The organism is Actinoplanes sp. NPDC051859, from assembly GCF_044452725.1.
Taxonomy (GTDB): domain Bacteria; phylum Actinomycetota; class Actinomycetes; order Mycobacteriales; family Micromonosporaceae; genus Actinoplanes.
Window position 1 is genome coordinate 113044 of record NZ_JBITBX010000010.1, and the last position, 115343, is coordinate 228386.

The 115343-nt window shown below is 70.0% G+C and carries 95 protein-coding genes, 1 tRNA gene and 2 pseudogenes (1 of these 98 running past the window's edge); 40 read left to right on the forward strand and 58 right to left on the reverse strand.

Annotation, left to right across the window (positions count from 1 at the left end):
- Nucleotides 1–187: 187 nt before the first annotated feature.
- On the reverse strand, nt 188–913 hold the full coding sequence (locus ACIA1L_RS24535) for a PP2C family protein-serine/threonine phosphatase (RefSeq protein ID WP_396075233.1): 726 nt from the start codon (nt 911–913) through the stop codon (nt 188–190).
- Between the two features lie 64 nt (nt 914–977).
- Here ACIA1L_RS24535 and ACIA1L_RS24540 point away from each other — a divergent pair, with 64 nt between their 5' ends.
- Nucleotides 978–1934 carry a LuxR C-terminal-related transcriptional regulator gene (locus tag ACIA1L_RS24540; protein WP_396075399.1) on the forward strand — a complete coding sequence of 319 codons (957 nt, stop codon included), beginning with the start codon at nt 978–980 and terminating at the stop codon, nt 1932–1934.
- 64 nt (nt 1935–1998) lie between these two features.
- Nucleotides 1999–4506 carry a Tex family protein gene (locus tag ACIA1L_RS24545; protein ID WP_396075234.1) on the forward strand — a complete coding sequence of 836 codons (2508 nt, stop codon included), beginning with the start codon at nt 1999–2001 and terminating at the stop codon, nt 4504–4506.
- A 19-nt stretch (nt 4507–4525) separates the two neighbouring features.
- On the opposite strand, the gene ACIA1L_RS24550 is transcribed toward ACIA1L_RS24545, so the two are convergent.
- From ACIA1L_RS24550 to ACIA1L_RS24575, 6 genes are all read right to left on the reverse strand, one after another.
- Entirely contained in the window at nt 4526–6265 is a 1740-nt protein-coding gene (locus ACIA1L_RS24550; RefSeq protein ID WP_396075235.1) for a serine/threonine-protein kinase, read from the reverse strand.
- Between the two features lie 160 nt (nt 6266–6425).
- Complete coding sequence (locus tag ACIA1L_RS24555) at nt 6426–8234, reverse strand: protein kinase (protein ID WP_396075236.1); 1809 nt, start codon at nt 8232–8234, stop codon at nt 6426–6428.
- 2 nt (nt 8235–8236) lie between these two features.
- A complete protein-coding gene (locus ACIA1L_RS24560) occupies nt 8237–9094 on the reverse strand; it encodes a cytochrome c biogenesis CcdA family protein (RefSeq protein WP_396075237.1) in 858 nt (285 codons plus the stop codon).
- Nucleotides 9095–9097: 3 nt separating this feature from the next.
- Nucleotides 9098–9649 carry a TlpA family protein disulfide reductase gene (locus tag ACIA1L_RS24565; RefSeq protein ID WP_396075238.1) on the reverse strand — a complete coding sequence of 184 codons (552 nt, stop codon included), beginning with the start codon at nt 9647–9649 and terminating at the stop codon, nt 9098–9100.
- A complete protein-coding gene (locus tag ACIA1L_RS24570) occupies nt 9646–11118 on the reverse strand; it encodes an NADH-ubiquinone oxidoreductase-F iron-sulfur binding region domain-containing protein (RefSeq protein ID WP_396075239.1) in 1473 nt (490 codons plus the stop codon). The genes ACIA1L_RS24565 and ACIA1L_RS24570 overlap by 4 nt, the downstream gene beginning before the upstream one ends.
- A 46-nt stretch (nt 11119–11164) precedes the next feature.
- Nucleotides 11165–12988 carry a translation initiation factor III gene (locus tag ACIA1L_RS24575; RefSeq protein WP_396075240.1) on the reverse strand — a complete coding sequence of 608 codons (1824 nt, stop codon included), beginning with the start codon at nt 12986–12988 and terminating at the stop codon, nt 11165–11167.
- A gap of 407 nt (nt 12989–13395) precedes the next feature.
- On the opposite strand from ACIA1L_RS24575, the gene ACIA1L_RS24580 reads away from it, so the two are divergent.
- Nucleotides 13396–14160 carry a hypothetical protein gene (locus ACIA1L_RS24580; RefSeq protein WP_396075241.1) on the forward strand — a complete coding sequence of 255 codons (765 nt, stop codon included), beginning with the start codon at nt 13396–13398 and terminating at the stop codon, nt 14158–14160.
- A gap of 60 nt (nt 14161–14220) precedes the next feature.
- Here ACIA1L_RS24580 and ACIA1L_RS24585 read toward each other — a convergent pair whose 3' ends face one another.
- Together ACIA1L_RS24585 and ACIA1L_RS24590 are read right to left on the reverse strand one after the other, a co-directional pair.
- A complete protein-coding gene (locus ACIA1L_RS24585; RefSeq protein WP_396075242.1) occupies nt 14221–14982 on the reverse strand; it encodes an arginase family protein in 762 nt (253 codons plus the stop codon).
- A 17-nt stretch (nt 14983–14999) separates the two neighbouring features.
- Nucleotides 15000–15479 carry a GNAT family N-acetyltransferase gene (locus ACIA1L_RS24590; protein ID WP_396075244.1) on the reverse strand — a complete coding sequence of 160 codons (480 nt, stop codon included), beginning with the start codon at nt 15477–15479 and terminating at the stop codon, nt 15000–15002.
- A gap of 204 nt (nt 15480–15683) precedes the next feature.
- Between ACIA1L_RS24590 and ACIA1L_RS24595 the strand changes: the two are divergent.
- Together ACIA1L_RS24595 and ACIA1L_RS24600 are read left to right on the forward strand one after the other, a co-directional pair.
- Nucleotides 15684–17009: pseudogene (locus ACIA1L_RS24595) on the forward strand (glycoside hydrolase family 6 protein); the annotation flags it as partial.
- A 69-nt stretch (nt 17010–17078) separates the two neighbouring features.
- Complete coding sequence (locus ACIA1L_RS24600; protein ID WP_396075245.1) at nt 17079–17843, forward strand: copper homeostasis protein CutC; 765 nt, start codon at nt 17079–17081, stop codon at nt 17841–17843.
- Here the strand turns inward: ACIA1L_RS24600 and ACIA1L_RS24605 are convergent.
- Nucleotides 17819–19186 (reverse strand): UDP-glucose dehydrogenase family protein, encoded by a 1368-nt coding sequence (locus ACIA1L_RS24605; protein WP_396075246.1) that lies wholly within the window; start codon nt 19184–19186, stop codon nt 17819–17821. The two genes, ACIA1L_RS24600 and ACIA1L_RS24605, sit on opposite strands and share 25 nt — an antisense overlap.
- A 118-nt stretch (nt 19187–19304) precedes the next feature.
- On the opposite strand from ACIA1L_RS24605, the gene ACIA1L_RS24610 reads away from it, so the two are divergent.
- Nucleotides 19305–20825 carry a diguanylate cyclase domain-containing protein gene (locus ACIA1L_RS24610; protein ID WP_396075247.1) on the forward strand — a complete coding sequence of 507 codons (1521 nt, stop codon included), beginning with the start codon at nt 19305–19307 and terminating at the stop codon, nt 20823–20825.
- Between the two features lie 2 nt (nt 20826–20827).
- Here ACIA1L_RS24610 and ACIA1L_RS24615 read toward each other — a convergent pair whose 3' ends face one another.
- A complete protein-coding gene (locus tag ACIA1L_RS24615) occupies nt 20828–21979 on the reverse strand; it encodes a glycerophosphodiester phosphodiesterase (protein ID WP_396075248.1) in 1152 nt (383 codons plus the stop codon).
- Nucleotides 21980–22169: 190 nt separating this feature from the next.
- Between ACIA1L_RS24615 and ACIA1L_RS24620 the strand changes: the two genes are divergently transcribed.
- A complete protein-coding gene (locus ACIA1L_RS24620) occupies nt 22170–22808 on the forward strand; it encodes a hypothetical protein (RefSeq protein ID WP_396075249.1) in 639 nt (212 codons plus the stop codon).
- Nucleotides 22809–23016: 208 nt separating this feature from the next.
- Nucleotides 23017–24426 (forward strand): polyprenol phosphomannose-dependent alpha 1,6 mannosyltransferase MptB, encoded by a 1410-nt coding sequence (gene mptB / locus ACIA1L_RS24625; RefSeq protein ID WP_396075250.1) that lies wholly within the window; start codon nt 23017–23019, stop codon nt 24424–24426.
- A 283-nt stretch (nt 24427–24709) separates the two neighbouring features.
- On the opposite strand, the pseudogene ACIA1L_RS24630 reads toward mptB, so the two are convergent.
- Nucleotides 24710–24880, reverse strand: a pseudogene (locus ACIA1L_RS24630) (TetR family transcriptional regulator); the annotation flags it as partial.
- A 181-nt stretch (nt 24881–25061) separates the two neighbouring features.
- Between ACIA1L_RS24630 and ACIA1L_RS24635 the strand changes: the two are divergent.
- A complete protein-coding gene (locus ACIA1L_RS24635; protein ID WP_396075251.1) occupies nt 25062–27260 on the forward strand; it encodes an MMPL family transporter in 2199 nt (732 codons plus the stop codon).
- A 1-nt stretch (nt 27261) separates the two neighbouring features.
- Here ACIA1L_RS24635 and ACIA1L_RS24640 read toward each other — a convergent pair whose 3' ends face one another.
- Nucleotides 27262–30219 carry a glycine--tRNA ligase gene (locus ACIA1L_RS24640; protein ID WP_396075252.1) on the reverse strand — a complete coding sequence of 986 codons (2958 nt, stop codon included), beginning with the start codon at nt 30217–30219 and terminating at the stop codon, nt 27262–27264.
- A 169-nt stretch (nt 30220–30388) separates the two neighbouring features.
- Here ACIA1L_RS24640 and ACIA1L_RS24645 point away from each other — a divergent pair, with 169 nt between their 5' ends.
- Both ACIA1L_RS24645 and ACIA1L_RS24650 read left to right on the forward strand, forming a co-directional pair.
- The gene (locus ACIA1L_RS24645) at nt 30389–31120 is read left to right on the forward strand and encodes a hypothetical protein (RefSeq protein WP_396075253.1); all 732 of its coding nucleotides are present in this window, start codon (nt 30389–30391) and stop codon (nt 31118–31120) included.
- Between the two features lie 75 nt (nt 31121–31195).
- Complete coding sequence (locus ACIA1L_RS24650) at nt 31196–32347, forward strand: acyl-CoA dehydrogenase family protein (RefSeq protein ID WP_396075254.1); 1152 nt, start codon at nt 31196–31198, stop codon at nt 32345–32347.
- Between the two features lie 12 nt (nt 32348–32359).
- Here the strand turns inward: ACIA1L_RS24650 and ACIA1L_RS24655 are convergent.
- The 3 genes from ACIA1L_RS24655 to ACIA1L_RS24665 form a co-directional block, all read right to left on the reverse strand.
- Nucleotides 32360–32431: transfer RNA gene (locus ACIA1L_RS24655), tRNA-Gly, on the reverse strand.
- Between the two features lie 35 nt (nt 32432–32466).
- Complete coding sequence (glpK, locus tag ACIA1L_RS24660; RefSeq protein ID WP_396075255.1) at nt 32467–33966, reverse strand: glycerol kinase GlpK; 1500 nt, start codon at nt 33964–33966, stop codon at nt 32467–32469.
- Nucleotides 33967–33985: 19 nt separating this feature from the next.
- Nucleotides 33986–34741, reverse strand: coding sequence for an IclR family transcriptional regulator (locus ACIA1L_RS24665; RefSeq protein WP_396075256.1), 756 nt, complete (start codon nt 34739–34741; stop codon nt 33986–33988).
- A 105-nt stretch (nt 34742–34846) separates the two neighbouring features.
- Here ACIA1L_RS24665 and ACIA1L_RS24670 point away from each other — a divergent pair, with 105 nt between their 5' ends.
- The 3 genes from ACIA1L_RS24670 to ACIA1L_RS24680 are packed head-to-tail and all read left to right on the forward strand — an operon-like array spanning nt 34847 to nt 38901.
- Nucleotides 34847–35689, forward strand: coding sequence for an MIP/aquaporin family protein (locus ACIA1L_RS24670; protein ID WP_396075257.1), 843 nt, complete (start codon nt 34847–34849; stop codon nt 35687–35689).
- Nucleotides 35682–37199, forward strand: coding sequence for a glycerol kinase GlpK (gene glpK, locus ACIA1L_RS24675; RefSeq protein ID WP_396075258.1), 1518 nt, complete (start codon nt 35682–35684; stop codon nt 37197–37199). The genes ACIA1L_RS24670 and glpK (ACIA1L_RS24675) overlap by 8 nt, the downstream gene beginning before the upstream one ends.
- Nucleotides 37192–38901, forward strand: coding sequence for a glycerol-3-phosphate dehydrogenase/oxidase (locus ACIA1L_RS24680; protein ID WP_396075259.1), 1710 nt, complete (start codon nt 37192–37194; stop codon nt 38899–38901). The genes glpK (ACIA1L_RS24675) and ACIA1L_RS24680 overlap by 8 nt, the downstream gene beginning before the upstream one ends.
- Before the next feature lie 45 nt (nt 38902–38946).
- Here the strand turns inward: ACIA1L_RS24680 and ACIA1L_RS24685 are convergent, their stop codons facing one another.
- Nucleotides 38947–39834, reverse strand: coding sequence for a DMT family transporter (locus tag ACIA1L_RS24685; protein WP_396075260.1), 888 nt, complete (start codon nt 39832–39834; stop codon nt 38947–38949).
- 70 nt (nt 39835–39904) lie between these two features.
- Between ACIA1L_RS24685 and ACIA1L_RS24690 the strand changes: the two genes are divergently transcribed.
- Complete coding sequence (locus ACIA1L_RS24690) at nt 39905–40840, forward strand: LysR family transcriptional regulator (protein WP_396075261.1); 936 nt, start codon at nt 39905–39907, stop codon at nt 40838–40840.
- Between the two features lie 252 nt (nt 40841–41092).
- Here the strand turns inward: ACIA1L_RS24690 and ACIA1L_RS24695 are convergent, their stop codons facing one another.
- The 7 genes from ACIA1L_RS24695 to ACIA1L_RS24725 form a co-directional block, all read right to left on the reverse strand.
- Nucleotides 41093–41836 carry an SIR2 family NAD-dependent protein deacylase gene (locus ACIA1L_RS24695; protein ID WP_396075262.1) on the reverse strand — a complete coding sequence of 248 codons (744 nt, stop codon included), beginning with the start codon at nt 41834–41836 and terminating at the stop codon, nt 41093–41095.
- Between the two features lie 67 nt (nt 41837–41903).
- The gene (locus ACIA1L_RS24700; protein WP_396075263.1) at nt 41904–42659 is read right to left on the reverse strand and encodes a hypothetical protein; all 756 of its coding nucleotides are present in this window, start codon (nt 42657–42659) and stop codon (nt 41904–41906) included.
- A 108-nt stretch (nt 42660–42767) separates the two neighbouring features.
- Nucleotides 42768–43037 (reverse strand): hypothetical protein, encoded by a 270-nt coding sequence (locus ACIA1L_RS24705; RefSeq protein WP_396075264.1) that lies wholly within the window; start codon nt 43035–43037, stop codon nt 42768–42770.
- A gap of 386 nt (nt 43038–43423) precedes the next feature.
- Nucleotides 43424–44587 carry a multiprotein-bridging factor 1 family protein gene (locus ACIA1L_RS24710; RefSeq protein ID WP_396075265.1) on the reverse strand — a complete coding sequence of 388 codons (1164 nt, stop codon included), beginning with the start codon at nt 44585–44587 and terminating at the stop codon, nt 43424–43426.
- Nucleotides 44588–44825: 238 nt separating this feature from the next.
- Nucleotides 44826–45227 carry a DUF1801 domain-containing protein gene (locus tag ACIA1L_RS24715; protein WP_396075266.1) on the reverse strand — a complete coding sequence of 134 codons (402 nt, stop codon included), beginning with the start codon at nt 45225–45227 and terminating at the stop codon, nt 44826–44828.
- A 226-nt stretch (nt 45228–45453) separates the two neighbouring features.
- The gene (locus ACIA1L_RS24720; protein WP_396075267.1) at nt 45454–46740 is read right to left on the reverse strand and encodes an aspartate aminotransferase family protein; all 1287 of its coding nucleotides are present in this window, start codon (nt 46738–46740) and stop codon (nt 45454–45456) included.
- A gap of 28 nt (nt 46741–46768) precedes the next feature.
- Nucleotides 46769–48142: a PLP-dependent aminotransferase family protein gene (locus ACIA1L_RS24725; protein WP_396075268.1), complete on the reverse strand. Its 1374-nt coding sequence runs from the start codon at nt 48140–48142 to the stop codon at nt 46769–46771.
- A gap of 186 nt (nt 48143–48328) precedes the next feature.
- Here ACIA1L_RS24725 and ACIA1L_RS24730 point away from each other — a divergent pair, with 186 nt between their 5' ends.
- The 4 genes from ACIA1L_RS24730 to ACIA1L_RS24745 are packed head-to-tail and all read left to right on the forward strand — an operon-like array spanning nt 48329 to nt 53067.
- The gene (locus ACIA1L_RS24730; protein WP_396075269.1) at nt 48329–49168 is read left to right on the forward strand and encodes a nitrilase-related carbon-nitrogen hydrolase; all 840 of its coding nucleotides are present in this window, start codon (nt 48329–48331) and stop codon (nt 49166–49168) included.
- Complete coding sequence (gene hydA, locus ACIA1L_RS24735) at nt 49165–50568, forward strand: dihydropyrimidinase (protein ID WP_396075270.1); 1404 nt, start codon at nt 49165–49167, stop codon at nt 50566–50568. Before ACIA1L_RS24730 ends, hydA begins: the two co-directional genes overlap by 4 nt.
- A 10-nt stretch (nt 50569–50578) precedes the next feature.
- Complete coding sequence (locus tag ACIA1L_RS24740) at nt 50579–52063, forward strand: CoA-acylating methylmalonate-semialdehyde dehydrogenase (protein ID WP_396075271.1); 1485 nt, start codon at nt 50579–50581, stop codon at nt 52061–52063.
- 8 nt (nt 52064–52071) lie between these two features.
- Complete coding sequence (locus ACIA1L_RS24745) at nt 52072–53067, forward strand: TIGR03842 family LLM class F420-dependent oxidoreductase (protein ID WP_396075272.1); 996 nt, start codon at nt 52072–52074, stop codon at nt 53065–53067.
- 5 nt (nt 53068–53072) lie between these two features.
- Here the strand turns inward: ACIA1L_RS24745 and ACIA1L_RS24750 are convergent, their stop codons facing one another.
- From ACIA1L_RS24750 to ACIA1L_RS24775, 6 genes are all read right to left on the reverse strand, one after another.
- On the reverse strand, nt 53073–53843 hold the full coding sequence (locus ACIA1L_RS24750; RefSeq protein ID WP_396075273.1) for a hypothetical protein: 771 nt from the start codon (nt 53841–53843) through the stop codon (nt 53073–53075).
- A gap of 73 nt (nt 53844–53916) precedes the next feature.
- Nucleotides 53917–55041: a hypothetical protein gene (locus ACIA1L_RS24755; RefSeq protein ID WP_396075274.1), complete on the reverse strand. Its 1125-nt coding sequence runs from the start codon at nt 55039–55041 to the stop codon at nt 53917–53919.
- A 129-nt stretch (nt 55042–55170) separates the two neighbouring features.
- Nucleotides 55171–57255, reverse strand: coding sequence for a PQQ-dependent sugar dehydrogenase (locus tag ACIA1L_RS24760; RefSeq protein ID WP_396075275.1), 2085 nt, complete (start codon nt 57253–57255; stop codon nt 55171–55173).
- Between the two features lie 12 nt (nt 57256–57267).
- Nucleotides 57268–58191: a sugar phosphate isomerase/epimerase family protein gene (locus tag ACIA1L_RS24765; RefSeq protein WP_396075276.1), complete on the reverse strand. Its 924-nt coding sequence runs from the start codon at nt 58189–58191 to the stop codon at nt 57268–57270.
- A 167-nt stretch (nt 58192–58358) separates the two neighbouring features.
- Nucleotides 58359–60719 carry a putative bifunctional diguanylate cyclase/phosphodiesterase gene (locus ACIA1L_RS24770; protein ID WP_396075277.1) on the reverse strand — a complete coding sequence of 787 codons (2361 nt, stop codon included), beginning with the start codon at nt 60717–60719 and terminating at the stop codon, nt 58359–58361.
- 33 nt (nt 60720–60752) lie between these two features.
- Nucleotides 60753–61313: a Uma2 family endonuclease gene (locus ACIA1L_RS24775; RefSeq protein WP_396075278.1), complete on the reverse strand. Its 561-nt coding sequence runs from the start codon at nt 61311–61313 to the stop codon at nt 60753–60755.
- A 174-nt stretch (nt 61314–61487) separates the two neighbouring features.
- On the opposite strand from ACIA1L_RS24775, the gene ACIA1L_RS24780 reads away from it, so the two are divergent.
- A complete protein-coding gene (locus ACIA1L_RS24780) occupies nt 61488–62117 on the forward strand; it encodes a hypothetical protein (RefSeq protein ID WP_396075279.1) in 630 nt (209 codons plus the stop codon).
- On the opposite strand, the gene ACIA1L_RS24785 is transcribed toward ACIA1L_RS24780, so the two are convergent.
- From ACIA1L_RS24785 to ACIA1L_RS24835, 11 genes are all read right to left on the reverse strand, one after another.
- A complete protein-coding gene (locus ACIA1L_RS24785) occupies nt 62106–63290 on the reverse strand; it encodes an ROK family protein (RefSeq protein WP_396075400.1) in 1185 nt (394 codons plus the stop codon). The genes ACIA1L_RS24780 and ACIA1L_RS24785 overlap by 12 nt on opposite strands.
- 294 nt (nt 63291–63584) lie before the next feature.
- On the reverse strand, nt 63585–64685 hold the full coding sequence (locus ACIA1L_RS24790; RefSeq protein WP_396075280.1) for a substrate-binding domain-containing protein: 1101 nt from the start codon (nt 64683–64685) through the stop codon (nt 63585–63587).
- Nucleotides 64686–64746: 61 nt separating this feature from the next.
- A complete protein-coding gene (gene mmsB / locus ACIA1L_RS24795) occupies nt 64747–66057 on the reverse strand; it encodes a multiple monosaccharide ABC transporter permease (RefSeq protein ID WP_396075281.1) in 1311 nt (436 codons plus the stop codon).
- On the reverse strand, nt 66054–67601 hold the full coding sequence (gene mmsA, locus ACIA1L_RS24800) for a multiple monosaccharide ABC transporter ATP-binding protein (RefSeq protein ID WP_396075282.1): 1548 nt from the start codon (nt 67599–67601) through the stop codon (nt 66054–66056). The genes mmsB and mmsA overlap by 4 nt, the downstream gene beginning before the upstream one ends.
- A gap of 190 nt (nt 67602–67791) precedes the next feature.
- Nucleotides 67792–69966, reverse strand: coding sequence for an MMPL family transporter (locus tag ACIA1L_RS24805; RefSeq protein WP_396075283.1), 2175 nt, complete (start codon nt 69964–69966; stop codon nt 67792–67794).
- 1 nt (nt 69967) lies between these two features.
- Nucleotides 69968–70513 (reverse strand): TetR/AcrR family transcriptional regulator, encoded by a 546-nt coding sequence (locus ACIA1L_RS24810; protein ID WP_396075284.1) that lies wholly within the window; start codon nt 70511–70513, stop codon nt 69968–69970.
- A gap of 189 nt (nt 70514–70702) precedes the next feature.
- The gene (locus ACIA1L_RS24815) at nt 70703–71461 is read right to left on the reverse strand and encodes a phosphatase PAP2 family protein (RefSeq protein ID WP_396075285.1); all 759 of its coding nucleotides are present in this window, start codon (nt 71459–71461) and stop codon (nt 70703–70705) included.
- 171 nt (nt 71462–71632) lie between these two features.
- Nucleotides 71633–73027, reverse strand: a complete 1395-nt coding sequence (locus tag ACIA1L_RS24820) for an NAD(P)/FAD-dependent oxidoreductase (RefSeq protein ID WP_396075286.1) — start codon at nt 73025–73027, stop codon at nt 71633–71635.
- A gap of 94 nt (nt 73028–73121) precedes the next feature.
- Entirely contained in the window at nt 73122–78446 is a 5325-nt protein-coding gene (gene pulA / locus ACIA1L_RS24825; protein WP_396075401.1) for a pullulanase-type alpha-1,6-glucosidase, read from the reverse strand.
- Between the two features lie 129 nt (nt 78447–78575).
- Nucleotides 78576–79403 carry a siderophore-interacting protein gene (locus ACIA1L_RS24830; RefSeq protein WP_396075287.1) on the reverse strand — a complete coding sequence of 276 codons (828 nt, stop codon included), beginning with the start codon at nt 79401–79403 and terminating at the stop codon, nt 78576–78578.
- A gap of 90 nt (nt 79404–79493) precedes the next feature.
- Nucleotides 79494–80699 (reverse strand): PucR family transcriptional regulator, encoded by a 1206-nt coding sequence (locus ACIA1L_RS24835; protein WP_396075288.1) that lies wholly within the window; start codon nt 80697–80699, stop codon nt 79494–79496.
- A gap of 109 nt (nt 80700–80808) precedes the next feature.
- Between ACIA1L_RS24835 and ACIA1L_RS24840 the strand changes: the two genes are divergently transcribed.
- A complete protein-coding gene (locus ACIA1L_RS24840) occupies nt 80809–81888 on the forward strand; it encodes a ferredoxin reductase (protein ID WP_396075289.1) in 1080 nt (359 codons plus the stop codon).
- Between the two features lie 12 nt (nt 81889–81900).
- Nucleotides 81901–83082, forward strand: coding sequence for a fatty acid desaturase family protein (locus tag ACIA1L_RS24845; RefSeq protein WP_396075291.1), 1182 nt, complete (start codon nt 81901–81903; stop codon nt 83080–83082).
- 3 nt (nt 83083–83085) lie between these two features.
- Here the strand turns inward: ACIA1L_RS24845 and ACIA1L_RS24850 are convergent, their stop codons facing one another.
- Nucleotides 83086–84330, reverse strand: a complete 1245-nt coding sequence (locus ACIA1L_RS24850) for an FAD-binding protein (RefSeq protein ID WP_396075292.1) — start codon at nt 84328–84330, stop codon at nt 83086–83088.
- 12 nt (nt 84331–84342) lie between these two features.
- Entirely contained in the window at nt 84343–85560 is a 1218-nt protein-coding gene (locus tag ACIA1L_RS24855; protein ID WP_396075293.1) for a YncE family protein, read from the reverse strand.
- Between the two features lie 182 nt (nt 85561–85742).
- Between ACIA1L_RS24855 and ACIA1L_RS24860 the strand changes: the two genes are divergently transcribed.
- The 3 genes from ACIA1L_RS24860 (at nt 85743) to ACIA1L_RS24870 (ending at nt 88309) form a co-directional block, all read left to right on the forward strand.
- A complete protein-coding gene (locus ACIA1L_RS24860; RefSeq protein WP_396075294.1) occupies nt 85743–86837 on the forward strand; it encodes a PucR family transcriptional regulator in 1095 nt (364 codons plus the stop codon).
- 99 nt (nt 86838–86936) lie between these two features.
- The gene (locus ACIA1L_RS24865; RefSeq protein ID WP_396075296.1) at nt 86937–87587 is read left to right on the forward strand and encodes a DUF6230 family protein; all 651 of its coding nucleotides are present in this window, start codon (nt 86937–86939) and stop codon (nt 87585–87587) included.
- An 11-nt stretch (nt 87588–87598) separates the two neighbouring features.
- A complete protein-coding gene (locus ACIA1L_RS24870) occupies nt 87599–88309 on the forward strand; it encodes a hypothetical protein (RefSeq protein WP_396075297.1) in 711 nt (236 codons plus the stop codon).
- Between the two features lie 15 nt (nt 88310–88324).
- On the opposite strand, the gene ACIA1L_RS24875 is transcribed toward ACIA1L_RS24870, so the two are convergent.
- Nucleotides 88325–89014: a TetR/AcrR family transcriptional regulator gene (locus tag ACIA1L_RS24875; RefSeq protein ID WP_396075298.1), complete on the reverse strand. Its 690-nt coding sequence runs from the start codon at nt 89012–89014 to the stop codon at nt 88325–88327.
- 48 nt (nt 89015–89062) lie between these two features.
- A complete protein-coding gene (locus ACIA1L_RS24880; RefSeq protein ID WP_396075299.1) occupies nt 89063–90013 on the reverse strand; it encodes a lamin tail domain-containing protein in 951 nt (316 codons plus the stop codon).
- A 320-nt stretch (nt 90014–90333) separates the two neighbouring features.
- On the opposite strand from ACIA1L_RS24880, the gene ACIA1L_RS24885 reads away from it, so the two are divergent.
- Nucleotides 90334–91182 (forward strand): lipid II:glycine glycyltransferase FemX, encoded by an 849-nt coding sequence (locus tag ACIA1L_RS24885; RefSeq protein ID WP_396075300.1) that lies wholly within the window; start codon nt 90334–90336, stop codon nt 91180–91182.
- 89 nt (nt 91183–91271) lie between these two features.
- Entirely contained in the window at nt 91272–92858 is a 1587-nt protein-coding gene (locus ACIA1L_RS24890; protein WP_396075301.1) for a UDP-N-acetylmuramoyl-L-alanyl-D-glutamate--2,6-diaminopimelate ligase, read from the forward strand.
- Here the strand turns inward: ACIA1L_RS24890 and ACIA1L_RS24895 are convergent.
- The 3 genes from ACIA1L_RS24895 to ACIA1L_RS24905 form a co-directional block, all read right to left on the reverse strand.
- Nucleotides 92833–93789 (reverse strand): hypothetical protein, encoded by a 957-nt coding sequence (locus tag ACIA1L_RS24895; RefSeq protein WP_396075302.1) that lies wholly within the window; start codon nt 93787–93789, stop codon nt 92833–92835. The two genes, ACIA1L_RS24890 and ACIA1L_RS24895, sit on opposite strands and share 26 nt — an antisense overlap.
- Before the next feature lie 166 nt (nt 93790–93955).
- A complete protein-coding gene (locus ACIA1L_RS24900) occupies nt 93956–94567 on the reverse strand; it encodes a hypothetical protein (protein ID WP_396075303.1) in 612 nt (203 codons plus the stop codon).
- A 34-nt stretch (nt 94568–94601) separates the two neighbouring features.
- Nucleotides 94602–96311 carry a methyl-accepting chemotaxis protein gene (locus ACIA1L_RS24905; RefSeq protein ID WP_396075304.1) on the reverse strand — a complete coding sequence of 570 codons (1710 nt, stop codon included), beginning with the start codon at nt 96309–96311 and terminating at the stop codon, nt 94602–94604.
- Nucleotides 96312–96567: 256 nt separating this feature from the next.
- Here ACIA1L_RS24905 and ACIA1L_RS24910 point away from each other — a divergent pair, with 256 nt between their 5' ends.
- From ACIA1L_RS24910 to ACIA1L_RS24960, 11 genes are all read left to right on the forward strand, one after another.
- Nucleotides 96568–97176 carry a chemotaxis protein CheW gene (locus ACIA1L_RS24910; protein ID WP_396075305.1) on the forward strand — a complete coding sequence of 203 codons (609 nt, stop codon included), beginning with the start codon at nt 96568–96570 and terminating at the stop codon, nt 97174–97176.
- Complete coding sequence (locus tag ACIA1L_RS24915; RefSeq protein WP_396075306.1) at nt 97176–98015, forward strand: CheR family methyltransferase; 840 nt, start codon at nt 97176–97178, stop codon at nt 98013–98015. The genes ACIA1L_RS24910 and ACIA1L_RS24915 overlap by 1 nt, the downstream gene beginning before the upstream one ends.
- Complete coding sequence (locus tag ACIA1L_RS24920; RefSeq protein WP_396075307.1) at nt 98008–98502, forward strand: chemotaxis protein CheD; 495 nt, start codon at nt 98008–98010, stop codon at nt 98500–98502. The genes ACIA1L_RS24915 and ACIA1L_RS24920 overlap by 8 nt, the downstream gene beginning before the upstream one ends.
- Nucleotides 98499–99554 (forward strand): chemotaxis response regulator protein-glutamate methylesterase, encoded by a 1056-nt coding sequence (locus ACIA1L_RS24925; protein ID WP_396075308.1) that lies wholly within the window; start codon nt 98499–98501, stop codon nt 99552–99554. Before ACIA1L_RS24920 ends, ACIA1L_RS24925 begins: the two co-directional genes overlap by 4 nt.
- Nucleotides 99547–100611: a methyl-accepting chemotaxis protein gene (locus ACIA1L_RS24930; protein ID WP_396075310.1), complete on the forward strand. Its 1065-nt coding sequence runs from the start codon at nt 99547–99549 to the stop codon at nt 100609–100611. Before ACIA1L_RS24925 ends, ACIA1L_RS24930 begins: the two co-directional genes overlap by 8 nt.
- A gap of 30 nt (nt 100612–100641) precedes the next feature.
- Nucleotides 100642–100989 carry a response regulator gene (locus ACIA1L_RS24935; RefSeq protein WP_396075311.1) on the forward strand — a complete coding sequence of 116 codons (348 nt, stop codon included), beginning with the start codon at nt 100642–100644 and terminating at the stop codon, nt 100987–100989.
- A 178-nt stretch (nt 100990–101167) separates the two neighbouring features.
- Nucleotides 101168–101461 (forward strand): lipid asymmetry maintenance protein MlaB, encoded by a 294-nt coding sequence (locus ACIA1L_RS24940; protein WP_396075312.1) that lies wholly within the window; start codon nt 101168–101170, stop codon nt 101459–101461.
- On the forward strand, nt 101461–103605 hold the full coding sequence (locus tag ACIA1L_RS24945; protein WP_396075313.1) for a chemotaxis protein CheA: 2145 nt from the start codon (nt 101461–101463) through the stop codon (nt 103603–103605). Before ACIA1L_RS24940 ends, ACIA1L_RS24945 begins: the two co-directional genes overlap by 1 nt.
- 134 nt (nt 103606–103739) lie before the next feature.
- On the forward strand, nt 103740–104645 hold the full coding sequence (locus tag ACIA1L_RS24950; protein WP_396075314.1) for a hypothetical protein: 906 nt from the start codon (nt 103740–103742) through the stop codon (nt 104643–104645).
- Nucleotide 104646: 1 nt separating this feature from the next.
- Nucleotides 104647–105816, forward strand: a complete 1170-nt coding sequence (locus ACIA1L_RS24955; protein ID WP_396075315.1) for a serine hydrolase domain-containing protein — start codon at nt 104647–104649, stop codon at nt 105814–105816.
- A gap of 63 nt (nt 105817–105879) precedes the next feature.
- Nucleotides 105880–106998 carry an alpha/beta fold hydrolase gene (locus tag ACIA1L_RS24960; protein WP_396075317.1) on the forward strand — a complete coding sequence of 373 codons (1119 nt, stop codon included), beginning with the start codon at nt 105880–105882 and terminating at the stop codon, nt 106996–106998.
- A gap of 72 nt (nt 106999–107070) precedes the next feature.
- On the opposite strand, the gene ACIA1L_RS24965 is transcribed toward ACIA1L_RS24960, so the two are convergent.
- The 4 genes from ACIA1L_RS24965 to ACIA1L_RS24980 all read right to left on the reverse strand — a co-directional run bounded on the left by ACIA1L_RS24965 (nt 107071) and on the right by ACIA1L_RS24980 (nt 110388).
- Nucleotides 107071–107940: a P1 family peptidase gene (locus ACIA1L_RS24965; protein WP_396075318.1), complete on the reverse strand. Its 870-nt coding sequence runs from the start codon at nt 107938–107940 to the stop codon at nt 107071–107073.
- A gap of 41 nt (nt 107941–107981) precedes the next feature.
- Nucleotides 107982–108869, reverse strand: a complete 888-nt coding sequence (locus tag ACIA1L_RS24970; protein WP_396075319.1) for a hypothetical protein — start codon at nt 108867–108869, stop codon at nt 107982–107984.
- A 253-nt stretch (nt 108870–109122) separates the two neighbouring features.
- Entirely contained in the window at nt 109123–109839 is a 717-nt protein-coding gene (locus ACIA1L_RS24975; RefSeq protein ID WP_396075320.1) for a class I SAM-dependent methyltransferase, read from the reverse strand.
- A gap of 81 nt (nt 109840–109920) precedes the next feature.
- The gene (locus ACIA1L_RS24980) at nt 109921–110388 is read right to left on the reverse strand and encodes a hypothetical protein (protein WP_396075321.1); all 468 of its coding nucleotides are present in this window, start codon (nt 110386–110388) and stop codon (nt 109921–109923) included.
- Between the two features lie 132 nt (nt 110389–110520).
- Here ACIA1L_RS24980 and ACIA1L_RS24985 point away from each other — a divergent pair, with 132 nt between their 5' ends.
- Entirely contained in the window at nt 110521–111030 is a 510-nt protein-coding gene (locus ACIA1L_RS24985) for a SigE family RNA polymerase sigma factor (protein WP_396075322.1), read from the forward strand.
- A 122-nt stretch (nt 111031–111152) separates the two neighbouring features.
- Here ACIA1L_RS24985 and ACIA1L_RS24990 read toward each other — a convergent pair whose 3' ends face one another.
- The 3 genes from ACIA1L_RS24990 to ACIA1L_RS25000 all read right to left on the reverse strand — a co-directional run bounded on the left by ACIA1L_RS24990 (nt 111153) and on the right by ACIA1L_RS25000 (nt 112781).
- Entirely contained in the window at nt 111153–111455 is a 303-nt protein-coding gene (locus ACIA1L_RS24990; protein WP_396075323.1) for a DUF1905 domain-containing protein, read from the reverse strand.
- A gap of 171 nt (nt 111456–111626) precedes the next feature.
- Complete coding sequence (locus ACIA1L_RS24995; protein ID WP_396075324.1) at nt 111627–111887, reverse strand: hypothetical protein; 261 nt, start codon at nt 111885–111887, stop codon at nt 111627–111629.
- 84 nt (nt 111888–111971) lie between these two features.
- On the reverse strand, nt 111972–112781 hold the full coding sequence (locus ACIA1L_RS25000; protein WP_396075325.1) for a hypothetical protein: 810 nt from the start codon (nt 112779–112781) through the stop codon (nt 111972–111974).
- Between the two features lie 181 nt (nt 112782–112962).
- Between ACIA1L_RS25000 and ACIA1L_RS25005 the strand changes: the two genes are divergently transcribed.
- Nucleotides 112963–113481, forward strand: coding sequence for a hypothetical protein (locus tag ACIA1L_RS25005; protein ID WP_396075326.1), 519 nt, complete (start codon nt 112963–112965; stop codon nt 113479–113481).
- A 13-nt stretch (nt 113482–113494) separates the two neighbouring features.
- On the opposite strand, the gene ACIA1L_RS25010 is transcribed toward ACIA1L_RS25005, so the two are convergent.
- The 3 genes from ACIA1L_RS25010 to ACIA1L_RS25020 form a co-directional block, all read right to left on the reverse strand.
- Complete coding sequence (locus tag ACIA1L_RS25010; RefSeq protein ID WP_396075327.1) at nt 113495–114523, reverse strand: hypothetical protein; 1029 nt, start codon at nt 114521–114523, stop codon at nt 113495–113497.
- Nucleotides 114524–114729: 206 nt separating this feature from the next.
- The gene (locus tag ACIA1L_RS25015; RefSeq protein WP_396075328.1) at nt 114730–115113 is read right to left on the reverse strand and encodes a hypothetical protein; all 384 of its coding nucleotides are present in this window, start codon (nt 115111–115113) and stop codon (nt 114730–114732) included.
- Nucleotides 115113–115343: the final stretch of a polymorphic toxin-type HINT domain-containing protein gene (locus tag ACIA1L_RS25020; protein WP_396075329.1), read on the reverse strand. 3834 nt of this gene lie beyond the right edge of the window; 231 of the gene's 4065 nt are visible here — the last part of the coding sequence; its start codon lies off the right edge, out of view — the gene reads right to left on this strand; its stop codon occupies nt 115113–115115. The genes ACIA1L_RS25015 and ACIA1L_RS25020 overlap by 1 nt, the downstream gene beginning before the upstream one ends.

Here is a 115343-nt window from a genome sequence, read left to right on the forward strand (position 1 = left end):
CGGTCCCGGCTTCTCTCGACTCGACGAGCGGTTCAGTCGGCCAGCACAGACTCAGGCGCGGACGCCGTCGCGCTCTGGTTGGGCCTGCACGGCCTCGCCCACCAACGCGCGGTCACCCAGGCCTTTCCCTGGCCCGTCGACATCGAGAATCGGCTGGTCAGCGCGCTGGCGCGACTCCGCACCTGAGTCAGTCGCCGTCCTCGAGAAGGTCGGCGATGATCACCGTGACGTTGTCGGGCGCACCCGCCTCCAGGGTGCGCGCAATCAACTCCGCCGCGCACACCTGCCGGTCCGCGTACGCCCGCAGCGTCGTCGCGATCACCTCATCCTCGACATAGTCACTGAGCCCGTCGCTGCACAGCAGGAACCGGTCCCCCGCCTGCACCGGCACCATCCGCCCGGCCGGCCGGAACGGACCACCCTGCACGGCCTGCGTCACCAGCGCCCGCTGCGGATGCCGCCGAGCGTCGTCCGGGGTGAGCACCCCCTGATCCACCAACGCCTGCACGTAGGTGTCATCCCGGGTGATCTGCGTCAACTCCCCGTCGCGCAGCAGATAGCAGCGCGAGTCACCGACGTTCAAGGCGGCAACCCGATCCCCGGACAGCAGGAGGGCGGTCACCGTCGTGCCCATGCCGTCCCGGGCGTCGTCGTCGAGGACCGCCGCCTCGATCCGCTCGTTCGCCGTGCCGAGCGCCGCGATCAGGTCCTGCAGCGGCTCACCCGTGTCGGGCAGATCGTCGACCACGGCCACCGCGGTCACCAGAATGTCGCTGGCGAGCTCCCCGGCGGGCAGGCCGCCCATACCGTCCGCCACGACCAGCAGCCGCCCACCCACGAAGACCGCGTCCTCGTTATTCGACCGGACCAGCCCCTGATCCGAAGCCGCGACTGCACGCAACACCACACTCATGGGTCAAGACTGCCAAAGGCCGGGAGGCATGTCTGTAGTACGTACTACGTAGTGTTGGGTGGTGATGCCGGTACCGATGGTGGGCCGGGCGGCCGAGCTGGACGAGTTGCGGCGCGCCTGGGAACGCGTACGCGGCGGGGGCCGCTGCGTTCCCGCCGTCGTCACCGGCCTGCCCGGCACCGGCAAGAGCACACTCGCCGCCGCCGCGGTGCAGGTGGCAGCCCCTGAGGTCGTGTTGTCCGGCTCGGCGCGGTTGCACTCCCCCGCGCCGTACGACTGGCTGGCCGCTGTGCTGGCCGCGCTCTGCCCACGCCCGGAGCTTCCGGTGCCGCCGGCGGCGCTGGCCTGGCTCGCCCAGGATCCCGATGTCCCCCGGGAGCGGTACGCACCCGACGCCCTGCTGCGCCTCGCCGTGACCGCGGTCCGGGCTCTCGTCGGCGACCGGCCCGCGGTGCTGCTCGTCGAAGATCTGCACGCGCTCGACCCGGCAAGCCTCAACCTGATCGCCGAGCTGGCCGGCGCGGACCTGCCCGCCCTGCTCGTGGTGACCTCCCGACCACCGGACACGGCCGCCCACCCGGCGTTGGCCGCCCGGGTGCTGGAACGCCTCGCCGGCATCCCGGGCGGGGTCCGGCGGCAGCTGAGCCCGCTCGCCGCCCCGCAGGTGGGTCAGATCCTGGGCCACGCGTTCGGCGACGCCGCGCCGGACCTCGCCGAGGTGGTGTGGCGCCGGACGGGCGGCAACCCGTACCGGATCACCGAGTTGCTGGCCGCCGTCGACGGGCCGGACCACCTGGCCGAGCACCTGCGCGAACCCGTCGACCTGACCGCCCGGGAGCGGGAAGTGCTCGGGTGTCTCGCCGCGGGCCGCAGCAACAAACAGATCGCCGGGGCACTGGGCATCTCGGTCCGGACGGTCACCGTGCACGTCTCCAACCTGCTGCGGAAGACCGGTGCGGCGTCGCGTACCGAGGCCGCGCTCTGGGCGGTCCAGCGCGACGCGGGCGCCCGGACCGGGTGATCATCGACGCGCCGCGTGCGGGGCGCCGCGACAAGGACCGGGGCACTCGGTCACAATCGTGCGCGTGACGACAGCCATCCATCAGCGCATCGCCCAGGAGCTCGGGGTCCGTGAGGGCCAGGTCGCCGCGGCCGTCGAGCTGCTCGACGGCGGCGCCACCGTGCCCTTCATCGCCCGGTACCGCAAGGAGGTCACCGGCACTCTCGACGATCAGCAGCTGCGCGTGCTCGAGGAACGGCTCGGCTACCTGCGCGAGCTGGAGGACCGCCGCGCCGCCGTGCTCGAGTCGATCCGCTCGCAGGGCAAGCTCGACGACGCGCTCGAGGCGCAGATCCTCGGTGCCGAATCCAAGGCCCGGCTCGAGGACATCTACCTGCCGTTCAAGCCGAAGCGCCGGACCCGCGCCCAGATCGCCCGCGAGGCCGGCCTGGAGCCGCTCGCCGACCTGCTGCTGGGTGACCCCACCAAGGACCCGCGCGCCGAGGCCGAGGCGTTCGTCGACACCGACAAGGGAGTCGCCGACGCGGCCGCTGCCCTGGACGGCGCCCGGTCGATCCTGGTGGAACGGTTCGCCGAAGACGCCGACCTGATCGGTGAGCTGCGCGAACGCATGTGGACCAAGGGCCGCCTCGTCGCCAAGGTGCGCGAGGGCAAGGAGACCGACGGCGCGAAGTTCGCCGACTACTTCGACTTCGCCGAGCCGTACACGAAGCTGCCCTCGCACCGGATTCTCGCGATGTTCCGGGGCGAGAAGGAGGAAGTCCTCGACCTCACCATGGAGCCGACCGCCGACGAGGCGGACCTGCCGTCGTTCGAGGCGGCGGTCGCCGGCCGGTTCGGGCTGAGTGACCACGGCCGCCCCGGGGACCGCTGGCTGCTCGACACGGTCCGCTGGGCCTGGCGCACCCGCATCCTCATCCACCTGGGCGCCGACCTGCGGGTGCGGATGTGGCAGGCCGCCGAGGAGGAAGCCGTCCGGGTCTTCGCGGCCAACCTTCGTGACCTGCTCCTTGCCGCGCCGGCCGGCACGCGCGCCACTATGGGCCTCGACCCCGGCTTCCGTACGGGTGTGAAGGTGGCCGTCGTCGACTCCACGGGCAAGTGCGTGGCGACGTCGACGATCTACCCGCACGTGCCGCAGAACAAGTGGGACGCCTCGATTCACACGCTCGCCGAGCTGGCCCAGCAGCACGGGGTTGACCTGGTGGCGATCGGCAACGGCACGGCGTCGCGCGAGACGGACAAGCTGGCGGCCGATCTGATCAAGCGGCATCCGGAGCTGAAGCTCACCAAGGTGATGGTGTCCGAGGCTGGTGCGTCTGTGTACTCCGCTTCGGCGTACGCATCGCAGGAACTGCCCGGGATGGACGTGTCGCTGCGCGGTGCGGTCTCGATTGCCCGCCGCTTGCAGGATCCGCTCGCCGAGCTGGTCAAGATCGACCCGCGGTCCATCGGGGTGGGGCAGTACCAGCACGACCTGTCCGAGGTGAAGCTTTCCCGGTCGCTGGATGCGGTGGTCGAGGACTGTGTGAACGCGGTCGGCGTGGACGTCAACACCGCGTCCGCCCCCTTGCTGACCCGGGTTTCCGGGATCGGCGCGGGCCTGGCCGAGAACATCGTGCTGCACCGTGACGCCAACGGACCCTTCAAGAGCCGCAAGGACATCAAGAAGGTGGCGCGGCTCGGCCCGAAGGCGTTCGAGCAATGCGCCGGCTTCCTGCGCATCCCGGACGGCGACGATCCGCTGGACGCCTCCAGCGTGCACCCCGAGTCTTACCCGGTGGTCCGGACGATCCTCGCCGAGGCCGGCACCGACCTGCGCAGCGCGTTGGGCAACAGCCCGATTCTGCGGGCGTTGAAGCCGGAACGCTTTGTCACCGACACGGTCGGCCTGCCCACCGTCACCGACATCCTGCGCGAGCTGGAGAAGCCGGGCCGGGACCCGCGACCCGCCTTCACCACGGCAACCTTCGCCGAAGGCGTGGAGAAGATCGCCGACCTGCGGCCGGGCATGGTCCTGGAGGGCGTGGTGACCAACGTGGCCGCGTTCGGCGCTTTCGTCGACGTCGGCGTCCACCAGGACGGGCTGGTGCACGTGTCGGCGCTGTCGAACTCGTTCGTCAAGGACCCGCGCGAGGTGGTCAAGTCCGGCGACGTGGTCAAGGTCCGCGTGGTCGACGTGGACGAGGCCCGCAAGCGCATCTCGCTGACCATGCGCCTCACCGACGAACCTCGCCAGGGCGGCGGCGATCGGCAGGGCGGCGGCGGTGACCGTCCGCGACAGGGCGGACGCGACGGCCAGCCGAAGCAGAGCGGCGGCGGCCAGAGCGGGCAGCGTGGCGGCGGTTCGGGCCAGGGCCAGCGCGGCGGCGGCGGTCACAGTGGCGGCCAGCGCGGCGGCGGTCAAGGCGGCGGTCAGCGCGGTGGTGGACAGGCAGGCGGTCAGCGGGACGGCGGTCAGCGCCAGGGTGCGGGACAGCAGCGCCGCGGCGGGCAGTCAGCCGGCAGCACCAGCTTCAACGGTGGGGCGATGGCCGACGCGCTGCGTCGAGCCGGCCTGACGAAGGACTGACGGGTGATCCGGCCGGTGGTCAGCGGACCGCCGGCCAGATCGAGATGTCGGTGAACCGCACCTCGTAGGGACCGGTGCGCGGAGCATTCTGTTCGGTGTAGACGCCGAGGAGGACCCGACCGGTGGTGAGCTTCCGGTCGGTGATCGGCACGACGCCGACCGGCCGGCCCGCGCGCAGCACCTCGAGGTCGTTGCCCGCCACGCTCACCGTGATCCGGACCGGGGCGGCGCCGAGCTGCACCGGGTGGTCGTCGAGCGGGAAGGTCTTCAACACCACCACGTCTGCCGACTTGTGGGTGCTGACGTAGATGTTGCGTTCGCAGACGCGAACCTGATAGCCCTGGTTCACGCGAAAGCGCATCCAGATCGTGGCGCAGCTGTCCTTCGTCAGCAATTGGACCCCGACCTCGGCGGTGACGTCGGCGGGCTGGGAATCGGCCGGGCCCAGGCAACGGTAGACACCGACGGTCTCGCGGCGCACCACCAGGCCGTCGCGGAAGGAGCACGCAGCCCGCTCGGTGGCATCGGTGGTGGCCTGCCACAGCCGTGGCTTGCGCAGCGTGTCAACGATCGAAGGCGCGGCACCGGCCTGCACACCGCCTGCCTCCACCTCGGCGACGGTGACGCCGGGGTCGCCGGTCCGGTCCCGGCTCGGCCAGTACGCGGCGGCGAGCCCACCCACCGCCAGCACCGCGACCACCAGCAGAACCACCGCCGCCGGCAACACCCAGGGCCGCCGGGGATGCGGGTCGTGCCGGAACGGGTTGGTCACACCCGGCGGATCGACCGGTACGGGCTGGGTCACGATCGCATCCTCGGCGTACCCGACGAGCTCGGTGGGCGCCTCGACCGCGCTCGCCGCCTGCGCCTCTTGCGCGGCGACCCGCAGGTCGGGTTGGTGGGCGAGTGCGGCCGCGGCCGGGGCTGGCTGCTGTGGGCCGGCCACGAGCAAGTCGAGCAGCTCCCGGGCCGTGGGCCGCTCGGCGGGGTCCTTCGCCAGCGCCCGCTCGACCAGGTCCCGCAGCGGTCCACTGAGGCCGGTCAGGTCCGGTGGGACGGTGAGGATCCGGACGGCGGTCGCGGGCAGCGAATCGCCACCGAACGGGGTACGGCCGGTGCCCGCGTACGCGACGACGGCTCCCCAGGCGAACACGTCGGCGGCCGGGGTGAGCATGGCGCTGTCGTCGCCGAACCGCTCCGGCGCCATGTAGGCGACCGTTCCGAGCATCTCGCCGGGCAGAGTGTGGCCGTCGGTGGCCGCCAGCGACCGGGCGATGCCGAAGTCGATCACCTTGGGGCTGCCCGGGGCCAGCAGCACGTTGTGCGGTTTGAGGTCACGGTGGATGATCCCGGCGCCGTGGATGGCGGTGAGCGCGGTGGCTACCCCGATGGCGACGCTGTGCAGGTTGGCGGCGGTCAGTGGACCGCGGTCGCGCACCACGTCGGCGAGGTTCGGCCCGTCGACGAACTCGACCACCAGATAGGGCGGGTCATGTTCCGGGTCGGCGTCCAGGATCTCGGCAGTGCAGAAGGGCGGCACCTGACGGACCCGGGCGACCTCGCTGCGGAACCGCCGCCGGAATGCGTCGTCGCTGGCAAGGTCGGCGCGGATCACCTTCACCGCGACCGGGACGCCGGCCGCGGACCGGCCGAGGTAGACCGTGCCCATGCCGCCTTCGCCGAGCCGGCCGACCAGCTCGTAATCACCCAGCCGGCTCGGGTCGTGTGTGCGCAGCGGCGCTGTCCGCTCGTCCGCCATGCCCATTGCTCCTACGCCCCCGTTGCCCCGACCGCAGGAACCTTATCGGGCGACGCCAATGGCTGCGAAGGGCGTCCGTCACTGCTCGGCGAGCTTCCGGGTAGTTAAGAACATCTTTGTGTCATATGCACCGGCAGCACTGCCCAACCGAGGCGGAGGATCACTGCGCTGCGGGAAGAGCGCGGATGGCGACGTCGGCGAACGTCACCGCAGAGGTGGCCCCCGCGTTGTCGCCGGCACTGAGGCCGAGCCGGATCTGACCGCGGTCCGGGCCGTCGTCGGGCAGCGCGAAGTCGTCGGCGAATGTCCCATTCAGGAACACCTCCGCAGCGCCCTCGCGGACCACCAGGTGCACCCGAAGGGCCTGGCGCAGCGTGAGGCGCCGGTCGAAGCGGAAGCTGTCCAGCTCCTCCCGTTGCCCGGACGCGCTGTCCTCGGCGACCGAGATCTCGTCCTGGCAGACCGACAGGACGTGTCCGCCGACGCTGTCGTCCCAGTGGAACCACATTTCGGCACAGCTGCCGGCCGTCTGCAGCGCCACGGAAACGTCGATCCCGGTGTCATCGGCGAACTCGTCGGTGGGTCCGAGGCACTGGAAAGCGCCGTCTCCGGCCAGCTCGGCTCGCAGGACCCCGCGCAGGAGACACTGAGCGTCGCCGGCCCGGGTCTGACTCTCGAGCCACTGGTCGGGCTGGTTCAGCGCGTCCTGGAGCACCAGTTGTCCACCGGTGGGCTCCTGCGGATCGCGCTCCTCGGGAGCGGCCGACTCCTCGTCGTCAGGTTCCTGCGTCTTGCGGTCCTTCGGCGGTGCCGACGTCCGGTTCTTCGCCGGTGGTGTCGCGCCGCCCGCCTGACCGGGTGCCGAGGCTGACGATTCCGGCGAGTCGTCCGGCGAGGGGGCGCCCGCTACCGGCGTACCGGGGAAACCGTTGTTGAGGACGAAGCCGACCGTGCCGATTCCCGCGAGAACGAGCAAGACGGCCAGGACGGCGAGCAGCCGGTGCCCTCGCCTGCGGCGCGGGCGAGCCGGCGCCGGCGGCGCAAACGCGCCCCGATCGGCCACCAAGGTGGGGTCCCGACTCACCGCGGCGGGTCGGACCGGGGCCGGGCGGACTGCCGCGGCGGGTGCCGGACTCACCGGGGCGCGGTCGTCGAGCAGCAGATCCAGCAATTCGCGGGCGGTCGGCCGGTCCTGAGGCTCCTTGGCGAGAGCGAGTGCGACGACATCCCGCAGCGGCTGCGGCAGGCCGTCCAGGTGCGGCGGCTGGGTAAGGATCCGAGCCGCGGTCGCCGCCGGTGAGTCGCCCTGGAACGGGGTACGGCCGGTGCCCGCGTACGCCACCACGCACGCCCACCCGAAGACGTCCGCGGCGGCCGTCAGAGGCGCGCCCGTCTCCGACGCGAACCGCTCCGGCGCCATGTACGCCACCGTCCCGACCATCTGATCGGTACGGGTGTGCCGGCTGGTCGCCTCGAACGCGCGGGCGATACCGAAGTCGATGACCTTGGGGCTGCCCGGCGCCAACAGCACATTGCCGGGTTTGAGGTCGCGGTGGATGACGCCGGCGCCGTGAATGCCGGACAGCGCGGTGGCAACGCCTACAGCCAGCGAGTGCAGAGCAGCAGCGCGCAGCGGGCCACGGTCCTCCACCACGTCGGCGAGGCTGGGGCCGTCCACGTACTCGACGACCAGGTACGGCGGGTCGTGGTCGAGGTCGGCGCCGAGCACTTCGGCCGTACAGAAGGAGGGCACCTGGCGGGCGCGTTCCACCTCGCTGCGGAAGCGTCGCTGGAATTCCTGGTCGTGGGCCAGGGTGGCGTGGATCAGTTTGATTGCCACGAGGGCGCCGTCGGGCTCTTCGGCGAGATAGACCACGCCCATGCCGCCCGAGCCGAGGCGGCCGAGCAGTCGATAGTCGCCGAGCCACTCGGGGTCGCCGCGGTGCAGCGGACTTGACCGGTCGTCCATGATCAACCCCCGGCCACACGACGACGGGACAGCAGGAATGCCGCGGGCACCAGGACGACCAGGGCGAGGGCGAACCAGCCCGCGCCGAGATCGCCCACCACGTCACTGAGTACGCGCTGGATGTCCGTGGCAAAGTTGACCACCGGATCGCGGCCGGCGCCCCGCAGGTTCCCGGCAAGGCGCAGCTCGTACCAGCCGTAGTAGGCCACGTACGCACCTGCGAGCACGAGCACGACTCCCCCAGCCCGGGAAAGGTAAGCCGCCGCGCGGCGCAGCCGGGCCACGGCCGAGACCCGGACCAGCGCGACCGCAAGCGCGGTGACGCCGATGACCAGGCCCATGCCCACGGCGTAGGCGACAAACAGGAGCAGGCCCTCGGCGAGCGAACCCGCGCGCAGGCTGGATGCCACGAGGGCGAGGAAGGGGCCGATCGCGCAGCCCAGGGACGCCAGCGCGTACGCCATCCCGAACAGGACCATCGACGCGACCGTGCCGGTCAGCCGGGGCGCCCGCAGCACCCGGCCCGGCGAGGGCAACGACCGGCCGGCCAGCAGCCAGGCGCCGAGCAGCACCAGGCCCAGCCCGAAGACCACGGTCAGCCAGGGCAACCGTGGCTGCAGCCAACCGGTGAGCGGAGTGAGCAGCACCCCGAAAGCACCGAACACGGTGACATATCCGAGGGTCAGCGCGGCAGTGCACCCCAACGCCCGGCCCGCCGCGGCGAGACCCGGGCGAGGCCGATCCGGCTGATCCTCCCCGGCCACCAACACCGACAGGTACGCGGGCAGCAGCGCGAACCCACACGGGTTGACCGCACCGAGCATTCCGGCGGTGAGCGCGAGCAGCAGCGGCGCTTCCACGGCTCAGGCCACCAGTGCCTTGACCCTCGAGGTGAGCTGCAGGTCGTCGAGATAGCCGGTGATGACGGTGCGCCCGGCCCGGTCGATGATCACGTACGTGCTCTGCTGGGTGATGCCGAACTTCTTCCACAGCTTGCCGGGCTCGTCGTCGAGGTGTGGCACGGCGCCCACCTCGAGGTCGCTGACGAACTCGTGCATCGCCTTGTTGCCGCCCATGCCGGCGATGCCCAGGATGTTGAGGCGGTCGCCGTACTCCTGCTGGATATCAGCGAGTGACATGGCCTGGCTGGCGCAGGTCGCGCACCAGGGTGCCCAGAACCACAGGATGGTCGGCTTGCCCGCCAGCGTCGCGGCATCGAAGGACTTGCCGTCGAGGGTCTTGCCCGCGAACGAGAGCGAGGCGGGCACCACCGGGGTGTCTTCCGCTTCCGCCCCGGCCGCCGCTGCTGCAGGAGCGGCGGCCGGGACGGCAGCGGGAGCCGCCGGAGCGGCAGTGGTGCCGCAGCCGGCCGCTGCCAGCACAGCGGCCGTCGCGAGCAGAACCCTGACCTTCACTTCTTGCCCGCCTCCGTGAGTCGAAGGGCGAGCGCCGGGCACACGTTGACCGCCTTGCGGGCGCCGTTCTCCAGCCACGGCGGCAGCGGGGTCTGCGGAAACGCCGGGAAGCCGTTCGCGTCCAGCCGGATGATCTCGGGCGCGACCGCCGAGCACAGCCCGTGCCCGTCGCACCGCGACCAGTCCAGCGCCAGCTTCCGCGCACCCTGCTGCTGGTGGTACGGCAACGGCAGGATGCCGCGGGTCTGCTTGCCGCAGCCCTCACCGTTGGCGTGCAGCTCGACGTCGCGGGCGAAAACCTCGAGCGCCGACAAGGCGAAGCGCGAGGTGCCGTCCGGGTGGCTGCACGCGCCCCGACCCTTGACCACACCGGCGGCCTGACGCACGTTCTCCAGCGCGCTACCGCCCAGCGCGACCAGAGTGACCGCCCGGGCCAGGTCGGGCAGGCCCAGCCGGCACGGGCCGCACTGGCCGGCGGACTCGCCGGCCAGGTACTGCACGACCTGGGCGACCTCGCCCAGCGGGCAGGTCTGCGAGCCGATCGGGATCAGCATGCCGGCGCCCAGCGTGCCGCCGACCTTGGCGAAGCCCTTGCGCGAGATGGTGACGGTCTTGGCGGCCTCGGCGGTGATCCACTTGCCGTGGTAGCCGCCGACGAGCAGGCCGGGACCGATGTCGGCGCCGCACATCTCCAGCACCTCCATCAGCGGGGTGCCGGTCGGTGCCTCGACCACGGCGGGTGCGGTCGACGAGCCGCCGACCGTCAGCATAACCGTGCCCGGCTCCTCCGGGATGCCGACCGAGTTGTACTCCCACGGACCCAGCCGGGCCGCGATGGCGAGCTGCGAGTACGTCTCGGCGTTGGAGAGCAGGGTGGGCAGCCCGGCCACGCCGTTGTCGCTGGAGCGGACCTTGCGGCCCGGCGGGATGTGCGCCTCGCCGTTGATGCCGCGGACCAGGGCGCCGCCCTCGCCGGAGATGAACCGGTGCGGCACGGTGACGATCCGGGTGGGCACCGGCATCCGACGCTCGGCCAGCGCCGCGGCCAGCGAGTCCTGGCCGATGCCGTCGTCGGCCACCCCGATCACGATCTCCTCGGCGTCGAGCGCGGCCGCGGCCAGCGCGGCGCCGTCGAGGATCAGGTGCGGGGCCCGGGTCAGGACCGCCTTGTCCTTCCACGAGGGCGGCTCGCCCTCGGTGGCGTTCACCACGATGATCGGTGGCAGATCCTGGCGGCGGCACGAGTCGAGCACCGCGCGCACTTTGCGGGCGAACGGGAAGCCGGCCCCGCCGCGCCCACGAAGCTCGATCCGGTCGGCCAACCCGATCAGCTCACCGCTGGACAGCGCCGCGAACCCGCCGTGCACTTCCTGGTGAGCGACCAGGTCGAGTCGGCCGTACTCGTCGAAGCCCGCCGTGATCCGCGGCGTGCCGATCGAGGTGACGGGTGGCACCTTGCCGCCGCTCACGCCGCAGCTCCGTTCACGTCACCCACGCTGGTTCCCCTGAGGTGTGTCACTGTGCCTCTCCTCGCAGCTGCGCCCAGTAGCGGTCGTCAGCTGCCTCATCGGTGGCGCGTCCCCGAGATCCTCGACGGGCCCCCCGGCCCGATCCGGTACGCACCGGTTCCTGCTGTGTCGCCTTGCGGGCGCGACGCTGCGCCATGTCGACGAGCGTCGGCGTCTCGTCGGCCTCCAGGTAGTTCGGGTCGTCGTAGGCGTCGGCCGCCTCGGCGCCCAGGTCCACGAACTCGCTGCGGCTGTGCCGCCCCGAGTCCGCGCGATCGACGTCGACACCGCGGTCACGCCGGATCCGCGGGGTGTCCTCGTCGTCGTAACGGGCGGCTCGCCGCTCGGCCGGGCGGGCCGGCTCGTCCTCGTCGTACCGGCTCCGCCGCCGCGGCGGTTCCTCGTCGTACCGGTCGTCTTCCGGCGCGCGGCGGGCCCGCGGCACCGGCATCTCCTCGTCCTCGCCGGTGTACCGACGGCCCTGGGAGCGCGGGGCCGGCTCTTGCTCAGGTTCGGCGTAGCGGCGGGAACTCCGACGGGGAGCCTCGTCGTAGTCGTCCTCGACCCGGCGGCGGCCGCGGGGGGCGGGCAGGTCGTCCTCGTCGTCGTAGCGGCGGGCGTCCTCGTCCAGGGCCCGGCGCGAGATCGGCCGGGTCGGCTCGTCGAACGCCGGGGCGCTGCGACGCTGGCGCGGGGCGGGGGCGTCGTCGGCATACCGGGAGCGCGGCGCCGGCATGTCGTCCTCGAACTCCCACCGCTGGGTGGGTGCGTCGTCGTAGTCGCGGTGCCGGCGGGCGCGCTCCTCCTCGTCGACCCGGCGGCGCGGGCGACGCTCGGCGATCGGACCCGCACCGGCCGGGGTGGGCCCGGCGGGGACGGAGCTGACCGGGGCGGGCGCCGCGGGGCTGACGGGACGGGGAGCGGGCTCGGCGGCGGCAGCCGGTGCGGGCCGCGGTGCGGCGGGCACCCAGGCCTCCACGGCGTTGTCCCGGTCGGAGACCATCGGGTCCTCGCGACGGCTGCGAGGGCCCCGGCCCTTGGCGATCGGCGACGTGGGCGCCAGCTTGCCGACCGGCTTCATCCCGCCCGGGCCGCCGCCGGCCGTGCCGGCCTGCGACGCGAAGTCCTTGCGGCGGTTGAGGCTGACCGCGATCCGGACCGCCAACCCGATGAGTACGCCCAGCACGCAGACGACGTAGCTGACGTTGACCCAGGCAGCGGCGGGCCGGCCGGCGTTGAGGCCGTGCAGCAGGGCGATCGGCCACAGCAGGTAGGAGACACTGTGCACGGCGCGCCACATCCACGGCTTGCCGCGGCCGATGAACCGGGCTCGGGCGATGCCGGTCCACATCATCAGCACCATGAGCCAGCCGGAGAGCGTGCCGAATCCGACGTACGTGGAGTTGAGGCCCTGGTAGAGGAAGGGCACGAACACGTCGATGAGGCCGATGTGCTGCTCGGCGTACTTGGTCCAGACGTGCACGAACAGGGCGGAGACCGCCAGGACACCGGTCGTCCGGTGCGCCGACTGCAGGAGCAGCCGCTGCCGGATGGACAGCACCAGCCGGTCGGTCGAGACCAGCCCGATCATGATCGTGATCGAGAGGGACACGAGCGCGACGACGCCCATGTAGAACTCGAGGTAGTAGAAGATGTAGATGTAGGCGACGCGTCCCGCGGGGATGAGCATCATCACGGCCCAGATCGCCGCGAGGATCGACGTGCCGAACAGGGCGACGGTGAGTTTCGAGGGTGGTGTCCGGCCACCCGTGGCACCCATCTCGACGTCCACACGACCGGTGGATCGTTCATTCGTCTTCGTCCGGGCCATAGCTCCTCGTTCTCCGCAGCGGTCAAGGCGTCCGTCGTGGGCGTGCGCTGGACGCCGGCATCCGTGGGGGATGCCCCGCGCTATTACTGTCGGGCCGGTCCGGTGACGGTGCTGTCCTTCCTTACGGTGCGTCGTCGCCGGTCCTTGCCCTCCCCCATCTACGTGTGGCGGGCCGCTTCGGATGAACGATCGGGAACTTCTTTACCGGCGAGTTTGCACGGCCCTGCTACCCACGGTGGTCGTCATGCCGTTGACCTGCGCAAACTCGATGATCGGGCCGGAGCTTCGGTGGGTGAGAAAACACCGGCGGCAGTGATCCTGCGCGCGCGGTGAACCTTTCGCGCCGCTGGTCCGAACTACCTCATGATGCGGGTCCTTCGACGACGTTCCGTGAGGAGTTGATTGCTGTGCGGCTACGCGCTGTCTGGGCGGCGACCGCCTTGGCCATCGCCGCGGCCCCCCTCGCCCTGCCCGGCCGGGCCACTGCTGTGGAACCCGGCTTCGAGGTACGCATCACCGAACTTCCTGCCACTCTCGGCGCCGGTGCCGAAAGTCGCACGCTCACCGTCGTGGTGTCGAGCGAGCGCGGCCGGTGCCAGAAGGTCCGCTGGTCGCTGATCCTGCGCTCGGACGGCCCCCGACTGGACGAGGTCGACGTGGAACGGGTGGAGGAGGGCGGCGACTTCCCGGTCCAGGTCCAACGCACCGCCGGCGCCACCCGGATCACCGACCAGCAGCTGGACCCGGGCCAGCTGTGCCGGGGCAGTACGGTGACCGCGACATATCGGGTCAGCGTCGACGATGATGCGGCGACCGGACGGCTGGTCTTCGCCCCGCAAGCGTTCACCGCCCGCGGCACCCTGTTGCAGGAGGCAGCGGGGGAAACCCCGGTGGTGGGTCAGCGGGCCGAGGCCACGCCGACCAAATCGGCCAGCCCCGAACCGGAAGAATCAGACGACGCCGAGGACGAGGCTGCCCCGGCCCCGACGAAAACGAACGACTCCATCAACGGGGTGTCGGCCTCGTCCGAAGGCGGCTCGCCGTCCCTGCTCGGACCCGGCCTGATCGTCGGCGCGGTCCTGGTGTTCCTCGGTGTCGCCTTGCTGCTGCGCCTGCGCATGCGCAACCGATCGGCCCCGCCGGGCACCACGCCGGCGCACCTGTATTCCTAGACCTTCACGAGGGGCCGGATGCCGGTGTCCCGCCCACCCGGGCGGGGCGCCGGCATCCACTTATTCCGCGAGCAACGCCTCGAGCAGCGCACGCCGCCCGGCCGGCTCCGCCACCCGCAGCCATGGGCAGGCGATGTGCAGGACTGCGACCCGGCCTGTCGCGCGCAACCGACGCACCGCCGCCACCACCTCGGCCGCCGGTGGCCCGCCTGGCGCAGGAAAGAGCAGGCCGGGCAGCTCCGCCGGGTCGACGACATCCAGATCCACGTGCAGGACCAGCGGCCCATCGGGGGCATCGCCGGCGGACAGCCCGGTGACCGTCGTCCGGCGGATCCGACTAGCGGCCAGGAAGGCCACTTCGGCCGGGTCGAGGTCGCGGGCGCCGACCAGCAACACGCGGTCTTCCGGGACCGGGCGCAACCCGAGCCGCGCCGCTACCAGCTCCGGGTCGCCGCCCAGGGCGAGCCGCAGCGAGAGCCCACCGGGATAGCCGGAAGTCGATGTTGCGCGCGTGTGGACGTCACCGTGAGCGTCAAGCCACACCAGGGCCGGGTCCGGCTGCGCTGCGGCTCGCTGCGCTGCGGCTCGCTGCGCTCCCGCCAGGACGGCGACGGCGAGGAGGCAGTCGCCGGACACCACCGTCACCGGGGACGGCACTGCGGCGACCGCTCCCGCCACTGCTTCTCCGAGAGCGGAAAGCCGGGTCCAGAGGTCGCCCGATGGCAGCTCCGGATCGATCACCCGAGTCGCCGCGGCGGCGGGCACCGGCAGAAGGTCGCCGGGCAGCCGCTCGTCCTGGTGGTAGGGGACGACGATCACCATCCGGCGATCCTAAGGCGCTAGGGGCCGTCCAGGCGTAATACCGTCTCTTCGATTTCCTGGCCGCGGGCGGTCGCATACGCGACTTCCTTGCCGACCGGCCGGAAGCCGGCCTTGCGCAGCACGCCGAGCGAACCGGGGTTGTCGCTGGCGGCGCGGGCGGTGATCGGCCGAACCGGCACGGTGGCGAGGAACTTCCGGACCGCAGCGGTGGCGATGCCCCGGCCCCAAAATTCCCGGCCCAGCCAGTAGGTGATCTCGGTGTCGGTGCCGACCGCGAAGCTGGCGATGGTCCCGGCCAGTTCGCCGTCGGCCGTGATCGCCTGCAGGTGGATGTCCGGCGCCGTCCGCAATCGGACCAGGTGCGCGTCGAAGGCCACCCGGTCGTCGGGGTCCTCGGCGGTGAATGCCGCCATCCGGACCGCCTCGGGATCGCGCATCTGGTCGTAGATGGCGTCCAGGTCCTCGTCGCGCACCTCGCGCAGGCCGATCTCGGTCAACGCCGGCTCCCCTCTCGGCCGCGGAGGGGCCGGGGCCGTCGCGGCAGCCTACCCGGATCTGTCCGCGCCCCAGGCTACCCCAGGCGTACGAATGGCGCACAAGAGCCATATTGCTCGCTTGGGAGCGCTCCCATAGGCTCGCACCATCCCCCGGCAAGTGATGCTTGTCGATTCCCTGCAGGACAGGAGCGTCCACTCGTGAGACCTCGTCCCCTCCTGATCGCCGCCGTCACCCTGCTCACCACCGGAGTTGCCGCCACGGTCGCCACCCCACCGGCCGCGGCGGCAACTCCCCCCACGTTCGTCGGCCGGGTGGACAACCCGTACGCGGAAGGTCGGGGTTATGTGAATCCACAATGGCGGGCCAAGGCCGAGGCCGAGCCCGGCGGCAACCGGGTCGCGCACCACCCGACCGCCGTGTGGCTGGACCGCATCGCCGCGATCGAGGGCGTCGACGGCGGCATGGGCCTGCGGGACCACCTGGACGCCGCCCTCGCCCAGAACGCCGGCTACGTGCAGTTCGTGATCTACAACCTGCCCGGCCGGGACTGCTCGGCGCTGGCCTCCAACGGCGAGCTCGGCACCGGCGAGCTGGCCCGCTACCAGAGCGCATACATCGACCCGATCGCTGCGATCCAGGCCGAGCCCGCCTACGCGAGCCTGCGCATCATCAACGTGGTCGAGATCGACTCACTGCCCATCCTGGTCACCAACACGAACGTCCCCACCTGCGCCACCATGAAGCAGAACGGCGGCTACGTGCAGGGCATCGGCTACGCACTGCGCAAGCTCGGCGCCATCGCCAATGTCTACAACTACCTCGATGCGGCCCACCACGGCTGGATCGGCTGGGACTCCAACTTCGGCCCGTCCGCCGACGTCATGCTCGAAGCCGCCCGGGCGTCCGGCGACGTGCGTACGGTCCACGGCTTCATCACCAACACGGCGAACTATTCGGCGCTGATCGAGCCGTACTTCACCGTCGGCACGACCGTGAACGGGACGAGTGTGCGGCAGTCGCGGTGGGTGGACTGGAACTCCTACGTCGATGAGCTGTCGTTTGCCCAGGCGTTCCGCCGCAAGCTGGTGTCGATCGGTTTCGACCCCGGCATCGGCATGCTGATCGACACGTCCCGCAACGGGTGGGGCGGCTCGGCACGCCCCACCGCGGCGAGTGGCGCCACCGAGGTCAGCGCCTTCGTCGACCAGTCCAGAGTCGACCGGCGGATCCACGCCGGCAACTGGTGCAACCAGGCCGGCGCCGGGCTCGGTGAACGGCCGCGCGCTCATCCCGCGCCGGACGTCGACGCTTACGTCTGGGTGAAGCCGCCGGGCGAATCGGACGGCTCCAGCACGGCGATCCCCAACGATGAGGGCAAGGGCTTCGACCGGATGTGCGATCCCACCTATCCGGGCAACGAGCGCAACGGGCACAACCCCAGCGGGGCGCTGAGTGGGGCGCCGCTGTCGGGCCACTGGTTCTCCGCCCAGTTCCAGCAACTGATGGCGAACGCGTACCCGGCGCTGTGAGGCAACGCCGGCGGGCGGTCCGGCGCCGAGCGGGACCGCCCGTTCAGGTTGATGTGCGACGATGCCGCCGTGCCGGCACCGCTGTTGGAAGTCATCGCCCTGACCGCCGCCGACGCCGAGGCCGCCCGCCGGGGCGGCGCCGATCGGGTCGAGCTCGTCACGGACATGGACCGGCAGGGCCTCACCCCGGCCGTCCGTACGTTCACCGCGGTGCGCTCCGCGGGACTTCCGGTGCGTGTCATGCTGCGCGCCCAGGACGGCTACGCAGCCGGCGACGATGCCGTCGTCCGCGCGGCGGCAGCCCTCCGCGATGCCGGCGCCGAGGAGTTCGTGTTGGGCTTCCTCGACCCGCACGGCGCTGTCGACCGGCCCGCCGTCGAGGGTGTGCTGGCGGTGCTCGACGGCTGCCGGTGGACGTTCCACCGGGCCATCGACCATGTGCGGGACCGGGCCGCCGCCTGGCGTGCCCTCGACGGCCTGCCGGGCCTCGACTACGTGCTCACCGCGGGCAGCCCAGAGGGCGTCGGCATGGGCCTGTCCACGCTGTGCGCCGAGGCAGACCCCAGCACCCAGCACGCGGCGGGCGAGAGCCTTCAGCCAGCGGCAAACCGGTGGTCGCAAGCCACGGCAGGCAGCGGCGCAGACCAGGCGCCGCGGATCCTTGCCGGCGGCGGATTACGCCCGGAGCATCTCGAGCCGCTGCTAGCCGCGGGCGTCGACGCTTTCCACACCGGCAGCGCGGTGCGCCCCGGCGGTTGCTGGGACGCACCGGTCGACGCACGCCTGGTCCGCGCGTGGGCCGAGCGACTTCAGCGGCCGGTCGCCGACAGGTAGCGGTAGCCGAACCTGGTGAGCCGCGCCGGGTCCAGCACATGCCGGCCGTCCAGCAGCACCGGCGTCCGCATCAACGCCGCCAGCTTGCCCCATTCAAGGTCGAGGTACTGCGGCCATTCGGTGACCAGCACCACCGCGTCGCTGTCGTCGAACACGTCGGCCACATCAGCCGCCAGGAACTCGGCCAGGTCGGGCTGCTCGGCACGGAACCGGTCCGCGGCGACCGGGTCGTGCAGCCGGATCCGGGCGCCGCGGTCCAGCAGCATCCGGGCGATGTCCAGGGCCGGGGCGTCGCGCAGGTCGTCGGTGTGCGGCTTGAAGGCCAGGCCGAGCAGCCCGATCCGGCGGCCCTTGAGGATGCGCAGCTCGTCCAGGAGCCGGTCCACGACCAGGCGGCGCTGCAGCTGGTTGACCTCGCGGGCGGCCGCCACGATCGGCATCTCGTGGTGGTATTCGGCGCCGGTCGCGATCAGCGCGGCGGTGTCCTTGCCGAAGCAGGAGCCGCCCCAGCCGATGCCCGGTTGCAGGAACCGCGGCCCGATCCGGGTGTCCAGCCCGATGCCCCGGGTTACCTGAGTGATGTCGGCACCGACCCGGCCGGCCAGCTGCCCGATCTCGTTGGCGAAGCTGATCTTCAGGGCCAGGAAGGCGTTGGCCGCGTATTTGATCAGCTCGGCCGACGCCAGGTCGGTGGAGACCATCGGCACCGCGCCGATGTCTCCGGGCCGGGGCAGATAGGTAGGCGGCGTGAACGTTTGGTTGAGGATGGTGCGGTAGAGGCGGTTGAGCACATCGAGGCTGCGGGGGTTGTCCGAGCCGACGACCACCCGATCGGGGTACAGGGTGTCCTGGATGGCGGCGCCCTGGCGCAGGAACTCCGGGTTCGACGCCACGGAGAACTCCCCGTCGCTGCGCCGCTGCTGGGTGCGCTCGAAGGACTCCCGCAGGATGGAGTCGACCCAGTTGCTGCTGCCGATCGGCACGGTCGACTTGTTCACCACGACCGTGAAGTCGCCGCCGATGTGCGCACCCACGCTCTCCGCCGCCGAGCGCAGAAATTGCAGGTCAGGGTTGCCGTCTGGCAATGACGGCGTCTGCACGGCAATGAACACGACCTCGGCGTCCGGCACGGCGGCGCGGTAGTCGGTGGTGAAGGTCAGCCGCTCGGCGGAGTCGGCCAGCAGCGCATCCATGTGCGGCTCGTAGATCGGTGAGCGCCCCGAAGCGAGCAGGTCGACCTTCGCCTGGTCAAGGTCGACGCAGGTGACATCGTGGCCGAGGAAGGCCAGGCTCACGCCGGTGGTCAGCCCCACGTACCCGGTTCCGACGACGCACACCCTCATGGTCAGTACTCCCTCTCGCTCGCGGTCCCCGGCTGATGGAGACGGTAGTGCTTCGTGGCGCGCACCACGTCATCGCGGGATGCTCAGGCGCGTCCCCTCGCTGCCGATTCATGGATCCGTGACCCTCAGCAGCGCGATCCGCAGCACCGGTGGCGTAACCGCCACCGGCACGTTGCTGCCCCCGCTCGACGGTCAGTCCCAGCTGCTCGCCGACCTCGTCGAGGTCATGACGCGGGACATTCCCTCGCTGGACCATATTCTCGCGCTCGTCGACCGCCGGCTCAGCGAGCCGTGCGGGATGACCGCGGCCACCGTTTTCACCCTCGACCCCGACGACGGCAGCCTGCGCGCCGCCGCCACCATCGGCCCCGCCGCCGCCGACGACCTGCGGGTCGCGGGCCGGGTGTTCCGCGTCTCGGCCGGAGCACCCCCGGTGCAGGTGAACGACCGTACGGCGATCCGCCTGCGCATCGGCGGACAGACCGTCGGCGTCCTGGTGCTGACCGGCACCGACCTCGACCAGCTCCGTCCCGACGTGGCCGCGGGCACTGCCCTGCAGGTAGCCGCCACGTTGCAGGTGCTGGCGGCCGAGGTGCACCGGCAGTACACCGAGCACGCCACCAGCACGATCCGGAAGCTGTTCGAGGAGGGCGCCACGGCGACGTCCGTCGAGGCGGCCGGGCAGCTGCTCGCCAAGGCGACCGGCGCCGCGTTCCGCACCGAGCGGGCGGCCGTCCACCTGGTCGGCCCGGACGGGCTGATCCGGTACGCCGTCGGTGTCGGCATCGACCAGGACATGAGTGACGAGCTGCGGAGCAAGCTGGTCGGCCGGCGCGCCGCCGACTCACCCGTGTGGCACCTCATGCAGAAGATCAACGGCCCGGTCCTGGTCTCGGACACCGATCAGACCGACATCAGCACGGGCGGCTTCGTGGACACCATGAAGTTGCGGTCCTTCCTCGCGATGCCGCTGATGTCGGCCTCCGGCCCGGTCGGCGTCGTGCTGTGCGGCGACACCACGGTGCGCGACTGGTCCGGTCGCGACCACAACCTGGCCCGTCAGGTGGCGATGGAGGGCGCGCTGATCGTCGACGGCGCCCGGATGCGGCAGGCCGAGCAGCAACACGTGGCCGAGCTGACCCGGCAGGCGTACCACGATGCGTTGACCGGGCTGCCGAACCGTTCGCACCTGATGGAACGCGCGGCGCACGAGATCGAGGTGGCTACCGGGAGCGGCGGGCGACTCGCGCTGCTGCTGCTCGACCTGGACGGCTTCAAGCGGGTCAACGACACGGTCGGCCACCACGCCGGCGACGCGTTGCTGCAGGCGGTCGGGCAACGGTTGCAGACCGCCGTGCGGGACCACGACATGGTGGCCCGGCTCGGCGGCGACGAGTTCGCCATCCTGCTGACCCGCAACCCGGACGCCGACTCGGCTGCCGCCATCGCCGGGCGGATCCACGCCCGGCTCAGCGAGCCCTTCGACATCGAGGGCACCGACGTGCACGTCGGCGCCAGCATCGGCATCGCCCTGTTCCCGTCCGACGCCGGCGACATGACGACCCTGATGCGCGGCGCCGACGCCGCGATGTACCGCGCCAAGCGCGGTGGCGGTGGCGTGCGTTCCTCCGCCGGCTGAGATCAGCCGGCCAGTTCGCGGGCCAGGACGCCGATGTCCGGCTGGTCGGTGAAAAGGCCGTCGATTCCCGTACGCAGGAACGTGACCTGCTCGTCGATCGCCCGTCCGTAGGCGGCGGGGTCCGCACCGGTGCGCAGCTCAGCGGGCAGGAACTGGTTCTCGGCGCGGAACGTGTACGGCATGACCTTGAGCCGCGCGGCGTGCGCGTCGGCGACCAGTCGGGTGGGCGTGCCGAGGGTGCCGTCGGCGTTCCGGCCGATGATCTGGTTCTTCTCGGGGCCGATGCCGGAGATGGTGTACGCGAGCTCGCGCAGCCCGGCCGGAGTCAGGTACTCCGCGTACGTCTTGGGGTCGTTGTACGGCCCGCCGGTGGCGCTGGTCAGGAACACCAGCGGGCAGTGCACCCGGTACTGGTCGCGCAGCATGCGCAGGTTCTTCGCCTCGAACGACTGGACGAAGACGGGCGCGGCGCGCCGGTCCAGCCCGTACGTGCGCAGCAGCCGGACCAGCGGCGTTTCCAGGTCGAGGCCGAGGAGGCGGAAGTAGGTGGGGTGTTTGGTCTCGGGGTATACGCCGATCTCGCGGTCGAGTTCCCGGCTGAGGCGCTGCCGCAGCTCCAGCACTTCCTGGAAGGTCGGCACCGGGAAGAGGCCGTTGTAGAGGGTGTTGCGTTGCCGGACGTCCGGGATCCGCTCGGTGGCCCGCAGGGTCCTCAGCTCGGCCAGGGTGAAGTCGTGGGTGAACCAGCCGGTGACGGAAACGCCGTCGAGCAGGACCGTCCGTTTGCGGTCGGCGAACTCGGGGCGCGCGGCGACGTCCGTGGTGCCGCCGATCTCCGGTTCGTGCCGGGCGACCAGCACGTGGTCCTTGGTGGCGACGAGGTCCGGCTCGATGAAGTCGGCGCCCATGCGCGCGGCCAGCTCGTAGGACGCCAGCGTGTGCTCCGGTCGGTAGCCGGACGCCCCGCGATGCCCGATGACCAGCGACCGGGTGCCCGGGCGGTGCGACGCTGCCCGGGTTTCTGCGGCGAGCACCGGCGCCTCTGCCGCAGCGAGCGGCTCGGTAGCGGCGAGCGCTGCCGTTCCGGTGGCGGCGAGCACTGGCGTGCCAGCGGCCAGCGCTCCCAGACGCAGCACCTGTCGGCGGTCTGCCACGACGTCCTCCACGGTGTCAGCCGGCGACCGTCGCCGGATCTCCCGCGCAGCAGTCCAACCGATCAGTGCGACGAACCAGCGACATTGCCATGACCGAGTGTCGAAAGTTAGGAAAAGCACGTAACGGGAAAGACATCATCGTGGACGACATTGCCGATCGTCCCCTTTCCTCCCCCCACGAGGTACCGACATGGGCTTCCTCGAGCGCCGCACCCGGGCGAACGACCGTTATGGGAGCAAACCCCGCCCCCGGTCCGCCGGCTCGAACGAGCCGATCTATGTCCCGCCGGCGCCACGCACCCCCGCCCCGGACGCCGGGCCGGATCCCGGTCCCGTCCCGGAGGCAGCGCCGGATCCCGGTCCGATGCCTGCACCGACGGTCCGGGGAGCCGACCTCGGCCGGTTGCTCGGCCGCAGCGTCCTCGAGGCCGAAGTGCAACAGATCTGCCGCGAGTACGGCCTCATTCCACGTTCCGGGGTGACCGGTTCCGGGCTGTCCCGGTCGTACCTGGCTCGGGAGTCCGGCGTGGAACTGGCGGCGGACACGCACGGCCGGATCACCACTGTCTTCCTGCACTTCCACGGCGACGACGGGTTCGTCTCCTACCGGGGCGAGATCCCGGGTGGCGCGGGTGCCGTGCCCCGGCGGGCCGCGCTGCAGTCCCGGCTGGGGCCCCCGGTCGAAAGTGGTGACCCGTACGACGACCGCTACCTCGGCGCGTACGGGCCGTGGGACCGCTGGATGTTGCCCGCCTTCCGGCTACACGCCCAGTACGCCCTGGACGGCGAGACGGTGGCCCGGGTGACGCTGACCGATCACTACGAGTAACGAACGCCCGCGAAACCGCGGATTACCGCCGCCGGAGAACCGCGCCGGCCGGAAGATCGTCTAGCCGGACATGAGACCCAGTGCCGCTGTGCTGGACGTTCGGTCCGGCCCTTCCCCCGCAGCCGTCCCGTCCCCGTCTCCGGCGACCCGGTGGCGGCCGTCACTCACCGCTACCGTCGCAGCCGGCAGTGCCGGTAGTGCTCTGCTGGTGGCGGTCACCCTTGTCCAGGCGCTCCTGCCCGGGACCTTGACGGTCGCCCTCGGACTGACCGGTATGGGCCTGGTCGTGGCGGCCTGGTCGTTCCTCGGCCGCACGCACCGGCAACTGCCGACCCGCACCCTGTACGGGATCGCCGCCGCCTGGTCCGCGCCGCTGCTCGCGGCCGCACCCCTGTTCAGCGGGGACGTGTGGAGCTACCTGGCGCAGGGATTGATCACGGCTTCCGGGCAGGACCCGTACACGCTCGGTCCGCTGCCGGCACTCGGGTCCGCCTCGCCCGTTACGCAGCACGTCAGCCACTACTGGCTCGAGACGCCCGCCCCGTACGGCCCGGCGTGGCTCGCGCTGTCCAGGGGCGTGGCCTTGGTGACCGGCGAGCACCTGATCGCTGCTGTCGGGGCGTACCGAATGATCGCTCTGGTGGGTGTCGCCCTGCTGGCGTGGGCACTGCCGCGACTCGCCCGCCGGGCCGGCGCCGACCCGTCGTCGGCGGTGTGGCTCGGCTTGCTCAACCCGCTGGTGCTGTGGCACCTCGTGGCGGGTGTGCACAACGACGCCCTGCTGCTCGGTGTGGTGCTGTGCGGGTTGGAACTCGCGCTGTCCGGCATGGATCGGGCATTCGGCCAGGCCCGGATCGCGGCAGGTTTGGCGCTGGTGACAGTCGCCGCGAACATCAAAGTCGTGGGCTTCGCGGCGGTGTGCTGTCTGGCCGTCGTCCTGGCCCGGCGCGGCAACCCGTTCCGTACGGTCCTGGGTGTGGCTGCCGGCAGCGCCGCCGTCACCGCAGGCATCTCGTGGTGGACCGGGCTCGGCTTCGGCTGGATCGGCGCGATGGGCGCCAGCACGGCCGTGCACAGCTGGCTGGCCCCGACGAACATGCTCGGCTTCCTCGTCGGCGGCATCGGCAAGCTCGCCGGCGTGCAGATCACCGAACCTGCCATCCGAGTTCTGGTGCTCGTCGGCGCCGCCGGCTGCGCGGTCATCGTGGTACGGCTGTTGCTCGCGATGTACCGCGGCACCCTCGAGGTCGTCCGGGGCCTCGGGCTGGTGCTGGCCGCCGTGGTGCTGTGCGGGCCGGTGGTGCAGCCGTGGTACCTGCTGTGGGCGGTGCTACCGCTGGCTGCGGCCGCGCGACGCCGACGAGACCGCACGATCCTCGCGGGGGTCGGCGCGGTCCTCGCGCTGGCCCTGCCGCCTGTCGCCGCCGGCGTGCTGCCGCTGATCACCGGCTATCTCGCGGCCGGCGGACTGTTCGCCCTGCTGGCCCTGCTGCTCAGGCCGGCCGCCGCCGCGCGGGTAGCAGCCGGTGGGCGCTGTCGAGCAAGTGTTCCCTCAGCACGGCGTCGTCCAAGGCGGCAACGCCCGGGTCGGTCAGCGGTGCGGCCAGCCCACCCATGAAGATCATCAGTGGGATCCGGGCGGCCGGTTCCGGGGTCAGCCCCAGCACCAACGTGAGGATGCGGTTCCACCACTCCAGCCGGTCCGGGTGCCGGTCCAGAAGGCGGGCCACGTACGGATCACCCATCACCATCGAATAACGGGACCGGCTCTCGAGGATCAGGTCGACCAGTCCGGTCAGGAACTCGTCGAGCCGGGCCGGCCGGCCGCGCTGCCCCTCCGCCCTGGTGAGGATGGCGTCGAGCTGCTCGAAGATCGGTGCGAGCACGCCCAGGACCAGGTCGTCCTTGGTCTTGTAGTGGTAGTAGACGGCGGCTTTCGTGACGCCCATGTCGTCAGCGATCGCCTGCAACGAGGTGCCTTCCACGCCATGACCCGCGAAGAGCCGGAGCGCGGCGTCGTGCAGTTGCGCCTTACCCGCGCCGCGTGGCCGCGACCGTACCGCCTGCGTCATGAACTCCCGCCTTCCCTCACCTGATGCTACGGACGGCGGGCGGCGGAACTTAGCCGAACGGCAAGTGTGAGCCTTGCCGCACGGCAAGTCGAAAACTAGCCGCCCGGCAAGGCTCAGTTCCGCGGCGAGCAGGCCGAAGGGCTCCTGCGACGGTTCACCGCACCGACCTGGAGGAACACTCGTGGCGACGCTCCTGTACCGGCTAGGCCGGTTTTCGTTCCGGCGACGCGGGCTGACCCTCGCCGTCTGGGCGCTGCTGCTGACCCTGGCCGGCGTCGGCGCGGCAACGCTGTCCGGGCCGACCAGCGCAGCGTTCTCCATCCCGGGCACCGAGTCGTCCCGGGCGATGGACGTGCTCGCCGAGAAGTTCGGCGGCAAGTCGGACTCCGCCTCCGCGAAGGTCGTCTTCACCGTGTCCGGCGACGCGAACCTGACCGGCGCGGCGCAGCAGGCCGCGGTCGCCGACGCGATCGCCCGGCTGAAGCAGGCCCCGCAGGTCGCCGCCGTGGCGTCCCCGTACGAGGCCAAGACGATCTCGCCGGACCTGCGGACCGGCTATGCCACGGTCACCTACGCGGTGCCGGCGACCGAGGTCAGCCACGCCGACCGCGAGGCGCTGATCGAGGCCGGTGACGGCGCCGAGACGGCCGGGGTCGCGGTGGAGTTCTCCGGTGAGGTCACCCAGACCGTCGAGGAAAGCCACGCCGCCGAGGCGATCGGCATCGTCGTCGCCGCGTTCGTGCTGCTGCTGACGTTCGGGTCGCTGGTCGCCGCCGGGCTGCCGTTGCTGACCGCGCTGATCGGGGTCGGCCTCGGCATGGCCGGTATCCAGATCGCCACCGGCTTCTTCGACCTGTCGTCGTCCACCTCCGCGCTGGCCAGCATGCTCGGCCTGGCCGTCGGCATCGACTACGCGCTGTTCGTCGTCTCCCGCTACCGGCACGAGCTGGCCGCCGGCCGCAGCGGCGAGGAAGCCGCCGGGCGCGCGACCGGCACCGCCGGGTCCGCCGTGGTGTTCGCCGGCCTCACCGTGATCATCGCCCTGGTCGCCCTGTCGGTGACCGGCGTACCGTTCCTCACCGCGATGGGCATCGCCGCGGCGGGCACCGTCGCCGTCGCCGTCCTCGTCACCTTGAGCCTGGTCCCCGCCGTCCTCGGCTTCGCCGGCGCCAAGGTGCTGCCCAAGAAGCACCGCGCCAACCCGACCGCCGCCCACGGCAACAAGGTCACCTTCGGCGAGCGCTGGGCCCGCGGGGTGCTGAAGCACCGCATCGTCGCCCTGGTCGTGTCGCTCGGTCTGATCGCCGTCGCCGCCGTACCGGCCCTGGACCTGCGGCTCGGCCTGCCCGACGAGGGCACCGCCGCGGTGGAGTCGACCCAGCGCAAGGCGTACGACCAGCTCGCCGCCGGCTTCGGCCCGGGCTTCAACGGCCCGCTCGTGGTGGTCGTCGAGGCCGCCGCCGGCACCGCGGGCACCGCCGCGGAGCAGGCCCGGACGGCGATCAGCAAGCTGAAGGACGTCGTGCTGGTCACGCCGGCCACGCTCAACCCGGCCGGCGACACCGCGATGCTGACCGTGATCCCGGCCAGCGCCCCGACCAGCGAAGCCACCACCGATCTCGTCCACGCCATCCGGGAGCACGCGGGCTCGGTAACCGGCGCGACGCTCGCGGTCACCGGCGCCACCGCGGTGAACATCGACATCTCCGACAAGCTCACCGCCGCGCTCGGGCCCTACCTGGCGATCGTCGTCGGTCTCGCGTTCGTCCTGCTCATGCTGGTGTTCCGCAGCATCCTGGTGCCGCTGAAGGCCACCCTCGGCTTCCTGCTGTCGGTCGGTGCCGCGTTCGGCGCCCTGGTCTGGGTGTTCCAGCAGGGCCACCTCGCCGGGCTGCTCGGCGTCGAGTCGACCGGCCCGCTGGTCAGCGTCATGCCGATCTTCCTCATCGGCATCCTGTTCGGCCTGTCCATGGACTACGAGGTCTTCCTGGTGACCCGCACCCGCGAGGAGTACGTCCACGGCGCGAGCCCGGACGACGCGGTCGTCACCGGCATGAGCCACGGCGTCCGGGTGGTCACCGCCGCCGCCCTGATCATGATGAGCGTGTTCGCCGGCTTCATCCTGGCCGACGACACCATCATCAAGAGCCTGGGCTTCGCCCTCGCCTTCGGCGTGTTCGTGGACGCCTTCCTGGTCCGCATGACCATCGTGCCGGCGGTGCTCTCCCTGCTCGGCCGGGCCGCGTGGTGGCTGCCCCGCTGGCTCGACAAGGCGCTGCCCAACGTGGACGTCGAGGGTGAGCAGCTGACCAAGTCGCTCGCCGCCGAGCCCGAGCAGGCGCCGGCGGCGGAGAAGGAGCTAGCCACCACCGCGGCGTGACCTACAGCCGCAGGTGAGCCCAGTCCAGCAGGCCCGACCCCAGGTCGCGGACGGTCGCGAGCAATCCCAGCCGCGCCGTCCGCAGCCCGGGGTCGTCGGCCATCACGAACACCTCGTCGAAGAACCGGTTGACCGGCCCGGTCAGCACGGCGGCCACCGCGGTGAAGCGGCCCAGGTCGGGCGGGCTCGTCCAGGTGTCCTGCAACGCCGACACCACCTCGTGCAGCGCCAGCTCGGCGGGCTCGGTCAGGGTGGCCGGGTCGTAGCCGGCCGGCGTGCCTTCGGGAACAATCCGCCGGGCCCGCTGAACGGTCTCGGCGAGGGCCCGGAAGTCATCGTCCGCGACCAGCCGGCCCAGTTGCGCCAGCAGCCGGTCCGCGACCGGCGGACGCCCGGCATGCGGCAGCACCGCCCGGACCCGGTCCACCGGGTGGCCCTCCTCGGTGAGCACCTGCTCGAGCCGGCGCGTGACGAACTCCCGGACCGCGACGAGGACCTTGTCGTCCACCTCGACCGGCTGCCGGGACGCCGCCCAGCCCAGCGCGTCGAACAGGTCGATGCCCACCAGATCCGGATGCGCGCGGTGCACGGCGAGCAGACCCAGCACGGCCCGGCGGATCGCGTACGGGTCGCTGCTCCCGGTGGGCAACCCGACCGTCGCCGCCAGGCCCGCGATCAGGTCCAGGCGGTCGGCCAACGACAACAACGCCCCGGGTACGGACGCCGGCAGCTCGTCGCCCGCATGCCGCGGCAACTCGGCCTCGAAGATCGCCTGCGCCACCGCCGGTGACTCCCCCGCATGCCGCGCATAGTCGCGGGCCAGCACCCCGGCGAGGCTGGTGAGCTCGGTGACGAGCTGCGAACCCAGGTCGAACTTGACCAGCTCACCGGCCCGGTCGGCGACCGCGTCGTCGGCCTCGGCCACACCGGCCGCCGAGGCGAGCACGCCGGTGAGCGCGTCGATGCGGCCCGCCCGGTCGGCCATCGACCCCAGCTTGTCGGTGAAGGTCAGCCGGTGCAGTCGCTCCCGCAGCGTCGCGAGCGACGTCTCCCGGTCGGCCCGGTAGAAGAACGCCGCATCCTCGTAGCGAGCGCGCAGCACTTCCTCGTTGCCGGCCCGGACCAGGTCGGCGTCGACCGGCCCGTTGGCGACCGTCACGAACATCGGCAGCAGGGCGCCGTCGTCGCCGCGAACCGGAAGATAGCGCTGGTGTTTGCGCATGACCGTGGTCAGCACCGCCGCGGGCAGCTCGAGGAAACGGTCGTCGAACCGGCCGAGCAGCGGCGTGGGCTGCTCCACCAGGTAGGTGATCTGGTCGATCAGGGCGCTTTCCGCGACGGCGTCGACGCGGCCTTCGCCGTACACGAGCTCCTGCGCGCCGGAGACGATCAGCTCGCGCCGGTCGTCGGGGTCGGCGATGATGCCGCTGATCGAGACGGTCTCCATGAAGGTCTCGGCGGAGGCGACGCGCAGCAGCGGCTCGGCGGCCGTCCGCAGGACGCGCGTCTCCCGCCCGGCCCGCAGCGCACCCACCGTGACCGGCACGACCTCGTCGCCCCACAGCGCGACCAGCCAGCGGATCGGCCGGGTGAACGCGAGCTTCGGGTCGCTCCAGCGCATGTTGCGCGCCGACCGCAACCCGGCGACGACCTTCGCGAGCACGCCGGCGAGCACGGCGGGTGCCGCGCCGTCGGCCACGTGCCGGTGCACCACCAGGTGGGCAACGCCGCCGAAGTCCGCGATCTCCAGAGCATCCTCGGGTACGCCCTGAGAGCGCGCGAATCCCGCTCGGGCCTGCTCGGGTGCCGTGGTCCGCGGCCCCTTGACGGTGTGCGTGTAGTCGTCCTCCCGCGCCGCTACCCGGCCGACGACCGCGATGATCCGGCGCGGGGTGGCGTGCACGCGAACCTCGCCGTGCGTCAGCCGCGTCCCGGCGAGCAGGTCGGTGAGCTGATGCCGGACCTGCTCCCGGGCGGCCCGCGCCTCGGCGGGCGGCAGTTCCTCGGTGCCGATCTCCAGCACCACCGTCCGGGCGCCGGACTCCCCCGGCACGCCGGCGACCGCCTCCGCGCACTCCGGCAGCGGGGCGACCACACCCAGCGGATGGCCCAACTCCTCGCGGCGCGCCACCCACAGCCGGGCCACGTCACCGGACAGGCGGCGCATCCGGGCGAACTCGGCTGCCCGGTCCGCAGTGGACACCGCCCCGCGCGCGTCGAGCACGTTGAACGCCTGCGAGCACTTCAACACGTACGCGTGCGCGGGCACCGGCAGACCCTCGTCGATCAGCCGCTGCGCCTCGGCCGCGTACACCTCGAGCAGGCGGCGTTGGGCGGCCACGTCCGCGTCGTCGAGGTAGTAGCGCGACATCTCGAATTCGGCCTGGCCGAACAGCTCGCCGTAGCTGACCCCGGGCGCGTACTCGATCTCCATGACGTGCGCGACACCCTGCAACGCCATGACGATGCGCTCGATGCCGTAGGTGATCTCCACCGAGACCGGCGCCAGATCCAGCCCGCCGGCCTGCTGGAAGTAGGTGAACTGGGTGATCTCCAGCCCGTCCAGCCACACCTCCCACCCCAGCCCCCAGGCCCCCAGCGCCGGCGACGCCCAGTTGTCCTCGACGAACCGCACGTCGTGCGCCGCCACATCGATCCCGAGCGCGCCGAGGCTGGCGAGGTACAGCTCCTGCGGGTTCCCGGGATCCGGCTTGAGCACCACCTGCAACTGGGTGTGCGTCTGCAGCCGGTTCGGGTTCTCGCCGTACCGGGAGTCGTCGGGCCGGACCGACGGTTCGGGATAGACGGCTCGCCACGGCTCCGGCCCCAACACCCGCAGAAACGTCGCCGGATTGAGCGTGCCCGCCCCGACCTCGGTGTTCATCGGCTGCACGACCAGGCACCCCTGATCCCGCCAGTACGCCACGAGCCGAGCGATCGCATCCTGCATGGTGAGCATGAGCCGGAAGTCTAGTGAAAGCGCCCCCCTCCGCCGGGGTGCGCCGGGCTCGTCGCCCGCCGCGAGAATTGTCGGACGGATCCAGAGGACACGTGGAGTTTCGCTTGAGCGCACATTGAGGTGGTCGCCGATTGTGCTTGCTGTCAGCAAGGAAACCGAAAGGGAAATCGTGAAGCTCACCCGCCTCGTCGCCGCACTCGGTGTCGCCGCTGCCGGCGCCGCCCTCATCGCCCCGCCGGCCGCCTCCGCCGCCAGCCCGTCCACCCCGGGCGCGCTGATGGGCATCGGCGCCAGCCGCGGCGGCATGCAGGGCGAACTGACGACGGTGAGTTGGACCGCGCAGGCGGACATCCTTCAGTACCGGGTCACGGTGCTCGCAGGCACGAAGAAGACCGAGTACGTCGTGCCGGCAGTCCAGGGTGCGACGCGGGCGTACTACCAGATTCCCACCGCCGACAAGTGCGCCTCGTACAGCATCTCGGTGGCGGCGGAGAACGCGCAGGGCGCCGGCAAGCCGCAGAAGGCCTGGATCGGCTCGCTGATGCCGTCGATCATCACCAAGGCCAAGGGTGTCCGCAGCGCCGACGGCAAGAGCGCGACAATCACGTACAGCCAGCCGCAGTGGAAGGGCTACTGGGGCACGGCGAAGACCGGCCCGCGCCGCGAGGACCCGTACCACTGGCCGGTCTCGGTGGGTCGCTCCTACACCCTGACCAAGATGGTCGGCAACACGGTGATCGCCGGCAACCCGACCCTCGGTGGCAACTACGCCCAGCCGACCGCGACCTACACCAACCTCGACCCGAAGCGCGCGTACGTGGTCAAGGTCAGCACCTCGAACACCTGGGGCACCTGCGCCCGCCAGGACGGCAAGATCCTGCTCAAGCCCACCGTGAAGTAATCCCGTAATCGACGTCACTCGCGGGCGGGCATGGATCGGCGTCTAACGAGTCGATCATCTGGGTAAGAGGGCCGCATGGCTGAGTTGCTCGCGGGTGACCTGTACCGCTTCCAGGATTTGCTGTCGCCGGCGGACGCCGAGGTGGTGACGCGCGTCCGGGACTTCCTGCAGGCCGAGGTGGTCCCGGTCGCGAACGATCACTGGTCCCGGGCCGAGTTCCCGTTCGACCTGGTCAAGGGTTTCGCGGACCTCGGGATCGCCGGGGCGAACCATTCGAATCTGCTGTCCGGCTGGATCGCGCTGGAGATGGCGCATGCCGACGCCTCGATGGCGACCTTCTTCGGGGTGCACTCGGGGTTGGCGATGGGCAGCATCGAGACCTGCGGCTCGGACGAGCAGCGGGAGCGGTGGCTGCCGGGCATGCGGACGTTCGACCAGATCGGCGCGTTCGCGCTGACCGAGCCGACCGGCGGTTCGGATGTGGCGGCGGGCCTGCGCACCACGGCTCGCCGCGAGGGTGACCGGTGGATCCTGAACGGCAAGAAGCGCTGGATCGGCAACGCGACCTTCGCCGACCTGATCGTGGTGTGGGCCCGCGACCTCGAGGACGACCAGGTCAAGGGTTTCGTGGTCCGGCAGGACAATCCGGGCTTCAGCGCCACGAAGATCGAGAACAAGATCGCGCTGCGGATCGTGCAGAACGCCGACATCACGCTGACCGACTGCGAGGTGCCGGAGGCCGACCGGCTGCAGAACGCGCGGTCGTTCAAGGACACCTCGAAGGTGCTGCGGCAGACGCGCAGCGGGGTGGCCTGGGAGGCCGTGGGGGTCATGCTGGCCGCGTACGAGATCGCGCTGACCTACGCCAAGGAGCGTGAGCAGTTCGGGCGGCCGATCGCCAAGTTCCAGCTGGTGCAGGATCTGCTGGTCCGGATGCTGGGCAACGTGACCGGCTCGATGGGGATGTGCGTCCGGCTGGCCCAGCTGCAGGACAAGGGCGAGTTCCGCGACGAGCATTCGGCGCTGGCAAAGGCGTACACGACGACCCGGATGCGGGAAGTGGTGGGCTGGGCGCGGGAGTTGCTGGCCGGCAACGGCATCGTGCTGGACTACGACATCGGCCGGTTCGTGGCGGACGCCGAGGCGCTCTATTCCTATGAAGGCACCCGGGAGATCAACACGATGATCGTGGGCCGGGCCGTGACCGGCATGAGTGCCTTCGTCTGAGGCGAGGAAAAGAGCGGATGACGGGATTTGAACCCGCGACCCTCACCTTGGCAAGGTGATGCGCTACCGCTGCGCTACATCCGCATGCCGCCGAAGTTTCCCCGGCGACGTGGGAAACCTTAGCAGTCCGGTTGGATCCAGTCGAAAGTGCGCTCGACGGCGCGCCGCCAGTTCGCGTATTCGGTGTCGCGCCGTCGGGGATCCATCGCGGGGAGCCACTGCGCCGCGCGGTGCCAGTTGCGCCGCAGGTCCTCGAGATCCGGCCAGTGCCCAACGGACAGACCGGCCGCGTACGCCGCCCCGAGCGACACCGTCTCGGCAGCGAGCGGACGGACCACCGGCACATCAAGGACATCCGCGACGTACTGCATGAGCAGGTTGTCTGCGGTCATCCCGCCGTCGACCTTGAGCGTCTTGAGGGTCAACCCGGAGTCGGCGTTCATCGCGTCGACCACCTCGCGGGTCTGCCACGCCGTCGCCTCCAACACCGCGCGGGCCAAGTGCCCCTTCGTGATGTAGGAAGTCAGCCCGACGATCACGCCCCGGGCCTCGGAGCGCCAGTGCGGGGCGTACAGGCCGGAGAACGCCGGGACGATGTAACAGCCGCCGTTGTCGGCGACCGTCCGGGCGAGGGTCTCGATCTCCGGGGCGCTGGCGATCAGTTCGAGCTGGTCGCGGAACCACTGCACGAGTGAGCCGGTGATCGCGATCGAGCCCTCCAGCGCGAAGTGCGCGGGCTCACCGCCGATCTGGTACGCCACCGTGCTGAGCAGCCCGTTGTCTGAACGAACAAGTTCGGTGCCGGTGTTGAGCAGCAGGAAGCTCCCGGTCCCGTACGTGCATTTGGCCTCGCCGGGCGTGAAGCAGGTCTGCCCGAACAGTGCCGCCTGCTGATCGCCGAGCGCCGCGCCGATCCGTACCCCCGGAAAGGCCGACGTGGCGGTCCCGAAGACCGCGACCGACGGTCGGACCTCGGGCAGCATGGCCCGGGGGATGCCGAAGAACTGCAAGGCCTCGGGCGACCAGTCGAGGGTGTGTACGTCGAGCAGGTTGGTGCGGCTGGCGTTGGTGACGTCGGTGGCGTGCACGGCGCCGGCGGTCAGGTTCCAGATCAGCCAGGTCTCCATCGTGCCGAACAGCACCTCGCCGCGTTCAGCCCGAACCTGCAGCCCCGGCGTGTGGTCCAGCATCCAGCGCAGCCGTGGCCCGGAGAAGTACGTCGCCAGCGGCAACGCCGACTGCTGCTGCACTTCTTCGGCACCCGGCTCGGTGAGCAGCCGGTGCACCAGCGAGTCGGTCCGGGTGTCCTGCCACACCAACGCGCGGCCGATCGGGACGCCCGTACGCCGGTCCCACAGCACGGTGGTCTCCCGCTGGTTGGCGATGCCGACCGCGGCGACCTGGTCCACGGTGATCCCGGCGCGGCGCAGCGCCAGCGGCGCGAGCCGCTCGACATTGCGCCAGATCTCGGCGGCGTCGTGCTCCACCCAGCCGGGCTTGGGGAAGAACTGCTTGTGCTCCTGCTGGGCAAGGGAGACCAGCTGGCCGCGCCGGTCGAACACGATGCACCGGGTGGACGTGGTGCCCTGGTCGATCGCGACCACGTAGCGCTCCGTCACGGGGTCCTCCCCTGCTGCTCTAATGCCGGGCGGCTCCCAGGTCACGGGAGACCGCCCGGGCCGCATCCCGGACATAGCCGACGAGCCGCGTCCGGGGCCGGTACCGGCTGTCGCAGATCCGCTCGACCAGGCCGGAGACGCCGATGGCGCCGACGACCAGGCCGCCGTACCCGCGGATCGGCGCGGCGATCGCCGCCTCGCCGAGCGTGTGCTCCTCGATCTCCGCGCCCCACCCCGCTTCGCGGACGTGTTCCAACTCCGCGGCCAGCTCGCGGGATGTCACGACCGTACGGCGCGTGAAGCGTTCCGGCGACGCGGATGCCCGGGCCGCCCGATATGCCAGAAGCACCTTGCCGAGCGCGGTGGCGTGCAGCGGCAGCAGCGAACCGATGTCCAGGGTCTGGAACGTGTCGTCGGGGCGGAACACGTGGTGCACGACCAGTACGCGTCCTTCGAGGACCGTGCCGATCCGGACGGCCTCGCCGGAGCGGGCCGCCAGCGGGTCCGCCCAGTTGATCGAGCGGGACCGCAGTTCGTTGATGTCGAGATAGCTCGTGCCGAGATGCAGCAGGGCCGCGCCGAGCTGGTAGTGCCCTGATGCCCGGTCCTGCTCCACGAAGCCGACGTGTTGCAGCGTCCGCAGAATGCCGTGCACCGTGCCCTTGGCCAGATCGAGCGAGCGGGAGATCTCGGCAAGCCCGAGCCGGCCCGAGCCACCGGCGAGCATCCGCAGGATCGCGGCGGCCCGTTCGATCGACTGGACGGTTCCAGGCATGTCACGGACTCTATGCGAGGACGTTTCGCGAGCACAGACCTCGGCGTTCGACAATGCCGAACGGCGTTCATTGCTCTGCAACGAGAGCCTTCCTAGCGTCTGGTCATGGCAGCCAGATGGAAAGTCCCCGGCCTCGCGGGCGAGCTTGCCGCGGAGTTCGCCGGAACAATGATCCTCATCCTCTTCGGTGTCGGTGTCGTCGCGCAGGTCGCGGGCGGCGGGATCGGCGACCACGACAGCATCGCCTGGGCCTGGGGCCTCGGCGTCATGCTCGGTGTCTACGTCGCTGGCCGGATCAGCGGCGCCCATCTCAATCCCGCGGTCACCATCGCCCTCGCCGCTTTCAAGGGCTTCGAGTGGCGCAAGGTGGCGCCCTACATCGGCGCCCAGTTCCTCGGCGCGTTCGTCGCCGCGCTGCTGGTGCGCTGGAACTACTCCGAGGTGCTGCACGCCGCCGACCCCGGCCTGACCATCAAGACCCAGGGCGTCTTCTCGACCCTGCCGGGAAACGGGACACTTCCGGTCGGTGAGTGGGGTGCTTTCCGAGACCAGATCATCGGTACGGCCATCCTGCTCTTCCTCATCCTCGCCATCACCGACGCAGCCGGCACTCCCCCGGCCGCCAACCTCGCACCGTTCATCATCGGCCTGCTCGTGGTCGGCATCGGCATGGCGTGGGGCACCAACGCCGGCTACGCGATCAACCCGGCCCGCGACTTCGGTCCGCGCCTGGCAAGCTTCTTCACCGGGTACGGCGGCGCGTTCCGCGACCAGACCGGCTACCTGTACTTCTGGATACCGATCGTGGCACCGGTCCTCGGTGGTCTGATCGGCGCCGGGCTGTACCAGGGGCTGATCGGTCGCTTCCTGCCCAAGGACACCCCGCCGGAACCGGGCCGCATCCCCACCCAGGAGACCCCAGAAACCGTGGAGGCACGACGTGGCTGACTTCGTCGGCGCAGTGGACCAGGGCACCACCAGCACCCGCTTCATGATCTTCGATCACGGCGGCAACGAGGTGGCCCGGCACCAGCTCGAGCACCAGCAGATCCTGCCGCAGGCCGGCTGGGTCGAGCACAACCCGATCGAGATCTGGGACCGTACGGTCACGGTGATCCGCACCGCGATGCAGAAGGCCAACCTGCAAGCCACCGACCTGGCCGCGCTGGGCGTCACCAACCAGCGCGAGACCTCCGTGGTGTGGGACAAGCGCACCGGCCGGCCGTACTACAACGCCATCGTGTGGCAGGACACCCGCACCGACCGGATCGCGTCCGCGCTGGACCGGGACGGCCGCGGCGACGTGATCCGACGTAAGGCCGGTCTGCCCCCAGCGACCTACTTCTCCGGCGGCAAGATCCAGTGGATTCTGGAGAACGTCGAGGGCGTCCGGGAAGCGGCCGAGCGCGGCGACGCCATCTTCGGCAACACCGACAGCTGGCTGCTCTGGCACCTGACCGGCGGCGTCGACGGCGGCAACCACATCACCGACGTGACCAACGCCAGCCGCACGATGCTGATGAACCTCGAAACCCTGGACTGGGACGACGAACTGCTCGGCTTCTTCAACATCCCCCGGCAGATGCTGCCCGAGATCCGCCCGTCGTCCGACCCGAACACCTACGGCTCGGCCCGCTGGCCCGGCCCGCTCGGCGGCGAAGTCCCGCTCACCGGCGACCTCGGCGACCAGCAGGCCGCGACCGTCGGCCAGGTCTGCTTCAACGTCGGCGAAGCCAAGAACACCTACGGTACGGGCAACTTCATGCTGCTCAACACCGGCACGGAACTGGTCCGCTCGGAGAACGGCCTGCTCACCACGGTCTGCTACAAACTCGGCGACGCCCCCGCGGTCTACGCGCTCGAAGGCTCGATCGCGGTCACCGGCTCGGCCGTGCAGTGGCTGCGCGACCAACTCCACGTGATCAACTCGGCGGGCGACAGCGAGACCCTGGCCGCCTCGGTCCCCGACAACGGCGGCGTCTACTTCGTCCCCGCGTTCTCCGGGCTGTTCGCGCCGTACTGGCGCTCCGACGCCCGCGGCGCGATCGTCGGGCTGTCCCGGTTCAACACCGACGCGCACCTGGCCCGGGCCACCCTCGAATCGATCTGCTACCAGACCCGCGACGTCGTCGAGGCAATGGCGCAGGACTCCGGCGTCAACCTCGACGTGCTTAAGGTCGACGGCGGTATCACCGTCAACAACCTGTGCATGCAGATCCAGGCGGACATCCTCGGCGTCTCGGTGAGCCGCCCGGTGGTGGCCGAGACGACCGCGCTCGGTGCCGCGTACGCCGCCGGTCTCGCGGTCGGCTTCTGGAAATCGACCGACGAACTGCGCGACAACTGGAACGAATCGCAGCGCTGGCAGCCGGAATGGACCGACGAGCAACGCCAGACCGGGTACGGCCGCTGGAAGAAGGCCGTCCAGCGCACTCTCGATTGGGTAGACGTTGACTGACACCACATCTCTCTCCCCCGCCGGTCGCGAGGCGGCGCTGTCCGCCCTGGCCGAGGGCGAGCTGGACGTGCTGGTCGTGGGCGGCGGCGTGGTGGGCGCGGGTTGCGCCCTCGACGCCGCCACCCGCGGGCTGTCCGTCGGGCTCGTCGAGGCCCGCGACTTCGCGTCGGGCACCTCCAGCCGGTCCAGCAAGCTGATCCACGGCGGGCTGCGCTACCTGGAGATGCTCGACTTCGCCCTGGTCCGCGAGGCCCTGCGGGAACGCGGCCTGATCCTGCAACGCCTCGCCCCGCACCTGGCCCGCCCGGTGCCGTTCCTCTACCCGCTGCAACACCGGGTCTGGGAACGCCTGTACGCCGGCACCGGCGTCCAGCTCTACGACCTGATGGCCACCACCCACGGCGGCCTGCCCCGACACCGCAACCTGTCCCGCCGCGGCGCACTGCGAGCCTGCCCCGCACTGAAGAAAGACTCCCTGGTCGGCGCGTTGCAGTATTACGACGCGCAGCTCGACGACGCCCGGCACACCATGTTCCTGGCCCGCACCGCGGCGGCGTACGGCGCCCACGTGGCGTCCCGCGCCGAGGTGGTCGGGTTCCTCCGCGAGGGCGAACGGGTCACCGGCGTCCGCGTGCACGACCTCGAACTCGACCGCACCTTCGAAGTCCGCGCCCAGCAGGTCGTCAACGCCACCGGCGTGTGGACCGACGACACTCAGGCGCTGGTCGGCGAACGCGGCCAGTTCCACGTGCGCGCCAGCAAGGGCATCCACCTGGTCGTGCCGCGCGACCGGATCCAATCGACCACCGGCCTCATCTTGCGTACGCCCACCAGCGTCCTCTTCGTCATCCCCTGGGGCCGCCACTGGATCATCGGCACCACCGACACCGACTGGGCGCTCGACAAGTCCCACCCGGCGGCGTCCAGCACCGACATCGACTACCTCCTGCACCAGGTCAACCAGGTGCTGGCCACCCCGCTCGACCGCACCGACGTCCAAGGCGTCTACGCCGGACTGCGCCCACTGTTGTCCGGCGAGTCGGAATCCACCTCGAAGCTGTCCCGCGAGCACACGGTCGCCAGCCCGGTCCCGGGCCTCGTGGTGGTGGCCGGCGGCAAATACACCACCTACCGCGTGATGGCGAAGGACGCGATCGACGCGGCGGTGCACGGCCTCGGCCGCTCGGTGTCCCCGTCCTGCACGGAACGGGTGCCCCTGCTCGGCGCCGAGGGCTATACGGCACTGTGGAACCGCCGACGCCTGCTCGCCGAGGAGTCGGGCCTGCACGTGGCCCGGGTCGAACACCTCCTCAAACGCTACGGCTCCCTCGTCCACGAACTCCTCGACCTGATCCGCGAGGAGCCGTCCCTGGGCAAGCCCCTGGAAGGCGCCGAAGACCACCTGCGGGCCGAGATCACGTACGCGGCCGGCCACGAGGGCGCCCGGCACCTCGAGGACGTGCTCACCCGCCGTACCCGGATCTCCATCGAAACCTTCGACCGCGGCGTCGCGGCAGCCCCCTCAGCCGCCGACCTGATGGGCGACGTTCTGGGCTGGACCAAGGAACAGCGGGAGCGCGAGGTGGAGAACTACCGCCTCCGCGTCGAAGCGGAACGCGCCTCCCAGGAGCAGCCCGACGACGAGACCGCGGACGCCGCCCGCCTCGGCGCCCCCGACGTCGTACCCCTGCAACTGCAGTAGTCCGAGGGACCGGCCGGGTCCTCAGCCCGGCCGGTCCGGAGCCGGTCAGCCGGCGGGGATCAGGTCGCGATCGCGATCGCGCTGCGGTGCTGGCCGGGTGGAGAACCAGCAGCCCACGATGATCAGCGCGAATCCGGCGACCGTGGCCACCCCGAGGGACTCGTTCAGCCACACCACGCCGAGCAGCACCGCGACCACCGGGTTGACGTAGGTGATCAGTCCGGCCCGGTTGGAGCCGGCGAGGCCGATCAACTTGTAGAAGGCCAGCAGGGCCAGGGCGGTGCAGAACACCCCGAGCATGCCGAGCGCCAGCCAGGAGTCGACGCCGACCGGGTGGGTGGGCAGGGCAAACAGGCAGAACGGCAGCAGGACCACGGTGGTGATGACGGTGGTGCCGACCGTCAGGGCCTCCGGCGGGATGTCGGCCGCCTTGCGTTGCACCAGCATGGTGGCGACCGCGTAACTGATGGCGGCGACGAGCACCATGCCCGCGCCGAGCAGGCCGTAGCTGTCGCCCGAGACGTCCAGGCCGACGAGCACCACCACGCCGGCGAAGCCGATCAGCAGGCCGACCACCCGGAGCGGGGTGAGCGGCTCGGTTCGTGACATCAGCAGGGCGATCACCACCGGTTCGACGGCGATCAGGATGCCGGTGAGGGAGGACGAGATGTGCTGTTCACCGTACGTGATCAGCAGGAACGGCCCGATGATGTGCACCGCCGCGATCAGGGCGACCACCCGCAGCCGGCCGCGCAGCGCGCCGAGCGTATTGCGGGCGAGCGCGATCGGGATGAGCACGGCCGCCGCGACGGCGGTCCGGCCGGCGACGACCAGCAGCGGCGACAGGTCCTCGATCGCGATCTTGATCAGGAAGTACGGGATGCCCCAGAGCAGCGAGACGGCGGCGAAGAGCAGCCAGGCGAGACGATTCACGAGGACAGCTTCACCCGGTACGGTCGTAAGCGCTAGTGGTTACCTGCTGATGTCGTCGTAAGGAAATGTGATGATCGACGCACGCCGCCTCCAGGTGCTCGCCGAGGTCGCCCGCCGGGGCAGCTTCAACCAGGCCGCCGCTGAGCTGCGGCTCACCCCGTCCGCGGTGTCCCAGCAGATCAGCGCCCTGGAACGGGCCGTCGGCACGCCAGTCGTGCGGCGCAGCACCCGCGGCGTCGAGCTGACCGACGCGGGCCGGGTGCTGGTCGAGACCGGGGAGGCCATCGCCGCCGAGCTGCTCGGCGCAGAGCGCGAAATCGCCAAGCTGTCCGGGGACCGCGACGAACGCCTCACCGTCGCCACCTTCACCAGCGGCGGGCAGCGCATCCTGCCCTCGGCCCTGACCCGCTTCACCGCGGCGCACCCCGGCGTCGAGCTGACCGTCATCGAAAGCGAGCCGGAGGACAGCCTGCCGCTGCTGCGGGCCGGCTCCGCCGACCTGGTCCTGGCCTACCACTTCGACGGGCCCCCACCGGTGCGCCCCGGCGACCGGTCCGGCCTCAACTGGACCCCACTGCTGATGGATCCGATGTGGATCGTCCTGCCGGCCGGGCACCAGCACGGCCGCCAAGCCTCGGTCACGATCGCCGAACTTGCCGGTGAGCGCTGGGTGCACGGCTGCCTGTCAATCGGCGACATGCTCGACCACTACGCGGCAATGGCCGGATTCCAGGTCCGCACCGCCTGCCACGGCACCGACTACCAGTTCGCCCAGTCCCTGGTCCGGGCCGGCGTCGGCATCAGCATGATCCCCGAAGTCGCACTCACCGCCGACCACACCGGCCTCACGGCCGTCCGGCTCGCCCCGCCCGGCCCGTGCCGCTTCGTCGGGGCCGCTTCGGTCCGGCGACGCCGCAGCCCGTTGGCCGACGACCTCCTGCGCATCCTCGGGGAAACGGTCACCGCCCTGCCCGTAGCCCCCCTCACCACCGATTCGCAGGCCTGAGCTAACCAACCAAGTGAGCAACCGGCCGGTGCGGGCTCACGCCCGCACCGTCCTTCGTGTCTCCGCGCAAGCCGCGCTTTCCTACCGCCCTCCTCGGGCCGCTCCTCGCAGCCGGACCGTTTTCCTCAGGCCGCTTCTCGCAGCCGGGCCGCTCTCCTCGGGCCGCTTCTCGCAGCCGGACCGTTTCCTCAGGCCGCTTCTCGCAGCCGGGCCGCTCTCCTCGGGCCGCTCCTCGCAGGCGGACCGTTTTCCTCAGGCCGCGCTGCCCGCAGCCAGGGCGGCACAGATGCGCGGTACCGCGGTGCTGATGGGTTCGCGAATGACGGCGGTAGCCAGGTCGTCGTAGGGCGTCGGGTCGCGGTTGACGATGACGAGGCGGTTGCCGCCGTTGACCGCCACCGCGCAAAGCGAGGCGACCGGCTCCACCTGCAAGGAACTGCCCACCACGAGCAGCAGTTCGCTGTGCGCGGCGATCCGCTCGGCCAGACCTGCCACCTCCGGGTCCAGGTGCTCGCCGAACATCACGACACCGAGCTTGAGAATGCCGCCGCAGCTCGGGCAGCGCCGGTCGCCGCCACCGCCGGCCGGGACGCTGCTCGGAGTCCGGGCAGCGCAGCCGGTGCACACCGTCTCGTGGATCGTGCCGTGCAATTCCAGGACCTTGCGGGCACTCGAGCCGGCTTTCTGGTGCAGCCCGTCGACATTCTGGGTCAGGATGCGCACGGCGAACCCGCCCCGCTCCAGCTCGGCAAGCGCCCGATGCGCCGCGTTCGGCCGGGCGTCCCACACGGGATGGCCCGCGTACGTCCACCAGAACGTGGCCCGCACCTCAGGATCGCCCAGGTACGCCTGATAGGTGAAAGCGTTCACCAGCGCAGGGTTTCGGGTCCACACGCCGGCAGGCCCCCGGTAGTCGGGGATGCCCGAGTCGGTGGAGATCCCGGCTCCGGTCAGTACCGCCACCCGGGTCACACCGTCGATCCAGCTCATGGTCATGGTCGCCGAGGGTAGAAGCCGGCCCGGATCGCAGGAAGCGAATAATCCGGGCCGGCGTACCGCAGGGTCAGCCGCGCAGCCCGCAGGGCGCGAACCGTTCCAGGCCTTCGGGCTTCGCCGCGTGGCGGCCGATCGCCGTCTCGATCCGGTTCAGGGTCGCGACGCGCTTGTCCGCCAGCGGGCCGAGGATGGCGTTCTGGATGAAGTTCGGGCCACCCTGACCGACGGACGAGGCGAGCCGGGCGTTCGCCTCCCGGATCTGAGTGTCCAGCAGCGCGAGATTGCGGCTCACCTCGTCGCGGGCCTGCGCCGGAATGGCGGGCAGCCCGCTCACACTCGGGCAGTTGACGGTGGGCGCAGCGCCCGCTGCCGGCTTTGCCCCCGTGGCCGGCTTCGCCCCGGCGGCCGGCGGCGGCGTCTTCACCACAGTGGGCTCCGGGGCTGCCGCTCCCGCGCCGACGGTGCAGGTGGCGAGCGCCTGGACGTCGAGGTTCGGCTTCGCGGCCGTACGGCCGATCGCGATCGTCATCCGGTCGATCGTGGCTACGCGCTTGTCCTTCAGCGGACCGAGAATCGCGTTCTGCACGAAGTTGGATCCGCCTTGGCCCACGCTGGTGGCGATTCGCTTGTTGGCCTCGGCGATCTGGGTGTTGAGGAGTGCTAGGTTGCGTTCCACTTCGGCGCGGGCGGAAGCGGGCACGGCACCCAACTTGCCAGCAACAGCCGGGCAGGCGACCGTGCTGCTGCTGGTGGCCGCGGGACGGTCACCGGCGGAGGCCACACCGAGGCCGACACCGGTCAGGGCCACGGCGACTGCTGCCACACCGGCAACCTGCCAGCGACGGGCGGAACTACGGGAAAGATGCATCTTCGCCAAAGCCTTCCTGTCAAAGGACCTCGGCCACTAATACGGGAGCGCTCCCAGCCCGGATCAGCCCGCACGGATGTCTAAGGAAGACTTAATCAATCCGCGCTGATCTCCCTTGCTCTCCATCGCGACCATGACGGCGAACAGCAAGGCGCGGAGCTGCCCGGGTGTCTCACCGAAGAGCTCATGCCTGCACCCACCGACATCACGCTGCGCGACGTATCCGGGCCGCGCGCCGCCCTTACGCCAGTGCACCACCCAGCCGCGGTACTCGTTCTCGATGGCGACGCAGGTGGGAATTCCCTGATCGGGCCATCCGGCTACCGCGGCCATGAGCGCTTCCGACCGCAATCACGCTGCCCGGGAGTCAGCAGCGGCGCGGTCGGCAGATACCGAGTCGGGTCGTTCCACGTAAGCTCACGCGCCGAGTCGAGCAACCGCTGCCGGGCCGCAGCCCGCTCGACAGCCTCTGCCTCCTGCGCCCGTCGGGACGCCTCCAGAGCGCGTCGGGTACTCGCCTTCCGCCATCGGTGGAGCCAGGACATCATTGCCTCCCGCGGGCGTCGTCGGTCGTCAAGGAGGGGCGACGAACGGGGTTCTCACGGAGCGTCCCGCCCACCGCCTGCTCACCCCGATCGTCATCGAACTAGCACGCGCTGAGAAGGCTCTCGGCGTCCGCCGCCCCTGCCTGCTGTCCGTAATGCTGGCGGACAGCAGGCCTAGCTCTGCCCGTCCGGGCGAAAAGCCTCGTACTGGTCGCGTAGGTCGCGCGCCTCGGCAATGCCGGCACGCTGCACGCCTGCCATGACTTCGGACGCCCGCCACCAGTTCGACGGCACGATGCGACCGGACCTGATCGCGTCGCTCGCGGTCGCCGCGGCCTCGTCCGGCTTGTTCGCGGCGAGGAGAGCCAGGCCGAGGTCGAGTTGCGCCGACGCGACTCGACGAGGCCGCGCTCCCTCCCGATTCAGCTCAGCGATGACGTCCCGGGCGACCGACTCGGCGGCCGAGTCACCGGCCCAGGCCAGAGTCGTGGCAGCGTAGGCGTGGGCCTTGGCAGGGTCGTACTGGTAGTGGTGCTCAGGATGCTCAGGAGTCGGCCGGTGGTCGGCCAGCCCCGCCACCCGGTCCAGTACCTGCCGGGTCTGCACCTGGTCGCCGAGCCGCGCCAAAGCTCGTGCCTCTTGAGCAGCCGCCTGGATGAACGCGGAGCTGTCGCGAGGAGCCACCTGCTGTGCCTGCTGCGACAGCTCAAGGGCCTGACGGTAGTAGCCGCCGGTCAGAACCTGCCAGGCTCTCGTCTCCAAGCACCACGCGGTGATCTCGCGATGCTCGGCCTGACCCGCCAGTTCGTTCGCGGTGACCAGGTGGGCGTCGGCAGCCGTCGACTGGCGCAGGTCAACATGGAGAGTCGCTTTCAGCAGCGACAGCCAGCCGCCCGCGACGAGCAAGCGCCGGTGTTGGGCATAGGTCTTGCGAGCATCGATGAGCGTGGAAACGTAGGCGAGATGGCGGCGCACGCGGGGCAGCAGGTCTGCCGGCGGGGTGGTGGAGTACGCCATGGCCATCCTGTCCACGGCGAGTTCCATGCGATTCAGGGTTTCCGCGCTGACGTCGGAGGCGGTGACGCGGCGGGCCAGTTCGACGGCCTCCAGCTCGGAGTCGGCGTCGTCCGCGTACTCCGGGCGCATGGCCTCGATGAGCTGCCCACCGCCGCCGAGTTCGGCGTCGAGTCGACGAGCGACCGCAGCCGTGGGCGGCTTACGCCCGGTTTCCAGGTCGTGCAGGTAAGACTTTCCGTAGTGCACTACGGCGGCGAGTTCGCGCAGCGAGAGACCCCGCTTGGCACGAAGACGGCGAAGCTGTTCGGCAAATCGGTCCACGGAAGCCCCGTCCCTGCTGACGGTCAGGGATGGCGGACCGATCCGCTAGCACCGGCCACCGCGTCCAGAGTACGACGAGAGTTTTCGATGGCGACCCACGCGGGATCCCCTGATCGGGCCATCCGGGAAACGTGGTCACGAGCGCTTCCGACCGCAATCACGCTGGCCGCGAGTGAGCAGTGGCCTGCGTCTGGTCCTTGCCGAGGTAGAACGCGCGGCCGAGGTCTGAGCGAATCGATCAGTCTGCCGTGAGGACTTTGCCGTCGAGTTTGCGGAAGCCGTCTGCGATGAGGGCGCGGAGGACTTGGGCGTCGACGTCGGCGAGGCGGCGGACGTGGAGGCAGGAGCGGCCGGTGCGGTGCGGGCCGAGTTTGGCGAGGAGGTTCTCGTCGAAGCCGGCGGATAGGTAGACGGTGAGGGCGGTCTTGCGCGGGGACAGGCTGACCGGCGGCCAGTCGCCTTCCTGCCCGGAGGCGTACCGGTAGTGGTAGCTGCCGAAGCCGACCATGCTGTCGCCCCACATCTCCGGGGCGGCGCCGGTGGCTTCGGCCATGACCGCGCAGAGAGTCTGCGCGTCGGCGCGGCGTTTGGGGTCCGGGACGGCGGCGAGGAAGTCCCCGACGCTTGCCCCGGTCCGCACGGTTTTTAGTCCTGCCACGTTCGACCCGCCATCCGCAGAGACCACCTAGCTGTTGCCGCCCATGACCAGGCGACTGTAACCCGCGGACTGTGATCGACGCCACAGACGCGGCGGTACGACCCCGGCACGGGCACCTTGGGCGTGCCGACTCTCAGCACGGCCGTCTTGAGCCCGGCCGTGCCAGATGCATCGGCGCCAGTACGGCCGCCTCGTGCGTGGCCGCGCCTCAGGCGCGGTGGATCGCGTCTACCAGGATGCTCAAGCCTTCGCGGGCCTCGTCTTCGGTCAGGGTGAGCGGCGGACCCATGCGCAACACGTTGCCGTGCAGGCCGCCCTTGCCGACCAGCAGCCCGCCTCGCCGGCATTCGTCGAGAATCCGGGCGGCCAAGGCCGGGTCCGGCTCGGTGGTGCCGGGCCGGACGAACTCGATAGCGAGCATGAGGCCGCGGCCGCGGATTTCCGCGACGGTGTCCGTGTCGGCCGTTCCGGCGCGCAGGCCGTCGAGCAGGATCGTGCCGACGTTCTTGGCGTGCTGCTGCAGGTTGTGGTCGCGGACGTAGTCGAGGACGGCGTTGCCGGCGGCCGTGGAGATGGGATTGCCGCCGAAGGTGGAGAAGCTGGTCGCAGGCACCGCGTTGACCAGGTCGGCGCGGCCGACGACCCCGGCCAGGGCGAAGCCGTTGCCGATGCCCTTGGCGAAGGTGATGAGGTCGGGCTGGACGTCGTGCGCCTGGTAGCCCCAGAAGTGGTCGCCGGTCCGTCCCCAGCCGGTCTGCACCTCGTCGGCGATGAACAGGATGCCGTGGTTGTCGAGTTCCTTCTTCAGCGCACCGAACATGCCGTCCGGGGCGTGGACGAAGCCGCCGACTCCCTGGATCGGTTCGGCGATGAGCGCGGCCACGTCGCCGGCCGTGGTGGTGGCGAGCACTTCGCGCAGGTCCTCGACGGCGGCGTCGATGTGGTCGGCGTCGGACAGGCCGGCGAGGCGCCCGCGGAGCCGGTCACCGGAGTGCAGCCAGCTCACCTGTAGCGGGCTGAGGCCGCTCGCCGACCAGCTGCGGTGCCCGGTGATCGCCATCGCGCCGAACGAGCGGCCGTGGTAGCTGTTGCGGACGGCCAGAATCTGGTTGCTGCGCCGGTGGTTGGTGGCGAACAGCAGCGCGGCCTCGTTGGCCTCGGTGCCGGAGGTGCTGAAGAAAACGCGGGCGTCCGGGATGCCGGAGAGCGCCGCGATCTTCTCGGCCAGCTCGACCTGCTGGCGGATGAGGTAGAGCGTGGAGGTGTGGGCGAGTCCGGTGGCGAGCTGCCGTTCGACCGCCTCGCGGATTTCGGGGATGTCGTGGCCGAGCATGGTGGTCAAGACGCCGCCGAAGAAGTCCAGATAGGACTTGCCGGTGCTGTCCGTGACCCGGCGGCCGGAACCGGCGACGAGCTCGATCGCCTCGTCGCCGTACAGCGGGGATACCCAGGAGGGCAGGACGGCCCGGTGCCGGGCCAGCAGGTCGTCGGTCATGGTTGCCTCCAAGGTGGGTCGGATGCTGCTAGCGCCAGCCGCGGGGGTGCGGGCGGCTGTGGCCGTTGCCGCCCGATCCCGCACGGGCGGCAACGGCGAAGATGTCGGCCAGTTCGGCGTGGTCGTCGTGGATCAGGCCGACGGTGATGCGGACGTGCGCGGCGCCGAGCGGCGTGACACCGAAGGGCGAGCCGGGTGCGACGGCGATGCCGTGTGCGGCGAGGGAGAGCAGCGCGGCGTGCTCGTCGTCGACGGTCAGCCAGAGGTTGATGCCGTCGCCCGCGGTGGCCTGCACCCCGCGGTCGGCCAGCTCGCGGAGCATGGTCGCGCGGCGTTGGGCGTACGTGTCTCGGGCGGTTTCGATCTGCGCCGCCGCCTCGGGTGACGAGAGCAGGTCCAGGAGGACGGCCTGGAGCAGCCGGCTGGACCAGCCGGGGCCGAGCAGGCGCCGGTCGGCGACCTCGGTGATCACGCCGGCGGGTCCGCCCAGGGCGGCGAGCCGCAGGTCGGGGCCGTGGCTCTTGGAGAAGCCGGCGATGTGCACGGTCCGGTCCGGCAGCCGGGTGCCGAGGCTGACCGGCGGCGCGGTGCAGATGGCGCCGGCGTGGTCGTCCTCGACGATGGTGACCTGCGGGTACGCGGCCAGTTCGGCGGCCAGGTCGGCGACTCGGCGGGCGCTGAGCCCGGCGCCGGTCGGGTTGTGTGCCCGCGGTTGCAGGAAGACCGCCACCGGGTCGTAGGTCGTCAAAGCCGCACCGAGCGCGTCGGGGCACATGCCGTGCTCGTCCATCGGCACGCCGATCACGGTGGCGCCGGCAGCGTCGAGCAGGTCGAGCACGGGCGGGAAGGTGGGATTTTCGACGAGGACGTGGTCGCCGAGGCGGATGAGGGCGGCGATGACCCGGTCGAGGGCGTCGAGGGCGCCGTCGACGACGGTCAACCGCTCGGGGGCGTACGGCCAGCGTTGGCGGAGCACGGTTTCCAGCTGGGGCAGCACGGCCGCGTCGAGGTAGCTCGTGGTGAGCTGAGCGTCACCGACGCGCGCCAGGGCTGCGGTGAGGCTGGGCAGCAGGGCGTAGTCGGGCACGCCGGTGGAGAAATCTCGGGCAACGTTGCCGAGGCTGTTGGCGAGCCGGGCGTAGCGCAGTCGGCGCCGCGGCAGGGTGGGAACGGCGACGAATGAGCCGGATCGGCCGCGAGTCTGGATCGCCCCGGCGCGGGCGAGACTGCGCCACGCCTCGCTGACCGTGGTCGGGCTGACACCGAGGGTCCGTGCAACGTCGCGGACGGTGGGCAGGCGGGCACCCGTAGGCAGATCGCCGGCGCTGACGAGTCGGCTGACGGCAGCCGCGATGCCCCGGGCACTGCGGTCGTCGACCGCGTCCGCGATGAGCCCGAGCATGCTGTCTCCGAACATTTGGTAACACGCGAACCATTGTCCGCCTGGCGCTGTGTCATTAGTGTCCTACGACATCGGCCCCCGATGTCAAGCACAGCACGGGGAGGATGACAGAGGGTGAAGGAGATCACCATCTAAGCGTGACTCACGCCACCGAGGCCGACGGATCTACGGAGAGGGCAGACAGACATGAGCAGGGTGGTCCGAGCCGCTCTCGTCCAGACCACGTGGACGGGCGACAAGGAATCGATGATCAAGGCGCACGAGGACTACGCTCGTCAAGCCGCCGCGCAGGGTGCGAAGGTGATCTGCTTCCAGGAGCTGTTCTACGGCCCCTACTTCTGTCAGGTCCAGGACGCCGCCTACTACGAGTACGCGGAGTCCATCCCCGGCCCCATCACCGAGCGCTTCCAGGCCCTCGCGGCCGAGCTGGGCATGGTCATGGTCCTGCCGATGTACGAGCAGGAGCAGCCCGGCGTCCTCTACAACACCGCCGCCGTGCTCGACGCCGACGGCTCGTACCTCGGCAAGTACCGCAAGCACCACATCCCGCAGGTGAACGGCTTCTGGGAGAAGTTCTACTTCCGGCCCGGCAACCTCGGCTTCCCGGTGTTCGACACGGCGGTCGGCAAGGTCGGCGTCTACATCTGCTACGACCGGCACTTCCCGGAGGGCTGGCGGGCGCTCGGCCTCAACGGCGCCGAGATCGTCTTCAACCCGTCGGCGACCAGCCGCGGCCTCTCCTCGTACCTGTGGCAGCTCGAGCAGCCCGCCAGTGCGGTCGCCAACGAATACTTCGTCGGCGCGATCAACCGGGTCGGCGTCGAGTCGCTCGGCGACAACGACTTCTACGGCCAGTCCTACTTCGTGGACCCGGAGGGCAAGTTCGTCGGCGAGGTCGGCGACACCCACAAGCCCGAGCTGATCGTCCGCGACCTCGACATGGACCTGCTCAAGACGGTCCGCGACCGCTGGCAGTTCTACCGGGACCGCCGCCCGGACGCGTACGACGGGTTGGTGCAACCGTGAGCATCCTGATCAAGGGCGGGACGGTCGTCGGGCCGACCGGCGCCGTCGCCGCGGACGTGCTGGTGGACGGCGAGACGATCGCCGCGATCTACGCGCCCGGACGAGGGCCGGCCGAGGGCACCGAGATCATCGACGCCACCGGCAAGTACGTGATCCCGGGCGCGGTCGACGCGCACACCCACATGGAGTTGCCGTTCGGCGGCACCCACGCCAGCGACACGTTCGACACCGGCACCAAGGCTGCGGCGATCGGCGGCACCACCACGATCGTCGACTTCGCGGTGCAGAAGTACGGCGAGGTGGTCCAGGACGGGCTCGCGGCGTGGCACGGCAAGGCCGGCGGCAACTGCCACATCGACTATGCGTTCCACATGATCCTGGGCGGCGTCGACGACGAGTCGCTCAAAGCCATGGACTACCTGGTCGCGAACGAGGGCATCAGCAGCTTCAAGCTGTTCATGGCGTACCCGGGGGTGTTCTACTCCGACGACGGCCAGATCCTGCGGGCCATGCAGAAGGCCCGGGACAACGGCGCCATGATCATGATGCATGCGGAGAACGGCCCGGCTATCGACGTACTCGTCAAGCAGGCTCTGGAGCGCGGCGAGACCGACCCGATCAACCACGGCCTGACCCGGCCGCAGGAGCTGGAAGCGGAAGCGACCAGCCGGGCCATCTGGCTCGCGTCGGTGGCCGCCGACTGCCCGCTCTACATCGTGCACCTCAGCGCATCGAAGGCGCTCGAGCAGGTCCGCAACGCCCGCGACCTGGGCCGCAACGTGTTCGCCGAGACCTGCCCGCAGTACCTCTATCTGACGTTGGAGGACCAGCTCGGCGCGCCGGGCTTCGAGGGCGCCAAGTGGGTGTGCTCGACGCCGCTGCGCAGCAAGCACGAGACGCACCGGGCCGACCTGTGGCAGGGACTGCGGACCAACGACCTGTCCGTGGTCTCGACCGACCACTGCCCGTTCTGCTTCAAGGACCAGAAGGAACTGGGCCGGGGCGACTTCTCCAAGATCCCGAACGGGATCGGCAGCGTCGAGCACCGCGTCGACCTGCTCTACCAAGGCGTGGTCGACGGCAAGCTGTCGCTCGCCCGGTGGGTGGAGACGATCGCGACCACTCCGGCCCGGATGTTCGGCCTCTACCCGAAGAAGGGCGTCATCGCGCCCGGGTCGGACGCCGACATCGTGCTCTACGACCCGAACGGGCGGACCCGGATCAGCGCCGAGACGCACCACATGAACATGGACCACTCTGCCTGGGAGGGCTGGGAGATCGCCGGCAAGGTGGACACCGTCCTGTCCCGCGGCGAGGTGATCAGCTCCGGCGGCGAATACACCGGCCGCGCCGGCCGCGGCAAGTACGTCCCCCGCGGCCTGTCCGACTATCTGCTGTAGGAGAACCACCGTGCAAGAGATCAGGCATTGGCTCGACGGTACGGCCGTCGAAGGCACGAGCGGCCGACAGCTGCCCGTGTGGAACCCGGCGACGGGCGAACAGCAGGCGTACGTGGTGGCCGCGACCGCGGAGGAGACCGCCCGCGCGATCGCCTCGGCCAAGAAGGCATTCCCGGGCTGGCGGGCAGCGTCGCTGTCCCGCCGCGCGGAAGTCATGTTCCGCTTCCGCGAACTGGTCGACGCCAACCGCAAGGAAATCGCGTCCCTGATCAGCGCCGAACACGGTAAGACCGTGGCCGACGCGGCGGGCGAGCTGGCCCGCGGCATCGAGAACATCGAGTTCGCCGCGGGCGCGCCGCACCTGCTCAAAGGCGGCTACAGCGAGCAGGCTTCCTCCGGAGTGGATGTCTACTCGATCCGCCAGCCGCTCGGCGTCGTCGCCGGCATCACGCCGTTCAACTTCCCGGCCATGGTGCCGCTGTGGATGTTGTGCAACGCGCTGGTCTGCGGCAACACGTTCGTGCTCAAGCCCAGCGAGAAAGACCCGTCGGTCTCGCTGCTGCTGGCCGACCTGCTGCGCCAGGCCGGGCTGCCGGACGGCGCGTTCAACGTGGTGCAGGGCGACCGGGAGGCCGTCGAGACGCTGATCGACCACCCGGACGTGCAGGCGCTGTCCTTCGTCGGCTCGACCCCGGTGGCGCAGGCCGTCTACGAGCGCGGCACCAAGCTGGGCAAGCGGGTGCAGGCACTCGGCGGCGCCAAGAACCACATGGTGGTGCTGCCGGACGCGGACATCGGCTCGGCCGCCGACGCCGCGGTCAGCGCCGGGTACGGCTCCGCAGGCGAACGCTGCATGGCAGTGTCCGTCGTTGTCGCCGTCGGCGCCAGCGCGGACCCGCTCGTCGAGGCCATCAAGGAACGGGTCGGCCGGATCGCGGTCGGCCCGGCCACCGACCCGTCCGCCGAGATGGGTCCGCTGATCAGCCGCGAACACCGCGACAAGGTCGCCGGCTACCTCGCCGACCCCGGCACCGCGGAGATCGTCGTCGACGGCCGCGACGCCCCGGTCTGCGACGAACCCGGCTTCTTCCTCGGCGCCTCGCTGGTGGACAGGGTGCCGACCGACTCGCCGCTCTACACCGACGAGATCTTCGGCCCGGTGCTCGCGGTGGTCCGGGTCGACACCTACGAACAGGCCCTGGACCTGGTCAACACCAACGAATACGGCAACGGTACGGCCATCTTCACCCGCGACGGCGGCGCAGCCCGGCAGTTCCAGTACGACGTGCTGTGCGGCATGGTCGGCGTCAACGTGCCGGTGCCGGTGCCGGTCGCCTACTACAGCTTCGGCGGCTGGAAGTCGTCCCTCTTCGGCGACCTGCACATGTACGGCCCCGAAGGCCTGCAGTTCTACACCCGCGCCAAGGTCGTCACCTCCCGCTGGCCCGACCCGGCCACGTCCGAGGTCGACCTCGGCTTCCCGAAAGTACGGTGAGGCAACAGATGGACATCGGTGTCGTCCTGCAATGCGACCCACCCAGCGGCGAGCTGGTGTCGCTGGCGAAGCGGGCCGAGGAACTCGGTTTCAGCCACGTGTGGACGTTCGACTCGCACGTGCTGTGGCAGGAGCCGTTCGTCATCTACAGCCAGATCCTCGCCCAGACATCCCGGGTGATCGTCGGCCCGATGGTCACCAACCCGGGCACCCGGGACTGGACCGTCATCGCCTCCCAGTTCGCCACCCTCAACGAGATGTACGGCAACCGCACCATCTGCGGCATCGGCCGTGGCGACTCCGCCCTGCGCGTCCTCGGCCTCACCCCGAACACCCTCGGCCAGCTCCGCGAAAGCGTCGGCGTGATCCGCGGGCTGGCCAGCGGGGAAACCGTGACCCTGCGCGATCGGGAGCTGCGGTTCACCTGGGCCGAGAACAGCAAGCTGGACGTGTGGGTGGCCGCGTACGGTCCCAAGGCCTTAGCCCTCACCGGCGAGGTGGGTGACGGCTTCATCCTGCAGCTCGCCGACCCGGACATCGCGGCTTGGATGATCAAAGCGGTCCGGACCGCCGCCGAGAAGGCGGGCCGCGACCCGGCCGCGATCAAGTTCTGCGTGGCAGCGCCCGCCTACGTCGGCGACGACCTCGCCCACCAGCGCGACCAGACCCGCTGGTTCGGCGGCATGGTCGGCAACCACGTCGCCGACATCGTCGCCCGCTACGGCGCGGACGGCGCGGTGCCTGAGGTCCTGACCGACTACATCAAGGGCCGGCAAGGCTACGACTACGCCGAACACGGCCGAGCCGGCAATTCCCACGCCACCTTCGTGCCCGACGAGGTGGTGGACCGCTTCTGCATCCTCGGCCCGGTCGAGAACCACCTGGCCCGGCTCGAAGAGCTGCGTGCGCTGGGCGTGGACCAGTTCGCCCTCTACCTGCAACACGACGACAAGAAAAACACGCTGGAAGCGTACGGAAAGAGCATTGTTCCGGCGTTGAGCTGACGCAGCTACATCGAGACGAGCCGGGCAGCGAGGGCGACCGCGGTGATGTCGCCCTCGCGCAGCCGGACGGCGGCGTCCGGCTCCCCCAGACTGACCAAACGCTCGGCCGCAGTGTTGATCAGGCCCTCGTTGCCGCTGCTCAGTAGCTTGCGGGCCACGTTGGCCTGAATCGGGGTCAGCTCCGCATACGCGCACTTGTCCAGCGCCGTGACCGTCTCCACGTCGAGCGTGCCGGACAACGCCCGCTCGGTGACGATGCGCAGCAGCCACGACGGCCACCAGCTGTACTTGCCGATCAGGTGGCCGGACCGGACCGCTTCCTCGGGACTCTGCCCGCCGTCGAGCAGGCGCAGCGTCATCGGAATGTCAAACCGCTCCAGCCGCAGCGCGGTGACGAAAAGCTTGCGCAACTTCACCGAACCGATTAACGGTTCAGCTCCGGCCGCCGCCTCCCCGTAATCGCCACGCAGGGCAGCCAGAATGATCGCCGCCTCGTCGGTGGAAATAGCTCCGCCGGTGGACTTGCCCTCGATCCGGTCCAGGGTGCGGCCCAGTCGCTCGACAGCGTCCTGGGCCTGCTCCTGGCGTTCCTCGCTGGTCGGCCGCTCCAGATAGCGAATCACCGTGTCCGCGGCGATCTCCACCTCACGGCGCAGCAAGGGTGCCTTGATGAGCGGATTGATCAGGTCGCTGAACCCCTCCACCAGGTACGCCCGGTCGAAACGGTCCGACTGTTCCAGGAACTGCGACCACCACGCCGCCCGGTGCACCTCCACACCTTCCAGCGTGGCGGAAACCGCGTCGGTCCGTGAGCAAAACGCCGGGAGTCACCCCGCCGGTCTCGCCCTTTCAGGGAATCCGGCTGAGTTTCGCCAGACTGTCGACGGCGGCTTCGGATTTCGCGCTGAGGAAGTCCAGCGACAGGCCGGAGTGCCCGTACCGGTCCGGCAGGCCGATCTCCGCACCGAGCGCGTTTTCGGTGAGGTCGCCACCGGCGATCGTGGCGTACTCCTCGCCGTTGGTCCACAGCGCGGTGGTCAGCCCCCCGGTCAGCTTGACGGCGGCCCGGTTGGTGCCCTGGGCGTTGTGCAACACATGCAGCAGCTCGTGCATGAGCTCGATCCGCAGCGGGGAAAAGAAGGCGAACTTGCCTTCGCCGAAGGACAGGCTACCCAGCAGGATCCGCTCGTGTGCCCGGTCCACCGACAGGTACTTCTTGAACAGCTGCGAGCCAGCCTCCGTGCTGTCGATTTCACCGTCCAACCAGACCGGGGCGCCGAGGTAGCTGCGCGATCCGGCGCCCCGGGTCGAGGCGGGGATGTCCCCGGTGAGCGGAGCGGCCGGCTTCGCGTACTGGCTGTCGGAGCCGTCCGGGCCGTACGCGAGCAGGCTCGACGGGTTGAGTTTGTGCCGCAGGTCGATGATGATCGCCGCCTTCGGGCTGGCGGCCAGCCCGGCGAGCAACCGGCGGCCGTCCGCGCCGCGGGTGGTGACGGCGAGGCAGAGCAGCACCATCTGATGGATGACGCCCAGGTAGTCGGCCGTGCCGGGCTGATTCTCGCCGGTGTCGACGGTGATCCGGCCGGCCACCGTGGCGAAGTCCGCCTTGGCCTTGAGCAGCTCCGCCGACTCGGCGGGCACTCCCGGCAACCCACCCGCCAGCACCGGCGCAACCTTCGCCGCCACGCTGCGGTACGCCTTGTACAACACCATCGCCTGCTGGCGGACGTCGGCGCTGCGGTCCTCCTGCTTGATCAGCGGCTCCGTCCACGCGTACTTCGACAGCGTGAGCGCGTTACGGGCCGCCACCACGAACTCCAGCGACCGCAGCGCGTCGAGCAGGTCGTCGAGTGTCTTGACCTTTGTCAGGCGGTCGCGCAGTTCCTCGTCGGCTGGCAGCCGCGCTTCCTTGCGCAGTTCTGCCTCGGTCACCGGCAGCGTCTTGAGAATGTCCTGGGCCAGCTTCGTGTACACGTGTCCCTCCCCGGTCGCCCTGCAATCCGCCTCGACGGTAGCGAGGAAATGAAGAGGGTCGATGAAGCCGGTCGCATATGAGACACCCGGCCGACCCAGGGCTGGGCCGGCCGGGTGCCGCTCAACTGGTCAGTCTTCCGGCGGATACAGGACAACGGTCGCCGAGCCGCTCTGCGGCGGGGTGCCGGTGTCGGTGTATTCGGCGACGAATACCGCGCTGAGGTTGTCGGCGCCGGCGTGGCCGCCGTCGACGAAGGTGGTGATGGAGCCGGTGCAGCCGGACGCCGTGGAGAGCGGGTGTCCGTGCTGGTCGTGGCCGAGGATGTAGGTGACGGTGACGCGGGAGCAGTCGACCGGCTGGTCGTCGACGACGGTGACCTGGAACGGGACCGTGTCGCCGAACTCGAACGGCTGGCCGTCGGTCGGCAGCACGAACGTGACCTGTGGGGCGGCCGTGCCGACCGGGAGCAGCACCTCGGCGGCGGCCCAGCGGCCCGTCGGGTCGGTGACCTTGAGGGTGGGCCGGTAGTTGCCGTTGGCCGCGAAGGTGTGCACGGCGTTCGGCTGACGGGAGTCGACCACGCCGTCGGCGTCGAAGTCCCAGGCGTAGCGCAGGGTGTCGCCATCCGGGTCGATGGTGCCCGCACTGGAGAAGGTCACCGTGAGTGGCGCCTCGCCGCTGGCGGGGGTTGCCGTCACCTTGGGCTGCGGGCTGCGGTTGCCGCGGACGTAGTCGATCCGGGCGAGTTGTGCTTCCGGGTTCTCGGAGAAGTAGCCGTCGCCGTACTCGAGGACGTAGAGAGCGCCGTCCGGGCCGAACTCCAGGTCCATCGGGTTGTCGAAGATGATCGACGGCAGGACGGGCTCGATGCCGGTGACCTGGTTCCCGGCGCCCAGGGTGAGGCCTTTGACGTAGTCGCGGGTCCACTCGAAGAAAAGGGGCTTGCCGTCGTAGTAGTCGGGCCACTTGGTCGCTGACGTGTTGGCTTCGCGGTAGTCGTACGCCGGGCCGCCCATCGGACCGATGCCGCCGACGCCGAGCTCGGGGAATTCGGGGCTGAGGCCGTACCCATAGATGATCTCGGTTTTTTCGACCGGGGGGAGCTCGCGCTTGCCGGTGTTGTGGGGTGAGTCGTTCACCGGGGCTGCGCAGTTGAACGGCGCGCCGGAGGCCTGGGTGGCGAAGTCGTAGTCGACGTAGGGCTTGTCCGGGGCGACGCAGTAGGGCCAGCCGTAGTTGGCGGGCTTGTCGATGGCCGCCCAGCGGCCCTGGCCGGACGGTCCGCGGGCGGGGTTCGGCAGCTGGGCGTCCGGCGAGTAGTCGCCGACGTAGATGACGCCGGTGCCTTTGTCGACGGCGAACCGGAACGGGTTGCGCAGGCCCATCGCGTAGATCTCCGGGCGGGTGTACGCGGTCCCCGGCGTGAACAGGTTGCCCGACGGGATTCGGTAGGTGCCGTTGCTGTTCACCTTGATCCGCAGGATCTTGCCGCGCAGGTCGTTGGTGTTGCCCGCGGTGCGTTGCGCGTCGAAGGCCGGGTTGCGGTTGGGGCGCTCGTCCAGCGGTGCGTAACCGTCCGAGGCGAACGGGTTGGTGTCGTCGCCGGTGGACAGATAGAGGTTGCCGGCCGCGTCGAAGTCGATTTTGCCGCCGACGTGGCAGCACATGCCGCGGTCGGTGGGCACGTCGAGGATCCGCTGTTCGCTGCCCAGGGCGAGGGTGTTGCCGGTCAGCTTGAAGCGGGACAGCCGCATGACGCCTTTGAACTTCGCGAAGTCGGCGGCGGTGCCGGTCTCCGGCGCGTCGCCTTCGTTCACGGTGGGCGTCGACGGGTCGTCGGTGGGGGTGTTCAGCTTGGGCGAGTAGTAGACGTAGACCCACTTGTTGGCGGCGAAGTTCGCGTCGACCGCGATGCCCTGCACGCCCTCCTCGTCGTGCTGATAGACCGCAATGGTGGCGGCGAGGACATTGCGGCCGCTCTTCGGGTCGTTGATCCGGACCTCGCCCTTGCGGGCGGTGTGCAGGACCCGCTGGTCCGGCAGGACGGCGAGCGCGATGGGCTCGCCCGGGAAGTCGTTGAGGGTGACCTTCTGGAACTGCGAGTCGGGCGGCGGTGCCGCGACCTCGGGGGCGGCCGGGGCCGCGGTGGCCGGCACGGTCAGCGCGGTGACAACGAGCGCGAGCGCGGGTACGGCGGCGAGCGGACGCTTCATCGGCACTCCTTTCTAGAACCGCAGGTTTGCGAGGTAGTCGTAGCCGACTTCCGCGGTAACCAGCGCGTCCGCGGGGGTGCGCGGCGGGCTGCCCGCGTCGTCCCGCTCGACGATGTATTCCACGAGCCCGGCCTCCCGGGAGCGCTCGAAGATGCGCGCGAAGTCGATCAGTCCAGCGCCCGGGTCGGCGAACGTGCCGGTGTGCGAGAGGTCCTTGACGTGCACCTGCTTGATCCGGCCGCGGTTCTCGCCGATCAGGTCGACCGGGTCGCGGGCGCCGCGGAAGGCCCAGAACAGGTCCACTTCGAGGTGGACCAGCCCCGGGTCCGTTTCGCGGGTCAGGATGTCGTAACCGGTCCGGGTGCCGCCGTCCTGCCGGGCGAACTCGTTCTGGTGGTTGTGGTAGCCGAAGCTGAGGCCGTACTCGTCGGCGAGCGCGCCGGCCTTGTTGAGGTCACGGGCGAAGGCTTGGTACACGGCACCGTCGCGGATCGGCGAGCCGTCGGCGCGGCCACCGAAGTACGGGTGCACGATGTACTTGTTGCCGACGACGAGGGCGTCTTCGAGGGTCTTACGCCACGAGGCCTCGTCGAACGGTTGCGGAATGCCGGCGTGTCCCGAGGTGGCGTGCAGGCCGGCCCGGTTCAGTGCGGCCCGGAACTCGGCGGCCGTCCGTCCGACGAAGCCGGCATGCTCGACCCGGGTGTAGCCGATGTCGGCAAGCTCGGCCAGGCTGCCGTCCAGGTCGATGGCGAGCTGATTGCGCAGCGTGTAGAGCTGCACGCTGATCCGGTCCAGCGGGACCCGCGACGGACGGGCGCCGCTTGCGACGGCGGCGGCGGGTGCGCCGGAGAGTGCGGTGGTGCCGAGGACTGCCGCGCCCGCGGCGGCGGCGCCCAGTAGGTGGCGGCGGCTGACGGTGGACTCGTTCTGCATCGCTGGCACTGCCTCCCGGTCGATGGTGCGGGATCGACATGCATCGAGATTCTTCGCAGACAGATAACCACAGGTTTCGATTCTGTGGACAAAAGAATCTTCGAAAGATGCAAAAGTTTCGACCGGGTAATGCGCAAGTCCCCGTCAACCGGGGCATTCGGTGGGCCTCAGCCCGCGGCGACCACAGGTTGCTGAACCGGCGCCGCGGCCGGGCCCGCCGTCCGACGCTGGGCCACCAGCAGCTCCGCCAGCTTCGCCGCCGGCATCGGGCGCGCGAGGTGATAACCCTGGCCGTACTCGTAACCGAGTGCCCGCAGCTGCTCCGCCTGCTCCTCGTTCTCGATGCCCTCGGCCACCGACTCCAACCGCAGCGCACCCGCCAGCTGGATCACCGCCCGGGCCACGGCCTGCCGGGCGTCCCGACACACCACGTCCACTTCCTCGAACTCGAGACCGTCCACGAACGACTTGTCGAGCTTCACGATCGCCGCCGGGAAGGCTCGCAGCAGACTCAGCGACGACTCCCCCGTACCGAAATCGTCCAGCGCGAGGCGGACGCCCGCCCGGTCCAGATCGTGCAGTGCGCGCGAAACCTGGTTGCCGCGCAGCACGGCCGACTCGGTCAGTTCCAAGACCAGGTGGTCCGAGGTCAGACCGGTGTCCCGCAGCGCGGCCAGGACGTCACCCACGAAGTCCGGGTCGTGCAACTGCCGGGCCGACACGTTGACGGCCACGTGCTGCGGCGCGTCCGGGCCGAACTCGGTCAACCAGGCGGCCGTCTGCCGGCAGGCCTCGCGCAACACGAACCGGCCGAGATCCATGATCAGACCGGTCCGCTCGGCAGCCGGGATGAACTCGATCGGCGGCACCATGCCGCGCTCCGGGTGGTTCCAGCGCACCAGCGCCTCGTTGCCCACCAGCTTGCCCGTGCGCAGGTCCATGATCGGCTGGTAGTACACCTCGAACTCGCCCTGCGACAACCCCTTGCGCAACTCGCCACCGAGGCGCATGTGCGCCGTCACCGGCTGCGCCATTCCGGGCAGATAGCGCACGTACGCCGCCTTGCCGCGCTGCTTGGCCGCGTACATGGCGACGTCGGCTTCGCGCAACACGGTATCGACCGAGGCACCCGGCGTCGCCGTCGCGATGCCGATGCTCGCCTGCACGAGCAGCCGGTGATCGCTGATCGGCTCGGTCAGCGCATCCAGGATCCGCTGCGCCACCGTCTCGCCCACCACCTTGCCGCCGATCAGCAGCACGGCGAACTCGTCCCCACCGATCCGTACGGGCAGGCCATCCGTGCCCGCCTGCGCGCGCAGCATGTCGGCCAGCGACACCAGCAAGTGATCGCCGACGTCGTGCCCCAGCGAGTCGTTGACCGTCTTGAAGTCGTCGAGGTCCACGAGCAGCACGGTGACGACCTCACCCGTGCCGAGAGCGTCGTGCAACTGGTCGCGGAACCGGGCCCGGTTGCTGAGCCCGGTCAGACCGTCGTGGCTGACCTCGTGCTGCAACCGCTCCTCGTGCGCCCGAATGTTGCTCAACAACCGGGAGTTGTCCCGGAACGCCAGGAACTGCCGGACGATCACCAGCACGCTGACCACCACCGCCGCGCCCAACGCGAGCCGGTCGGTCCAGCGCAGATCACCCAACGCGACCGCGATCAGCGGCAGGTCAACCGCGGCGACCGCCAGGTACGGCAGCAGGTAGGAGGAACGCCGCGAGGTCCGGCGGCGGCCGAGTGCCGCATTCCACTGCGCCCGTACGGCGAGGACCAGCAGCAGCGGGCCGAGCGGGAGCACGATGGCCTGCGAGGGCGGGCCGCCCGCGTCGCCGAGCCGGGTGGCGAGCACGGCCACCCCGGTGGCGGTCAGGCCGATCGCCGCGACCAGGCGCATCGCCGTCCGGTCCACCGGACCCCGGCTGAGGTACGCCACCTTCGTCATGCCGGCGATCGACATCAGGAACGCCATGCCGATCGTGGCGAGTGTCTGCACGCTCCACCGCTCGGCAGCAGTGATCATCGGCGCGAGGCCGAAGTGCCACAGCGGGGTGGCGCACCCGAGGAAGGCGATGATGCGGTCCAGGTTCATCCGGCGCCGTTCGCCGCTGCCCGTGATGTCGACCGGCACCCGGCCGACCGCCCACATCGCCGCGGCAAAACCCAGCGCCACGCAGATCGCAGCCGTGATCGTCATGTCCGGCGGGTCGTCGCCCACCGACTCGAAGAACGCGTTGTGCGCCATGATCGAGAAACCGATAGCCATGAAACCGGCACCGATGATCAACGACCGACAGAACCGCCGAGTGTACGGATCGTCGCGCACCACCCGCCACAGCCGGCACAGGGCGATGATCGCCACCATCCCGCCCAGCGGCACGGCGACATAACCCAGGGCGACCGGCCCCAGCCCGGTGGTCCGCCACACCGCGAACCAGGCCCAGCTGGCCAGCACGAGTCCGGTGACGATCCACACATAGCGCAGGGGTGCGCGCCCGTCCTCGGCCATGCCGCCCCGATCGGCCACCCACCGCAGGGCGTTAGGAATTCTCCGGCCGCGCTACCGGCCGCCAACCAAGGCGCCGGTATCCAGCACGAAAGCAAACGGCGCACCGGCGGCGAGGGCTCCCCCACCGGTCACCACCTGATCCTCGACATAGTGCGCGCCGTCGAGGCGATACATCCGGATCGTGACGCCGCTGTCGGTCTCCGGCTCCACGAGCAGGTAGGTCCCGATGCCGGCGGCAGCGTAGAGCTGCATCTTGACCAGCCGGTCTGCGGCGGCATTGCCCGGTGAGACGATCTCGGCGACCAGAGCCACCTCGGCACACTCGACGACGACACCCTCGTCGTCGGTGTCCGCCACGACGATGTCTGGAATGACGATCCGGCCCGTGCCCAGCCGCACGTTGACCGCTTCGTACACGATCAGATCCGCCTCAGCGGCCGGCTCATCGAGGGCGTTCGCAATGCGACGCGACAGACTCTGATGCCGTTTGCTCGGCGCCGGGCTCACCAGCAAGCTCCCGTCGAGAAGTTCGATCCGGTCGGCAGTCTCCCCGAGGGCCAGGTAGTCCTCCTCAGTCCAGGGACCAACATGCTCAAGCAGAGCAACGCTCACGGCTACCCCCCCTCACACAAGTCACCGTGACTTTACCGGTGTCCGGGCACCCGGGTGGGATCGGCCGAAAGGCAGAGGGGGGCCGGGCAGACCCCGTCGCTGGTCAGATGTGCCGCCGGTGCCGGTTTCGCGATGCTGACCGGGCAGTGCTGCCGAGCTAGCAGGGGGAACATCGTGACGTCCGGGCCGTACTCATCCGATACCGCGCCGCTGGCGCAGACCGACGTGCTGGTGCTCGACTACCTGGCGGCCTTGTGGGCCGCGAGTGAGGAGCTGGAGCCGGATCTGCGGGACGAGCTCATGACCACCGTGGCGGACTACATCGCGTTGCGGCGCAGTGTCGGGCAGGGCGACGACCCTATGCAGGTGCTCCGGCTGCTGGGAGCCCCGGAGTCGCTGGTCGGGGCGGCGCGGCGCGGGCGGATGCCGGCTCATCTGCGGCGCCCGGCGACCATGACCGCCGCTCCTGCCGCGGCGGCGCCCGCACCGTCGGCGGCGGGTGAGTACACCGGGCTCGCGCTGCTGGCGGGTGGCAGTGTGCTGATGCCGGTGGTGGCCCCGCTGGCCGGGATGTTGCTGATCTCCGGTTCGCCGCGGTGGAGCCCGGCGCAGAAGACGGCAGCGTGGGTGCTGGCCGCGGGACCGGCGCTGTTGGGCTTCGCCATCTTCGTGCTGGGAGTCATGTTCAGCGGCGGCATGGAGGGCATCGTGATCGCCTACCTGCTGTCCATCGCGGGGGCGTTTGTCGCCGCCATGTCCTTGCTGCCCGGCCTGACCGCCCGACGCACCTACTCACAGGGCTAGCGGGTCGGCCAGCAGAGCATCGAAGGCCAGTTCAGCCGCGCCGATCAGGGGTGCGTCCGTGCCGAGGGCGCCCGCCCGCAGGTGGAGGTGCTCGCGGGACGCCGGCAGGGCCATCGTGTCGAGGCGGCGCCGTACGGTGTCGGCGCCGGCTGCGTACAGGTCGCGCAGCGTGCCACCGAAGACCACCAGGTCGGGGTTGAAGACGTTGACCAGGTTGGCGACGCCGAACCCCAGCCAGTCTGCGACGGCGGCCAAGGCCTCGCGGGCGGTCGCGTCGCCCTTGTCGGCGGCCCGCAGCACCACGAGCGGGTCGGTGTCCGGCGCTGCTCCCGCACGTCGAAGCAGCGCCTCGGTGCCCGCCTCGGTCTGCCAGCAGCCGCGGGATCCACAGCCACAGCGCCGGCCGTCCGGGTCCACCACCATGTGACCGACCTTGCCGCTGCGCCCGCCGTGCCCGGCGACGAGCCGACCGCCGGTCACGATGCCGGCGCTCAAGCCCAGATCGCCGTGCAGATAGATGAGGTCGTGGACTCCGGTGGCGACACCGCGGGCGTGCTCGGCCAGCGCGGCGAAGTCGGCGAGGTCGCCCGCCACGAAGCCGGCACCGGCGGCGCCCAGGGCAGTGTCGAGCGCCGCGGCGAGGGTCTCCTCCGGACCGGCCACCCGACTGATCCCGTCGCTGCCCGCCACGGTGTCCGCGACCGCGACAGCACCCCCGGCACAACGGGTGTCGGTGTCGGCAGCACGGTCCATCGCGCGCACCAGATCAGCCAGCACGGGTACGGCGTCCAGCGGCCCCGAACCGCACGGTCGGGGCGCCTCGCGCAGGTCGAGGATGCGTCCGCCGAGTCCGATCCGGCCCGCGCGCAGCCGTTTCGGTTCGATGCTCAGCGCCGTTGCGTAGATCCGCGCCGAGCAGGGGCTCACCACCAGCGAGGGTCGCCCGGCCCGTCCGGTGGCGGCCGGTGCTTCCTCGGCGACCAGGCCGGCGGCGGAAAGGTCGGCGGCCAACGCCCCGATGGTGCTGCGGTTGAGCCCCAGCCTGCTGGTCAGTTCGGCGCGAGAGGTCGGCCCGTGCAGATGCACATAGCGCAGCACAGCGCCGAGATTCTGCCGCCGAATCTCTTCCTGCCCGGCCGCAGGCGACGACGGCCCAGCCGCAGGAGATGACAGGCCGGCCGCAGGAGATGACAGGCCGGCCGCAGGAGATGACAGGCCGGCCGCAGGAGATGACAGCCCGGCCGCAGGCGACGACGGGCCGGCGGCAGCGGGAGGTGACGGGTCAGTGGCGGGCGTAGGGGGCGAAGCCTGCGCGGGGATTGCCGTTCCGGGGCGACGCAGACCGCGCGGCAGGGGCACAGCCACGGGATCAGCTCCTTCGGCGACAGCGGGGTGCACGGCAAAGGGTCCCCGGAGACGGACTCCGGGGACCCCAAGGGCCGTCGTGCGTGACTTGCGCAGCGAACCTTACTTGGTGAGCGGCGCGAGCTTCGGGTCGTTGGCGTACGCCTCGGCCGCGTTGGCCTTGGTGACGGCGACCGGCGGCAGCAGGAAGGTCGGGACGATCTTGTTGCCGTTGTTGTACGACTTGGTGTCGTTGATCTGCGGCTCGGTGCCGGCCTGGAGCGACTTGACCATGGTGATGGTCTCCTTCACCAGGTTCCGGGTGTCCTTGTTGATCGTCATGTACTGCTCGCCCTTCATGATCGACTTGATCGACTCCACCTCGGAGTCCTGACCAGTGACGACCGGGACGGCCTTGCCGGCGCTCTTGATGGACTGGATGATCGCGCGGCCCAGGGTGTCGTTCGGCGACAGGACGCCGTCGAGCTCCTTGCTGCCGTACGTCGAGGTCAGCAGCTGGTCCATGCGGGCCTGCGCACCCTCGGCCTTCCAGCCCTGGATGGCAGTCTGCTTGACGTCGGTCTGACCCGAGCCGACGACGACCTCGCCCTTGTCGATCGCGGGCTTGAGCACGTCCATCGCGCCGTTGAAGAAGACACCGGCGTTGTTGTCGTCCGGCGAGCCGGAGAACAGCTCGATGGTCCACGGGCCCTTCGGCTTCTTGGCCTTCATGCCGTCCAGCAGGGCCTGGCCCTGGAGCTGGCCGACCTTGAAGTTGTCGAACGCGACGTAGTAGTCGAGGTCCGGCGTGTTCAGGATCAGGCGGTCGTAGGCGACGACCTTCGCGCCAGCCTTGTGCGCCGCGGCGACCTGGGTCGACAGCTGCGCGGCGTCGGTCGCGCCGATGACGATGACCTTGGCGCCCTTGGTCACCATGGCGGTGATCTGCGCCTGCTGGTCGGCGACCGTGGTGGAGGCGCCGGCGTACTGCACGTCCGCCTGGAAGCCAGCTTCCTTCAGGCCGCTGGTGAACAGGTCACCGGCGAGTACCCAGTTCTCCGAGGTCTTCGCGGGCAGCGCCACGCCGATCAGGGAGTTGGCGGCGAAGCCCTTGGCGGCAGCGCCACCGGTGGAGGTGTCGCCTTCGCGGCCGGAGCCACAGGCGGTGAGGGCCAACATGGCGACGGCACCGACGGCCACCGACTTGCCGAAGAAGTTGCGCATGGGGAGGTGTTGCCTTTCTCTTCGTGGTGTTGCGGAGTGTGCGAGGAAGGTCGGTGAACCGTCAGCCGGCCACCGTCGTCTTGGCGGGCGGGTTGCCCGCGTCCGACGATGCCGGTGCGGCGGGTGCCTCCCGGCTGAACGGCTTCGAGATGGTGCCGATGATCGAGAAACGACCCTGGCTCTTGTTGAGGACGTCCAGGGCGACGGCGAGCAGCAGGACCAGTCCCTTGATGATCTGGACGCGGTCGGTGCCGACGCCGAGCAATTGCAGGCCGTTGTTGAGGACAGCCATGACCAGACCGCCGACGATGGAGCCGGAGATCGTGCCGATACCGCCGGCGACCGCCGCTCCGCCGATGAAGACGGCCGCGATGGCGTCCAGCTCCCAGCTCAGACCGTCCTGCGGGCCGGAGGCGGCCGAGCGGGCCACGAAGATCATGCCGGCCAGGGCAGCCAGGACGGACATGTTCATCATGACGAAGAAGTTGACCCGCTTGAGCTTCACGCCGGACAGCTCGGCGGCGCGGGCATTGCCGCCGACCGCGTAGATGTGCCGGCCACCCGCGGTGTTGCGGGTGTAGAAGCCGTAGGCGAGGACCAGCACCACGAGGATGAGGCCCGAGACCGGGAAGCTGGTGCCGACCCGGCCGCCCGCGAAGCGCAGCGTCACGAAGATCAGGACCCCGACCATGATGGCCATCCGGATGACCGACACCCACATCGGCGTCGGCTCCGCGTTCATTTCCTTACGGGTACGCCGACCCTGGAACTCCCGCCACACGACGGCGACGCACGCGGCGAGGCCGAGCAGCAGAGTCAGGTTGTTGTAGCCGGTGTTCGGGCCGATCTCGGGCAGGAACCCGCCGCCGATGATCTGGAAGCCCTCCGGCACCGGGATCGTGGCAGCGTTACCGACGAACTGGTTGGCGCCGCGGAACAGCAGCATGCCGGCCAGCGTGACGATGAACGCCGGAACACCGACGTACGCCACCCAGAAGCCGTGCCACGCACCGATCAGCGCACCGATGCCGAGGCCGAAGAGGATGGCGACCGGCCAGGGCAGCGACCAGTCCGCCATCGACTTGGCGACCAGGATGCCGACGAACGCGGCGACCGAGCCGACCGAGAGGTCGATGTGGCCGGCCACGATCACCATCAGCATGCCGACTGCCAGGATGAGGATGTAGGAGTTCTGCTGGAAGAGCGCGATCAGGTTGTCCGACCGCAGGGTCAGACCGTCGCCGAACTTCCACGCGGTGAGGCCCTGGAACAGCAGGACGATCGCCACCAGCGTGAAGATCATCCCGAACTGGCGGGCGTTGGAGGTCGTGCCTCCGAACAGGTTCTTCTGAAGGTCCTTGAATCGGCTCATCGGGTCTGCTTCTTCGTCGAGGTCATCTGCTTCATGAGGGTCTCCGGATCCGCATCCGCACGGGCGATCTCGCCCGTGATCTGGCCTTCGAACACGGTGTAGATGCGGTCGCAGAGCCCGATCAGTTCGGGCAGCTCCGAGGAGATGACGATGACGCCCTTACCCTGGGTGGCGAGCCGCTGGATGATGCCGTAAATCTCGTACTTCGCGCCCACGTCGATGCCGCGGGTGGGCTCGTCGAGGATCAGCAGGTCCGGGTCGGTGAACATCCACTTCGCCAGGACGACCTTCTGCTGGTTGCCGCCGGAGAGCTTGGCGACGCCCTCGTCGACCGTGGGTGCCTTGGTGCGCAGGTCCTTGCGGTAGGCCTCGGCGGCCTGGTACTCGGCGACCTCGTCCAGCACGCCGTGCTTGGAGATCTTGGAAAGTTTGGCCGCCACCGTGGAGGTCTTGATGTCGTCGAGCAGGTTGAGGCCGATCGCCTTGCGGTCCTCGCTGACGTAGGCGAGGCCGTGCGCGATGGCGTCGGACACCGTCTTGAGCTGGATCGGCTTGCCGTCCTTGATGATCTGTCCACCGAGGAAGACGCCGTACGAGCGGCCGAAGATGCTCATCGCCAGCTCGGTGCGCCCGGCGCCCATCAGCCCGGCGAAGCCGACGATCTCGCCCCGGCGGACGTGGAACGCCGAGTTCTTGCAGACCAGCCGGTCGGCGGAGATGGGGTGCCGGACGGTCCAGTTGCGGACCTCGAAGAAGGTCTCACCGATCTTCGGGGTGTGCTCCGGGAACCGGCTGCTCAGCTCGCGGCCGACCATGCCGCGCACGATCCGGTCCTCGTCGACGCCGTCGCGGGCGATGTTCAGCGTCTCAACCGACTTGCCGTCCCGGAGGATGGTGATCTCGTCGGAGATCGCCTCGATCTCGTTGAGCTTGTGCGAGATCATGATCGAGGTGACGCCGCGCTCACGGAAACCGCGCAGCAGGTCGAGCAGGTGCTGCGAGTCGGTCTCGTTCAGCGCCGCGGTGGGCTCGTCGAGGATGAGCAGCTTGACGTCCTTGGCGAACGCCTTGGCGATCTCGACGAGCTGCTGCTTGCCGACGCCGATGTCCTTGACCAGGGTGTCCGGGTCTTCGCTGAGGCCGACCCGGGCCATCAGTTCGAGCGCCCGCTTCTGGGCGGCCTTCCAGTCGATCACGCCGTTCCGACGCGGCTCGTTGCCGAGGAAGATGTTCTCGGTGATCGACATGTGCGGGATGAGCGCGAGCTCTTGGTGGATGATCACGATCCCCGCCTGCTCGCTCTGGCGGATGTTGGCGAACCGCGCGGGGGCGCCTTGGTAAACGATGTCACCCGCGTACGTGCCGTACGGGTAGACGCCGCTGAGCACCTTCATCAGGGTGGATTTGCCGGCACCGTTCTCACCACAGATCGCGTGGATCTCGCCGGCGCGGACCACCAGGTTCACGTCGGAGAGCGCCTTGACGCCGGGGAACTCCTTGGTGATGGAACGCATCTCCAGCAGGATGGGGGCGGGAGTTGTCATCGCACGCACCACCTCGCGAACGTCATGGATGCCTCCGGTGTGGTCGAGGTCATTCCGCTTTTGTTGTCGTCGGCAACCTATTCCGATGCGAAGACGGTTCGCAAGCCACGAGATCCGCGCTTAGGTAACAATCCTGTAATGAAAGAGCGGGCTGCCGGATCGGCAACCCGCTCTTGTTCGGGATAAATCGTCAGCCGACGCTGACCGGTACCCGGTCGGATGGCTGGTCAAGCGTCTTTCGGAGGTTTTCGCCCTCGATGTCGACGTTCGGGAGCAGCCGGTTCAGCCAACCCGGGAGCCACCACGCAGAGCGACCAAGTAGGGAGATCACCGCCGGAACCAGGGTCATCCGGACGACAAACGCGTCGATCGCGACCCCGACAGCGAGCGCGAAGCCCATCGACTTGATCACCGGGTCGTCCAGCAGAACAAATCCCGCGAACACCGAAATCATGATCAACGCGGCGGCGGTGACCACCCGGGCGCCATGGCCCAGGCCGCTGATTGTGGCCTCCTGAGCGGTCTCGCCGTGCACGAAGTCCTCGCGCATCCGCGACACCAGGAAGACCTCGTAGTCCATCGCCAGGCCGAACAGGATGCCGATGAGCAGGATCGGCAGGAAGCTGATCAGCGGTCCGGGCACCGAGAGACCGACCAGGTTCGCCAGGTGGCCCTCCTGGAACACCCACACGGTGATGCCGAAGGTGGCGCCCACAGTGAGCAGGAAACCGAGTGCGGCCTTGAGCGGCACCAGGATCGAGCGGAACACCAGCATCAGCAGCAGCACCGACAGGCCCACCACCAGCAGCAGATAGACCGGCAGGGCGTCGGAGAGCTTCTCGGACACGTCGATGCCGATCGCGGTCTGCCCGGTCAGCGAGACGTCCGCGCCGCCGAGGCCGTGCGTCCGGTCCCGGACCTCGTGCACCAGGTCCTCGGTGGCCTTCTCGGTCGGGCCGGTCGTCGGGATGATCGCCAACAGTGCCGTCTTGCCGTCCCGGCTCAGGTTCGGCGCAGTCACCGCCAGCAGGTTCGGCGTCCCTTGCAGAGCCTTTGTCACCTCGCCGACCGCGGCCTTGGTCTGCTCAGGAGACTCGGTGGCGACCACCAGGGCGAGACGGCCGTTGAAGCCCTTACCGAAACCCTCGGTGGTCAGGTCGGCGGCGGCCCGGGCGGGAGTGCCCTCCGCGGCCGCGCTCGCGTCTGGCAACGCGACACGCATGTCGGCGGCGGGCAGCGCCAGCGCGCCCAGGCCGAGGATTCCGACGAGCAGCACGGGTACGCGCCACTTCGTCACCAGCCGCGCCCAGCGGAACCCGAAGCCCTCCTTCGTGGACGCCGCGGTGGCATTGCCGCGCAGCTTGCGGGGCAGCACCCGGGCACCGGCGAAGCCGAGCAGCGCCGGCAGCAACGTGATGGCTACGAGCACCGCCACTGCGACCGTACCCGCGGCGGCCAGACCCATGACGGTCAGGAACGGGATGTCCACGACGGCCAGTCCGGCCAGAGCGATCACGACGGTGATGCCCGCGAACACCACAGCGGAGCCCGCGGTGCCGACCGCGCGGCCGGCGGCCTCTTCCGGCTCGATGCCCTCGGTCAGGTGCTGACGGTGCCGCGACGTGATGAACAGCGAGTAGTCGATACCCACGGCCAGGCCCAGCATGAGGGCGAGGACCGGGGCGGTGCTGGTGAGCGAGACGACGCTGCTGAGCGCGTACAGGCCGGCCATGCCAGCGCCGACACCGATCAGCGCGTTGAGCATGGTCATGCCGGCGGCCACCAGCGAGCCGAACGTCACCACCAGGACCACCAGGGCGATCAGGACACCGATGCCTTCGGTGCCACCCACCTCCGGCTCCGCGTTCATCACCTCGCCGCCGTGCTCGACCCGCAGACCCGCCGCCTCGGCGCTCGCGCCACTGGCCTCGTACGCGTCGCGCTGGTCCGGGGTGACCCCGTCAGCCCGCTCGGCGAACTGGACCTGGATCAGCGCGTGCCGCCCGTCCTGGGACAACGCCTTAACCTGGTAGGGATCCACGGCGCCGAGCACACCCGGCAGTGCCGATGCCTCTTTGACCAGGCCCTGCACCGCCTGCTGCAGTTGCGGGTCAGTCAGGGTGCGGCCCTGGGGAGCGGCCACCACGATGGTGCCGGTGGCGCCGCTGGCCTCCGGGAACTCCGTGCGCAGCGAGTCGATCGCCCGCTGCGACTCGGTGCCCGGCATCGTGAAGTCGCTGGCGGTGGCGCCCTTGAAGGCGAACGCCGCGCCACCGAGGGCGATCAGCAGGACGAGCCACAGCAGGACGACCAGTCTGCGGCGACGGAACGAGACCCGGCCGAGCCGGTACAGCAGAGTTGCCATGTCAGTCCTTGGGGTGAGGGTGGATCAGGGCACGGCGGGCTACCCCCACGAGGGCAGTCCGCAGCTCGGTGGGGTCTTTTTCTTCGTCGATGACGACCGTGACGATGCCGGAGAGCACCACCTCGGCGGCGATGCAGGCGGCCGGGTCGTCGGTGCCGCCGGCGAAGGCGGCGCAGAGCGCGTCGGTGTGCGGCAGGAGGTCGGCGAACGCCGGCTCCTGCAGAAACTGCGGGATGCCGCCGTAGATCAGCGCGGCCTCGCGCCGGTGCCGCAGCACGAGCTCGACGAAGCCGTCGATGGCGGCGGCCTGTGCGGCGGCGGCGTCCAGCGCTGCGAGTTGGGCGACCAACTCGCCCAGCTCGCGGGCGGCGGGCGCCACCAGCTCGGCGAGGATCGCGTCCTTGCTGGCGAAGTGGTAGAGCAGCGTGGCTTTCGAACACCCCACGCCGGCGGCGATGTCCTGCAGGGAGGTGCCCTTGTAGCCGAAGTGGGAGAACCGCTCGGCGGCGACGCGGAGAACCTCGTCGCGGGTGCTGATGCGAGCCATGTCCCCCAGCATGCCTGACCGATCGGTCAGAAGCTGGCCGATCGGTCAGGAAAGTGGGCTGGATTACACGGGGTCGACTGCCAGGTACCCGGGCTGGGGCGGTTTACCCGCCTTTATCGGCGCTATGCCGGCCTCAAAGGAGCAGCCGACCGGCACCGGCTCGGTGTCAGCCCGCTGAGAGCCGCCCGGTCAGCCGACCGGTACGGGCTCCTCAGCGTCAGCGCGCCGGGGCGCCGGGATGTGCAGCGCCGCGGCAGGCTCGGCGCGGCGGCGTAGGCGCGGGGCGATCACCAGGCCCGCCGCGATCACCGCGATTCCTGCCACCGCGTCCAGCACCCAGTGATTGGCCGTGCCGACCACCACCACCGCGGTGATCGCGGCATAGAGGCCGCCGATGACCCGCGGCAGCACGCCCGGCAGCACCCAGGCGACCCAGAACGCCCAGCCGACGTGCAGGGACGGCATCGCGGCCAGCTCATTGGTGAAGTGGCCCAGCCCAGCGGGGGCCGAGGCGTGGCTCGACCACCAGCCCAGGTCGGCGGTGCTGGCGAGAGTGTCGACGAAGCCCGCAGGCATGAGCCGGGGCGGTGCGGTCGGCAGCAGCACGTAGCAGATCAGGCCGAGCGCGGAGCCGATGACGAGGCCGTTGCGCGCGGTCGGATAGCGGTCCCGGTGGCGCAGGAAGAGCCACACCAGCACCAGTGGCGTCACGAGGTAGTGCAGAGCGGCGTACCAGAAGGACATGGCGGCTGCCGCCCACGGCGTGCCGGTCGCGACCCGATTGAAGGTGTCCTCGACGTCAAGGTGCAGGAGGCGTTCCAGGCCGAGCAGCGCATCCGCGGTGGCCCGCGCCGAGCCGAGATCCGGATCGGCCAGCATGCGCGCCCCGCTGTACGCGGCGAATGCCGCCAGCAGCAGAACGATTTCCCGTAGACCTCGTCGTGACACCGGTGACCTCCCCGTCGGTGAACCGAGGGGAAGCCTGACGTAACGGGTATCCGAACGGAATCCGACGGGTGGCCGAATGGGATCTTGCCCACCCTCCGCCTTTCGGCCGATGCCCAGGGGCGGAGGGTGCGCGAGCGACTCGGAGCGCTGCCCAAATCGGAGCGGTGCGCCTTACTCGGAACGCTGCCCGGAAGCGGCGGAAGCCGCGGAAGCCGCGGAGGCAGCGGCGGTCGCACGGCTGCGCTCGAACGGGTCGCCGTATTCGCGGACCGCGGCCCGGGCGTACGCCTGCTGGAAGGTCGCCACCCGCTCGGAGCGGCCCCGGCCGAGGAAGCTGACGAACCAGTGCAGCACGGCCGTGATCCGGTTCTTGAAGCCCACGAGGTAGAGCAGGTGGACGGCGAGCCACATGAGCCAGCCGATGAAGCCGGACACGTGAATCTTGCCGATGCTGGCGACCGCGTGGAACCGGGAGATGGTCGCCATGCTGCCCTTGTCGAAGTACTTGAAGTGCTGACCGGTCTCCTTGCCGGCGAGCCGCTTCTTGATCTGTCCGGCGGCGTGCCGGCCGCTCTGGATGGCGACCTGGGCCACGCCGGGCAGGTTGTCGAGGGCCATCATGTCGCCCACCGCGAAGATCTCCGGGTGGCCCGGCAGCGTGCAGTCCGGCTGCACCTTGATCCGGCCGGCTCGGTCGGTCTCGACCCCGGCGGCCGCGGCGAGCTTGCGGGCCAGCGGCGGCGCGGCCACCCCGGCCGCCCACATCTTGGTCATCGACGCGATGCGCTCCCGGCCGCGCGGGGTGTCCACGTCGATGCCGGTGGCGTCCACCCCGACGACCTTGGTTTCCAGCTCGACCTCCACGCCGAGCAGGTGCAGCTGGCGCAGCGCCCGGGTGGACAGCCGGTCGCCGAAGGTCTTCAGCACCGCATCGACCGCGTCGATCAGGATGACCCGGGCCTCGCGCGGATCGATGTGCTTGTACTGTCCGGGCAGGTTGCGGTGGGCCAGTTCGGCGATCTGCCCGGCCATCTCGACGCCGGTGGGGCCGGCACCGACGACGACGAACGTCATCCAGCGCTCGCGCTCGTCGGGATCGGTGTGCAGGTCGGCCAGCTCGAAGGCGCCGAAGATCCGGGCGCGCAGCTCGAGGGCGTCGTCGATGCTCTTCATGCCGGGCGCGTGGTCGGCGAACTGGTCGTTGCCGAAGTACGACTGGGAGGCGCCCGCGCCGACGATCAGCGTGTCGTAGTCGACGGTGTAGTCGATGCCGGGCGCGGCGACGAACACCTTCTTCGCCTTGACGTCGACGTCGGTGACCCAGCCCAGCTTGACGTCGACGTTCTCCTGGCGCTTCAGGATCTCGCGAATCGGTGGGGCGATCTCGCCCTCGGACAGGATGCCGGTCGCCACCTGGTAGAGCAGTGGCTGGAAGAGGTGATAGGCCGTGCCGTTGATCAGCGTGACGTCGACGTCGGAACGGCTCAGTGCCTTGGCGGCGAAGAGCCCGCCGAATCCGGCCCCGACGATCACCACGCGGTGCCGGTGAGCGGTGCGTTGTGCCATGGGGTCCTCCGGTGGTCGTTGTCGTTCCCCGCGTACCGTAACGTCCGATACCCGGGACCGTTGGATCGGCACCACTTCGTGAGGTCGGTCACCGTCAGCCTTGCACGAACACCGCCACCGATCGGGCCGGGACGGTGAAAGTCCCCGTTGCCGCGGAGAAGGACGCCGTCCGCAGCGCCGGGTCCGCCGCGGTGTGCTGCACGGGATGCAGGGCCACGTCCGCACCGCGCAGGGCCGGGACCACCTGAGTGGCCGCCGACGGGGTGGCGTTGAAGACCACCGTGACCGACTGCCAGCGCGGATCCAGGCCGCGGCCGTCCAGCGTCATGGTGACGACGCCGGGCGTCTCGGCCGGGCCAGACAGCGGGAACGACAGCCGTTTCTGCACCTCAGCGGCGGTCGGCAGGCCGAAGACCGGCGATGAACCCCGGATCGTCAGCAGTTCGCGCCAGGTCGCGTCGGCGAGCTCGACCGCCGCGCAGTCCGGCTTCAGCGCCGGGTCAGCCAACAGCGGTTTCGCGTACGGCCACTTCGCCTCATTGTCGGCGGCCGGTGGCAGCCCTCGACCGAATCCGTTGCCTCGGGTGCAGTCCCACTCGATCCGGTTGAACCAGTCCCCCGAGTTGTACGAGTTGCGGTCCAGTGATTTCGACCGCAGTCGCTCGCTGCCGGTAGTCACGAATCCGGGACCCTGCCCGAGCGCCGTGGTGGCTAACGCCACAGTCTGCATGCGGGCTCGATCAGTGGCTGAGGTGTCCTGCGGCAACTTGTAGGCCAAGGCGTCGTACAAAATTTCGTTGTCGTGCGCGTCCACATAGGTGATCGCTTCGCCTGGCGCCGCGGTGTATCCGGCCGGTGAGCCGTTGTAGTCGATCTGCGCGCCGGTGCGGACCGTCCCGTCCGAGGCGGTGAAGGAAATGCCTGCGAGGTTTCCGCTGAGACCGACCTTGATCAGATCCTGGTAGTGCCGGAGGCGGGCCTGCTGCTCGGCCTCGGTGCCGTTGACCGGGTCGCCGTTCGGTGCGGTGAAGAGGCCGGAGGCGAAGCCCTGCACGCGGGGGTTGTCGTCGAACGGCCCGCCGCCGCGGACAGCGTCGCGCAGCCGGTCGTTGAAGGTGCCGATGCCGGTCCCGGCCAGGTTCGCCTGGGTCGCCTGCTCGAAGCGCGCGTTGCCCGCCACTTCGCCGAAGTCCCAGCCTTCGCCGTACAGCAGGATGGTCGTGCCGTCGACCCCGTCGCGAGCGGGAGTCAGCCGATCAAGCGCGGCCCGGACGGCCAGGATGTTTGCCTTCGGGTGGTGACCCATCAGGTCGAAGCGAAAACCGTCGATTTTGTACGCCCGCGCCCAGGTCATCACGGAGTCGACGACGAGCTTGCCCATCATCGCGTGCTCGGGCGCGGTGTTGGCGCAGCACGTCGAGTTCGCGACCGAGCCGTCGGCGAGCAGTCGCTGGTAGTAGCCGGGCACGATCCGGTCCAGCACCGAGTGCGGATCGTCGCCGGCGGCAGACGTGTGGTTGTAGACGACGTCCATGACCACGCGCAGGCCGGCACCGTTCAGCCCGGCGACCATCTGCCGGAATTCCTTCGTCCGCGCCACGCCTTCGGGATTCGTGGCGTAACCGCCCTCCGGCGTCGTGTAGTGCAGCGGGTCGTACCCCCAGTTGTAGCCGTCGGTCGCGGCCACGGCGGCAACGCATTGCTGTTGCTCGGCCGAGTCCGGCGGCAACGTAGCGAGGTCACATGCGGGCTCTTTCTGGTCGGCCCGCCGCTCGGGGATGGTCGCGAAATCGAACACCGGCAACAGGTGTACGTGCGTCGTTCCGGCTGTTGCCAGCTTGCTCAGGTGCTGCATGCCGGGCGAGCCCGGAGCGGTGAAGGCGGCATAGGTGCCTTGCGGCGAGAAGTCGCGGACCGAAAGTTCGGTGATCTGGGTCTTGCCGGAAGCAGGTTTACGCAGCGTGTTCCAGCCCGGCGGGGCCAGCGCGGGATCGGTCAGGTCGGCGATCTGGCTGTGCGTGGAGTCCGCCGACAGCGCGACCGAATACGGGTCGGTGACGCTCGCCGTCACCACCTTGCCCGCGGTGGGCGACCAGACGGTGACGCGATAGCGGTAGTACTTGCCTTTCCAGTCCCGGGCACCGGCGACCGACCACACGCCGGTCCGGTTGTCGCGGCTCATCGGCACGGCCCGGACGGTGCCGGTTGGCGAGTCGGAGAGCTCCAGCTGCACCGATTGCGCGGTCGGGGCCCAGACGGACAGGCGCGGTCGACCGCCATCGAACACCGCGCCCAGGCGCGCATCCGTGGCGGCCGCGTAGACGTCGTCGAGCACGTCGGCGATCTGGATGCCTGTCGCGGCGAGCAGCTTGCCTTGGGCGTCCCGCTCGGTGACAGCCACCTGCGCTTTGAGGATGTCCCGGAGTTCCGTTCCCCGCGGCAGTGCGAACGCGCCGTACTGCCACAGGTGTGGGTTGCGCTGTCGCTGCGCCTCGGTGAGGCCGTTGCGCTGCGCGCTGAGGCGCAGACTGTGCTGCGGCTGCTCCGGGTTCAGGCCGCCGCTGGGCGCCCAGATCAGGTCGTAGATCCGGCCGTCGGTCCCCGCGCCGACCGGTTCGAGGGTGCTGCCCGTGCCGGTTTTCCAGGCGATGGTCGAACGGTCCAGCCACACCGCTGCGGCTTTGCCGATGTCGACCACTCCCTGTGTCCCCGCTTTCCGCACCGGTGGCACTAGTCGATCGGTCACACCGGACAGCAGCCACACCTCGCGCCCCGCGGCGGCGAAGTCCAGGCGCTGATCCGCGGGGAGGTCCTTGATGTCTCCCTTGTGGATGATGTAATTCAGTCCCGCGGCACCCGCAGTGAGCGGCACCCGGAACGTCACACCGAAAGAGTCGGTCGCGGCGGGCGGCAGCGGCGCGGACCAGTCGGTCGGGTTCGCGGCACCATCCCACACGTGCAGGCCCCAGCCGGTGTAGTCACCGTCGGTGCGACGGTAGTGGATGACCGCGGTGTTCTCGTCCTGCACGACCGGCGGTGGCACCGTGCCGATCGCCGGATCCCCCTGTTTCAGCCAGATCTCGGGTTGCCCGGTCGGGTCGAGGAAACGGTCGGCGTCGACGTCCTTGACGCCGTCCTTGTTCACCACGAGGAAGCCGACGTTCTTGGCGCCCGGCTTCAGCTTCACCCAGGCGAAGCGACCGTACGCGTCGACGCCCGCGAACGGCTGTCCCTGCGGCCACGGGGTCTGCGCTTCCACGTCCCCGAAGGCGTACAGGCTCCAGTCGTCGTAGTCACCGTCCGGCCGTTGGTAATGCACGACTGCGTAGTCCGGCCCGGCGGTCACGACCGGGGTTCCCACCTTGATGGCGTTGGTCGTGGTGGCCGTGCGCCCCCGGCTGTCTCGGACGGTGGCCCGATAGCTGACCGGCGTAGCCCCGGCGAGCCCCGTCAGGTCGTGATAGGCCCGGTACGGCGCGGTGTCTGCTACGCCCAAGGACTGCCACCGCCCGTTGCCCACCTTCGCCTCGAACCGGACCGTGGCGAGCGGGTCGCCGGTGACGTCGGCCGTGAGTTCGGTGCGCGTGGGCACGTACGCATCGGCTTCGGGTGTGGTGAACCGCACCGTGGGCGCGGCAGTCGGCGCAGCAACCGTCTTCCCGGCGCGGTAGGCGACGGCGGACAGTGCCGGGATCGTCAGGGTCAGCTTGCCGTCAGCGCTCGTGGTCGCGCCGCCGGCGCCGCCATAGATGCCCTGGAACGAGGCGTTCGGCGTCCAGGTGTCGATGGTGACCGGCTGCGCGGTAGTGGCGTTGTTGACCGCGATCACGTATTCGCGGCGCTGGGAGCGGTCGAGGCGGGAGGCGGCGAACACGCCCGGTCCGTCAGCAGCGTGCCGAGTCACCTGCAGGCCATCGCGCAGGGCGGGATGGGCCTTGCGGAGTGCGCCCAGCGCGGCGATCGTCCGATAGACCGGGTGGCCGGTCTCGTAGTTGCTCTGCGCGTGGGTGCGATCGGTGCCCAGCAGGTCGTCGTCGAGGTAGTCGGGGGTCCGGCTCACGAACATGTCCTGCCGGGCGTCCTTGTCCCCGCCCGGGCCGGTGAAGCCCTGCTCGTCGCCGGAGTAGATCACCGGCTGGCCGCGGGTGAGGAACATCAGCTCGTGCGCCAGCTGATCGCGGCGCAGGTGGGTCGCCGGATCGGTGCCGCCGTTGGCGACGAAGGACCCGATCCGGCCCATGTCGTGGTTGCCGAGGAAGGTGGGCAACCGGTCCGCGCTGGCGTCCTTGGTGGTGTAGAGGTCGTCCTTCGCGTACAGATCGGCCAGGACCGTAGCGGAACCTCCGTCCGCGGTGAACGTCTTCGCCGCGGCCTGGAACGAGAAGTCGAGGGTGGCGGGGAGGCCGCCGCGCCGCACATACGTGGACTCGATCTCCTGGTCGGCGCTGTAGACCTCGCCGAACATGAAGAAGTCCGGCTTACCCGCCTGCCGGGCCGCCTTGGCGATGCCTGCCGAGAACTGCGGCCAGAAGTCCAGGTTGGAATGCTTGACCGTGTCGAGGCGATAGCCGTCGATCCCGGTATCCTTGATCCAGTCCGCGTAGATCTTCGTCATGCCACGGACCACCTCGGGACGTTCGGTCCACAGGTCGTCAAGGCCGAAGAAGTCGCCGTACTCGCTGTCCTCGCCGATGAACGTGGTGTCGCCACGGTTGTGGTACATCCGCGGATCGTTCAGCCACGCGGGCACCTTGACGCTCTCGTCGCCCTTCGCCAGGACCGGCGTGTACGGGTACGATCCGGCACCCACCGCCGGGAAGGCGCGGCTGCCGTCCGAGTAGTTGCGGTCCTCGAAGGTGCGCCCCTGCGTGTCCCGGTACGGCTTGGCCGCCTTGTCGACGTACGCGTAGGTGTTCTCGGCGTACTTGATGACGTCCGCGGTGTGGTTGACGATGATGTCCAGGTAGATCTTCAGGCCGCGCCGGTGCGCGAGATCCACCAGTCGCTTGAGGTCGGCGTTGGTGCCGAAGTGCGGGTCGACCTGGGTGAAGTCGGTGATCCAGTAGCCGTGGTAGCCCGCGGAGATGTCGGCGCCACTGCCCTGCACCGGCTTGTTCTTGAACACCGGCGCCAGCCAGATCGCGGTGGTGCCGAGCCCCTGGATGTAGTCCAGGCGCTCGATCACGCCCTGGAGGTCGCCACCGTGATAGAAGCCTTTGTCCGTCGGGTCGTACCCGGTGGACAGTCGGTCGCCGGCCAGGCCACCACGGTCGTTGCGGGTGTCGCCGTTCGCGAACCGGTCCGGCAGGACGAAGTAGAACTGTTCGTTCTTCGGCGTACTGTCGGGCCGGATCTTCGCTTCCGCCGCACTTGCCACCGGAATCTGCACGCCGAGCACGAGGAGTACGGCAAGCAGCATCCTGCTCGCCCGCGAAGTCTCCACATCGAGGCCTTCCTATGCGACGGGACGACGCACGCTAACTCCCGCCGGAAGGCCACTGCAAGGACTTGCAAGATCTGACATTCAGTTACAGCGCATCGCGCACGTTCAGGCGGCCTGCTCGGCCTCCACCTGCCGGTTCCACTCGCGCTTGCTGGACTGCCAGCCGTCCTCGTTCAAGCCCCGCCGCCAGTAGCCCGAAATCGACAGCTGATCCATCGGCAGCTGCTTCTCCACTCGCAACAGCCGGCGCAGATCCTTCACGAACGTCGCTTCGCCGTGCACGAACGCCTGCACCCGACCGACCGGCCACTCCAGCGCCCGGACCGCCTCCACCAGCGCTGCTCCCACCGGGCGGTCGCCGCGGTGCAGCCAGGTGAGCTCGACGTCGGCCACCGTGTCGATCTTCTGCTCCTCCGCCGGCCCAGACACCTCGATGAAGGCGTGCGCTTTCGCCCCCGCCGGCATCGCCTCCAGAGCGGCGGCGATCGCGGGCAGCGCACTCTCGTCCCCCGCCAACAGGTGCCAGTCAGCGGCAGCATCGGGCGCATAGCCGCCGCCCGGCCCCTGGAAGCGCACCAGATCCCCCACCTGCGCCGAAGCCGCCCACGGCCCGGCGATGCCCTCGTCACCGTGCACCACGAAGTCCAGCCACATCTCGGGCAGCTCCGGCAGCCACTTCCGCACCGTGTACGTCCGCACGACCGGCCACGCCTCCCGTGGCAGGGTCTCGCGGATCGCGCCCAGGTCGAACGGCTCGGGATAAGCGACGCCCGGCTGCGGGAAGATCACCTTGACGTAGTGGTCGGTGCACTCCCCGGCCTGCACGTCGGCCAGGCCGGGGCCGCCCACGACGATCCGCACCATGTGCGGCGTCAGCCGCTCCACCCGGGCGACAACACCGGTGCGCGCGGCCCGGACAGGACTGTTCGACATGAGTTGACTTCTTCCCGCTCGACTAAGTGCGGTAAGGCTACCCTTAGTGTGCCAGTCGGTGGTGGGACGTACCTCACGGTCACGCGCGTCTCACGCTGATGCTTCCTGGGGGCCGGCGAGGGCGAGGGTGAGCATGAGGAGCCACTGGGGGTCCCGGAGGCGGTCGCCGTACAGCTCGCGGAGGCGAGACATGCGGTAGCGGACCGTCTGGGGGTGGACGAAGAGGTCGGCGGCAACGTCTTCGCGGCGGCCCTGGTGGAGCAGCCAACTGCGGAGGGTTTCCACGAGTTTGGCGGCGGTAGCGGCGCGTTCGGTGGAGAGCGGGGCCAGCACCCGGTCACGGAGGTCGGTCAGCGCCTGCAGGTCCGCGGTGACCACCAGGGCCAGCAGGTGATCTTCAGTGTCGATGGCGGCACCCGGAGCGGCGGGGCGGACGCCGAGCCGCCAGACCCGGGCCGCGCGGGTGAGGGACTCGCGGACCCGCAGCCAGGGCCGGGCCGGGCCGACGACGGCTCCGCGGCCGGCTACCAGGCGAAGCAGATGGCTGCGGGACGAGCCTTGCGCGTCCGGGACGAGCAGGACCGACAGATCAGCCAGATCCGGGCACGGTTCGGCGACCTGCAGGGTCTGCGGATCGAGCAGGTCGACCATCGAGCGGACCGCGCGTTCGGGCAGCAGAACGGCGGTCAGAGTCGCCGGCGGCGTCCATTCGGCGCGTTCCGCGGCGGCAAGCACCACATCGAGGGCCTCGCCGGCCACCAAGGCCTGGGCGAGCAGTTCGAGGTGCCGGCGGCGGGCCCGGCCGGACGACGCGAGTTCGTCGGCATGTCCGGCGACGCTGGCGGCCGACAGCTCGTCGATGTAGGCGAACACCAGCTCAGCGAAGCGGGCGATGGTGGTGGCAGGCTGCCCGGTGGCGACGCTGATGGCCGCGAACTGACGCCAGGCCACCCGGGCACCCACCCGGTAGGCCCCGAGCAGCGCGTCGAGGCTGCGGCCGGAGCGGGCCTCCCCGCGCCCCAGGGCGTACGCGGCGTCGATGGCCGGGGCGAGCGGGGAGCGTCTGCCGGGGCCGGCGGCGCGGGAGACGAGGTTGAGGAACGTGCCGAGCGCGGCCCGGACCGCTTTCTCGATCTTGGCGCCCAGTTCACCCGCGAAGGCTTCCGCGTACGCCGGAACGTTGGCGGTGATGGCGTTGATGGTCTGGACGGCGACCTCGGGCAGCCGTTCCCGCAGCGGGGCGACGATTTCCGGAGCCAGACGGAAGTCCGGGACGTCGGGCAGCCGGTCATCCATGGGGTCTCCAGGTGTGCCACAGGTCGTTGTCTCCAGCGAACAATAACCGCCCGGGGATTCACTTCGGCAGGTCAGGCGTTCGTTCCCGACTCACAGCAGGCTGGGGGACATGGCTCTCACGCGGCAACTGCGATCCGGGGCCTGGCGGGTCGTCGAGCTCATCACGACCCCGGTTGTCCCGGCCGACTACCTCGACGCGGTCGCCCCGCTGCGCAATGCATCGATCCTGCGGGCCAAGATCGTCGGCGTCCGGCCCGAGACCTCGAACAGCGTCACGCTGACACTGCGCGCCGGCCGTGGCTGGCAGCCACACACGCCCGGCCAGTACGTCCGGCTGGGCGTCGAGGTCAACGGCATCCGACTCTGGCGCTCGTACTCGGTCACCAGCGCGCCGCGGGGCGACAAGAACGGCGGGCTGTTCACGGTCACCGTCAACGCGGTGCCCGGCGGCGCGGTGAGCACCCAGCTCGTCCAGCGCGCGCGGACCGGCATGATCCTGCATCTCGACGTGCCCGCGGGCGAGTTCACGCTGCCTGCCGCCGCCCCGGAGAAGATTTTGTTCGTCACGGCCGGTAGTGGCATCACGCCGGTCATGGGCATGTTGCGCAGCCGGCTCACCGAGCTGGCCGACGTGGTGGTGGTGCACTCCGCGCGTACCGCTGAAGATGCCGTCTTCGGCGCCGACCTGCGCAAGTTGGCCGCTGAGGGCCGGATTCGGTTGGTCGAGCGGCACACTGCGAGCGAAGGCCGACTCAAGCCGGCCGACCTGGACGAGCTGGTGCCCGACCTGTTCGCCCGGGAATCCTGGGCGTGCGGGCCGAACGCGCTGCTCGACGACTTGGAAGAGCACTGGGAGCAGGCCGGCGCCCGCGAGCGGCTGCGCACCGAACGATTCCGGCCCACGGTCGTCGCGGATGCCGCGGGTGGTGGGGACGTGACTTTCACGCGTACGGAAAAAACCGTCTCGGCCGGCGGCGGTGAACCGATTCTCGTAGCCGGTGAGGCCGCGGGTGTGCTCATGCCGTCCGGCTGCCGGATGGGCATCTGCTTCAAGTGCGTGCTGCCGCTGCGCGAGGGCGCCGTGCGTGACCTGCGCGACGGCTCGCTCACCGTCGCCGAGCCCGGCGACGCCATTCCCGTTCAGACCTGCATCAACGCGGCCGCCGGCCCGTGCCGCATCGAGCTCTAAGAAGAGGACGTCGTGACTATTCTGCAGCGCAAGACTGTCAGCCCGATCGCGCACCTGACGCCGGAAGACATCGAGCAGATCGGCATCGAGCTCGACGCGATCCGGGACGAGGTGATCGCCAGCCGCGGCGAGAACGACGCCAAGTACATCCGCAAGATGATCTCCATCCAGCGCCGGCTCGAGCTGAGCAGCCGCGTGGTGCTGCTGTTCTCGATCTTCCCGCCGGCCTGGCTGGTGGGCACGGCCGGACTGTCGGTCGCCAAGATCCTCGACAACATGGAGGTCGGGCACAACATCCTGCACGGCCAGTGGGACTGGATGCGCGACCCGAAGATCCACTCGTCGACCTGGGAGTGGGACAGCGCCACCCCGGCCGAGCAGTGGAAGCACTCGCACAACGAGTTGCACCACACGTACACGAACGTGGTCGGCAAGGACAACGACCTCGGCTACGGCATCATGCGCGTCGACGAGGACCAGCCGTGGACCCCGGCCTACCTGGGCCAGCCGTTCTACAACTTCATCAACGCGCTGTTCTTCGAGTACGGCATCGCCGCGTACGACCTGGAGCTGGGCCGCAACCTGAAGTCGAAGAAGCGCCGCCGCTCGCCGGAGTTCAAGGCCCGGCTGAAGCAGGTCCGCCGCAAGATCGGCAAGCAGATGTTGAAGGACTACGTCGTGCACCCGGCGCTGTCCGGACCGTCGTTCCTGCACACCATGGCGGCGAACTTCACGGCCAACATCATCCGCAACCTGTGGACCCACTCGGTCATCATGTGCGGACACTTTCCCAACGGCGTCGAGACCTTCGAACGGACGTCGATCGAGGGCGAGACCCGTGGCGAGTGGTACCTGCGGCAGATGCTCGGCTCGGCCAACATCAGCGGCAGCAAGCTGCTGCACATCATGACCGGCAACCTGTCGCACCAGATCGAGCACCACCTCTTCCCCGACCTGCCGAGCAACCGCTACCAGGAGATCGCGCCCAAGGTCCGGGCCCTGTTCGAAAAGTACGAGCTGAACTACGTGACCGGCCCGATGCCGAAGCAGGTCGCCTCCGCCTGGGCGAAAATCATCCGGCTGTCCCTGCCGAACCGGGGGCCGCTGACCGAGCGCGCGCCCCGCAAGAAGCTGGACCCGGAGAACATGCCGGCACCCCGCTGGCAGCGCGCGGAGCCGAAGACCGCCTCCTGACGCTCAGCCGAGCAGGTCGTCGAGCCACGGATTGCGGAACACGCCGTACGGGTCGAACTCGTGGACCAGGGCTACGAAGTCGTCGAAGCGCTCGTAGTGGGCGCGTACGGTGGCCGGGTCGGTGGTGTAGATCTTGCCCCAGTGCGGGCGAGGGTCGAGCGGTGCCAGAGCCTGCTCGACCTGCGCCACCGCCGGCAACACCGTGTCCGCGTCGGCAATCCAGGTGAAGTGCAGCGCAAACGTGTCGCGGCGGTAGTTCGGACTGAGCCACAGGTCGTCCGCTGCGATCGTACGCAGCTCGCAGACTTGCAGCGCCGGGGCGATCCGGTGGCCGATCGCCTGCAGGGCGTCGATGGCGTCGAGCGCCCGCTGGCGCGGCACGTGGTATTCGGACTGCAGTTCCTCGCCGCTGCTCGGGGTGAACTCCATCCGAAAGTGCGGCAGCCGGGTGTGCCACGGACCCGGTTCGCCGGATTGGTCGGTGCTGTTCTGCGCGGGCATGCCCGGGACGGGGTGCCGGGGCTCAGGCGCGCGACGGGCACCGTGGTAGTCGCCGGCGGGCATGGACTCGCGCCGCTTGAGCCACACCATCGAGATGTCCGGGCTGGTCCAGGTGGTGAAGAGACTGACGCTGCAACCGTCGTCGAGGATCTCGTCCACGTGCGCCTCAATCGCGGCGCGGGGAAGGTCGTCGTAGACGTATTGCCGGAGCTCGTCAGCAGGCTCGACATCGAGGGTCAGCGCGGTGACGACCCCCAGCGCGCCGAGGTGCACGACTGCGCCCGCGAAGCCGGGGGCGCCTCGGCGCAGCGTGACGAGCGTGCCATCCCCGCGGACCAGTTCGATCGCCGAGACCGCGGCGGCGAGGTTGGCGTGCTGCCGGCCTGAGCCGTGCGTCGCTGTCGCCACCGCGCCGGCGACCGAGATGTGCGGCAAGGACGCCAGGTTGTGCAGGGCCAGCCCTTCGGCGTGCAGCAGCTCGGCGAGGTCGCCGTACCGGATGCCGCCGTCGACCCGGACCGAGGTGCGGTCCGGGTCGAGCTCGGCGATCCGGGGCAGCCCGGCCAACGAAATCAGGTCACCGGTGGTGTCGGCCATTCGGTTGAAGGAATGCCCACTGCCGAGCACCTTGACCGGGCCACCGGCCGCAACCAGGTCCTGCACCTGCTCGACGCTGGTGGGGCGGTGCAGAGCGGAAGTGCTGAAGACGATGTTGCCCGCCCAGTTGGTGACCCGCGCATCGCTCATGCCCGCAGCACATCACTTGCCGGTGGGCGGCGTCCAGGTGTCGGTGACGTGTCCGATGCGGACCCGCTGCGGGTGGTCGCCGACCGCCACCGTGGCGATCCGCTGGCCGGTCGCGAAGCTGATCGCCGACACCTGGTCGGCGCCGGACTCGGAGATGACACAGCTCAGCCCGTCGCCGCTGACGGTCGCCCAGTAGGGCTTGCTCGCGCTCACCAGTTCTCCCGGAGTGAGCGTGGCCCGGTCGACGATCGTCGCGTAGTCGTCCACGGTTCCCGCCACGCACAGCTTGCCGCCGTCCGGGCTCATCGACAGACCGTGGTGGCGCGAGTCGTTCACCCACGTGGTGCGGTCCTCGTTCGTCTCCGGGTTCTTCGGAAACTCCTGGATTCGGGTGATCTTGTCACTCGCCACGTCATATTCGACCACCCCGCCGAAGAAGGACAGCTGGAAGTACAGCGTGGACTCGTCCGGCGTGAAGACCGCGGGACGGACGGCGTCATTCAGGTCGGTGCGGCCGACCGCGTCGAGGCGATCCCGCATGTCGATCGTGCGTACGGTGGCAAAGGTCTGCGTGTCGGCGATGGTGAGGTGCCGATCGCCCTTGGTCCAGTCCTGGGACGGGTCGTCGAGGGCGGTCGTCACCGCGCCGATGGACGAGTTCCAGAGCAGCCGCCCCCCGTCGGTGTAGAGGTTCTCGTGCGGCTGGTCGCCGGTGTCGAAGTTGCCCAGCTCCCGGCCGGTGCGGATGTCGAGCACGTGCACCTTGTTGGACGTCGACGCCGAGACGGCCACGCTGTTGCCGTCGGGTGAGACTGCCATGTGGTCGCTGCGGAAGCCGGACACCGGGAACCGCCAGCGCACCGCGCCGGTGCGCAGATCGATCGAGACCACGTCGGCGAAGCTCGGCCGCGACACGACCAGCGCGTCGCCCTCGGGAGTGGAGTAGATGTCGTCGACAAGCTGGTCGTTGCCCTCACCCGGGCCGAGTCGGATGCCCAGGAAGAAGATCAGCTTGATCGGGTCGGTGTAGATCTCCCGCAGCCGTTCCCGCCGGTCGGGCACGACACCGATCCGGCCGATCTTGGCGAAGTCGCCGCGGGACTCGATCACGTCGACCGTCCCGTCCCAGTTGTTGCCGACGAACATGACTTCCCGCAGGGCGGGTGCCGCGGCGGCCGGGGTCGCAGCGGGAACCACACCCGCGGTCACCGCCAGCAAGAATGCGGCCAAGCTTCGAGCTGCCTTGGGTACGGACACAGCACGCACGACGCCTCCGAAGAAAGGTGTTACTTTGCGGTAACCCATAGGAGACTATGAATGCCATCCGGGCCGGTAGAGGACGGGAACCAATGCCGAACTCCCCCGTTGTGCACCGAGGACAACCGGATACCCTGACCGCGTTGGTGCACCACATGGCAGCGGATCCGCACCTGGTCGACGAAGTGGTCCGTGCCGTGTGCGCCGCGTTCCCGGAAGCCTCCCGGCGGCCCTGGGCTGAGGGCCGGACCGCGGTCGCCGCCCTGCTCACCGCCGGGTTCGCCGCGTTCGTCCGGGACGGCGAGCCGGACTTCACCGAGGCCGGCCGGTTCGCCGCCGGCCGAGCGGCGCTGGGCGTGCCCGTCGCCGCCCTGCTGTCCGGCGTCCACGCCGGGCGCAGCCGGATCCTGGAGATCGCCATCGAGCGCGGCCGCGCCGCAGGCATCCCGGCCGAGGTTCTCATGCAGGCACTGCTACGCCTCGACCGATATGGACTCCTGCTGGAGCGGCACGTCGCCGACAGCTACCGGGCGGCGCGCCGCGAGCTGAATCGCGATCACCGCGACGCCCGGATCGCGGTGCTCCGCCTGCTGCTGCTCGGCGAGCGCGACGACGCCGGCCCGACACCGGATCCGGCCCGGTTCGGCATTCAGACTCCGACCCGCTACCACTGCGTGGCCTCGGATGTGACCGACGCGGCCCAGGTCCGCCGCCTGGAACGGGCCTTCACCCAGGTCGGTGGGGTGGTGGCACCGGTCGACGGGCGATTGTCCGGGCTCGTCCCGCGACTCCCTGCACCCCTACCCACCTCCCCTGCGCTGGTAGTGACCACTCCGCCGGTGGAACTGGCCCAGGCACCGGCGGCATATGCGCTCTGCCGGATCGCCCTGCGCACTCGGATCGGCGGGGTCCGCGAGGTGACCGAAATTGCCGCGGAGACGGCCCTCGCCGCCCAACCCATGCTGGCCGAATTTCTGCGCGAGAGACTGCTCGGCGCGCTGGACCCCGGCGACGACTTTCACCGCGAGCTAGTCGCCACCGCACGGTCCTACCTGGACCACGGGCAGCGCCTGGACCGCACCGCGCAGGCGCTGCATCTGCACCCCAACACGGTGCGCTATCGGCTGCGCAGGCTGCAGGAACTCACCGGAATCACGGATCGGTTGACCGTGCCCGAGACGGTGCGCTGGTGGTGGGCGCTGCACTCCTGGCGACCTTCACGGCCGCCCGAAGCAGTCGAAATACATTGATCGTTGTTCATGTCTTGACGCTTGTTCCACGCCGGGGCTACCGTCCGAACATTCAGAAAAACTATCTTTTCTGAACCCCTCCCCTGAGGAGTGACGACGGTGACGGATCACCCTTCGACAACAACCGGACGTACGAACTGGCGCCGCTTCGGCGTCATCCTGGCACTCAGCTCCGTCGCCACCGCCGGGGTCGTGTCGCTCGTGGCCCAGGGCGCGCTGGCGTCCAGCTTCGTGGTCTCCGGGCAGCAGTTCAAAGTCAGTGCCGACGAGCTCGTAGCCACGGGCTTCATCCAGTACGGCACGGTCGACGCCCGCCTCGACCCGGGCAGCGACGGCGGCCAGAAGCCGGAACCGGTGGCGGTTTCGGCGATGAAGACCGCCACGCTCAAGAACCTCTGCCAGTCGGTGATCACCGACCTGGGCGACTTCGGCTCGGTGAGCCTGATCATCCGGGCCGGGCAGGGCGACACGCCGGTGACCGCCAAGAACATGGTCGTCGACATGTCCCAGCTCGATGGCAACGCCAGGTTCGAGACGATCGAAATCGGTCGAGACGCGTCCACTCTCGACAAGGGTCCGGACAACGACCCCAACGAGAAGGCGCAGCGCCGCGAGGGCTTCTTCAGCCAGCAGGCCGACAAGGTCACCATCACCAACCTCAAGCAGGTCGCCTGGTCCACCAACGCGGCCGAGTTCAACCTCCGCAACCTCAAGCTGTCCCTCAAGTGGGGCAAGGACGAGTGCTTCTAAAAGGAGAACGAATGCGACACCTCCGCCGTACCGGCGTGGTCGCCGCCGCCCTGGGCCTCGGCCTTGGCGCGCTACCCGCCGCACCCGCCCTCGCCCAGGCATCGGGCACCACCGTGGGACCTGCCGGTCACGCGTACGCCGCCGCGCTGGTGAGCGGGACGACCGCGGGCTTCGTGGTCGGCAACACCACGGTCAACTGCAGTGCCTCCGCGACTACCGGAGAGGTGCCGGCCGAGCCGGACAACACCAACCCGGAGGGGGCGGTCGTCTCGCCGCTCAGCCCGGCGACGTTCGGTGTCAACGGGGCCGCCTGCCCGACCAACGTGCCGTTCACGACGGCCCGGACGGTCTCGAACACCACCAACGGCGACTGGACGATCTCACTGGCGTACGACGCAGCGGGACCGACCGGCACCATGACCATCCCCACCGCCGGGGTGATCACGACCATTACCGGACTAGCCTCGTGCAAGGTCACGGTCGCACCGAACGGGCCGGCGACGCTGACCGGTCCGTGGATCGCCGGCACCGAGACCAGTCCGCCGGTGCTCGACTTCTCCGCCGGAGTCAGCCTGCCGATCACGGTGACCGGTGGCCTCGCCTGCCCGACCGGCGCCACCACTGCCGTGTTCAAGGCGAAGTACACGGTTTCCGACACCACCGACGCGACGCAGCAGATCACCGTCACCGACGGTACGCCCGCGCCGCCGCCGGAGGGCTGAGCGCGCCCACCGCGCTCAGGATCCTCGGGCCACCCGGGCTGCTACGACAGGTCCCAGGAAGGGCACCAGCACGAAGTAGGTGAGGCCGGGCAGGCGGTCCGGGAGTTCCGCCGCCCGCCCGGTCGACACCAGATCGAAGATCACGCCGTAGACGCCGTTGATGACCGCCTCCACCACGCCGTCAGGCACCTCGGGGGCGCCCGGGCGGCGGGGCACCTCGGCAAAGAAACCTATGTAGCCCTCCACCAGCATTTGTCGCCGCTCGCGCGCCTTCGCGCCGGCCGCCAGCACCTCGACGACCGCGAGTGACGCGAACGCTGGTTCCGTAGCAAGGATGCGCAGCAACGTTTCGAGCCCGCGGTGGATCCGCTGCGGCCACAACTCGGGCTGGGCGAACGCCTCGGCGACCGCCCGCTGCATCAGGCCGATACCGAGGTCGAAGGCCGCCAGCAGGCAGGCTTCCTTGTCCGAAAAGTGCTCGTAGAAGGCGCGGGTGGACACTCCGGCCGTCGCGCAGACCTCGGTGAGGGACGCGCTTGCGTAGCCCTTTTGCGCCACCACCCGCGCCATCGCGTCGATCAGCCGTTCCCGCTGGGTGCTCGCGATGAACTCGCGGGGCAGATCGTGCCGGCCCCGCGGCAGCCGAGCCGCGTCGGCCGGGCGAGATCCGGGCAGGCGTCCGCGCTCACCGGCGACGTCGACCATGCTGCACCCTCCCAGTCAGAGGCGCACAGCTTAGGACCTGAGGCGCGATCACGCTGCCGGGGTGCGGGGGTATTGCATCCAGGCGCGGAGGTCACCCTTCGGGTCGAACAGGTACGCACCATCACCCAACGCCTGCTCGTCGTCGGTCGGGTTGTCGAACACCGGCGTCGTCAGGCCCCAATATTTGTGAGTGGCGGTGTCCACACCCGCACCCACGTGGACGAACACCGAGCCGGCGGCGGGGACCACCACACTTGCCTTGAAGGTGTACCGGCGCAGCCCCGAATCGCGGACCCACCAGCCGCCGAGCGGCACCGGGTAGGCGGAGGCGTTGTCGATGCGGACGTACTCGCCGTTGAGGTTCTTCTCGTCGGCACCCTCGGCGTCGTAGTTGACGAACACCGTCAGCACCGCGTTCTGCGCGGGGCCACTGCCGCACGCATCGGTGTCGAAGAGGTGCAGGCCCTGTTCGGCGGCCCGCGCCTGGGCCGTGCGGTAGGTGGCGTTCCAGGCGTACTCGCCCTTGAACGGCTGCCACAGGGTGAGGCCGTGGCGCAGCAGGTCGAGGCCGACGTCGCGCCACTGACCGTTGATCCGGACCTGGACGCTGCGCAGCGGGCGGTTCTTGCTGGAGCTTTCGGCGTGCTGGGCGGTGAGCCGGACGACTCCCCCACCGGCGCGGACGAGCTGCTCGAACCGGGCCGTCGCGGCCACCGCGTGACACTCGCCGCGACGGCGGGCGGCGACCGACGAGTACGTGGTCAGCTCCATCGCCTGCACGTTGATCAGCCGGATCCAGCGCGGGTTGTTCTTGCCGTCGCCGGCGATGTCGACCAGGACGGTGTCGCCGTCGCCGACGCGGACCACCTTGCCGGTCCAGACCTGGCAGGCCGGGCCGCCGCCGGTGGGCAGGCAGGAAGCGGTTGCCGCGGATGCCGGCACGGCGAACCCGCTCGCCACGAGGATGGCGGACAGCACGAGGGCGAGACGGCGCAGCATGACCTCAGAGATCGACCGCGGCCGGACCGGTCTTAGCGCTGTCCAGCGGCTGTTCGGCGTAGGTGGATGACGCCGTCCGGACCGGGCGGGTGTCACCCGGTGCGTCACAAATTCGGCTGAGGAAAGGGGCGGCCCCGACGCGCGGGAGGATCCGCCTTACTGTGGTCGTCGTTCCTGTCGCTTGGTGGAGGATGTAAATGTCACTCGAAGCATCATGGCCGTGGCACTCCGTGTTGCCCGGTGATTCGTGGGATCAGCAGATATACCAGCGCGACGGACATTTTCTGCAAACAACCCATTGGGCAGCATTCCAGCAGTCAATGGGACGCGAGGTGTATTTCGCCGAGGGTCCCGGCTGGCAAACCATGGCGATCATGGAGCGCGCCGGCGAGAACGCCCGCCTCTACTGCCCGTACGGCCCGGTGGCGGAGAATCTCGAGGCGTACACCGCCGCGGTGGCCGCCATCCGCGCGCTGGGCGAGAAGCACAACGTGCTGTTCATCCGCTCCGAGCCGTGGGCGCCGGTCGCCCGCGAGGACGTCGCCGCCCTCGGGTTCTTCCCGGCCCGCAACCTGCAGCCCGGCCTGACCTGGGTCCAGGACCTGGACAAGACCCGCGACCAGCTGTTCGGGGAGTTCTCGGCGAACAACCGCAACCGGTTCCGCAACGCCCACAAAAAAGGGCTGAGCATCACGTCCAGCACCGACGTGGCGGACGTGGAAATTCTGCTCGAGATGATCCGGGACGTCTCGAACAACACCGGGATGATCGCGCACAACGACGACTACTACCGGCACCAGGCCAAGGCGCTGCTCGAGCGGAACGCCTGCACCCTCTATGTCGCGCGCCACCACGACAAGCCGGTCGCCGCCGCCATCGTGTACGAGAGCGAGACCACCCGGTACTACGCCCACTCCGGCAGCCTGCTCGAGGCCCGCAACTTGCACCCCGGCGGTCCGATGCTGGCGACGATGGTGCTCGACGCGCAGGAGCGCGGCCAGAAGGTCTTCGACTTCATGGGCGCTGCCCCCGCCGACCAGCCCGACCACCCCTGGGCCGGCTTCACCATGTTCAAGCAGTCCTTCGGCGGGCGGTACCGCGCCTATCTCGGCACCTGGGAGATGCCGATCACCGACAAGGAGCGCTTCGCGGGAAAGGTGGCCGAATAGCTGTGGCGGAGTTGTCAAGAGCCGATGACCATCGTGTGAAAAATTCCGCTGACTGCCACACCGAGGCACCCGGGGAGCGTCCCCTTTCCATGACCACGAATCCGACCCTCGGGGCCGTGCTGGCCGCCGTACCCGGCGCCTCCCTGGTGCAGGGCGACGCCGACCAGACCGTCTCCGGCGTCACCCACGACTCCCGCCGGGTGGGCCCGGGCGAGCTGTTCGTCGCCATCCCCGGCGAGCAGCACGACGCCCGCCAGTTCGTCCCCGGCGCGCTCGAGCGCGGGGCCGTCGGCGTGGTCGCCGAGGGACCCGTCGACGTGCCGGAGGGCACCGCCGTCATCCGGGTCCCGTCCGCACGCGCCGCCCTGGCCGACGTCGCCGCCGCCGTCTACGGGCCCACCCCCGAGCGGCTCCGGATGATCGGCGTCACCGGCACCGACGGCAAGACCACCACCACGCACATGATCCACGCGATCCTCGAGGCACACGGCGAGCGCAGCGGACGGCTCAGCACCGTCGGCTTCACCGCCGGCGACGGCGCAGCCCCGGCGAACTTCGGCTTCACCACCCCCGAAGCCGGCGACCTGCACCGCATGCTGGCCGGCCTCGCTGACTCCGGCTGCACCACCGCCGTCACCGAGGTGAGCTCGCACGCGCTCACTCTGCAGCGGGTCCGCGGCTGCACGTTCGGTGTTGCGGTCTTCACCAACCTCACCCCCGAACACCTGGACTTCCACGGCAGCATGCCGGAGTACGCCGCCGCCAAAGCCAAGCTCTTCGCCATGGTCGCGGAGAAAGCGCCGGACGGCTTCGGCGTCGTCAACGCGGACGACCCGGCCTCCGAGGTCATGCGCCGCAACGGACCGAAGCGGATCTACAGCTACAGCATCGACAACGACGCCGACGTCCGCGCGGTCGACATCGTCTGCGAACCGGAGCGCACCACGTTCACCCTGACCAGCCCCTGGGGCAGCAGCGAGATCGTCTCCGTGATCCCCGGCCGGGTGAACGTCTACAACTGGCTCGCCGCGGCGACCACCGCGCTGGGTTTCGGCGTACCGCTCGAGGCGGTCCGCGCCGCAGCAGAGGTCACCACCGTGGACGGCCGGCTCGAACGCGTCGATTGCGGGCAGCCCTTCCAGGTGTTCGTCGACTTCGCGCACACCCCGCACGCGCTGGCGACCGTGCTGAAGACCGTCACGCCGCAGACCGAAGGCCGCCTCATGGTGCTGTTCGGCCACGCCGGCGGGCGCGACGCGGCCAACCGGGCCCCCATGGGCGCCGTCGCCGCCAGCCTCGCCGACGTGGTCATGGTGACCGCCGACAACCCCTGGTACGAAGACCCCGCCGCCATCGCCGAGGAAATCGTCACCGGCGCCCGGGAGCAGCACGACGCGACCGCCGAGATCCTGGTAAACGTGGACCGCGGGGCCGCGCTGCGCGAACTCGTCGCTCTCGCCAAACCCGGCGACACCATCGTGCTGGCAGGCAAGGGCCACGAGCGGCACCAGGTCCTGGCCGAGGGCAAGGTGGCCTGGAACGACGCCGAACAGGTCCGCCTGGTGCTCGCCGACCACGGTTGGATCGCCGAAGGCACCAAAGCCGGGCGGGTCCCCCAGCAGCGGGCCGCCGCCGACCGGACCGCCAGCATCACGGCGCCGGGGCACTCCGGATGAGCGCCTGACCGCGGGCCAGCCACCCGCAGTCAGGGCACAGGTCGAAGGTGGCGTACCGGCGCACCCGTCCGCCCGTACAGCGCGGGCAGTGCGTCGGGCGCTCCCCCGGCGGCCGGTCGGCGCCGAGGCCGAGCACGGTGAAGTCCAGGACCGGCCGCAGCAGCCCGTCGCCCGGGTCGACGGACAACGTGCCGATCCCCTCCGGTACGGCCAACCGCACCACCAGCCACTGCTGGTCCGCGACGGGCGGTGCGCCACCCGGAGCCCTCGCCAGCCTGGGCAGCTGAGGGCTCGGCGCTGCCGATAGACCGGGCGGGGTGCGGCTCGGCGCCGATGACCCTGGCGGAGTGCGGCTCGGCGCTGACGATGACCCCGGCGGAGTGCGGCTCGGCGCTGACGATGACCCCGGCGGAGTGCGGCTCGGCGCGGCCGGTAGCCCAGGCGCATCGGGCAGATCGGTGGCGCATGCATCGTCACCGGGCCCGCAGCCGGCAAGGAGCGCGGCTACGTCGGCGGGTGCGACTTGGTCGATGCCGGTGACAACGGTGGCGCCGGCTCGAACGCCCGGCCGGCCCAGGGCCTGCCGCCACGGCCGGTGCGGACCGGGGCCGGGGTCTGGTTCGCCGGGACCGGCCCGAAGCACGAGGCAGACGCCGCTGCGCTCGGTGCTCAGCATGGCGATTTTCACTGCTGCGCCCCGGCCGTCGTTGAGGCCGGAGAGGCGGGGCGTGCCGGCGGGCTCCGGGGTGTCCGGGTGGGTCACCGGGATCGTGCCGCACACGAAACGCCACAGCGCCGACCGCACCGCGGGAGAGATCACCTCGTCGCAGCGCCGGTCGAGCCAGTGGTCCGGGTGGCGGCGGCGGGGCGGGACAAAGATCGCCGGGTGGGGCCGAGCCGGCCCGTGGGGCTCCGGGGACGCCGAACGCATAGGACAAATCGTGTCATCCTGGCCGCCATCGATCGCTCCCGGGCGACGAGTCAGTCTTGGCGGGCGGGAAAGTCCCGGCGGACGGGTCAGCCCACCTGCAGACGGGTCAGCCCACCTGCAGACGGGTCAGCCCACCTGCAGACGGGTCAGCCCACCTGCAGACGGGTTAGTCCCGGCGGACGGGTTGACCGGAGCGGCGGCGGGCTTCGTGGACGTCGGCCATGAGCCGGTCCCAGGCCGGGTCGGGGCGGAAGGGACCCAGCGGGAGGCGGTCGCCGACCCGCGACCAGCAGTATTCCCACCAGGCCGCGACGCGGACCGGCCACAAGCCCACCCGGACCGCACCCGCGAGGAAGCAGCGGTGCACGAGCAGCGTGGCGGCGAGGATGTCGTCGTCGAACTCGGCGCCCTCGATGTCCACCGCCCGGCCCAGGGCGCGGACGTCGCGGTGCATCTCGGAGTAGGTGATCAGGTCCGGGGTGGCCGGCACCCGTACCTCGGCGCCGGGCACCAGCATGTCGGCGGCATAGGCCGGCATGAACACCACGTCGTCGACGGTGACGATGAGCGGCAGTTCCTCGTGACCGCGCCGGATGCCGAGCTCGAGGCCTGGCGCTCCGGTGGGTACGACGATCTGCTCGAAGCCGAGAATGTCGCGGATCTTGAGTCGGACCGAGTCGCCGATCGCGGGTACGTGAACCGTCACCACGCCGGCCTCGGCGGACACATCCGTGCCCGGGATTTCGGCGAGCAGGCCGATGAGCGATTCACTGTGCATGCGCCCGGTTATACCCGATGGCCGCGACCCGGCGTCAGAAGCGTTCGAACTTGCTCTCCAGATCCGGGACGGCGACCTCGCCGCGACTGCTCATCGTGGAGATCTTGTTGTCGTTGTAGACCCCGCCGCGCTGGTAGTTGTCGTTGGCCCAGGACTGCCGGCCGGCCGGCTCCACGGTGCCCGTCACGATCGGACGGTGGCTGCTGGAGCCGGTGACGAAGAAGTCCATCATCTGCTTGAGCTGGGCGGTCTGGGCGGACATCTCCTCCGCGGTGGCGGCCAGTTCCTCGCTCGAGGAGGCGGTCTGCTCGGTCACCTTGCCGATCTGGGTCATCGCGACGTTGATCTGTCGCACGCCGGTGGACTGTTCCCCACTGGCGGCGGCGATCTCCTGGACCAGGTCGGACGTACGGATGATGCTCGGAATGATGGTGTTGAGGAGGCCACCCGCGCGCTCGGCGGTCTGCACGCTGCCCGCTGCCAGCTCGCTGATCTCCTGAGCGGCGATCTGGCTGCGCTCGGCGAGCTTGCCGACCTCGGTTGCCACGACGGCGAACCCCTTGCCGTGCTCGCCGGCGCGGGCGGCCTCGATGGTGGCGTTGAGCGCGAGCATGTTGGTCTGGAAGGCGATGTCGTCGATGATCCCGATCTTGCTGGTGATCTCCTTCATCGCGGCGACGGTCTTCTCCACCGCTTCGCCGCCTTCCTGCGCCTCGGCGGCCGCCTTGGCCGCGATGCCTTCGGTGGCGACCGCGTTGTCGCTGTTCTGCGAGATGCCGGCGGTCATTTCCTGCACGCTCGACGTGGTCTCCTCCACGCTGGCCGCCTGCTCGGTCGCCGCCTGGGACAGGCTCTGCGAGGCGCCACTGATCTGATTGGACGCCATGTTGAGCTGCGCCGCCGAGTCCACCACCGTGCTGACCGTCTCCCCCAGCCGACTCAGCGCGCTGTTCAGAGCGTTGCCCATCCTGCCGACCTCGTCGTGGCCGCGGACTGCGATCCGTTGGTCGAGGCGCCCGTTGGACAGTCCGGTAAGCACGTTGACGGTCTCCTGCAACGGGCGGGAGATCGCCCGAGTGATGAGCTGCACCACCAGCATCGTCACCAGGATCGCCACCACGATCAACGCGATCAGCAGAGTACGGGAGGTGCTGTAGGCCGATGCGGAGGCGTCCAGGGAATCCTTGGCGGCACTGTCCTGCTCGCCGATCATGCTGTCGACGCTGTTGGCGACCGCATCGGACACCGGTTCCACCTCGGTGGCGCTGATCCGGTTGAACTCGGCGATCTCGCCCGCCATCGCCGCCGGCTTCAGCTTCTCGGTCGCCAGGGACTTGTACGTGCCCCAGGCGGTGGCGAAGGCCTGCTCGTCGCTGCCGTTCTCGATGGCGTGGGTCCCGGAGAAGGCCGCCCAGATCCGGTCCAGGCTGGCGATCGAGTCGTCCAGCGCCCGGCTCGCGCCCGCCCGGGCCTCCGCGGCCGCCGTGGAGAGTTTGCGCATGTCCAGCCGGACCTGCAGATAGCCGGCGCGGAGATCGCCGAGCTGCTTCACGGAGTTCAGGTTGTCGGAGTAGAGCGTCTCGAGTCGGTTCTGCGTGCTGCCGAGCTGCACGATGCCGACGGCCCCGACGGCGATCAACAGGACGCCGGATATGAGTGCCAGGGTTCGCAGTTTCCAGGCGATCGACATGTCTCGGAACGAGAATCCGCTGCGATGGCGGCGTGCGTCCACCGTGTCGGCCATTGTCCAGGCTCCCTTGTTGTCCCCCCGCCGGGCCGGGCCACCCAAATGGTGGTACCGACCCATGACGAGGGCCAGTGTATCGGCGTCCTACCTGCGAAAACCCCATTTCCGAAGCGCTTTCGGGAATGGCTTGCCGAATGCCCCGAAACGGGATTCCGGGAGCACTCGGTCGCAAGTGCCGGACGTGCTGCGGGAGCGTTGCGAAATCTGGTCGAATAGCACCGGAGAAGCGAACTCGGGCAGGCGGGAGACCGGGGTGACCACCAATGCGATGTCGGCCGGGGTGCGCGATGCGGCCACGGCGGAGTCGGGCCGTTATCTGACGTTCACCCTCAACGGCGAGTCGTACGCGCTGGACATCTTCCACGTCAAGGAGATCCTCGAGTACCGCAGCCTCACCGTGGTGCCGATGATGCCGGAGTTCATCCGGGGCGTCATCAACCTGCGGGGGCGGGCGGTGCCGGTGATCGACCTGGCCGTCCGGTTCGCGCGGGGGACGACGGCCATCCTACGGCGTACGACCATCATCATCGTGCACATCAGTGACACGGTGCTGCCCGACGACGAGGACGGTGCCCCGCTGACCAAGGACGGTCAGGAGGGCCAGGACATCGGCATCCTGGTCGACGCGGTCAACAAGGTCGTCACCCTCGACGAGGGCAACATGGAGCCGGCCCCGGCGTTCGGCGCCGGTATCCGCGCCGACTACATCAGCGGCATGGCGCGGCGGGACGAGGATTTCCTCATCGTGTTGGACGTCAGCCGGGTGCTGTCGATCAGTGACATGGTCAGCCTCGGCGACCTTGCCCGGCAGCAGCCGCCCGCGGGAGACGGCGGCACGACAGCCGCACCGGAGCCGCGCTGATGCAGCCGTTCGCGGCGACCCGGCAGCTCTCCGGCGACGAGTTCCGCCAGATCACCACCCTGCTGCACGACCACACCGGCATCGCGCTGGCCCCCGGCAAGGAAGCGCTGGTGGCCGGCCGGCTGGACAAACGACTGCGGCAGCTCGGGCTGGGCGGGTACGGCGAATATCTCGCCATGCTGCGGGGCGGCCAGGACGAGGTCGAGCTGCACCAGATGATCAACCTGCTGACCACGAACGAGACGTTCTTCTTCCGCGAGCCCCGGCATTTCGAGTTGCTGAGCCGGGTCATCGTGCCCCAGCGGGCGCCGGGCCGGACCTTCCGGATGTGGAGTGCGGCGAGTTCCACCGGCGAGGAGGCGTACACGGGGGCGATGGTCCTGGCGGAGTCGTTGCCGCCGGCCCAGTGGGAGATCCTCGGCACTGACATCTCCAGCCGGGTGGTCGAGACGGCCCGCAAGGCGCTGTACTCGATGGACGCCGCCGCCAAGATCCCGCAGCCGATGCTGCGCCGCTACTGCCTGCGCGGCCGCGAGGAGTACGCGGGCCTGATGACGATCTGCCGCGAGCTGCGCAGCCGGGTCCAGTTCCACTGCATCAACCTGATGGAGGACATCCGACAGCTCGGCAGCTTCGACGTGATCTTCCTGCGCAACGTGATGATCTATTTCGATCTGGAGACCAAGCGCGACCTCGTGGACCGTATGCAGAATGTCCTGGTCCCCGGCGGCTTCCTGGTCATCGGCAGTTCCGAGTCGCTGAACGCGATCCCGTCGGACCTGCGCATGGTCGAGCCGTCGGTCTATCGGCTCGCTCCCACGGGGGTGGACCGTGCCTGAGTTCGTCGACCTCCACATCAATCCGGGTGGCTTTCGGTTCGCCAGCGCCAACACCCGGCTCCACACCCTGCTGGGCTCCTGCGTGGCGATCACGTTGTGGCACCCGCGGCGACACATCGGCGGGATGTGTCACTACCTGCTGCCCGGACGGCATCCCACGACGCCGGCCACCGGGTTGGACGGTCGTTACGCCGACGACGCCGTGGAGATGTTCCGGCGCGAGGTGGCCCGGCACGGCAGCCACCCACGCGAGTACGTGGTCAAGGTCTTCGGCGGCGCGGAACAGTTCCCGCACCTCACCGGCCCGCTCACCGGCGTGGCGCAGCAGAACGCCCGGGTCGGTCTGGAGCTGCTCAAGCGGTCCGGGTTCACGGTCACCACGTGTGAGCTGGGCGGGCACGGCTCCCGGCGGCTGATCTTCGAGCTGACCACCGGGCACGTGTGGCTGCGCTGCCTGAACCTCGTCGGCGCGGGGAGCCGGACATGACCGGGCGGATCACCGTGCTGATCGTCGACGACTCGGCAGTCGTCCGGCAGGTGCTGTCCTCGCGGCTGCGGGGCAGCGCCGGGATCGAGGTCATCGGGGCGGTACCGGATCCGATTTTCGCGATGGAGCACATGAACCGGACCTGGCCGGACGTGGTGGTGCTGGACATCGAGATGCCCCGGATGGACGGCCTCACCTTCCTCCGCAAGATCATGTCAACCCGTCCGACGCCGGTGGTCATCTGCTCCACGCTGACCCGCAAGGGCGCCGAGACGACGCTGGAGGCCCTGTCGGCCGGGGCGGCCGCGGTGGTCGCCAAGCCGACGACCGGGCTGAAGAAGTTCCTCGAGGACGACAGCGGCGACATCGTGGCCGCCGTCCGGGCCGCCGCAGCCAGCAACGCACGCCGGTTGAGCCCGGCCAACCGTGCTCAGGCGTACGTCCCGGCCGGGGTGGGGACGCCGGTCGGCGCGGGCGGGCCGGTCACGGACACCGAGCGGGTGGTCGCGATCGGTACGTCCACTGGCGGGACGCAGGCCCTCGAAGTAGTGCTTCCGGCGCTGAATCGCGGCTGCCCCGGCATCGTCCTGGTGCAGCACATGCCGGAGAAGTTCACGTCGGCGTTCGCTGAACGGCTGGACGGGATGTGCCGGGTCCGGGTCAAGGAGGCTGCGGACGGCGACCCGGTGCTGCCCGGCCAGGTTCTCGTCGCCCCGGGCGGACGGCACATGGAGTTGCAGCGCACCGGCGGCTACCGCGTCCGGGTGTTTGACGGGCCGCCGGTCAACCGGCACCGGCCCGCTGTCGACGTGCTGTTCCGCTCGGTGGCGAAAGTTGCCGGACGCAACGCCGTCGGCGTGATCATGACGGGAATGGGCGACGACGGAGCGCGCGGCCTGCTGGAGATGCGCAAGGCCGGCGCGTTCACCGTCGCCCAGGACGAGGCCACCTGTGTCGTGCACGGCATGCCCCGCGAGGCGGTCCTGCTCGGCGCGGTCGACCGGGAGAGCCCACTGGGCTCGCTCGCGGAGGTGATCCACCACCATGGTTGAGGTGATCGGCATCGTCGTCGCCCTGCTCGTCGGCGGCGCAGGCGGCTATCTGCTCGCCCGATGGCGGCTCGGGCGCGCGGCAGCACCCACCGTTGAGGTGCGCACCCGGGCGGCGCCGGTCGCCGGGGATCCGATGTCGGGCATGACGGAGTTCGCCCAGCAGGTGGCCCCGGTCTGGTCGGCGCAAATCGACTCGTCTCGCGGGCAGATGGAGTCCGCGATCGGCCAAGTGACCGAGAAGTTCGCCGGCATCGTGGACAACCTCGACGCCGTGCTCGCCTCGTCGTCCGGCGCCATGCACGACCAGCACGGGTCGGCCTTCGACCGCAGTCAGCACCGCCTCGGCGAGGTCGTCGGCACGCTGGACACGGCGCTGACCGCCAAGCGGGCCGCGTTGGAGGAGTTGCAAACCCTGCTGACACTCAACGACGAGCTGCGGCAGATGTCGGGCGAGGTCACCCGCATCGCCGCACAGACCAACCTGCTCGCGCTGAACGCCGCCATCGAGGCAGCTCGGGTCGGCGCGGCCGGCGCGGCCTTCGGCGTGGTCGCCCTCGAGGTCCGCGACCTGGCGGAACGCTCGCACAGCACCAGCGAACGCATTTCGGCGAAGGTGGCCGGCGTCGCCGCGGCCATCGGTTCGGTGATCGCCAGCGCCCAGGAGAGCGCCGGCCGCGAGGACCAGGCGGTCGCGCACGCCAACGCGGAGGTGCAAGCCGTCCTCGACGACCTGCGCGACGTGCTGCAAGGCATGCAGAACTCGTCGGCCGAACTGGAGCAGGCCGCGGTCGGCATCCGCTCGGACATCAGCCAGTCGTTGGTGAACCTGCAGTTCCAGGACCGGGTCGGGCAGATCCTCGAGCACCTGCGGGACAGCATCGACCAGTTCCCGGTGGTGGTCGCCGAGGCCGGCGAACGGGCCGGCGAGGGTCGGCCGCTGGATCCGCAGGCTCTGCTGGACGCCCTCGCGGCGAACTACACGATGGCCGAGGAACGCGAGGCCCACAAGTCCGGGGCGAGCGCGGCGCCGTCCGAATCCGAAATCACCTTCTTCTAGGGGGAGACCATGGCCAAGACCATTCTGATCGTGGACGACTCCGCCTCGGTGCGGCAGGTCGTCAGCATCGCACTCAAGGGCGCCGGGTACGAGGTGATCGCCGGCGTGGACGGCAAGGACGCCCTGTCCAAGCTGAACGGGCAGCGAATCCACCTGATCATCTCCGACGTGAACATGCCGAACATGGACGGCATCACGTTCGTGGCCGAGGCGAAGAAGCTGCCGGCCTACAAATTCACGCCGATCATCATGCTCACCACCGAATCCCAAGAGGAGAAAAAGCGCCAGGCCCAAGCCGCCGGCGCAAAAGCTTGGGTCACCAAGCCGTTCCAGCCGGAGCAGATGCTCAGCGCGGTAGCGAAACTGATTGCGCCATGACGGACCGCACCGCAGCGAAGCAAGGGCCAGGAGGGCATGGCCCAGCAGACTCAGCCATGACGGACCGCACCGCAGCGAAGCAAGGGCCAGGAGGGCATGGCCCAGCAGACTCAGCCATGACGGACCGCACCGCAGCGAAGCAAAGGCCAGGAGGGCATGGCCGAGGAAGGACAGTGCCATGACGACGCGGGAGTTGCGGCGGGTCGGGCTGGAGGGTGAGCTGACGATCATGACCGCGGGGGAACAGAAGGATCGGTTGCTGACGGCGCTGGAGGGCAGTGCCGGGCTGCGCGTCGATCTGTCCGCGGTGGAGGAGATCGACACCGCGGGCCTGCAGGTGCTGCTGCTGGCCCAGCGGGAGGCCGAGCGCCTGAACCTGGCGTTTGAGCTGGGCGGCTCCGCGGGCTCGGTGGCCGCGGTCTGTGCCCTGGCCGGGCTGGCCGGGACCGGCCCCGCTGCGGAGGAGGAATGATGTCCGCCGACGACGACATGCGTGAAGCGCTCGACACGTTCGTCACGGAGGCGCGTGACCTGGTCCAGCAGCTCGAGGAGGGCCTGCTGGACCTGGAAGGCAACCCGTCGGCGGCGGAGACCGTCAACACGGTGTTCCGAGCCGCGCACACTCTCAAGGGTTCGTCTGGGCTGTTCGGCCTGCACCACCTCGTGCAGTTCACCCACGTAGTGGAGACGGTGCTCGGCTTTGTCCGCGAGGGTGATCTCGACGTGTCGCCGGGCCTGGTGAGCGCGCTGCTGCCGTGCGCCGACCACATCGCGGCGATGATCGAGGGGTTGGCCGACGGGCGGCTGGAGCCGGATGCCGCCCAGGCCGCGGAGGGCGCCGCGTTGCTGGCGGGGCTGGAGCCGTACCTGCCGGACGGGCAGGGTGGCGGGCCGGCCGAGCGGGCGGACGCGAGCGCCGCGCAGGTGAAGGAGCGGGCCTGGCAGCTGAGCCTGCGGTTCGGGGCGGACTGTCTGCGCAACGGCATGGATCCGTTGTCGTTCCTGCGGTACATGTCGAGCATCGGCACGGTGACACACGTGACGACCGATGCGAGCGCGATCCCCGCGGCCGAGGTGATGGACCCGGAGACCTGCTACCTCTCCTTTGAGGTGGAGCTGCTGAGCGAGGCGCCGAAGGAGGAGATCGAGGCCGTCTTCGAGTTTGTCCGCGAGGACAGCGACATCCGGATCGTGCCGGCGCAGCATCAGCTCGACGCGTACGTGAAAGCTATCCGGGCCATGCCGGAGAGCGAGCGGCTCGGCGACGTCTTGATCAGCAGCGGTGCGGTCACGCCGCTGGAAATGGCCGAGGCGCTGCGGATTCAGCAGGAGCGGGCGGTCCGCAGCCGGACCGCGCCGGTGCCGATTGGCGAGATCCTGGTCGAACACGGCATCGTGCCGCGGCCGATTGTCGACGCGGCGTTGAATCGGCAGCGCAAGACCGCCGAGACCCGTTCGCAGGACACGCAGACGATCCGGATCGACGCGGCCCGCTTGGACAAGCTCATCGACCTGGTCGGCGAGCTGGTCATCGCGCAGTCCAGCACGGGGGTACGCAACGGCGCCGGCAACGAGGCGCAGGGCGAGGTCATGCGCCTGGTCGACGAGGTTCGGCACAGCGCGCTGGCGCTGCGGATGGTGCCGATCGGCACCACGCTGCGACGCTTCGAGCGGGTGGTCCGCGACGTCGGCGTGGAGCTCGGCAAGGAGGTGTCGCTGGTGATCACCGGCGGCGATGCCGAGATGGACAAGGCCCTGGTGGAACGGATCGCCGACCCGCTGCTGCACCTGGTCCGTAATTCGCTGGACCACGGTATCGAGGCACCGGCGGAGCGCCAGCGGCACGGCAAGGCGGCGCAGGGCACGCTGAAGCTCAACGCGTACCACGACGCGGGCAGCATCGTGATCGAGGTCGGCGACGACGGCCGTGGCCTGGACCGGGACAAGATCCTGGAGAAGGCGGTCGAGCGCGGGGTCGTCAACGCCGGATCCGTCCTCAGTGACCACGAGGTGTACGACCTCATCTTCGAGCCCGGCTTCTCCACCGCCGACAAGGTCTCCAACCTGTCCGGCCGGGGCGTGGGCATGGATGTGGTCCGCCGTAACGTCACCGCCCTGCGGGGCAGCATCGAGGTGGACACCGCGCGCGGCGTGGGCACGACGATCCGCATCCGGCTGCCGCTGACCTTGGCCATCATCGACGGTTTCCTGGTCGGGGTCGGCAACTCGTCGTTCATTGTGCCGCTGGACCGGGTGACCGAGTGCGTGGAACTGCCGCCCAGCGGCCTCGGCCGCGATTGCATGAACCTGCGCGGCGAGGTGTTGCCGTTCATCCGGTTGCGCGAGCTGTTCGACATTCCGGGGGAACCGGCACGGCGGCAGAACGTCGTCATCGTGGAACAGTCCGGTCAGCGCACCGGGTTGGTCGTGGACTCCCTGCTCGGCGAGTTGCAGACCGTGATCAAACCGCTCGGCGTGCTGTTCAGCCGGCTGAAGTGCATCAGTGGTTCCACGATCCTGGGCAGCGGCGAGATCGCCCTGATCCTGGACGTCGGACCGCTGGTCAACGACCATTCCGAACGGGAGCACTTCCGACAGGTGCAGCCCGCCGCGTAGCAATTCCGATGCGTTCTCGATCGGCTACGGAAAGTCATATTCATCGACGTATGCAAAGGAGTCGAGGCCTAGCCTCCGAGTACTACGCACCCGCGCACTTGTGGCGGGCGGTGAATCGGACAAAGAATCGCAGCATGACGCTCGGCAAAGCGGATCTGCCATTCCCCTACAACCAGGACTTCTCGGGCATTGTCACGAGAGTCAAGGGGGTTCGGGAGTCCACCCGCGCCGCGCTCATCAACTCCCCCAAGGTGGCGTCCTACCTCAAGGCCGGCGCCAATCTGGTCGAACAGAACCTTGGCGCCTGCCCCGAGCCGCCCACCGCCGGCGGCCGCAAGCAGTACTGGTCGGGCCTGCGCTTCCTCACCGAACGCGCGCTGTCCCGCGAGATGGAAAACCTGGCCCCGCCGTTCCTCCGGCAGAAAGGCGACGGGCCGTACCGGGCCACCTGGGCCACCCACGACGACTACCTCAACGACCTGCTCACCTTCCTGTTCCACGCGATGAACTACGACCCGCAGTACAACGCGGAGGTGGAGACCCGCGGCTGGCTCGACGACGAGGAGAGCTTCGTCGACGCCATCGACCGGGCCACCTTCCACGAGTTGCAGGCGATCTGCCGAATGCCGCTGTTCCGGCTACAACTGATCATGGTCGCCACCGCCGACCGCAACGACGGCATCCACGAGGCGATCGCCAACAACTACGCCGGCGCCCTCGAACCCTGGAAGAAGATCTACGAGTCCACGTTCGCCTCCCGCGGTTACCACCTGCGGCCCGGCGTGACACTCGACCAACTCGCGTACATGCTCGCCGCGGTGACCGAAGGCTTCGCCCTGCACCACCTGGGCGATCCCGGCGCTGGCATCGCCGGCGACGACCCCGCCGGCAACCTGGTCGGCATGGCCGTGCTCGGCATCCTCAACAGCTACCTCGAACCGGTCGCTGAACCCACCGGCTCGACTCTTCGTGAGCATTTCCGAGGCGTCTCGCACCGAGCGCGTCCTGCCGACCGCAGCATCGAGAACAGCGGGGAATGACATGACGAGCACGACGCAGCAACCGACCAGCCACGCAGCCCACCCGTCCTCGTGGTGGGAACACCCCAGCGACCTGGTCATGCGCCGCCCGTTCAACGAGTTCACCTTCACCCACATGAACTGGCTCATGCCGACCGAGCGGGTGGCCCGCGGCCCGGCCAGCCGACCCCTACCCGTTGCTCCGGAGCCCCTCGACCTCACCTACCGCTTCGACGACCGCGACCTCAGCCTCGCCGACCTGCACCGGCGCACCCACACCACCGCGTTCGTCGTGCTGCACCGCGGTGCGCTCGTGCACGAAAGCTACCCCGGGCTGTTCGCCGGCCCCCGGCGCCGGATGCAGCTGTTCTCGCTGTCCAAATCGGTTACCTCCGTCCTCATCGGCATCGCCCTGGCCGACGGCGCCATCGGCAGCATCCACGACCAGGTCACCGACTACCGGCCGGACCTGCGCAGGTCGGCGTACGCCGGCACCACCCTCGCCGATCTGCTCGACATGTCCAGCGGCGTCGGCGAGCTCGAGACCTGGGAGACGCCGGACAGCGCCATCCGGCAGTTCGAACGGGCCGTCCTGAGCGGCGGTGACGTGGCGGCCATCATCCGCTCGACGCCCCGTACGGCGACCGCGGGCGAGTCCTTCAACTACTCCACCTTCGACGCTCAAGTGCTCGGCTGGGTGCTGGAAGCCGCCACCGGACAATCGCTGGCCGCGTACGCATCAACGCGGTTGTGGTCGAAGATCGGCGCCGAGCGGGACGCCTATTACGGCCTCAGCCGCTCCCATCCCCGGACGGCCATCGGCGCGGGAGCCTTCAACGCCACCGCCCGGGACCTGGCCCGCATCGGCCGGCTCATGGCCGACGACGGCGGCGGGATCGTGCCCGCCGACTGGGTCCGGCGCAGCCGTGGCAGCGGCCTGCCCCACCTGGCCGTCGGTGCCCTCGGTCCCAGCGGCTACGACCATTACGGGTACGCCAACCAGTGGTGGACCCTCGGCGAAAGCTGCTTCCACGCCTTCACCGGCCTCGGCGTGCACGGGCAGTACCTCTTCGTCGACCCCGCCGCCGACGTGGTCATCGTCAAATGCAGCGCTTGGGCCGCCGAAGACGACGAGGACCGCGACCGGGAAACCGTGACCGCCCTGCGCCGCATCGCCGACCATTTCGCCTGACTCCCCCGCCGACATCCCCTCGCCCCCACGCCCGCACCATCCATGTCCGCGAGAGGAATTGACTTGATCAGCACAGCCCTTCGGCGGCGGCTCGCCGTCCTCGCCGTCACCGCAATCGCCGCGACCGGCGTCCACGTCGGCGTCGCCGAGCCCGCATCCGCCACCATCGGACCGGGCACCGTCCTCGCCGCCGCCACCGCCACGCTGCCGCCCGAGCTGAGCCCGCTCGCCACCGGCAAACGCATTCAGTACGTGACCACGAACGTCAGCGGACTGATGACGATCGCCACCGGCCTGATCCTCACGCCGAAGACCGGTAAGAAGAACCGGACGGTCGCCTGGAGCCACGGCACCACCGGCCTCGCCGACAAGTGCGCACCTTCGGCCAGCCAGGCCGTGTTCTGGCCCGAAGCCCGCGCCGCCATCGCCGGCCTCCTCGGCAAGGGCTGGACGGTCGCCGCCCCGGACTACCCCGGACTCGGCACGCCGGAGTCGCACCCGTACCTGGTCGGGGCCAGCGAGGGCCGGGCCATCATCGACAGCGTCAAAGCGGCCCGCAACCTCGACGGCGCACTGTCCACCCAGTACGCCGTCGACGGCCACTCCCAAGGCGGGCAGGGTGCACTGTTCGCCGGGCAGCTCGCGCCCAGCTACGACGGCTCACTGGTCCTCAAGGGCGTGGCGGCCATCGCGCCGGTGTCGAACCTCGACCAGATCGCCCCGTACATTCCGGGAACGGCCGGGCAGGGCTACCTGGTGATGGCGCTGTACGGCATCAACGCGGTCGAACCCACCTTCAACCCGAACACGTACCTCGCACCGCCGGCACGGCAACGCGGCTCGGTGTTGCAGACCGGTTGTCTCTACGAAATCCTCAACGCGTACGGCCCGCTGACCGCCGAGCAGCTCGTCCCCGGCGGGGTGGTGGCACCGACCGTGCTGACCAAGCTCGCCCGGTACGGCAACCCGGCCACCGCAGCGCCCAGCGCCCCCATCCTCATCGTGCAGGGCACCGACGACGAGGCGGTCCCGTACGACATCACCGCGGGGCCGCTCCTCGATCAACTCTCCGCCTACTCGCAGCCGGTCGAGTTCGTGTCCCTGCCCGGCGAGAACCACGACGGCGCCGTCTTCGCCTCGGTGCAGACCGTGGCGGACTGGATCGCCACCCGCTTCACCTGAGACGTCCCGACCCGCCATCTCGGGACGCCGGCGGCACCCCACGCGACCACCCCCGCGTGGGGTGCCGTTTCCTCAACCCTGAGCCACCGCTGCGCGGATCGCCGCCGCGGTGGCCGCGGCGGCTTCCGCACGGAGGTGATCGATGTCGTACCCGTCAGTGACGTCACCGGTCGCGAGCGCCACCACGGCGTCGCCGTCGAAGCGCGCGTGCGCGGGGTGCAGTGCCTTGGCGAAGCCGGCATGGCCGCTCTGGGCGAGCAAGTAACAGTCGTTCTTGGAAAGCCGGGCGTCGGTCAGCACCACGGCGATCGTGGTGTTGGTCAGCGCCTGCGGTGGCGCGTCGCCGCCTACGCGCGCCGGGCCGTCCGCTTCGGCGAAGAGCGGGTCACCATCCGGGCCGAGGACATCACCCCAGGCGTTGACCACGGCGATCACCTCCACTCGTGCCGAGCCGCAGGTGCGCCCGGCTCTGCCGATACCGCCGGGATCCCGTCGCTGCCGCCACTTGCCGGTCGACGCCCCGGTGCCCGCACCCATCCGACCGGTGCCGAATTCCGCGCCGGACCAGGCGGCCAGCGCGGCCGCGCGACCAGCGCCGGCGTCGGGCGGGCTGGTGCGGACCGAGTCGTCGAAGATCGACATGCCGATCACGATGGGCACCGGGCCGGCCGGCGTGGGAAAGCCGAGGCCGCGCTCCCGCAGCAGACCCAGCACCCCGTCAGCCGCGGACAGCCCGAAGGCGGAGCCGCCCGACAGCACCACCGCGTCAACCCGGTCGACGAGTCGAGTCGGTTCCAGCAGGGCGAACTCCCGCGTCGCCGGGGCGCCGCCGCGCACCTCGCCGGAGGCGACGGTGCCGGGCGGCGGCAGGATGACGGTCACCCCGGTGTCAGAGCCGGTCCAATTCCCCACGTACGTCGACAGCAGCTGCGGTGCGCTCATGCCTTCGATCATGGCGCAACCGCGACGAGCCTGCTCGGCGGCTACTCCTCGCGGCTTCCGTGCCGCGGGGCGGGGACGCCGTTGAGCGGCTTCAGCCCGTTGAGCGGCTTGGCAGCCCCGTTGCGCAGCTCTGCCGGAATGTTCAGCGGCAGCACCGCAGATTTGCGGGAGGCTTCTACCGGCTCGGGGTCCGCGCGTCGCTTGCCCACCGGCTTGGCATCGTCCTGCGCTGCCGCCGACTTCTCCTCCGGCGCGGGCTGGGCTGCCGGCGCGGGCTGGGCCGCCGACGCGGGCTGGGCTGCCGACGCGGGCTGGGCTGCCGACGCGGGCTGGGCTGCCGGCGCGGGCTGGGCCGGGGCCGTCGGCTGGGCGGCCTCCGCCGGCGGTGTTTCCGCCGTGGGTGCCGGCTTCGGCTCCGGCGCGGTCGGCAACGCCTCGGTGGGTAGGTCCCCGGTCACCTGGGGCTGGTCCACCCAAAGGGCCCGGAGCTGGCCCTGCATGAAGCTGGTGAGCCGGGACCGGTACTCGCGGTCGAAGCGCTCCAGCGATTCGATCTGCTCCTGCAATGCCTCCCGCTTCGCGCCGAGACTGCCCACGACGTCGTCGTAGCGCTGCTGGGCGGCCAGGCGAAGCTGATCGGCGTTCTCCTGCGCGTCGGCGGTGATCCGGCCGGCCTCGCTGCGGGCCTCGAGCACGACCTTCGCGGCGCTGCGCTGGGCTTCCTCGGCACGGGCCTGGGTCTCCCGGGCGATCCGCTCGGCCGCAGCGCGCGCCTCGAACAGCACTTGCTCGGCCTCGCGGCGGACAGCGTGGGCGTGCACCTGGGCCTCACGGCCGATCTCCTCGGCCGCGGCCAGCGCGTCCGCGCGGAGCTTCTCCACCTGCTGCTGGGCCTTGGACAGATGCTCCTCGGCGGTCCGCTGCGCCATGGTGAGCACCTGGAGCGCCTGACTGTTGCCGGGGCCAGCCGAAGGGAGCAATGCGTGCTCGGACGTGGCCCCGTCCGGGGAAGATCCGTTGAACATCACTGACCTACGATCCTTGGCTCCGGTGGTCCGCGGCGCGAACGGCGGCATGCTACCAGCGGAAACAGGCGGACCGCGACGGCCACAGCGTCACCGGGAACCAACCTTCCGTGACGCTCGACCGCGACGCATCGGCGGCGCCAAATACGTCAGCGCGCTAGCTCTCCGCCCGACGTGGGTCGGGCGGGGCCGCCCGACGCACCCGGTAGACGGCAGATTCCGAACGCTGGTGATCCTCGGGTGAGCCCAGTGCCGACTGGTCGTAGACGGCGACCCGCTCCAGCAGCGCCCCGCCCGCATGGCCGCGGCCGGGATCGCCCGCCCAGACCTGGGCGCCGCGGGCGGCGGCCCGAGTCAGGAAGGCGAGCACCCGCGTGGCGAGAGTCTCCTCATACAACCCGTCACCCGCGAGGATGACGTCCGCACCCGCTCCGGTGCCGTCCAGCAGGTCGTCGGTGACGCATTCCAGGCGTACGCCGTTGGCCTGCGCGTTCGCCTCGATCGCCACGCTCGCGTACGGATCGATGTCATTAGCTGTCACCGACGCGGCACCGGCCTGGGCGGCGGCAATCGCGACCAGACCGGAGCCGGACGCGATGTCGAGCACCCGGCGGCCGGCCACGATCGCGGGGTTGTCGAGCACGTAGCGCGCGAGCACCTGCCCACCCGCCCAGGCGGACGCCCAGAACGGCGCCGGCAATCGGTGTCCTGCGGAAGCCTCCAGGCGCGCCCAGAGCAGGGTGGGATCCTCAGCGAGATAAAGCTGAATTTCCGGGACGAGCGCGACCGGACGCAGATGCAGCGCATCGGCGGTGGGGTACGCAGCACCGGCGGAGCTGTCGGTCAGCCACGGCGTCAGCGACGCAGGCGGCACGGGAGGTTGCTCGCGAATATTGATGTCATATCACCGCCGAGAACTTAGCACAGCGGCGTAAAAGCGACCCTTTGCCGATTCTCAGCCCAGCGCGGTGCTGGAACCATTGGCTGCGGCGAGGATGAACCCGCCACAGAGGCAGAGGAAAATGATCAGCGAGATCACCAGCAGCACGATCGTCACGGCCATCCCCGGGTACTTCTGCGGGGGCGCACCGAGCGCGCCCGCCATGAAGACCACCATCGGGGCGCGGTAGTCCAGCTCGACGGTCTGCCCCGGATGCACCGTGACGCCGAGGTCTGCCACGCCGATCCGCGACGGCAGCAGGTACGGCACGTGCACGTGGACGTGGTGCTGGCCGGGGGCGACCGGCACCACCGTGCGGCCCCAGGCGTTGCTCGCCTGGTGACCGTCGATCGCCACCACCGGCTTGAACAGGCCGAGCATGAAAGCCAGCGGGTGGTACTTCACGGTCAGCGCGATGGCGCTGCCACCGGGAGGCGGGTAAGTGGGCTGGTGGTGCGGGTTCCACGGCTGCTGCTCGTACACGATGATCCTCTCCCGGGCAATCCAGCCGGCGCAGGATACTGCCTGGACCGCCCAGGCGGAAATCCCCGGGGACGAGGGTGGAAATATCGTCTCACCAGTGACCAAACTCCGGCACCGCCGCATTCTTCTCAGGTGACCTTCGAGCAATTCGCGGCCGCCCGGCTCCCGACCCTGCTGCGGTACGCGGTCGTTCTCACCGGCGACCGAGAACACGCGCAGGACGTCGTCCAGGAGGTCCTGGCGCGGACGCACGTGCACTGGGACCGGATCAGCCAGACCGACGCTCCCGAGGCGTACGTGCGCCGCATGGTGCTCAACGAGTTCCTCTCCTGGCGCCGCAGCTGGACCGCCCGACACGTGTACGCCGTCGGCGAGCGCCTGGTCGATCTCGACGACGCCCGGGGCGGGGTGGTCGACCACGCGCAGGACGTCGTGGACGCCGACGAGCTGTGGCAGCGACTGGCGACGCTCGGCCGCAAGCAGCGTGCCGTACTCGTCCTGCGTTACTACGAACAGCTGGACGACGACACGATCGCCGAGCTGATCGGGTGCTCCCCCGCGACCGTCCGCAGCTACGCCTCGCGGGCGCTGAAGATCCTCCGGCTGACCTCGGCACGGCAAGCCGTCCTGGAGATGTCGTGACCGGCGCCGCCGAGCGACTGCAGGAGGCGTTCGCGCGGCACGAGCACCTGACCCCGGACCCCGCCGTGGTTTACGCCCGGGTGCGCGAGCTGTCCCGCGCGTACCGATGGCAGCGTTGGCTTTCAGAGGCCCAGGACGGTGACGGTGACAGTCGCGACGGCATCGACGTCGAGGTCTTCCGCCCGACGGACGGCGCGCTTGACCGGTAGGACGAACACCCCGCGCTCTTTGTCCGGGAAGATCGACGTCTGCCAGGTGGTGCCGCCGATGCTGGCCCGCACCCGCAGGGAGCCGAAGCCGCGGGCTCGACCGGCGGTTTGCTCCCGCAGCAGGTCGGACTCCTCGGCGGGCAGGCTGACGAAGGTCCACTGTTCGGCGGGCCGAGCGTGCCAGACCCACAGCTCGGCGGTGAAGGTCACGATCACCGCAGCAGCATCACATGCGGGCTGTGAAACAGGACCGCCTGGGAAAATAGGACGCCGCTGCGAATTCCACGGGGGAAGAACTCGCAACGGCGTGAGGTCAGCCTAACCGGCGCAGGGGGCTGAAGTCCAATCGCGAGCGTCGTTGCCGCTCAAGGGTGCAGGATTGGCTGCTCAAGGCCGCAGGACGGCGAGCACTCGGGCCATCGCGCCGACACTGTCGCCGTGCGAAGTGCGGGCGTGAGCGAGCCAGGCACTGAGATCGAACCCGGGGTAGCCGGTGCGGAATCGGTCAGCCAATTCGGCGACTTCACCCGGGTCAAAGGCAAGATCGTGAGTGAGCAGCGAGTACGGCCGCACATTGCCCGCAGCCAGCGCCGGCTTGACCGCGACCAACTCGTCCACCACCACGCGCACCTGTTCGTCCTCGCCCATGGGTCACACCTCCATGACGCAGGATGCCCTCGCCCGGTCGGGGCCGGCTCGAAAATCCCCCGAGCGTCTCGCTGTGGCGGTGGGTCAGCCCGAGGCGCCGAGGGTACGGGCGAGCCGGGCCGCCTCGGTGGCGATCCGGGTCCGGCCGCCGCGTGCCACGGCGGCGTCGAGCTCCGGCAGGCGGTCCCGCGCCTCGATGGCGGACGCGGCGGCGGTGGCGAGCGCGAGCAGGTCGGGCCCGCCCGCGCTCGCCGTAAGCGCCCCGGGCACGAGCATCCGCGCCGCCGCCCACACCTGCGCAGCAGCGCCCGCCTGAAGCGCGCCGGCGAGCGAGGCGGCAACCCGGCGCAGGACGAGCACACCCCCGGCATGCAGGGCAGCCAGTTCCCGCCCGACCCGCGCGCCGACCTCCGCGCTGCCGGGCACACCGCTCTGCCCGATGAGCACGAACGCATCGGTGGCGGCGAGCCGCTCGGAGGACCTGCCCGCTGTCAAGCCGTACGCGAGGCAGAGTGCGAACGCCGGGCCGACCGGCCCGGACGCACGCGCGAGGGCGGGGAGCAGCGCGGCCCCGCAGTGAGCGTTGCCGTCGGCGCTCTGGGCGAGCATCGGCTGCAGGTATGCGGCGAGCAGCTCGCGATGGCTGGGGAAGGCGAACGGCCAGGACGTCGACCATGAGGAGCGGGCGGACTGGTACGCCCGGGTATAGGCCCCCTCCGGGGGGCGGCCGAGCAACTCGGGCGGCAGCATCAGGTCCGGGTGCGTCAGCGGAGCGAACACCACGGTGCGCCGGAGCGGTGCGCTGGTAGCGCAGGAGCAACCGGTATGGCGGTGCCGGCACTTCCGCAGGTGCACGTCGACGACGCTGACGGCCGGGTCGGCGAGTGCGCCCACCGGAGACCCAGCGCGCTAACGCCCGTCCTGCGGGGGAACGCAGCCGGGCGGCGGAGGCGACCACGCCGGGATCCACCGCACGAGGCAGCCGCAGCAGTGCCTGGGTCAGGTCGTACGGGCCGGGCTGGGCGTCCGTGGCTTCGGCGGCGGTGAGCAGGTCCAGCAGCCGGCCCGGATCGACGTGCCCGTCGATGGTGGCCGGGGTGGCGAGCAGCGCGGCGGGCGGTTCGGCGGCCAGTTGCCCGGCCAGCTCGATCATCCGCCGGGCCAGCAGCCAGGACGGATTGGCCGGATCGCGTTCGTCCCCCGTCAGGTCGTACGACTGCCGTTTTCCGGTAACCGCGGCTCGCAGGAGGGCCACGAACACATCGGTCCAGTACTCGGGCACCAGCGGGCCCAGCCCCGCGGCCACCGCGGGCCGGTCGGCCCGGGTGCATACCGGCAGAGCGGCGGCGAACCGCTCGAACAGGATCGGATCGTCGCGGGTACGCAGCAGGATCGTCGCGGCGGCAACCAGTTCGGACACCGTGGCGATGGGTGGTGGCAGCGGGGCGGCGGTACCACCCGACGAAACCGCGCCGGCTGCCGGGACCTGTCCGGGTGCGTCAGCCGACCGGGGTGGGCCGGCCGGCTGCTCGCCCAGCAGTGTGTCAGCCTGGCGGCGGAGGTCGCCGTCGAGCCCCGCAGCGGCGGCACGTAGCAGCGCCCTGCCCTCATCGCCGAACGTGGGAAGGTGCCGGGCGGCCAGCTGCAGGACACGCTCGGCCAGGTCGACCGCCTCGTTGGCGAGCCCCGCCACCAAAGCCGCGAACAGCTGCCGGTCGCCGGTGCGGCCCAGGACCGCGTCGAGCCAGGCGAGCAGAGTCGAGGTACGGCAGCAGGCCGCCCTCCCCGGACAAGCCGCGCTGGACGCCCGGCGACAGCAGCACCGCGAAACGCAAGGCACCGAGGTCGAACTCCCAGCCGCTCGCGACCGCCCCGCCCGCGGCTGTCACGGACGGCCCGTAGAGCCGCAGGGTGCGGGTGTGCGGCAGCAACGACCGGAACGGGGTGAGCCGCTGCGCGCCCGCAAGACAGACGGCCCCGGGTGCGGCGGCGGTGGTCGCCCGCACCGAGCGCCCGGCGGGAACGAGCCACTGCACGTCACCGCGGTAAGCCGGCAGCCGATGCAGCAGTGCCGAGGCCTGCCCGCCGGGGATCTCGGCGCGCAGGTCAAACCCGGCGGCGAGGAACCCGGCCTCGGCGAACCCGCGCAGCCAGCGCTGCGGCAGCGGCACCCGTTTCTCAACGACCCGCCCGTCGAGCGTGGTGACGGCCAGTTCGTCAGGACCCACCGTCAGCCGCAACGGGTCACCGGACCCGATCCTCGTCAGGGCGGTGTAGAGCGGCGGGTTGATGTCGACGTTGGTGGTGCCGTGCGTGAGCAGCGCACCGTCGAGCGCGGCGGGCAGCACGTCGAGGCGGGCGTACACACCGCAGCAGGCGGACAACGACTCGAACCGCATCCGGTCGCCGCCGCAGGTGACCACCGGATCCCGCAGCCCGCGCACGCCGATCTGATCGCGCCGGAAGTCGGCCGCGGCGACGTCGGCCAGTGCGGCGAGACACACGGCAGCGGGCCGGGCAGCGGTGAGGAAGCCGGTGAAGGAGGACTCGTGCTGCCCGGCGGTCTCGAGGAACAGATCACCGTCCACCAGCGCAGAAGCACGCTGGTAGGCGACCTCCTGGATCCAGGTGGTCATGACTGCACGCTACCGGCGATCGCCGCCGGGCTCGGGTGGTTGGCGCGTATCCGGGAATACCTGACGGCCTGCGCCCGGCCCCTGCTCCCGCCTCGCGGTGCGCTTCGTTAGACACGCACTCTGGAGAAGTGCGACCTGACGTGGGCGCCGAACTCGAGGTTCGGCGCCCACACAAATAATTAGGATAGGTAGCTACAACTCTTCCATCACGTACCATGACCCTCGATAGAGCCCGAGAACGTGGTCGATTCAGGTTCCCGAACGTTCCCCTGATACTGCCCCAATAGATCGATGAGAAGGTCAGTCAATCCAACCTCACAATCGGCCGGGATCCGGTCCAGGGAAATCTCCCCATCCAGGAGGCCATCAACCTTTTTAGAAGCAATCAGGTATGACCAGTGAAGGGTTGTTGATCCGTGACCGACGATCCGATCCGCAACATAGTCACGGAACCCGGCCAGGGGCACGCCATCGAACGCGGCGTTGTACCCTTCCACGAACGCTACAGCCGTAGCGAATCGGTCATCCATCAGGTACATCCGCCGCCGGTTCCGAAGTTGGAAGCACAGCTGAGAGATATTCAAATCCATCACCCCACCGGAGCAAAAGAGAGGTACTGACCAAATTCCCATTGGGCGCGATAGGCAGCTAGTGGCATACCTGCTTTACCTGTGAAGCCATCGTAAACGATGCCGTCCTTGATAACGGCATAGTGCTCTGTCCAGGAACCATGAGGATCGCGCGCTGACGGGCCGAGCACAGGAGCCCCAAGCGAATCTTTGATGTGCACAATATCGCCGCCGACGATCTTCTTGATTTC

Bases quoted from the DNA above. Each gene is read 5' to 3' on its own strand.
- ACIA1L_RS24585 (WP_396075242.1), bottom strand. From the start codon at position 14,982: ATGGTGATCGTCGTCCCCTACCACCAGGACGAGCGGCTGCCCGGCGAC.
- ACIA1L_RS24955 (WP_396075315.1), top strand. From the start codon at position 104,647: ATGACGAGCACGACGCAGCAACCGACCAGCCACGCAGCCCACCCGTCC.
- ACIA1L_RS24620 (WP_396075249.1), top strand. From the start codon at position 22,170: ATGGGCTTCCTCGAGCGCCGCACCCGGGCGAACGACCGTTATGGGAGC.
- ACIA1L_RS24805 (WP_396075283.1), bottom strand. From the start codon at position 69,966: ATGGCAACTCTGCTGTACCGGCTCGGCCGGGTCTCGTTCCGTCGCCGC.
- ACIA1L_RS24850 (WP_396075292.1), bottom strand. From the start codon at position 84,330: ATGAGCGATGCGCGGGTCACCAACTGGGCGGGCAACATCGTCTTCAGC.
- ACIA1L_RS24945 (WP_396075313.1), top strand. From the start codon at position 101,461: ATGTCCGCCGACGACGACATGCGTGAAGCGCTCGACACGTTCGTCACG.
- ACIA1L_RS24670 (WP_396075257.1), top strand. From the start codon at position 34,847: ATGGCAGCCAGATGGAAAGTCCCCGGCCTCGCGGGCGAGCTTGCCGCG.
- ACIA1L_RS24925 (WP_396075308.1), top strand. From the start codon at position 98,499: ATGACCGGGCGGATCACCGTGCTGATCGTCGACGACTCGGCAGTCGTC.
- ACIA1L_RS24835 (WP_396075288.1), bottom strand. From the start codon at position 80,699: ATGGATGACCGGCTGCCCGACGTCCCGGACTTCCGTCTGGCTCCGGAA.
- ACIA1L_RS24640 (WP_396075252.1), bottom strand. From the start codon at position 30,219: ATGCTCACCATGCAGGATGCGATCGCTCGGCTCGTGGCGTACTGGCGG.
- ACIA1L_RS24970 (WP_396075319.1), bottom strand. From the start codon at position 108,869: ATGGCGCAGCGGACCGCCGAGGAGCATCTGTCCAAGGCCCAGCAGCAG.
- ACIA1L_RS24840 (WP_396075289.1), top strand. From the start codon at position 80,809: ATGGCTCTCACGCGGCAACTGCGATCCGGGGCCTGGCGGGTCGTCGAG.
- ACIA1L_RS24725 (WP_396075268.1), bottom strand. From the start codon at position 48,142: ATGCTCGGGCTCATCGCGGACGCGGTCGACGACCGCAGTGCCCGGGGC.
- ACIA1L_RS24895 (WP_396075302.1), bottom strand. From the start codon at position 93,789: ATGCGTTCGGCGTCCCCGGAGCCCCACGGGCCGGCTCGGCCCCACCCG.
- ACIA1L_RS24665 (WP_396075256.1), bottom strand. From the start codon at position 34,741: ATGCCTGGAACCGTCCAGTCGATCGAACGGGCCGCCGCGATCCTGCGG.
- ACIA1L_RS24900 (WP_396075303.1), bottom strand. From the start codon at position 94,567: ATGCACAGTGAATCGCTCATCGGCCTGCTCGCCGAAATCCCGGGCACG.
- ACIA1L_RS24745 (WP_396075272.1), top strand. From the start codon at position 52,072: ATGGACATCGGTGTCGTCCTGCAATGCGACCCACCCAGCGGCGAGCTG.
- ACIA1L_RS24575 (WP_396075240.1), bottom strand. From the start codon at position 12,988: ATGGCCCGGACGAAGACGAATGAACGATCCACCGGTCGTGTGGACGTC.
- ACIA1L_RS24905 (WP_396075304.1), bottom strand. From the start codon at position 96,311: ATGGCCGACACGGTGGACGCACGCCGCCATCGCAGCGGATTCTCGTTC.
- ACIA1L_RS24730 (WP_396075269.1), top strand. From the start codon at position 48,329: ATGAGCAGGGTGGTCCGAGCCGCTCTCGTCCAGACCACGTGGACGGGC.
- ACIA1L_RS24650 (WP_396075254.1), top strand. From the start codon at position 31,196: ATGGCTGAGTTGCTCGCGGGTGACCTGTACCGCTTCCAGGATTTGCTG.
- ACIA1L_RS24870 (WP_396075297.1), top strand. From the start codon at position 87,599: ATGCGACACCTCCGCCGTACCGGCGTGGTCGCCGCCGCCCTGGGCCTC.
- ACIA1L_RS24860 (WP_396075294.1), top strand. From the start codon at position 85,743: ATGGCAGCGGATCCGCACCTGGTCGACGAAGTGGTCCGTGCCGTGTGC.
- ACIA1L_RS24540 (WP_396075399.1), top strand. From the start codon at position 978: ATGCCGGTACCGATGGTGGGCCGGGCGGCCGAGCTGGACGAGTTGCGG.
- ACIA1L_RS24965 (WP_396075318.1), bottom strand. From the start codon at position 107,940: ATGAGCGCACCGCAGCTGCTGTCGACGTACGTGGGGAATTGGACCGGC.
- ACIA1L_RS24875 (WP_396075298.1), bottom strand. From the start codon at position 89,014: ATGGTCGACGTCGCCGGTGAGCGCGGACGCCTGCCCGGATCTCGCCCG.
- ACIA1L_RS24915 (WP_396075306.1), top strand. From the start codon at position 97,176: ATGCAGCCGTTCGCGGCGACCCGGCAGCTCTCCGGCGACGAGTTCCGC.
- mmsB (WP_396075281.1), bottom strand. From the start codon at position 66,057: ATGAGCCGATTCAAGGACCTTCAGAAGAACCTGTTCGGAGGCACGACC.
- ACIA1L_RS24790 (WP_396075280.1), bottom strand. From the start codon at position 64,685: ATGCGCAACTTCTTCGGCAAGTCGGTGGCCGTCGGTGCCGTCGCCATG.
- ACIA1L_RS24940 (WP_396075312.1), top strand. From the start codon at position 101,168: ATGACGACGCGGGAGTTGCGGCGGGTCGGGCTGGAGGGTGAGCTGACG.
- ACIA1L_RS24930 (WP_396075310.1), top strand. From the start codon at position 99,547: ATGGTTGAGGTGATCGGCATCGTCGTCGCCCTGCTCGTCGGCGGCGCA.
- ACIA1L_RS24720 (WP_396075267.1), bottom strand. From the start codon at position 46,740: ATGACCGACGACCTGCTGGCCCGGCACCGGGCCGTCCTGCCCTCCTGG.
- ACIA1L_RS24950 (WP_396075314.1), top strand. From the start codon at position 103,740: ATGACGCTCGGCAAAGCGGATCTGCCATTCCCCTACAACCAGGACTTC.
- ACIA1L_RS24880 (WP_396075299.1), bottom strand. From the start codon at position 90,013: ATGCTGCGCCGTCTCGCCCTCGTGCTGTCCGCCATCCTCGTGGCGAGC.
- ACIA1L_RS24885 (WP_396075300.1), top strand. From the start codon at position 90,334: ATGGGACGCGAGGTGTATTTCGCCGAGGGTCCCGGCTGGCAAACCATG.
- mmsA (WP_396075282.1), bottom strand. From the start codon at position 67,601: ATGACAACTCCCGCCCCCATCCTGCTGGAGATGCGTTCCATCACCAAG.
- ACIA1L_RS24555 (WP_396075236.1), bottom strand. From the start codon at position 8,234: ATGGACGACCGGTCAAGTCCGCTGCACCGCGGCGACCCCGAGTGGCTC.
- pulA (WP_396075401.1), bottom strand. From the start codon at position 78,446: ATGCTGCTTGCCGTACTCCTCGTGCTCGGCGTGCAGATTCCGGTGGCA.
- ACIA1L_RS25010 (WP_396075327.1), bottom strand. From the start codon at position 114,523: ATGACCACCTGGATCCAGGAGGTCGCCTACCAGCGTGCTTCTGCGCTG.
- ACIA1L_RS25015 (WP_396075328.1), bottom strand. From the start codon at position 115,113: ATGGATTTGAATATCTCTCAGCTGTGCTTCCAACTTCGGAACCGGCGG.
- ACIA1L_RS24690 (WP_396075261.1), top strand. From the start codon at position 39,905: ATGATCGACGCACGCCGCCTCCAGGTGCTCGCCGAGGTCGCCCGCCGG.
- ACIA1L_RS24605 (WP_396075246.1), bottom strand. From the start codon at position 19,186: ATGAGGGTGTGCGTCGTCGGAACCGGGTACGTGGGGCTGACCACCGGC.
- ACIA1L_RS24695 (WP_396075262.1), bottom strand. From the start codon at position 41,836: ATGACCATGAGCTGGATCGACGGTGTGACCCGGGTGGCGGTACTGACC.
- ACIA1L_RS24705 (WP_396075264.1), bottom strand. From the start codon at position 43,037: ATGGCCGCGGTAGCCGGATGGCCCGATCAGGGAATTCCCACCTGCGTC.
- ACIA1L_RS24830 (WP_396075287.1), bottom strand. From the start codon at position 79,403: ATGTCGAACAGTCCTGTCCGGGCCGCGCGCACCGGTGTTGTCGCCCGG.
- ACIA1L_RS24760 (WP_396075275.1), bottom strand. From the start codon at position 57,255: ATGAAGCGTCCGCTCGCCGCCGTACCCGCGCTCGCGCTCGTTGTCACC.
- ACIA1L_RS24765 (WP_396075276.1), bottom strand. From the start codon at position 58,191: ATGCAGAACGAGTCCACCGTCAGCCGCCGCCACCTACTGGGCGCCGCC.
- ACIA1L_RS24810 (WP_396075284.1), bottom strand. From the start codon at position 70,513: ATGGCTCGCATCAGCACCCGCGACGAGGTTCTCCGCGTCGCCGCCGAG.
- ACIA1L_RS24820 (WP_396075286.1), bottom strand. From the start codon at position 73,027: ATGGCACAACGCACCGCTCACCGGCACCGCGTGGTGATCGTCGGGGCC.
- ACIA1L_RS24995 (WP_396075324.1), bottom strand. From the start codon at position 111,887: ATGGGCGAGGACGAACAGGTGCGCGTGGTGGTGGACGAGTTGGTCGCG.
- ACIA1L_RS24890 (WP_396075301.1), top strand. From the start codon at position 91,272: ATGACCACGAATCCGACCCTCGGGGCCGTGCTGGCCGCCGTACCCGGC.
- ACIA1L_RS24535 (WP_396075233.1), bottom strand. From the start codon at position 913: ATGAGTGTGGTGTTGCGTGCAGTCGCGGCTTCGGATCAGGGGCTGGTC.
- ACIA1L_RS24550 (WP_396075235.1), bottom strand. From the start codon at position 6,265: ATGGCGGACGAGCGGACAGCGCCGCTGCGCACACACGACCCGAGCCGG.